The sequence below is a fragment of the Curtobacterium sp. BNK-1 genome (assembly GCF_048685235.1).
Lineage (GTDB): Bacteria > Pseudomonadota > Gammaproteobacteria > Enterobacterales > Enterobacteriaceae > Pantoea > Pantoea agglomerans.
In genome coordinates this window covers 2233352-2348694 of sequence record NZ_JBLQTJ010000001.1, presented here as the reverse complement: position 1 = coordinate 2348694, position 115343 = coordinate 2233352, and the positions used below count along the sequence as shown (strand labels likewise).

Below are 115343 nucleotides of genomic sequence, written 5' to 3'. Positions count from 1 at the left end.
GGTGAATACCGCATCCAGTCGGCCTGAAACCAGATCGCTTTCAACCTGTGCCTGATCGCCATAAGGCACCACGGTCACACCGTGAGGCTGCCATTTCGCCAGCGCATAGCGCTCCTGAACCGTTCCCTGTTCTACGCCGACCGTTTTTCCTTTCAGGGATTCAGCGGTGGGCAATATGCCAGCACCTTTACGGGCAATCAGCTGAGTGTGGGTGTCATAGAGCGGCGCGGTGAAATCAATCTGCTTCAGGCGTTCTTCGGTAATGCCCATGTCGGACAGAATGGCATCAAATTTACGTGCTTTAAGGGCCGGGATCATGCCGTCAAACTGGCTTTCAACCCAGACACATTTTGCCTGCATCTGGGTACAAAGCGCATTGCCCAGATCAATATCAAAGCCGACCAGCTTGCCCTGTGGCGTTTTCGATTCGAATGGCGGATAGGTCGGATCGACCGCGAAACGCACCTGTTCGATCTTCGCCTGCGCGCCAAAAGCGCAGCCTGCCATAACCGCCACAGCCAGCGTCTGACGCAGGCGTTGAGTGAAAATGTTCATGATTTTGCTCTTATTCTGTCGTGATGAGTGATTATGCAGAGTATCGCCGGGCTGCCGGGATGGCAATTACTGCGTAATCTTCACCACGTCAGCCGCGCATAACGCGCGATAATCTTCGGTATTCAGGATCACTGAACGTTCCAGCAGACCAGCGTTAAACGCGATCTCCGGATAACGTTCAAACAGCGCGGGGTCAACAACCAGTCTGAGGTCGGGATGAAAGCTGAACGGCGGAATCGCCCCGAATACGCAGCCGGTCAGCAGATCGGTTTCCGCCGGACTGGCGAGTGAGGCGCGTCTTCCTCCGACTGCTGCCGCGACTTTGCCCAGATCGGCCTGATGATCGGCAGGTAAAACCGCCAGTACATGCTGTTTAACGCCGTTGCCTTTCACATGACAGACCAGCGCTTTAGCACCCTGGCCGATTTCGGTGCCGCGTATCGCCGCGACCGCTTCACATTTACCGGTCGCCTCATGCTCCATCAGGCGATAGCGTGCCTGGTGCTGGTCGAGCAGGGCAATTAATTTCTCATGGGTGGTCACGGTTCTCTCCCTGAGGTTTGAGTTGCCGTCATTGTGCCGGATGGACGTGAGGAATGAGCTGAAGACTGCTCAGAATCCGCATAAAAACGGCATTCTGAGCAGCATATTGCACAGTTACTTATGGCGGTCACGCAGGTTGTTAATCACGGCGCGGAAGTCGAGATCCTGATCCTGCAACAGTACCATCAGGTGATAGACCAGGTCAGAAGCTTCGTTGGTGAGTTCATCCCGATCGTTGACCGTGGCGGCCAGTGCGGTTTCAACGCCTTCTTCACCCACTTTCTGCGCGATGCGTTTGGTGCCGCTGGCGTAGAGTCGTGCGGTGTAGGAGCTTTCAGGATCGGCGGTTTTGCGCGAAGCCAGCAACTGCTCAAGCTGATAGAGGAACGTCCACTCAGGGACCGCCGGTGAGAAGCAGCTGGTGGTGCCCAGATGGCAGGTCGGGCCAATAGGATCCGCCAGCACTAACAGGGTGTCATTGTCGCAGTCAGGCGTGATGCTCACGACCTGCAAAAAGTTGCCGGAGGTTTCGCCTTTGGTCCACAAGCGATTTTTGGTGCGGGAGAAAAAGGTGACCTTGCTTTCTGCCAGCGTTTTCTCCAGCGCGGCCGGGTTCATGTAGCCATGCATCAGCACTTCGCCTGAGACGAAGTGCTGGACAATGACCGGCATCATGCCCTGTGTTTTATCCCAGTCGAGAAGGGCCAGTTGTTGTTCAGTTAGCACGCGCGAATCTCCACTCCGTTGTCGATCAGAAAGCTCTTCAGCTCACCAATATTAATAATCTGCTTATGGAATACCGAGGCGGCTAAAGCACCATCCACGTTAGCTTCGGTAAACGCATCCAGGAAGTGCTGCATGGTGCCTGCGCCGCCAGAGGCGATCAGGGGAACTTTGCAGACTTCACGCATTTTCTTCAGCTGCACCAGGTCATAGCCGTTACGCACGCCATCCTGATTCATCATGTTCAGCACGATCTCGCCTGCGCCCAGCTTCTGCACTTCCTGCACCCACTCCAGCGTTTCCCACTGCGTCACGCGGGTGCGCGCTTCGTCGCCGGTATACTGATTCACCTGATATTTACCGCTGGCTTCATCAAACCAGGTATCGATCCCGACCACAATACACTGCACGCCAAAACGGTCCGCGAGGCGGGTGATCAGCGTGGGGTCGGCCAGCGCCGGCGAGTTAATCGAAATCTTATCTGCGCCAAACTCCAGAATGCGCGCTGCGTCTTCCGGGGTTTTAATGCCGCCCGCGACGCAGAACGGGATATCGATCACTTCCGCAACCCGCGATACCCAGCTTTTGTCGACGACCCGGCCATCGGATGAGGCGGTGATATCATAGAACACCAGCTCGTCGGCACCTTCGGCGGCATAGCGCTGCGCCAGCGGCACGATGTCGCCGATGATCTCGTGATTGCGAAACTGTACGCCTTTGACCACCTGGCCGTCACGTACGTCCAGGCAGGGAATTATCCGTTTTGCCAGCATGCGATCGCCTCCGAAACAGTGAATTTATCTTCCAGCAGCGCACGTCCGACAATCACGCCCTGAATGCCGCTGCCGCGCAGGGCGGCGATATCATTGAGGTCGCCAATGCCACCCGAGGACTGAAAAGCAATCGTCGGAAAGCGCGCCGTCACTTCCTGATAGAGCGCAACATTGGAGCCGCTCAGGGTGCCGTCGCGAGAAATGTCGGTGCACAGCACGTGCTTCAGGCCCACCTGCTGAAAGTCGGTAATCACCTCTTCCAGCGTGACACCCGCCGCTTCCTGCCAGCCACTGATTGCCACTTCTTTGCGGTTACTGGCATCAATGCGCACATCTAACGCAAGCACAATCGCCTCTGCGCCAAATTCCGCAAACCACCGTTTTACCTCTTCAGGCTGTTTCACCGCCGTGGAACCAACCACCACACGACTCGCTCCGGCTTCAAGCAGCGCATGAACATCGTCACGGCTGCGAATGCCGCCACCGACCTGCACCGTCACATCAACGCCATCCAGCAGGGTTTTCAATAGCGCGATCTGGCGTTTCGCCGGATCTTTCGCGCCGGTTAAATCCACCAGATGCAGCACGGTCGCGCCCTGGCGAACGTAATCCTGCAGACGTGGCAGCGGATCGCTGCCGTAATCGCGCTGCTGTCCATAATCGCCCTGATGCAGACGAACCACTTTGCCGTCAATTAAATCTAACGCGGGGATAATCATTACATCTCCAGGAAGTTTTTCAGCAGCTGCGCGCCCGCTTTGCCCGAGCGTTCCGGGTGGAACTGGACGCCAAAGAAGTTATCTTTCTGCACCGCGGCGGTGAAAGCTTCACCGTAGTGACACTGTGCGATGGTGCTGGCGTTGACCGGCATGGCATAGCTGTGGACGAAGTAGAAATAGCAGCCTTCGTCGATGCCACGGAACAGATGATTGCCCGCCTGCGCGGTAATCTGATTCCAGCCCATGTGCGGCAGCGGCAGGCCGTGCGTGTCCATTAATGACACCGGCTCATCGATAATTCCCAGCGTCGGCACGCCGCCGTTTTCATCGCTGCCGCGTCCCAGCAGCTGCATACCCAGGCAGATCCCCAGCACCGGCTGGGTACAGGCTTTCACCAGATCGATCAGGTCACGCTCTTCCAGCTGATTCATTGCCGCCTGTGCGGTGCCGACGCCGGGCAGAAACAGTTTGTCGGCACGCAGCACCACATCGGGGTCGCGGCTCACTTCCGGGGTGTAGCCCAGACGTTCAATCGCCCATTTCACCGACGACAGGTTGGCGCAACCGGTATCCATGATCACCACGTTCATCACAGCACTCCCTTCGAGCTTGGCAGCGTATTGCCCTCAACGCGGATCGCCTGACGCAGCGTACGGCCAAAGGCTTTAAACAGGCTCTCGACGCGGTGATGGTCATTCTTGCCTTTGGTTTTAAGATGCAGGGTGCTCATCATGGCGTAGGAGAGTGAGCTGAAGAAATGCTCGACCATCTCGGTGCTGAGGTCGCCCACGCGCTGATAGTTGAACTCCGCTTTGAACTCGATGTGCGGACGGCCGGAGATATCCAGCGCGCAGCGCGCCAGACATTCATCCATCGGCAGCACAAAGCCGAAACGGCCAATGCCTCGCTTGTCGCCCAGCGCCTTTAGCAGCGCTTCGCCCAGTGCCAGACCGGTATCTTCCACAGTGTGGTGATCGTCAATATAGAGATCGCCTTTCACTTCGATGTTCATGCGGAACCCGCCGTGTACGGCAATCTGGTCCAGCATGTGGTCGAAGAAACCCACGCCGGTATTAATCTTGCTGCCGCCTTCGCGATCCAGCCACAGTTCTACCCGCACCTGTGTCTCTTTGGTGTTGCGCTGCACCAGCGCATGGCGGTCACGCTGGGTCAGACGCTGCTGGATAGTGTGCCAGTTCTGGCCGTCAGCACCGTAGCGGATAGGCTGGATGCCCATGTTCTCCGCCAGCTGGACATCGGTCAGGCGATCGCCAATCACGTAGCTGTTGGCGGTATCCAGCGCGCCTTCGGCCAGCCAGGCTTCCACCATTCGGGTTTTTGGCTTGCGACAGTCGCAGTGATCGTCCGGCATGTGCGGGCAGATCAGCACATCGTCAAACGCAATGCCCTGCGAGGTCAGGATCTGCATCATCAGATTGTGCGGGCCATCGAAATCGGCCTGCGGGAAACCCGGGGTGCCAAGACCATCCTGGTTAGTGATCATGACCAGGCGATAACCGGCGGCCTGCAGTGCCAGCAGCGCCGGGATAACATCTGGCTCAAACGCCAGCTTATCCATGCGGTCCACCTGATAATCTTCAGGCGGCTCAGAGATTAACGTACCGTCGCGGTCAATAAAAAGGGTCTTCTGGCTCATGCTTGCTCCACAGAAAAGGCTTGCAGCGCGGCGATCACTCGTTCGCACTCTTCACGCGTGCCGATGGAGATGCGCAGGCATCCCGACAGGCCCGGATTTTTGTTCTGATCACGCAGGATAATGCCCTGATCCCATAAGGTTTTGAAGACTTTTGGTGAATCGGTAAAGCGCGCCAGCACATAGTTGGTTTCACTGGAGAAAACCTGCTCAACGCAGGCCAGCTGAGCCAGTTCAGCCTGCAGCCAGCTACGGTTCTCATTCAGCTGTGCCACATGCTCACGCATCAGCGCAATTCCCTGGTCGCTCAGCGCCTGACCGGCGACATCGGCCACCGGTGTGGCCAGCGGGTAGGGCGCGATCACCTTCATCAGCAGGTCGATGACCGGCTTATTCGCCAGAGCAAAGCCGCAACGCAGGCCAGCCAGCGCAAAGGCTTTAGAAAGCGTACGCAGGATTACCAGATGCGGATAATCCTTCAGCCAGCCGGTCAGGGTCGCCTGCGGGCAGAACTCAATGTAGGCTTCATCTGCGACTACCAGCGCTTTACCGGCGGTCATCGCCAGCAGCTGACGGATGTCGTCCTGCTTGATCAGGTTGCCGGTCGGGTTGTTCGGGCTGCAGAGGTAAACCACTTTGACGCCATCCAGCTGCTCTGCAATGGCAGGCAGGTTCAGCTGCCAGTCGGTCAGGGCCGGGACGGTGCGGTATTCAATGCCGATGGTTTCGGCGCTGACGCTGTACATGCCATAGGTCGGTGGACAGAACAGAATCGCATCCTGACCCGGCTCACAGAAGGCACGCATGATCAGTTCGATGGCTTCATCTGCGCCACGGCTCACCAGCACCTGCTCCGGCGTTAAGCCTGCATAAGCAGCATAGCGCTCAATCACCAGTTTAGGCTGACATTCCGGATAGCGGTTCAGCGTCTGCTGCGACAGCTCAAACGGCACCGGCAGCGGAAACTCGTTGGCATTGAGCCAGACATCTCCGTTGCCACCCAGACGACGCGCCGACATATAGGGCGTCAGGGCGCGCACATTGGCGCGCGCCAGCTGCTCAATATCCTGACTCATGCTTGCTCCTTCAGTGCGGCAACGCGCAGGGTGACGGCATTCTTATGGGCATCCAGCTGCTCGGCGGCGGCCAGGGTTTCAATGGTGGCGGCCAGGTTCAGGAAGCCCTGCGGCGTCAGCTCCTGCACCGTCATGCGTTTCTGGAAATCGGCCAGGCCCAGGCTGGAACAGGTCGAGGTGTAACCGTAGGTCGGTAACACGTGATTGGTGCCAGAGGCGTAATCGCCCGCGGACTCCGGCGACCAGTCACCTAAAAATACCGAACCGGCGCTGGTGATCGACTCCACCAGATCGCGCGGCTGACGCGTCTGCAGAATCAGGTGCTCCGGGCCGTAGAGATTAGAGATCGCGACACACTGCTCAAGGTCACGCGCCACGATCAGGCGGCTGCTTTCCAGCGCCTGACGCGCTGTGGCAGCCCGCGGCAACTGCGCCAGTTGCTGCTCAACCGCGACCGCGACCGCCTCGGCCAGCTTTAATGAAGGCGTCAGCAGAATCACCTGCGAGTCGGGACCATGCTCTGCCTGTGAAAGCAAATCAGACGCGACAAACGCGGGCGTGGCGCCTTCATCCGCAATCACCAGCACTTCAGAAGGACCCGCTGGCATATCAATCGCCGCGCCATCGAGTCGCTGACTTACCTGACGTTTCGCTTCTGTCACCCAGGCGTTGCCCGGGCCAAAAATCTTGTCCACGCGTGGCACGGTTTCGGTGCCGAAGGCCATCGCGGCGATGGCCTGCGCGCCGCCTACCTGGAACACCTCTTCTACGCCGCACAGCTGGGCGGCATACAGGATCTCATCGGCAATCGGCGGCGGCGAACAGAGCACCACGCGGCCACAGCCAGCGATACGGGCCGGGGTCGCCAGCATCAGCACGGTGGAGAAGAGCGGGGCGGAACCACCAGGAATATAGAGTCCGACCGATTTCACCGGACGGGTAATCTGCTGGCAGCGTACGCCTGGCTGGGTTTCCACATCCACCGGCGGCAGGATCTGCGCGTTGTGGAAGGTTTCGATATTGCCCACCGCGACAGCCATCGCCTGCTTCAGCTCGTCACTCAGACGTAAGCTGGCTTCTGCGATTTGCTGCGCGGTAACACGCAGGTTATCCACCTGCGCTTTGTCGAAGCGGGCGCTGAACTGGCGCAGGGCGTCATCACCGTTCAGCTTTACCTGCTCCAGTACATCGCGCACCGTCATCGTCACGTTTTCAGAGGCGGCGATAGCGGGACGTAACAGCAGCGCCTGCTGCTGTTCGGGGGTACACTGCTGCCACTCAATCGGGGTAGAAAAGGCCATGGCTTACTCCATCATCTTCTCAATAGGCAGCACCAGAATCGAACTGGCACCCAGCGCTTTCAGTTTTTCCATGGTTTCCCAGAACAGGGTTTCGCTGCTGACCATGTGCATCGCCACGCGGCTGACATCGCCTGCCAGCGGCAGCACGGTCGGGCGCTCTGCGCCAGGCAGCAGGCTGATCACTTCTTCCAGACGCTCACTCGGCGCGTGCAGCATGATGTACTTCGATTCACGCGCTTTAATCACGCCCTGAATACGGGTCATCATTTTGTCGATCAGCTCCTGCTTCGCGGCAGGCATCTCGCCGTCACGCTGGATCAGCACCGCTTTTGAACGATAGATTACTTCAACTTCGCGCAGGCCATTGGCTTCCAGCGTAGCACCGGTAGAGACCAGGTCGCAGATGGCGTCAGCCAGACCGGCGCGGGTCGCCACTTCTACGGAACCGTTCAGTAAACAGGTCTTAAAGCTGACGCCCTTTTTGTCGAGGTATTGTTTTAACAGGTGCGGATAGGAGGTGGCGATACGGGATTTATCCAGGCATTCCGGGCCGGTGTACTCGGCATCTGTCGCCATCGCCAGTGACAAACGGCAACCGCCGAAGTCGAGGCGGCGCAGCGTAAAGTAGCGCGGATCTTCACCCTGGGCACGGCGTGACAGTAGCTCTTCTTCCAGCACGTTCTCGCCGATGATGCCTAAATCGACCACACCATCCATCACCAGGCCAGGAATATCGTCATCGCGCACGCGCAGGATGTCGATCGGCATGTTCTCCGCAAACGCAATCAGGCGCTGTTGCTGAAGGTTGATTTTAACGCCGCAGCGCGCCAGCAGTTCGCGTGAATCATCACTTAAACGGCCAGATTTCTGCATAGCTATGCGTAAACGGGTGTTATCTAACATGGTTCCTGTCCTCTTAATGCTGTCCTGAATGTGTGGTTACGTCAGCCCATAAAAAAACCCCCGGAAGACGATCTTCCGGGGGTTCTCTTGCGTTCACACCACTGGAAGATCTTGAAAGTCTTCCAGCACCAATCGCCTGAAAGACTAGTCAGGATGATGGTGGTGATGATGGTTGAACTGAACGCGTGTCATAATAATCTCGTCGATGAATGAGTATTCATTTGTGGGGTTTAACCTAGCGAAGATGGCTGCGCTTGGCAACACTTTTTTAAACGGGCGGTTCGGAAAGCGCTGAAACAGGTTGTTCTGGTTTGCAATCAGGGGGCAAACTACGGTGAAGTCAGGGTTGATGTTTCACGTCAGGAGTCAAAATGAAGAAGGTCGCGATTGTGGGACTGGGCTGGTTGGGTATGCCGCTGGCCACGGCGTTAACGGCGCGAGGCTGGCAGGTCACCGGCAGCAAAACCACGCCAGACGGTGTAGACGCGGCACGCCGCTGCGGCATTGAGGCGTTCCAGCTGGAACTGACGCCGGAACTGCTCTGTGATGCCGCCGATATTGAGCCGCTATTCAACGTCGATGCGCTGATCGTTACACTGCCCGCCAGCCGCACTGCGGAAGGGGGCGAAGCCTATCTGCAGGCGGTGCAGAATGTGGTCGATACCGCGCTGGTTTATAAGGTACCGCGCATTATCTTTACCAGTTCCACCTCAGTCTATGGCAGCAGCGCCGGCGCTAAGCGGGAAAACAGCCCGCTGGACGCAGAAACGGTGGCCGGAAAGACGCTGGTTAAACTGGAGAACTGGCTGCACGATCTGCCGGGCACCAGCGTGGATATTGTGCGCCTGGCCGGTCTGGTCGGGCCAAAGCGCCATCCGGGACGCTTCCTCGCCGGTAAGCAGGATGTGGCCAATGGCTCACAGGGCGTCAATCTTGTGCATCTGGATGATGTAGTGGAGGCGATTACGCTGCTACTGCAGTCGCCCAAAGGGGGCCGGGTCTACAATCTGTGTGCCTCGAAACATCCCTCGCGTGACACCTTCTATCCTGCGGTCACGCACCAGCTTGGGCTGCAGCCGCCGCAGTTCGCACCAGAGGCGGAAAAGAATAGCGGCAAGCTGATTGATGGTTCCCGCATCTGTAGCGAACTCGGTTTTGAGTACCGCTATGACGATCCGATTAAAATGCCGCTGGAGTGATACGCGGCTGGCGCTGTTGCGGGGGCTGAGTGCTCCCGCTCTGATAGGTGAAAGTTCTGCTCTTCCTGTAGTTACAACATACTAAAGAGGTTGAACAACAGGGCAGAATGTGCCCCGCTGAAAGACCTGTTTTCATCAGGCCAGACAGCCAGGTCTGGCCCTCAGCCTCACACCCCTAACCGATCCCTCAACGCATACCACACCGCGCCCATCGCCGTCAGCGGCACCTTAAATCGACGCCCACCGGGAAACGGCAGGTGAGGCAGGCGGGCGAAAGCATCAAAACGCTCGGCATCGCCGCGTAACACTTCGCTGATCAGCTTGCCGGAAAGATGCGTACTGGTTACGCCATGACCGCTGTCACCCTGCATAAAATAGACATTCTTCTCCAGTCGGCCAAACTGCGGCATGCGCGACAGCGTCAGCAGGAAATTGCCGCTCCAGCTGAAGTCCAGCTTCACGTTTTGCAACTGCGGGAAAGTGCGACGCAGCTTGGGCCGGATCAACGCTTCAATATCGGCCGGTTCCCGTGCGCCATAAACCACGCCGCCGCCATAGAGCAGCCGGTTATCCGCCGTCAGACGGAAGTAATCCAGCAGATAGTTACAATCTTCCACACAGTAGTTGTTCGGCATCAGCGACAACGCCTGGTCGGTTGACAGCGGTTCGGTTGCCACAATCTGCGATCCGCACGGCATGCTTTTCCTGCTCAGTCGCGGTTCCAGCTGCGGGGCCAGATAGGCATTCCCGGCGAAGATCACAAAGGTCGCGCTGACCTCGCCCTGGGCGGTTTTTACCCGGTTTGGTGTGCCATAAACCACACTGGTCGCCGCGGACTGTTCATAGATGCGTCCGCCATGTCGACGGATCGCCTCCGCTTCCCCCAGCGCCAGGTTCAGCGGATGCAGATGGCCGCCGCGCCGATCCAGCAGCCCGCCAACGTAGCGTTCGGTGGCGACTTCACGGCGGATGGCTCGCTCATCCAGTAGTTCCAGATCATGATTCCCATACTGCTGCCATAACGCTTTCTGTTTTCGCAGATGCGCCATCTGGCGCGCATTCAGGGCCGCAAAAACGCCGCCAGGCCGGTAATCGCAGTCGATCGCGTACCGCTTAATGCGATCGCGGATGATTTCAGCGCCTTCAAACATCATGCTGCCCAGCATACGGGCGCTCTCTTTACCGTAGCGCTGTTCAATCACATCCACGTCGCGGCTGTAGGAGTTCACCACCTGACCGCCGTTACGCCCGCTGGCACCAAAGCCGACCCGCGCCGCTTCCAGCACAACCACGTCATAGCCTACCTCGGTCAGATGCAGCGCCGCCGAAAGACCGGTGAAACCGCCGCCAATAATGCAGACGTCACACTGAATGCTCTCCTGTAATGTCGGCCAGGGCGCATGCGGATTGGCGGTCGCTGCGTAATAACTCTCCACGTAATTCATAACAACCTCCGGAAGCGCCTAAAAGTTGGCTGGCGTATGGGCACTGACAATGCGGCAGGGGATTTCAGCACGGTTGGTGAAACTGTGTGGTAAGCCCGTATCAATGACGTAGCTCTCTCCGGCGGAGAGATGATAGTGCTCTCCGTTGATGACCAGCGTAATCTCTCCTTCCAGCAGTGTGCCGGTCTCTTCGCCCGGATGACGCAGCTTCTCGCCAGTGCTGGCACCCGGTTGATAAGTTTCCAGCAGCATGCCCAGCGTGCGCTGTGCACGGCCATTGTCGATAAGCTTCAGCGAAACCCCCTGACTGCCAATCTCCAGCAGGTCGCTGGCGCGGACAATGACCTTAGGTTCCGCATCCGGTTTGGGTTCCGAGAAGAACTCTGACAGCGAGAGCCCATAGACTTTCAGCAGCTTCTGCAGGGTGCTGACCGCCGGGCTGACCTTATCCTGCTCAATGGTGCTGATGGCGCTGTGGGTCAGTCCGGCCAGTTCGGCGACACGGCGTTGTGACAGCCCCAGTTTCTGCCGGATCTGCGCCAGCCGTCGTCCCGGCGCCAGCGTGGCATCACTCATTTTCTTTTTCCTTGTGATAACGAATGGCGGCCTGAATAAAGCCGCTGAAGAGCGCCTGCGATCCCGTTGCGTGTTCCGGCTGCCACTCGGGATGCCACTGCACCGCCAGGGCGAAGGGATGATGGCGCAGACTCACCGCCTCAATCAGGCCATCCGGCGCGCGCGCTTCAACGCGCAATTGCGGGCCCGGTTCGCGTACCCCCTGATGATGCAGTGAATTGACCGCCAGCGGACTGTTGCTGTCCAGCAGCGTCGCCAGCAGGCCGTCGGGTTCGATAGTGATTGGATGCGCCTGAGCATACTGCTGCTCCAGCGGCAGCGTCTCATCTTCATGGTGACGCTGAAACGACGGCTGCCCGCTGAGCTCCCGCCACAGCGCACCGCCATTTGCCACCACCAGCTCCTGCAGCCCACGGCAGATCCCGAACATCGGCATCTTGTGGCTGGTGGCCCAGGTGATCAGCTGAAAGGCGAGATGGTCACGGCCCGGATCGGCATGCAGCTCTTCGCCCGCCTCGCCATAATGCCAGGGTTCGATATTGCTGGGGCTGCCGGTCAGCAGCAGACCATCCAGAACAGCCATAGCGTTTTCTAATAGATGAGGCGCATTCATCAGACTGTGGGGCAGGGCCAGTGGTACGCCACCCGCAAGGACAACCGCATCGGTATACTTATTGTGAACCGTCTGGCTCGGATGGCCGCCCAGATCCTTCTGGCACATCACTACGCCAATCAACGGCTTGTCAAAAATAATGCCCATCTCACATCCTCGCATCGCTGTTCGAAATATCTACCGAAAGGGCACGTCTGGCGGTTAAGTGTGCAATATTTTTTCAATCTAGCAATCTGCTGTTTGTTCTTCAAACAGATTTGTTACATTTGCACACTTTTTATGTTGGCGCTATGTTAGTGGTGTGGCTGTTATTTTGAGCATTACGCAAACCTAATAGGGGCGGGTGAGATCATGACTAACCTGGTAGAAGTGGAAGACTTCACGCTTCACAGTGAAGAGAAACGAACCAGCGCGTTCCAGCTTGAGGTGAAAACCTGGCTGGAGCGCCATCCTGACACGCAGTATGTCGACATCCTGTTAAATGATTTAAATGGTGTGTTCCGCGGCAAGCGTATTCCGGTCTCTGCGCTGCCTAAGCTGGAAAAAGGGTGTTATTTCCCCGCCTCGGTGTTTGCCATGGATATCCTCGGCAACACAGTAGAAGAAGCGGGACTCGGCCAGTCACTGGGCGAACCCGATAATCTCTGCCTGCCCGTCACCGGTACTTTAGTTCCTTCCGCGTCTGACCCTCAGCACATTGCGCAACTGCTGCTAACCATGTGCAACCAAGATGGCACTCCCTTTGACGTTGAACCCCGAAATGTCCTTAACCGGCTGTGGCAACAGCTGCGTAACCGAGGTCTGTTCCCGGTGGTAGCGGTAGAGCTGGAGTTCTATCTGGTGGACAAAAAGCGCGATGCCGAAGGCTTTATCCAGCCGCCGTGTTCGCCCGGCAGTGATGAACGCAATATGCAGAGCCAGGTCTACTCGGTAGATAACCTCGATCACTTCGCCGATGTGCTGCGTGACATCGACGATCTGGCCCGTCAGCAGGGCATCCCGGCCGATGGTGCGCTGGCGGAAGCCTCGCCCGGACAGTTTGAAATTAACCTGCATCATACCCGCGACGTGCTGCGGGCCTGTGACCATGCGGTGCAGCTGAAACGCCTGATTCGTCAGGTGGCAGAAAATCACGGTATGACCGCCACGTTTATGGCGAAGCCCTATGAGGAGTATGCGGGCAGCGGCATGCATGTGCATATCAGCATGCTGGATGCCGCCGATCACAACGCCTTCGCCTGCGATGACGGCAGTGATTCGCCGCTGATGAAACGGGCGCTGGCCGGGATGATCGATCTGATGCCCGCCTCAATGGCGCTGCTGGCACCCAATGTGAATGCCTATCGCCGTTTTGTTCCGGACGCCTATGTGCCGTTGCAGGCATCGTGGGGCCATAACAACCGGACCGTTGCGCTGCGGGTGCCGTGCGGGGATATCGACAATCATCGTATTGAGTACCGGGTTGCGGGCGCGGATGCTAATCCCTACCTGGTGGTGTCGGCTATTCTTGCGGGGATGCTGCATGGGCTGGATACCCAGTTGCCGTTGCCGCATCCGGTTACCGGCAACGGTCACCATGCCGAGGGTCTGGCACTGCCGATCCGCCAGAGCGATGCGCTGTATGAGTTTGACAACAGCTATCCGCTGCAGAAGTTACTGGGCGAACGCTTTGCCAGTGTCTGGCACAGCTGTAAGCATCATGAACTGATGCAGTTTGAACGGCTGATTACGTCTACCGAGATTGACTGGATGCTGAAAAATGCCTGACAGGTTTTTTTACCTGTTATCTGACGGGCTTTTTTTTGCATAAGATGCCCCGATGGCTTGTATTCCTGCCACGGGTTAGGGCAGAATACGCGGCCTGCAAAATCAGATGATAACCGACGCTAACCGCGCCGGTTATTTTTTTGCATCCAGTTTTATTAGAGCGTTTTTTGCTGACTTAACCGAGGCCGGGCACGCACCCGGATAGATAAACACTGAAAACACGCATAAGCGTGAGATTGAGGATTACAAAGATGGGGATGTTTTACACTCTGCCAGCCAACGCTGGTACGCGTTTTCGTGATGACTACGGCGCCGCGTTAACCGCTAACCTTACTCCCTGTCGCTTAATGCGCAGTTGCCCTGTGACCCAGCCCAGCCAGGTTGTCGCACATGGGGGACTGAAGCATGTCGCTTAATACCTCCGCCGCACCGCAGCGTGCGCAACTCAAAAAAACACTCACGTTACTTCCGGTCGTCATGATGGGCTTAGCCTACATGCAGCCTATGACCCTGTTCGATACCTTTGGCATCGTTTCCGGGCTGACCGAAGGTCACGTCGCCACTGCTTATGCTTTCGCGCTGATTGCGATTCTGTTCACTGCCGTGAGTTACGGTAAGCTGGTACGCCGCTTCCCCTCTGCGGGCTCCGCTTATACCTACGCTCAGAAGGCGATCAGTCCGCACGTCGGCTTTATGGTCGGCTGGTCATCACTGCTGGACTACCTGTTCATGCCGATGATCAACATCCTGCTGGCTAAAAACTATTTCGAATCGCTGGTGCCGGGCATTCCGTCGTGGATTTTTGTGGTGTTGCTGGTCGGGTTTATGACGCTCTCTAACCTCAAGGGCATCAAAACCGTCGCCAACTTCAACAGTGTGATTGTGGTGCTGCAGGTGGTGGTCATGGTCGGGATTACCGCGATGGTAATCTACGGTGTGGCAAGCGGCGTAGGTTCCGGCACGCTGGTGAGCAGCCGTCCATTCTGGTCTGAGAATGCGCATGTGGTGCCGATGATTACCGGTGCGACGATACTCTGTTTCTCGTTCCTCGGCTTTGATGGCATCAGTTCGCTGTCGGAAGAGACCAAAGATGCAGAACGCACCATTCCGCGCGCTATTTTCCTGACCGCGCTGATTGGTGGGGTGATCTTTATCGCGGCATCTTACTTCCTGCAGCTCTACTTCCCGGACATCACACGCTTCCAGCACCCGGACTCATCGCAGCCTGAAATCATGCTGTTCGTGGCCGGTAAAGCGTTGCAGGTCGGCATCCTGATCTTCTCGGTGGTCACGGTGCTGGCATCCGGTATGGCGGCGCACGCTGGCGTCTCGCGTCTGATGTATGTGATGGGCCGTGATGGTGTGTTCCCGGAGCGTTTCTTCGGTTACATCCATCCGAAATGGCGTACTCCGTCGCTCAACGTGCTGCTGGTGGGTGCGATTGCACTGATGGCGATTAACTTCGACCTGGTGACCGCAACCGCGCTGATTAACTTTGGTGCGCTGGTGGCGTTTACCTTCGTTAACCTGTCGGTGATTGCGCAGTTCTGGGTCCGTGAGAAGCGTAACCGCACGCTGAAAGATCACGTTCAGTATCTGCTGCTGCCGCTGCTTGGCGCGCTGACGGTGGGAGCGCTGTGGGTGAACCTGGAAGAGAGTTCTATGGAGCTGGGCCTGATCTGGGCCGCCATCGGGATTATCTACCTGGCGTTCGTAACCCGCAGCTTCCGTAATCCGGTGCCACAGTTCAGCGAAGAAGTTTAATCACGCTCACGTTGCCGCCTTCCCGGTCTCAGGGAAGGCGGCGACAGCTTAACCAGCCAGTACCAGTTCACAGCTCCCCGCACTTAACAGCTCCCGCGCCGACTCACTCAGATGCGTGTCTGTCACTACCCGATCAAAGCTCTCCAGCGGTAAAGCCAGAAACGTCGCGATCCTGTTGTACTTCGAACTGTCACTCAGCAATACCCGCTTACTGCTCACCTCACTCACCGCCTGCTTCACCATCACTTTATCTTCATCCGGCGTAAACAAGCCACGCGGCCCCCAGCAGGAGGCGGAAATAAAGGCAATATCAATGGCCAGATGACGCAGGCTGCGTGCCGCCGACTCGCCGACACAGGAGCGGTTCTCCCGGCAAACGGTGCCGCCCGTGTGAATAACCCGGCACTGACTGGCCTCCATCAGCAGATTCGCCACCATAAAATCATTGGTTACCACCAGCAAATCATCGCGATCCACCACTTCTCTTGCCAGCGCTAACGTTGTGGTGCCGGCATCCAGGTAGATGCAGCTGTTACGGGGGATCTGTCGGGCGGCGGTGCGGCCAATGGCGCGCTTCTCCTCGTTGTAGAGGGTGCTTTTCGTCAGGTGTGACGGCTCAGCGGCCAGCCGCTCGGCTGAGCGCACGCCGCCGGAGACCGACAGCACGGCCCCTTGCTCCTCCAGTTTCTGCACATCACGGCGTATGGTCATGTGTGACACACCCAGCCGTTCAGTGAGTTCTACAATGCTCACCACGCCACGATCGGCCACCAGCGCAAGAATCTGTTGATGACGTTCAATCGGAATCATATCGGCTCCCTGATAATTATCATTTTTTCACATTATAAAGGATCTGCCGGTTAACCAGAACAAATAATAACAGCTTTAATCCCGGCAACGGCGGCGCTAACTGCACTGCGGCAGTGCCGGTGCTGCCAATCTGGTAATGTTAAAAATTGTTCTGGTTCACATCGGGAATATTTTTTTGTGAGCGGAAACACATTTTTGCCGACAGTAAACTGGCAGGATTAACAGTAACAAACAAATAATCACTTAAATTAACAGTGGAGGCGTATCGTGCCAGCTGAAAATATCTGCGTTATCGGGTTAGGTTCCATGGGCATGGGTGCCGCGAAATCCTGCCTGCGTGCCGGCCTCAATACCTGGGGTGTCGATTTGAATCCCGCCGCGCTTGAGAACTTACGCCAGGCAGGCGCGCGTGATGCGCAGCCTTCAGCATCCGCCTTTGCAGACCAGCTTGATGCCGTTTTGCTTCTGGTGGTAAATGCGCAGCAGGTTAACGCCATTCTGTTCGGTGAAGAGGGCCTGGCCGCAAAACTGCGTCCCGGCACCGTGGTCATGGTCTCATCCACATTGTCCGCCCTGGATGCGCAGCAGATTGAACAACAGCTGGCGCAATATCAGCTGCTGATGCTGGATGCACCGGTCTCCGGCGGTGCCGCTAAGGCGGCCAGCGGTGAGATGACGGTGATGGCGTCCGGCAGCGACGCGGCCTTTGCACAACTGCAATCTGTACTGGATGCCGTCGCAGCCAAAGTATATCGCGTGGGCAGTGAGATCGGCCTCGGGTCAACCGTCAAAATTATCCATCAGCTGCTGGCAGGTGTTCACATCGCGGTCGGGGCAGAAGCGATGGCGCTGGCGGCGCGTGCCGGCATCCCGCTGGAAACCATGTATGAAGTGGTCACCAACGCCGCAGGCAATTCATGGATGTTCGAAAACCGCATGCGGCATGTGGTGGATGGCGACTACAGCCCGAAATCGGCGGTCGATATCTTTGTGAAAGATCTCAACCTGGTGGCCGATACCGCGAAAGCCTTGCACTTCCCGCTGCCGCTGGCCTCAACCGCCCTCAATATGTTCACCGAAGCCAGCAACGCCGGTTACGGCCGGGAAGATGACAGTGCAGTGATTAAAATCTTCAGCGGCATCACGCTGCCCCAGGCAGAGGAGAAAATCTGATGCGGCTTGGCGTGATAGCGGACGATTTTACCGGTGCGACTGACATTGCCAGTTTTCTGGTGCAGAACGGGCTGACCACTATTCAGTTCAACGGCATTCCTGACAGCGAGGAAACCACAGAGGCGCAGGCGATTGTGGTCAGCCTGAAGAGCCGCTCCTGTCCGGCAGACCAGGCGGTTGCTCAGTCGCTGGCTGCGCTGGCCTGGCTGCAGACGCAGGGCTGTGAGCGTTTCTACTTCAAATATTGTTCCACCTTCGACAGCACCGCGCAGGGCAATATCGGTCCGGTAACCGACGCTCTGCTGCAGGCGCTGGGTGAAACGCAGACGGTAATCTGTCCGGCGCTGCCAGTGAATGGCCGCACCGTTTATCAGGGCTACCTGTTTGTCGGCGATCAGCTGCTGTCAGATTCCGGTATGCGGCATCATCCCGTCACACCGATGCACGACAGCAACCTGCTGCGGCTGATGACATCACAGGCGACGGGCAAAGCCGGGCTGATCGCTGCGGCACAGGTCGATCAGGGCGCTGAGTCAGTACGGCAGGCGCTGGGTCAGCTGGCGGCGCAGGGGATCAACTACGTCGTAACTGACGTCCTGCATCAGGAACATCTGTTGACCCTGGGCGAAGCACTGAGCGATCTGCGCCTGGTCACCGGCGGTTCCGGGCTGGCCATCGGTCTGGCACGGCAGTGGGCGACGGCTGAGAGTGATGCAAAAGCGGAGCAGGCAGGCCGTCCGCAGGGCGATCGCGCCGTGGTGCTTTCCGGTTCCTGTTCACAGATGACCAATCGTCAGGTCGCCGCGTACCGCCAGCTGGCACCGGCCTGCGAAGTTGAGACTGAACGCTGTCTGGAAGATGCCGGGGCTTATGCCCGGCAGTTATGCGACTGGGTGGAAGCGAACAGCGATCAGACGCTGGCACCCCTGCTGTTTGCCACCGCTGACGCGCAACAATTGCAGGCGATTCAACAGCGTTTTGGCGCTCAGCGCAGCAGCGAAGCCGTTGAGCAACTGTTTGCTGCCGTCACCCGCGAGCTGAAACGGCGCGGATGGCAGCGCTTTATCGTGGCGGGTGGCGAAACCTCCGGCGTGGTCGCGCAGAGCCTGGGTGTGACGGCCTTTCATATCGGCCCGACGATTTCGCCCGGCGTGCCCTGGGTGCGCGACATTCATCAGCCGCTCTCTCTGGCACTGAAATCGGGCAATTTTGGCGATGAAGATTTCTTCCGCCGCGCGCAAACGGAGTTTACTGATGTCTGAATCTTTCTCTTTAACGGAACAGCAGGCGCGTGACGAGATGGTGCGTCTTGGCGCTTCGTTTTTTCAGCGCGGCTATGCCACCGGCTCGGCGGGCAACCTCTCAATGTTGCTGGAGGATGGCAATCTGCTGGCGACTCCCACCGGTTCATGCCTGGGTGAATTACAGGGTGACCGGCTGGCAAAAGTCACGCCTGACGGTGAATGGCTCTCAGGCGATAAACCCTCCAAAGAGATTGCGTTTCACCGCGCGCTCTATCTGAATAATCCCGACTGCAGGGCGGTGGTGCATCTGCATAGCCACTACCTGACGGCGCTCTCCTGCTTACAGGGGCTGGACACGGACAACTGCATCCGTCCGTTTACCCCCTATGTGGTGATGCGTGTCGGTGATGTGCCGGTTGTGCCTTACTACAAGCCGGGTGATGGGCGACTGGCCGAGGATCTCGCGGCGCTGGCTCCACGTTACCGTGCCTTCCTGCTGGCGAATCATGGCCCGGTGGTAGTGGGGAAATCGTTGCAGGAAGCGGCAGACAACACTGAAGAGCTGGAGGAGACCGCCCGGCTGATCTTTACCTTAGGCGACCGCCCGATCCGTTATCTCAATGATGCCGAAGTGGCAGAATTAAGGAGCCGATAATGCCGAAGTTTGCTGCTAACCTTTCGACGCAATTTACTGAATTGCCGTTTGCTGAACGCTTCGCTGCAGCGGCGAAAGCCGGTTTCACCGCCGTCGAATTTCTGTTTCCTTATGACTATCCCGCCACGCAGATCAAGCAGTGGCTTGATGATAACCAGCTGGAACTGGTGCTGTTTAATACCGCACCCGGCAACGTCGCAGCGGGTGAGTGGGGCGTTTCGGCCATCCCCGGACGGGAAGCGGAAGCAAAGGCGGATATCGATCGCGCCCTGAGCTATGCGCTGGCGCTGAACTGCCCGCAGGTGCACATCATGGCGGCGACGGTGCCGCCCGACGCTGACCGTCAGCGCTACGTTGAGACCTTTATCAGCAATATGCGTTATGCGGCGGAGCGCTTTGCGCCGTACGGCATCATCCTGCTGATTGAGGCGCTGAATCCCACAACCAAACCCAACTATCTTTATGCCAGCCAGTATCAGACGCTGGAGATGGTCGAACAGATCGATCGACCCAATGTCTTCACTCAGCTCGACCTGTTCCATGCGCAACGGGTGGATGGCAACCTCAGCCATCTGATTCGCCACTATGCCGGACGCTATCGGCACGTGCAGATTGCTTCGGCACCGGATCGTCATGAACCGGATGAGGGTGAAATCAACTACCCCTATCTTTACTCACTGCTGGATGAGGTCGGCTATTCCGGCTGGGTGGGCTGCGAATATATCCCGCGCGGCAGCACTACTGCGGGCCTTGGCTGGTTTGCGCCCTGGGCGAGAAAAACCTGATTTAACGGGCTAAAAAAACCGGTGTTTCGGCACCGGTTGAGATTTTTTCGTCCTTTTTCTGACCCTGCACCTGTTTATTCTGTACGCCGATAACCTAAAAAATATAACAATTTCTGAGGTTTACTATGTCCACCGCACTGCTGTTAGCCATAGCGACCGCCAGCATCGTGATCCTGCTGCTGCTGGTCATCAAAGTCAAAGTTCATCCCTTTGTCGCCCTGTTAATTGTCAGTCTGCTGGTGGCCATCGCCACCGGCATTCCGGCTGAAAAAATCATGGAGACGATTATCACGGGGATGGGCGGGCTGCTCGGGCACATCACCATCATCATCGTTCTTGGTGCCATGCTCGGGGCGATCATTGAAGCCTCGGGCGGTGCCGAGTCGCTGGCGCAGCGTTTCAGTAAAACGCTGGGGCTGAAGCGTACCGTTGCGGCATTGACCATGGCGGCCTTTATCCTTGGCATCCCGGTATTTTTTGAAGTCGGTTTTATCATCGTTATTCCGCTGATTTATGGCTTTACCAAAGTGGCGCGGGTCTCGCCGCTGAAGTTTGGCCTGCCGATGGCGGGTGTGATGCTGACGGTACATGTGGCATTGCCGACCCATCCGGGCGCTGCGGCAGCAGCCGGGATCCTGCACACCGACATGGGATGGCTGATGATACTGGGAATCGCGATTTCCGTGCCGGTCGGGATCATCGGCTACTACGTAGCGAAATTCATGAACCGTCGCCACTACCCTCTGTCGGTGGAGGTGCTGGAACAGTTGCAGATGGCCAGGCCGGAAGGGCAGGAAAAGAAGAATGAACCGGCACCACCCGGTGCGCTCACCATCAGCGGCCTGATTGTGGTCCCGATTGTATTGATCGTGCTGGGAACTCTGTCACACACACTGCTGGCTGAAGGGAGTCTGCTGCGTAGTGTGATGACCGTGATCGGCACACCGCCGATTGCCCTGCTGATTGCCTTAGGGCTTGCGGCCTGGCTGCTGGGCGTAAGGCGTGGCTGGAGCAAAGATAAGCTGGAAGATCTGACCGGCCGGGCCATTCCCACCTCAGCCAGCGTGATTCTGGTGGCCGGGGCCGGTGGTGCATTCGGCAAAGTGCTGGTGGAGTCGGGCGTGGGTAAAGCGCTGGCGGTCACGCTTGAAACGCTGCATCTGCCGCTGGTGCCCGCGGCGTTTATCCTGTCGCTGGCGCTGCGTGCATCACAGGGTTCCGCCACGGTGGCGATCCTGACCACCAGCGGGCTGCTGACGCAGGCGGTGACCGGCGTGACGGATATGCAACGGGTACTGGTCACCCTGGCGGCCTGTTTTGGTGGTCTGGGATTGTCGCATGTCAATGATGCGGGATTCTGGGTGGTGACCCGTTATCTGGGACTTTCGGTGGCCGACGGTTTACGCACCTGGACGGTGCTGACAACACTAATGGGGCTGAGCGGCTTTGCGCTGACCTGGCTGGCGTGGAGCGTGCTCTGATTAAGCAGCATCAGAAAGTCTGACCCGGCAGGCGATACCGGGTCAGACTCTTAGTGCTTCAGGAAACCAACTCCTGCGCATAGAGATAGAGCGCTTTAAGCTGCCCAACTTTTTCTGCATCCGCTTCGTGCAGATTCGCCAGACCTTCCAGTTCCTGCATAAACGCCTGCACCCGATCGGCATTAAGCACGTCACGACGGTGCTGCAACCAGCGTTGCTGCTCTGCATCATCCAGCGTGCCGGGGAAGTTACGCGCCCGGTAGCGGAACAGCAGTTTCGCTACCCGTGCACTCTCAAAGCTCAGGTCCAGCGCAGGCAGATTCGCGGGCGCGGTCTGGCGGATAATATTCATCCCCGCCCGATCGGCATCACTGAAGAAGCCATCATAGAGTTGCGTGTCCACATCATCTGACGGCGTAAACGGCTCCGCTTCGGCAAATAGCGTAACCAGTTTTTCCCGCACGTCGGGCTGCTGACGCAGCAGCGCCAGATTCGCCAGGCAGTGCTGACGATCAATATTCAGCCGGGCCGCATCTTCCGGTCGTAGCGTACTGGCAGGCGCCAGCACCGGACACTTATTGATATGTACCAGTTTGACCGGCACCGCAGGCAGATCGCCGAGATCGTTTTTCGGCGTGTAAAGACGCTCACGCAGCGTATCGGCATCCAGTTGCAGCAGTGGTGACATATCGCCCGCCAGATCCACCACGATCAGCGCATTGCGGTTATCGGGATGCCAGGCCAGCGGTACGATCCAGCTGGTGTTACCGCGCGCGGCACCGAACATACCGGAGACATGAACCAGCGGTTTCATCTGCGGGATATCAATCAGGTTCATCAGCTTGTTTTTGTTACGATGGGTAAACAAAAACTCAAACAGTTTTGGCTGCTTCTCCTTCACCAGCTTCGCCATCGCCAGCGTGGCGTAAACGTCGGACATGGCATCGTGCGCATTTTCATGGGACACGCCGTTCGCTTTGGTCAGATGCTCCAGCCGGAAACTGGGAAAACCTTCTTCATTCTCAGGCCAGTTGATCCCTTCTGGCCGTAACGCGTAGCAGGCACGCATCACGTCGAGCAGGTCCCAGCGTGAGTTGCCGTTTTGCCAGGCCCAGCCATAGGGATCGTAAAAGTTGCGATAGAAGATATTGCGCGTCACTTCATCATCGAAACGCACGTTGTTGTAGCCCACCACACAGGTTTGCTCCGTGGTGAACAACGCGTGGATGCGTTCAGCGAACTCAGCTTCGATCACGCCGCGACTCATCGCTATCTGCGGGGTAATGCCGGTGATCATCACCGCTTCGGGCTGTGGCAGATAGTCATCAGGCGGACGGCAGTAAAACACTTCGGGTTCGCCGACCGGATTAAACTCACTGTCGGTGCGCAGGCCGGCAAACTGGGCTGGCCGGTCACGAGAAGGGCTGGTGCCGAAGGTCTCGTAATCGTGGAAGAGGAAAGTGGGCTGTACGCGGTCGTTATTCAAATTTCATATCCGTTCATTGCGTTCACTGACTTAATGAACAGAAAGCGATAAAACGGCTTTCTGTTCGCTCTGTATCCCTGTGCGCAGGCAGAATTTAGCTCTGATCATTATGTCTGATGCGCGCTGACTGCGGGTTCAGCCGTACAGAGCCATTATAGCGGCTCCGGGCAGCGGCTGACGCCCTCCCTGTATGGTAAACCATATTCCGGTACGACAAAAATTCCAGGCGCTGTGGCCTGAGTCTCCGCATATCTCCGGAGACTGATCGTGTTTCACTTCCGCTACAGTCTGGCGCGTTAAAGGCCTCGTCACGCTCATTGGTTATCGCAAATTCTGGCGGTAGGGTTACGCGGTTTACCTGAAGCAGTTTGATGATCAAACGAAACTGTTAAAATAAAGTACGATTTAACATCTTCTTTTCAGGAATATAAAAGTAATGTGCTAATCATCACAGGAATATATTTTTGTGAGGACGATTAGTACAATTTTATCATGAAGGTTTTTCAGTGCCTGTGCTTATTGAGTGCAACTAACTGTTTGTATTTTGCTTTTTTGAGGTTTGGTTTGTTAATGATGATTTTGAAGGCCCCAGCACTGAATGATATAAATAATAAGCGCGCGCGACACATTGTTATTTCAGGATGAAAACTAATGGGAGAATAAATTATGGAAATAGTAAGCCATGTGAAGTTAAAAAGCGTGGCGGGTGCAAGCGGTGCCTATGATCCGGCTTATGCTGGCGCTGGCGCCCGTCAAAGCCAGCATGGAGGTAACCATGGTAGCAGTGGCAGTAATGGAAGCCACGATATTTATGCAGGGACGGATAGCTGTGTTATATCCATTGGGTTAGGTGCTCTGGGCGGTATAAAAGGTGGGCCACTGGGAGCACTAACCGGTGTCCTGTCAAACGGATATGGCACCTGTATTGGTAGCGTAAATAATGGTTCTGGTAGCAATGCAGCGCAATCCGGTTCCGGAAGTTGCTCTGGAGGAATAGGGGGCGTATGCAATTAGAAAAAAAGTCAAAGATATGCACCTGTTTGGTAGAGTTAGCTGTCATGGGCTTATGTCTGATATTAAATGTCTCTTTTTTGCATAGTGCCGGCATACTGGATTGGGGGTATTTTGATATTCCTGAAAATGTTTCAGGATACGCATTGTACCTGACCAGTTTTATCGGGACTTTGGTCATAAGCAAAAGGGTGGCTGACTTTTTTAATGCGATTTTATCAAAAGCCTGAGTGACTGAATGTAAAGCCCGCCCCGGTGGGCTTTTCTATATATAGCGTAGTGGTCGGGTATCATGCCGCCTGGACGGCAAACATAAAAATCCACTCAACCAACCCAGAGGATTGACACAGGAACATCGTTAGCGAGTTGTCGATGAGCCAAAAAACGCTCCAAATCGCTATGGCTATGTTTACAGGACGGCAAAGCGCCGGTTTTGAGCCTCAATCCGCAGAGCCAGTTCATACTTTTTTTCAATTTATTCAAACCTTCACAACGCTTTTGCCGTAAAACGTGCGGCTGTTTCCGTTTCGTTTTAGAAATTTTCTCTCCCGTGCAATTAAGGATGAAGTGTTGAAAAGGCGTCTGCTGTTCACCGTTACCGCTACTGTTTTTTGGGCCTCGCTGGCACAGGCTGATGCGATTCCCTTTCCTGTGACGCCACCAGCGATTGATGCGGCTTCCTGGGTGCTAATGGATGCCACCACAGGACAGGTTCTGACCGCTGGCAATCCCGATGAACGCCGTAATCCCGCCAGCCTGACCAAACTGATGACCGGTTACGTGGTCGATCGCGCCATTGACCAGAAGAAAATCAGCCGTGACGACATGGTTACGGTCGGAAAAGATGCCTGGGCGGCGGGTAATCCGGTGTTCAAAGGCTCCTCGCTGATGTTCCTGAAGCCAGGCGATAAGCTGAGCGTCCGGGATTTAAGCCGTGGCGTCATCATCGACTCCGGTAACGACGCCTGCGTTGCCCTGGCTGATTATGTGGCGGGCAGCGAAGCGAACTTCGTCGGCATGATGAATCACTACGTTGAGAAGCTCGGCCTGCAGAATACCCATTTTGAAACGGTTCATGGTCTGGATGCGCCGGGTCAGTTCTCCAGCGCGCTGGATATGGCGAAACTGTCACGCGCCATTATTGATGGTGAGCCTGATTTTTATGCCATGTACAGTGAGAAGACCCTGACCTGGAATGGCATTACCCAGAACAACCGTAATGGCCTGTTGTGGGATAATAATCTCCACGTTGATGGGTTGAAAACCGGTCACACTGAGACCGCGGGCTTTAACATCATCGCCTCGAATGTGGTGGGCAAGCATCGCCTGATCGCCGTCGTCATGGGCGGTAAAAGCCCGAAAGGCCGCGAAGAGCAGGCGCGTAAACTGCTGGTCTGGGGACAGAACACCTTTGATACCGTTCAACTGTTCCATGCCGGTAAGAAGATTGGCAGCGAAAACGTCTGGTACGGCAATCCTCATCAGGTGGATGTGGGTACCGCAGAAGATGTTTATCTGTCACTGCCGCGCAGTGAAGTGCAGAACGTGAAGGCGAAGTATGTTATCGATCGCAAAGATCTGGAAGCCCCGCTGAAAGCCAACGAAGTCATTGGTGAAATTCAGGTGATGGATAAAGATCAGCAGATTGCCCACTATCCGCTGGTGGCGCTGAGTGCGGTTGAACCCGCAGGTGTGATTACCCGCCTGACGGATTATCTCAAGCAGAAGTTCTGATTAGCCGATTGTCAGCACTAAAACGGGTAGCCTGCGGGCTGCCCGTTTTTACTTGCACGCTGGCTGCCCTGAATGTGTTACTGAGAGCCGATAAAGGTTAAAAAATCACATTAAGTTGTTTTTAACTACCGGGAAAGTATGTGAGGCGGATGTTGATAATTGTAAGCGAACGTCAAAACTGTTTTAAATATCCGACCCGCGCTAAGCCTGAGCCGCGTTCAGCGTTAAGATAGCCACACCATGTTCCCGCAACCGGAAAGTCATTTTGCGTCCCGATAAGCCCATATCAAAACTGGAGTTCTGGTTTTATCGCCATTATCGCTCCGTCCACGGTGTGCGTATTGCCATCGCCTTTTTGCTCTGCTTTATCTTTGTGCGGGCGACCGATATCCCTGAAGGCACCTGGCCGCTGATTACGCTGGTGGTGGTGATGGGGCCCATCTCCACCTGGGGGAATGTCTTTCCGCGCGCACTGCAGCGCATCAGCGGCACGGTCGCCGGGTCAATATCCGGTCTGATTGCCCTGAAGCTGGAGCTGATTTCGATGCCGATGATGCTGGCCTGGTGCGGCATCATCATGATGATCAGCGGCTACCTGACGCTGGGCAAACATCCCTACATGGCGTTGTTGATCGGGATTACGCTGAGCGTGGTCGTGGGCGCACCAACCGGCGATTTCACGATGGCACTGTGGCGCGGCGGTGATGTGATTCTGGGCTCGCTGATGGCGCTGCTGTTTACCGCTATCTGGGCGCAGCGTGCCTATACACACTGGCGCATTCAGCTCTCCGACGCGCTGGCGGAAATGGCAAAAATCTATCACGCCGGTTTCTCACCCAACCTGGTTGAAAAGCCACGCCTGAACAAGCCGCTGGGCAAATTGCTGAGCAGCGTGATCAAAATGCGGGCGCTGCTGGAGCCGTCAAGCAAAGAGACGCGCATTCCAAAATCGGTGCTTGAAGCGATCCAGACCATCAACCGTAATATGGTTTACACCATTGAAATGCAGATTAATGCCTGGTGGGCATCGCGCGAGAGCCATCTGATTATGCTTAACGCGCCTGCATTACGACGCACCCAGCAGATGACTGAGAACACGCTGCGGGCGCTGTCGGTCATGGCGATTGAAGGGGAAACGGAAGAGGTGGTGGCTAACAGTCACGAGCTGACTGAAATCAGTGGCGAACTGCGGCGACTGATCGCGGAAGCGGGCAGCGAAGGTCTGGAGGAGACGCCGATCTACGGCTACGTCTGGCTGACACTGGAACTGGCAAAACAGCTGGAACGGATGACCGACCTGATGCGGATGGCGCTGCGCAAATAATCACCTCAGACAATGACTTAATGTGAAACAGGGTTTCTTTGCGCTAAGATAAGAGCCAGTCTGAATTTAGCTGTGAAAATTGCTTACCTGGCGGGCTAGCCGCTAAGCTGATCGTTTTGACTCTCTCCCTGCGTCAGCAGGCTCAAAGAAAGGTGCCATCATGGAAAATGCCAAGCAATCATTTCAGGACGTACTGGAGTTCGTGCGTATGTTCCGCCGCAAAAATAAACTGCAGCGTGAAATTGTCGACAACGAGAAGAAAATTCGCGACAACCAGAAGCGCGTACTGCTGCTCGACAACCTGAGCGAATATATCAAACCCGGCATGAGCGTTGAGGCTATTCAGGAAATCATCGCCAGCATGCGTGTGGATTATGAAGATCGCGTGGATGAGTACATCATCAAAAACGCCGACCTGTCTAAAGAGCGTCGCGAGCTGTCGAAAAAGATCAAAGCGATGGGCGTGGGCGAACACCCGAAAGCGTAAGGGCAGACAGCAGCGCGCAAGCGCCAGACGTCCTATGCCAACCCGCATCCACTCCGGTGGGGCGGGTTTTTTATTGCCTGCGTCAGCGCAGAGTTATTTTCCCGCCAGCCTGCGGGCGATCACCTGTAACTGCTGTGACAGCGCCACTAAATTGATCCGCTCATCAGCAGGCGGGGCGGTGGTCTCCCGGATCACCAGGGTGGTTTCCAGCGCGTTGTCTGACGCCTCTGCTCCCTGAAGCCGGGCCAGCATCCGCTCGACGCTCTGCGCGCCAAGAGAGTGCAAATCCTGCCGCACCGTGGTCAGCGGCGGCTGATACCACGCACTCTCGGCGGTGTCATCATATCCAATCACCGATATCTCGCCAGGAATGGCTACGCCATACTGATGCAGCGCCCGCATCGCACCCAACGCCATCTGATCGTTCGCCACCAGCAGCGCCTGCGGCAGATCGTCGGGAAGCTGCGCCAGCAGCGCCTGGTAACCCGACTGCGCGCTCCAGTCGCCGCGTAAAGAACAGTGCGGTGTCAGCTGATGATCGGCCAGCGTCTTACGCCATGCATTTTCACGCTGACGGGCCGAGACCGAGCGCAGCGGCCCGTTTAACAAACCAATCTGACGATGACCCAGCGCCACCAGATGTTCAACGGCGGCACGGGCGCCAGACTCATTCGGGTACTGACACTGCGCTACCGCCGCCTGGGGTTCGACATCCAGAAACAGCACCGGTTTGCTGCCGCAGAGCAACTGGATCTGTTGCGCCTCATCTGCCTCCAGCGGCAGGTTGATCAGCAGTCCATCGACCCGCTGTGCCAGCAGTTCATTCACCGTTGCTGCCGCATCGTTACCACTGTCCATGGCGATCACCAGATGATAACCCGCCCCGGCGGCGCGCTGCTGGATCGCTGAGGCGATCTGCGCAGGAGCCATCAGGGCCAGGTCGCTGGTGGCCAGACCCAGCGTACGCGTCGCCTTACCGGCCAGCTGCTGCGCCACACGATTGGGCACATAATTGAGCTGCAGCATCGCCGCCTCAACCCTTTCCCGCGTGCGGGCTGACACCTGTTCAGAACGATTTAAAACACGTGAAACGGTTTGATATGAGACGCCGGCCAGTTGAGCGACATCATCGAGGGTCACGGAGCGGGAAGTCATTGAACTCTCCAAAAGATGAAGCGACGAGTGTAGCAAATTTTCCTGCTGCACTGCTGCTGCACACCACACTTTCACGACCACAAAAACCGGGTCCGTTGCAGCACCCGGTCACGGTATCTGGCAGGGCCATTAACGCTGCTGCAGATAGACCTGAAGGTTCACATCCACCGCGTTAAGCAGTGGCGTGGCGAGACTATGGCGTTTCGCCCGCAGCAGCAGGTCACCTATCACCTGATCGGCTTCGATATCAAAGCCCTGGGTTAAATCGCGGTACATTGAGGAGGTCATCGGGGTGGCCGGATCGCTTAACAGCTCAAGAATGCGGGCAGTGGCCGCCGGACGCGTCTGATAGCCTTCGGCAGTAATGACTGACAGAATCTCCGAGAAAACACCCTGTAACAGCGTTTCGCCGCCGCGCGAGGTGAGTATCTGTTGGGTATTTCCGCGCGCCAGGCAGCAAACCGCGCCGAGCGTGCTCAGCAGCAGCCACTTCTCCCACAGCTCATCCATGATGTTATCGCTGAATCGGGTATCGACCTGACAGTCACGCAGCGCCGCATCAACCCGCTGCAGTCGCGCATCGTTGTTACCGTCCAGCGCGCCATAATAGAGCTGATGCAGCGGCGTCATCTGAATTACTTCGCCATTTTCACCCAGCGTCGCGTTGATTTTGCACAGGCCGCCAATCACCTTATCTTCGCCGAAACGCTGTTGCAGCGTCGCGATGTGCCGCAATCCGTTCAGAATCGGCATGATCAGCGTTTCCGGACCCACTGCAGGTGCAATATCCTCCATCACCTGATCAAGGGCAAAGCTCTTCACCGTCACGATAATCAGATCATAGTGGCCCGTCAGGCTGCTCGCCTGAGCCAGCTGCGGCTTTAGCGTTTCAGTGCCTTGCGGCGTCTGCAACACCAGGCCGCTGGCCTGAAGCTGCTGATAACGCCGTTCACGGACCAGAAAAGTCACGTCCTGGCCCGCCTGAGCCAGCCGTGCACCAAAATATCCACCGGTCGCGCCGGCGCCTGCCATCAGAATGCGCATCCCACTCTCCCTCTGCTGAAAACCTCTACCTTAGAACGCCGTGACCGGGCTTACCAGTCTTAGCCTCGGTCAGAGCGCGTCGGGGAGCATGAAATGAGAGGTCGGGAAAGCGCGGGCAGGGAGGTGACGATGCAGAGATATCAGATTTTCCCTGCCCGGTAAGCAGTTCGAAACAGAGGGGGGTGTTACAGCCGGGTGACGCCCAGCGCGGCAGCCTGCTGTTCCCACGCCAGCACGCCATGATAATCGTCTCTCTGCACCGTACTGAATCCGCCGATCAAATTGTCGTCGCAGACGGTGCGCCAGGCGGGATCGTTCACCAGCTGATGCAGCGCCGAGCGGAGTCTCTCCAGCCGGTCTACTGACGTCGGGGCTGCCGTAATCAACGGCAATCCGGGTGCGGCTGGCGTTTCACCGATGATATGCAGGCCGCGCAGCGCATCCGGCTCATAGCGCGCCAGCAGCGCCCAGCTGACGCAGTCGATAGCCGCGATATCCGCCTGTGAATCACGCAGTGCTGCCAGCGACTGACGATGCCCACCGCTCAGCAGTAGCTGCGAAAATCTCACGCCCTGAAGCGCTGCCACAAACCGCAGCGCGTTATAGCCGGAGTGAGAGTCCAGGCTGTTAGCTACGGCCCGCTGGTCGTTAAAATCGGCCAGCGTCGCCTGTTTGTCCCGCGCCACCAGCCAACTGCGATAGTCACGGCCGGTGCAGCCTGGGGCCTGATAGTGAAAGGTGCCGACCAGCTGAACCGCAGGAAGCTGGCTGACCAGCGGATAGCCGCAGGTCTGGCTCAGCAGCAACCGGTTATCCTGCCAGTGTGTCAGTAGATCCTGAGGCCAGACCGGCTGCGTAGCGATGCCGTGCTGCGTCAGCAGGGTAACCACTGCCTGCATCAGTGCTCGTGTGGCGGGCGGGTGAATCGCATACATCGGCAAGGCGAGCAGGTTATTCATGCGTTTTCTCCGCTGATCGTCCCGGATGGACATTGACCCCGACCGGTCTGACCCAGAACTGACGCAGCCAGACTTGATAGCCCGCCACGCGAAAGCCATGATTGCGGTGGTAGTAATGCTCGCGATCGCGCAGATAGAGGCGGCGCAGGCCATACCAGGGGACGCCGGGGAGGTCGTGATGCACTGAATGGTAGTTCAGATTCAGGAATAGCATGCGCCACGGCCACGCCGCTTCATTATTCACCGACCGTGCCAGCGGATCGTCCGCCGCACGATGCTCATAGAAGGAGCGCACTTTGGTCAGCGCCAGCGCCGGATAACTCACCGCCAGCAGATACCACAGCGGCGAAAATCCCTGCCGCGCCATCCAGAAAAACAGCAGTGCCAGCAGCGTCCCGTGCAGCAGCCACATCGCTATCGCGGGCCGATCGCCGCGGCGCAGTGCCTCCCACATCCCGCCGAAGGTCGCCGCTACATCCAGCAGCGGGCCGAGCAGCAACCGTCCCAAAAAAGTGTTACGCAGATGAATCAGCTGCTGCTGCCAGCGCGGTAACTTCGCCCAGCGAGCAGCGGAGAGGTAGTAGGTTTCCGGATCCTCATCCGGCTCGGTCAGGGTGTGATTGCGATGATGGGCCAGATGAGAATCGCGATAGAGTCCGTAGGGATACCAGACCGCCAGCGGCAGGGTGCCAAATAGCTGATTCACCCGCGGCCAGCGCGTGGGATGCCCGTGGATCAGCTCATGCTGCAGCGACATATACCAGCCAGTGAAGACGATCAGCAGCAGGGTGGCGGGCAGCCGTCCCAGCGTCTGCGCGCTCAACATCACCGAAAACCAGCCACCATAGATCACACCGATTAGCAGCCAGGTCGGCAGTTCGCTGCGCCAGAGCCAGCTGCGTGCATGCGCTTTAAGCCAGGCGCGCTGCTGTAGAGAGAGATAACCGGTGTGCATGATTCACCTGACAGCGGAAGCGGGAATCTGAACAGTGAAAGAAAGGGCGGGCAAAGGCAAAGTGGATAATCTGCTTAGCTATGTCGAAATTCCTGAATATGGCGCTGAAAGATATTGACTATCAGTGGCGGCTCCGGGGGCGTAACCTTTCTCTATCAGAAATCGCCTTGCATCCACGGGCGTTTAACGCCTGTCAGGAGAAATACAGATGAAAAATATTGGCTTCTTATCCTTTGGTCACTGGACGCCCTCGTCGCAGTCCGCCACCCGTACCGCGCAGGATGTGTTACTGCAATCGATCGACTTAGCGGTCGCCGCCGAAGAGCTGGGCGCAGATGGCGCTTACTTCCGCGTCCACCATTTTGCCCGCCAGCTCAGCTCGCCGTTTCCGCTGCTGGCTGCCGTTGCAGCGCGCACCAAAACGATTGAGATCGGCACCGGTGTCATCGACATGCGCTACGAAAACCCACTCTACATGGTGGAAGAGGCCAGCGCGGCAGACCTGATCTCCAATGGTCGTCTGCAACTGGGTCTGAGCCGCGGTTCACCTGAGCAGGTAATCGATGGCTGGCGTTACTTCGGCTTTGAACCGAAAGCGGGAGAAAGCGATGCGGATATGGGCCGTCGTCACACCGAAGAGTTTCTGGAGGTGCTGCGCGGCGAAGGTTTTGCTAAGCCAAATCCACAGCCCATGTTCCCCAATCCGCCAGGCCTGCTGCGTCCTGAGCCGCTCTCTGAAGGCCTGCGCGACCGCATCTGGTGGGGATCCGGCTCCAACGCCACCGCAGAATGGGCGGCAAAAATGGGCATGAACCTGCAAAGTTCAACCCTGAAAGATGATGAAACCGGCGAGCCGTTCCACATTCAGCAGGCAAAACAGATCCGCGCCTACCGTGAGGCCTGGAAAGCGGCGGGGCATCAGCATGCGCCACGCGTCTCGGTCAGTCGCAGCATCTTTGCGCTGGTGAATGATATGGACCGCGCGTACTTTGGCCGCAGCGGTAACGACCAGGATTCCGTGGGCTTTCTCGATGAGAAAACCCGCGCTATCTTTGGCCGCAGCTATGCCGCAGAGCCAGAGGCGTTAATTAAGCAGCTTGCGCAGGATGAGGCGATTGCCGAAGCCGACACCCTGCTGCTCACCGTGCCAAACCAGCTTGGTGTCGCCTACAACGCCCATGTGATTGAGGCGATCCTGAAGTATGTCGCCCCGGAACTCGGCTGGCGTTAAGTGACAGAGCGCCCTGAAGAGCAGGGCGCTGTGAGATCCACCGCAGGCGCAGATGACATAGCGCCTGCGGTGAATCTGCTGTAAACGCGCGTCATCACTCCCCGCTTTTTCTGCTTTATCCTCTCTGAACTTCTCTCTGGCGAGCCATTCCAGGCCCTGGCAGAGCCTTTTCGTCACTCTGTTTCCAGTGTACGGAATATGCAGATTTTGTGACTTATGATTTATTTCGTCACTTGTTGCTGAATGGGATGTTTCCTCTGCTCAGGGTGGGTCTGTACCCTTCATCAACGCATTTCCCTGGTTTAACGTGTTTTCATAACCTGTATGAACGGATAATACCTTTACGCAATTTGTGACTATTGACAGTATTGGTCACATGATAAGAGAATGGCGGCACTCTCCTGCTTACTGTTGAAGGTAATCTATGCTCAGGTTCAATCCTGCCATTCTGGTTGTTTGTCTGCTGCCACTGGCGCTGGCGGGTTGCCGGGATAATTCACCCAAAGACGATCCGCGCACGCAGCCGCCGCTGGTCAGGGTCACAAAGGTCATCAGCGCCACCGATGGCAGCCGTGCGTTTAGTGGCGTCGTGGTTGCCCGGGTTCAGAGCGACCTCGGCTTTCGGGTCTCAGGAAAAATCCTCGAACGGCTGGTGGATAGCGGCCAGCGGGTGAAGCGCGGTCAGCCGCTGATGCGGCTCGACCCGGCAGATCTCCGGCTGCAGGCCCAGGCTCAGCAGCAGGCCGTTGCCGCCGCGCAGGCACGCGTCAGACAGGCCAGCGCCGATCAGGCGCGTTACCGCACTCTGGTGGCAACCGGGGCAGTTTCTGCGTCGGCATACGACCAGATTCGGGCCGCTGCGGCCACCGCTCAGGCTGAGCTGAAAGCCGCCCAGGCGCAGGCCAGCGTGGCAGGTAACGCCAGCGGATATGCGCTGCTCCTGGCTGATGACGATGGCGTGGTGATGGCAACGCTGGCGGAGCCGGGTCAGGTTGTGAGTGCCGGTGAGGCTGTCATCAGACTGGCCATAGCCGGACAGCGCGAGGCAAGTGTTCAGTTGCCGGAGACCCTGCGCCCGGCAGTGGGAAGTGAGGCAAAGGCAACGCTGTATGGTGCGGGCAGTGCGCCGGTTTCTGCCCGGCTGCGCCAACTGGCTGATGTGGCCGATCCGATGACGCGCACCTTTGAGGCGAGATATGTGCTGGAGGGCACACTGGCCAGCGCACCGCTGGGAGCCACCGTCACAATCATGCTGCCGAATAAACCGTCGCAACCGCTGCTGCAGGTTCCGCTGGCGGCGATCTACGATGCCGGTAAAGGGCCAGGCGTCTGGGATATTACCGGCCAGCCCGCTACCGTTGCCTGGCGGCCGGTGACGGTGGTGTCGATAAGTGACGAGGCGGCCACCGTCACGGGTCAGCTTAATGCTGGCGATCAGATAGTGGCGCTGGGCGCGCATCTGTTGCAGCAGGGGGAGCGCGTGCGCCCCGATGACGCTGCCGTTGCCGGGAGCCAGCCATGAGCCAGGGACGCTTTAATCTGTCAGCGCTGGCCGTGCGCGAGCGCGCCATTACGCTGTTTCTGATCATCCTGATTACCGTGGCGGGCGTCTTGTCCTTTTTCGAACTGGGACGGGCAGAAGATCCACCGTTCACCGTAAAACAGATGACGATGATCTCCGCCTGGCCAGGTGCGACGGCTCAGGAGATGCAGGATCAGGTGGCCGAGCCGCTGGAAAAGCGTCTGCAGGAGCTGAGGTGGTATGACCGTAGCGAGACGTACACGCGCCCCGGTCTGGCTTTCACTATGTTATCCCTGCAGGACAAAACGCCGCCTTCCCAGGTTCAGGAGGAGTTTTACCAGGCGCGTAAGAAGCTGGGTGATGAGAGCAGAAATCTGCCTGCCGGGGTCATCGGGCCGATGATCAACGACGAGTTCTCCGACGTGACCTTTGCACTGCTGGCGCTGAAGGCAAAAGGGGAGCCGCAGCGCCTGCTGGTTCGTGAAGCGGAATCACTGCGTCAGCGACTGCTGCATCTGCCTGGCGTGAAAAAGGTCAATATCATCGGTGAGCAGAGTGAACGCATCTATGTGTCGTTTTCACACGATCGACTGGCGACACTCGACATCACTCCGCAGGCAATTTTTGCTGCGCTGAACGATCAGAATGTCCTGACGCCAGCGGGATCGATTGATACGCAGGGGCCGCAGGTCTTTATCCGCCTGGATGGCGCGTTCGATAAACTGGAAAAAATCCGTGAGACGCCGATTGTGGCGCAGGGGAGAAGCCTGAAGCTGGCGGACGTGGCTACGGTGACCCGGGGTTACGAAGATCCCGCCACCTTTATGGTGCGCAATCAGGGCGAACCGGCGCTGCTGCTGGGTATCGTAATGCGTGAAGGCTGGAACGGTCTGGAACTCGGCAAGGCACTGGCGGCTGAAACCGCCCGCATCAACCAGGCGATGCCGCTGGGGCTCTCACTGACTCAGGTCACCGATCAGTCCGTCAATATCCGCTCGGCGGTTGATGAATTTATGGTTAAGTTCGTCGTGGCGTTGCTGGTGGTGATGGTGGTCTGCTTTGTCAGCATGGGCTGGCGCGTTGGGGTGGTGGTCGCGGCTGCGGTGCCGCTCACCCTGGCGGTGGTGTTTGTGGTGATGGAGGCTTCCGGCAAAAACTTTGACCGCATCACGCTGGGTTCGCTGATTCTGGCGCTGGGCCTGCTGGTGGACGACGCCATTATCGCCATTGAGATGATGGTAGTGAAAATGGAAGAGGGCTACGACCGCATTAAGGCTTCTGCCTATGCCTGGAGTCATACGGCGGCACCAATGCTGGCAGGCACCCTGGTTACGGCCGTCGGGGTTATGCCCAATGGGTTTGCGCAGTCCACGGCGGGCGAGTACACCAGCAATATGTTCTGGATAGTCGGCATCGCGTTGATCGCCTCCTGGATCGTCGCGGTGGTGTTCACCCCTTATCTTGGCGTAAAGCTGCTGCCAGCCATCAAAACGGTAGAAGGCGGCCACGCAGCGATCTACAACACCCGCCACTACAACCGCTTTCGCCGCCTGCTGACCCGCGTGATTGCCCGTAAAGGCTGGGTGGCAGGCGTGGTGATTGCCCTGTTTATCGCCGCTGTGCTCGGTATGGCGCTGGTGAAAAAACAGTTTTTCCCGACCTCAGACCGGCCTGAAGTGCTGGTTGAAGTTCAGCTCCCCTACGGCAGCGCCATAGAACAGACCCGCGCAGCGGCTGAAAAGGTTGAGACCTGGCTTAAACAGCAGCAGCAGGCAAAAATCGTCACCACCTATATTGGTCAGGGGCCACCGCGTTTTTATCTGGCGATGGCACCGGAACTGCCCGATCCGGCCTTTGCCAAGCTGGTGGTACTGACCGACAGTCAGGACGCGCGTGAGGCACTGAAAACGCAGCTGCGCGCCGCCATTGCCAGCGGTCTGGTGCCTGAAGCGCAGGTTCGTGTGACGCAGCTGGTGTTTGGCCCATACTCCCCTTATCCGGTGGCGTGGCGGGTGATGGGGCCCGATCCGGCCCGCCTGCGCGCGATTGCCGATCGGGTGGAAGCGGTCCTGCGGGCCAGCCCGATGATGAGGACGGTGAACACCGACTGGGGCGCCCCCGTGCCGACGCTGCATTTCTCACTGGATCAGAACCGGCTGCAGGCAGTGGGGCTGACATCCAGTGACGTCGCCCGGCAATTACAGTTTCTGCTGTCGGGCGTGCCTGTCACTACCGTGCGGGAAGATATCCGCGCGGTCCAGGTGGTGGGGCGTGCGGCCGGACAAACCCGCCTCGATCCGGCTAAAATCGCCGACTTCACGCTGGTGGGCGCCGCGGGTCAGCGTATTCCCTTATTGCAGATTGGTGATGTGCAGGTGAAAATGGAAGATCCCGTGCTGCGGCGGCGCGACCGCACGCCGACCATCACCGTTCGGGGTGATATCGCCGATTCCCTGGAGCCGCCTGACGTCTCGACGGCGCTGAACAAAGCCTTGCAACCGATCATCGCGACGCTGCCCGCGGGCTACCGCATTGAACTGGCCGGTTCAATAGAGGAGTCCGGTAAAGCGACCCAGGCGATGGCCCCGCTGTTCCCGATCATGATTGCGATCACTCTGCTGATCATCATTCTGCAGGTGCGTTCTCTGTCGGCGATGATCATGGTCTTTCTGACTGCGCCTCTCGGGCTGATTGGCGTCGTGCCGACGCTGCTGCTGTTCAGTCAGCCTTTTGGTATTAATGCACTGGTCGGGCTGATTGCCCTGTCGGGCATCCTGATGCGTAACACGCTGATTCTGATAGGGCAGATCCACCACAATGAACAGGAGGGTCTGGCACCCTTTGATGCAGTGGTCGAAGCGACAGTGCAGCGTGCCCGTCCGGTGCTGCTGACGGCAATGGCGGCGATTCTGGCGTTTATTCCACTGACCCACTCGGTGTTCTGGGGAACGCTGGCCTATACCCTGATTGGTGGCACGCTGGGCGGCACCCTGATCACGCTGGTTTTCCTGCCCGCAATGTACGCTATATGGTTCCGCATCCGCCTGCCGGGCAGCAAAACGGCAGTTGTGAAACCGGCGCTGTCGGAATAGTCTCAGGGTGACGGTTGCCGCTTCGCTGCTCTCTGCAGCCTGGCAGTAACCGTCAATTCATTGTTTTAAGCTTTTGAAGAAGGTGTATAAAAAGGTAAAAGCTATCAAACAGATAGGATGAGACAGGTGTGCGATCCTGAAAATCCTCTATAGAGTAGCGATGAAAATACAAAAAAGAGGTGTGACCATGAGCAATTCCATTGATGAAGATGCAAAAGATGCAAAGCCTATTGTCGAAGCCGATCGCGAAGCGCCCGAGGGCAAATGTCCTTTTCATGCTGGTAAGCCTTCTCAGGAAAATCAGGCGCCGGGCGGCGGAACAACCAACCGCGACTGGTGGCCTAATCAACTCCGGGTTGACCTGCTGAATCAGCACTCATCCCGTTCGAACCCGCTTGATGAATCCTTCGATTACCGTAAAGAATTTGCCAAATTAGATTACTCAGCGCTGAAAGCTGACATCAAAGGGTTGCTCACCGAGTCACAAGCCTGGTGGCCCGCTGACTGGGGCAGCTATATTGGCCTGTTTATTCGTATGGCCTGGCACAGCGCCGGAACCTATCGCTCCGTGGACGGACGCGGTGGTTCAGGTCGTGGTCAGCAACGCTTCGCACCCCTAAACTCCTGGCCAGACAACGTCAGTCTGGATAAAGCGCGCCGCTTACTGTGGCCGGTTAAACAGAAATATGGTCAGAAAATCTCCTGGGCCGACCTCTACATTCTGGCGGGCAACGTCGCGCTGGAAAACTCCGGATTCCGTACCTTCGGCTTTGGTGCCGGACGTGAAGATGTCTGGGAACCGGATATGGATGTGAACTGGGGCGAAGAAGCCGCATGGCTGGAACACCGTCACCCGGAATCCCTGGCACAATCGCCACTGGGCGCTACCGAGATGGGTCTGATCTACGTCAACCCGGAAGGTCCGGAACACAGCGGCGATCCTGCCTCTGCGGCCCCGGCTATTCGCGCCACTTTCGGCAACATGGGCATGAACGACGAAGAGATCGTGGCATTGATTGCTGGTGGACATACGCTGGGTAAAACCCACGGTGCCGCACCGGCCAGCCACGTCGGTGTCGATCCGGAAACTGCACCGATTGAGGCGCAGGGCCTGGGCTGGGTCAACAGCCACGGCACGGGCGTTGGCGCAGATGCGATTACCTCCGGTCTGGAAGTAATCTGGTCTCAGACGCCAACCCAGTGGAGTAACTACTTCTTCGAGAACCTGTTCAAATATGAGTGGGTTCAGACGCGCAGCCCGGCCGGTGCCATCCAGTTCGTGGCAGCTGATGCGCCGGATATTATCCCGGATGCGTTTGACGCCGCGATGAAACACAAGCCGACCATGCTGGTGACCGATCTGACGCTGCGAGTTGACCCGGAGTTTGAAAAGATTTCGCGTCGTTTCCACAACGATCCGCAGGCGTTCAACGAAGCCTTTGCCCGTGCCTGGTTTAAACTGACTCACCGTGATATGGGGCCAAAAGCGCGCTACATCGGACCTGAAGTCCCGCAGGAAGATCTGATCTGGCAGGATCCGCTGCCTGCACCGGCTTATCATCCAACCGTGGCGGATATCGCGCAGCTGAAAGAGAAAATCGCTGCAACCGGCCTCAGCGTCAGCGAGCTGGTTTCGGTTGCCTGGGCATCGGCATCAACCTTCCGTGGCGGCGACAAACGTGGTGGTGCCAACGGTGCCCGCCTGGCGTTGCTGCCGCAGCGTGAGTGGGACGTCAATGCCGTCGCGGCACGCGTGCTGCCGACGCTGGAAGCGGTGCAGCGTGAAGCGCACAAGGCTTCACTGGCAGATGTGATTGTGCTGGCGGGTGTGGTCGGCGTTGAGCAGGCGGCGAAAGCAGCTGGCGTTGAAATTGACGTACCATTTACTCCGGGCCGTGTTGATGCGCGTCAGGATCAGACTGATATCGAGTCATTCGATCTGCTGAAACCGCGTGCAGATGGTTTCCGTAACTACGGTTCTGGCTTCGGCAAAACCACCACCGAAAATCTGCTGATCGATAAAGCGCAGCAGCTGACCCTGACCGTGCCGGAGTTAACGGTGCTGGTTGGCGGAATGCGTGCGCTGGGTGCTAACTTTGATGGCAGTCAGCACGGCATCTTCACGCACCACACAGGGACGCTGAACACAGACTTCTTCGTGAATCTGCTGGATATGCGCACCGAGTGGAAAGCCGCCGATTCGACCAATGAGAAATTTATTGGACGGGATCGCGTCACTGGCGAAACCCGTTTCACCGCCACGCGCGCCGATCTGGTGTTTGGCTCCAATGCGGTGCTACGCGCCTCGGCGGAAGTCTACGCCAGCAGCGACGCCCGTGAAAAATTCGTCAAAGACTTTGTTGCCGCCTGGACCAAAGTGATGAATCTGGATCGGTTTGAACTCTGATTGCTGTTGACGTTGTAAAATCTGAAACCCGCTGATATTAGCGGGTTTTTTTATGAGAGCAGGTGAGTTATTCGACCGCTTAACTATCTTTTTACAACCCAGGTACAACAGGTTAATGGCATCATTTAAATTTCGGTCACTGCCAGTAACGTGATCCTTCGGGCCACGTAGTCAAGTACGGCTTCCCGCTGCGATTCAGGCATATGACTTTCATTATAAGTATCGATAATAAGCTGATGATGACTCACCACCTCGGAAAGCCATTTTCGTGCCAGTGTCGGATTAATATCCATACCCTGGGCAAGCAGGATAAAGTCTGCACCCAGATATTCTCCGTACTCTGAATTGATCCCCGGTGCGTTTCCTGCATCATTTTCTTCACGTTCCAGCAGGGGCAAAGCTAAATACTCTCCAAACGCTGCAGGGGAGGGCACAACGCTGATAAAGTCATAAACCGGGGCCAGCCAGGGTGAACCCTGCGGAGGCAGGATAATCCCGATATTGCGCAGATGAAAATCATTGTTTCCCAGCACATAGGCATACACGATGCGCAAAAAGAGGTCACGTTTACTCTTTAAACTGCTGTTCACTCTGGTATTCAGGAATTTAGCGGCTTTCTCGTAACTGATGGCTTTATGATTATCAATCCTGCCATATTTATCGCCGAGACCCATCGCGCCATCCAGCTGTTCCTGATGTAATCTTGCGTAATCTGACGCTGTCCGGTCATACCTTTTAATGACAAACGCCAGTTCGTCTGGCCGATTTTCATCGTGTCTGAATGGCATTAGCCCGAACGGGGGGACGTCAAATTTCAGACGCTGCATAACGCACATGGTGGCATGCTCGTTTTCTGCCAGGTGTGGGTATTCTTCCGGAGAGGGTTTCAGGATATAGGTGCCATCATTGCTGACGACCACCAGTTCTCCCTTTGCCAGGCGAAGCGACAGTTTGGGTTGATAGCCTGAAATGCTCATGCCTTTCTGACGTTCAGGGAGTTCCTGAATAAACTGACTGCGCGTAAACGGCAGGCTAAGAGCCACATTCAGACTACCCAGCAGATGCCGGATGCCTTTTGTTGAGTAGCCAGTTTTTAGCTCAGATTCTTTAAGCCGTTTTAATGTGATCAGGCAGCGTTCTGAATTCATGATGTTATCTCTTTAAAGACGACTGCCCCAAGCAAATCGTTGCCATTTTCCATCAGTAAGCCGAACAGATCTTTATCATCAATTTTTTGAATTTCAGAATAGCGTTTTCGCAACCAGCCTTCCGGCGCTAAACCTTTAAAGAAGGGATGTAGCTCTTCACTTAAATAGGGCTCAGGTCTTACCGGCATGCTGAGAGATATCGCACAGCCGACATAAGTAGGCAGGTAGCAGAAAGTATAACCGTTATGCCCTTCACTCAGCGTCCCTGCCAGCGTGTTGTAAAGCCACACCTCTATTTTTCGAGCCATACTTTTATACCCAGTTCTTTAAGTAAGGCGTGAAGATTTATTGCCTTTGCAGAAGATGGTCTGGCAATCAGTCGTTTAAATGTTGAGAGTGATACACCAATCTGAATCGCCATCTCTTCATAGGTGATGTTTTGTCGTTTGAGTTCATTGGCCAGTAGTTGTGGCAGTGTCGGAAACGTCAGAGCACTCAGCACCGATCGGGTGTCCGGTTCGTCCGCTTCTGTTGTGGCTTCTCTACTCAAAGCGAACCCCGCCAATACCTTTCGCCGATCTGACTCAGAAAGGTTTATCAGCGAAGATTTAATCTCATCAAGGTTCATTTTTGACCTTTTTTGCATTCTCAGTACGTTTTTTGAAACGATATGGTCCGACTATAGTGCTAATAGGGTCATTTTTGAACCTATTAACGGCAGCATCTTCTCATCTTACCGCCAGAATGCGAAATATGCTGATGAAAGGTCATTTATGACACTTTAAGTCACTATTAATGCATTTGTTAAAGAGAGTAGGAGATGTAGGGGTCAGAAATGAACCTTTAAGTGAGGGCGGAACCGAATGTCTAAGTATCAGGCACTAACGAAAAGAACGGGGAATTTGAAGAGGAAACAGACTGAGTAAGACGCAGAAATTTTATAAGAAGTATAAAATGCAAAAAGCCCGCTTAGTTTCCTAAGCAGGCTTTTCAAATTTGGCTCCTCTGACTGGACTCGAACCAGTGACATACGGATTAACAGTCCGCCGTTCTACCGACTGAACTACAGAGGAATCGTTTGAACGGGGCGCATAGTAACGGCCACGCCGGGCCATGTCAAAGCTCTTTTTCATAAATTAGCGCGACTGCTGAAATAGTCGCCACTATGGCGTTTTAAGCACTGAAAGAGCTGCCTGTGCGGCTGACTCATCCGGCAAAACGGCACGTGTAAAACTGAGGTGTTTATGAGGTGTTATGGCGCTGTATAGCCCTTGTCAGGCGGCCAGGCGCGTGATTTAACCGGATAGTTTTTTACGGGCGTCACAAAGTGTGGATTCTGGCTTTGTCAGCAATAAAAACGAAACGTAGATTCCATTTCAACCCTGAACTGAATCTCTGGAGTTGAAATGAACAAAGTCAGAATCGGCATGATTGGCAGCGGCTATATCGGACGCTGCCACGCGATTGCTTATGCGCAGGCTCCCACCGTATTTGCGCTGAAAGGCGAAATCGTGCGGGAGATGCTGGCTGAAGTGAACCCCGAGCTGGCCGCCCGTCAGGCGGCGACCTTTGGTTTCGCGCGCTCGACGGGGGACTGGCGCGCGCTGGTCAGCGACCCGGCGATTGATGTCGTGGATATCTGCGCCCCCAACTTCCTGCATAAAGAGATGGCGCTGGAGGCGATACGCCACGGCAAACACGTTTATTCAGAAAAGCCGCTGTCATTAAGCGTGGCGGATGCGCAGGAGATGGTGGCGGCAGCCGATGCGGCCGGAGTCAAAACGCTGGTGGGCTTCAACTATATGAAAAACCCTACCAGCCAGCTGGCGAAAGAGATCATTGCCAATGGTGAGATAGGCGACGTGGTGCATTTCTACGGCACCCATAACGAGGATTATCTCGCCAGACCGGAAACGCCGCTCGACTGGCACTGTCAGAAAGCGCTGGCAGGCCTCGGTGCGCTGGGCGATCTGGCGGCGCATATCGTTAATATGGCGCACTACCTGGTTGGTGACATTGCTGAGGTCAGCGGCGATATGATGACGGTGATCGCCTCACGGCCTGACCCGAAAGAGCCTGCGCGGCAGTTACCGGTCGAAAACGAAGATCAGGCCAGCGCGCTGCTTCGCTTCCATAACGGTGCGCACGGCGTGATTGAAACCTCACGCATCGCCTGTGGCGCAAAGATGGGACTGACTTACGTCGTCACCGGCACCAAAGGCACACTGCGCTACACCCAGGAGCGCATGGCGGAGCTGGAGCTTTATCTGCATGACGAACCGGCCGGGCGTCAGGGATTTAAAACTATCCTGACCGGACCAGCACACCCTGACTACGCAAATTTCTGTGTTTCTGCCGGACACGGCATCGGCTTTAACGATCAGAAAACGGTGGAGATTCGCGACCTGATCAACGGCATCGCAGCGGGCGACCGCATGTGGCCCGATTTTGCAGAGGGATTGCAGGTTCAGAAGGTGCTGGAAGCGATTGCTCACTCAGCAGTGCAACGCCGCTGGATTGAGGTATAGGGCAGAATCAGAGGGATAGAGGGTATTGCCGATGTGTTGATTAACACTGGCGGGCAGGGCGGGAAACGTTGGCTTCCCGCCCGCAGCCGATCAGATCAGACCGCTTTTTTCCCACCACAATTTATCCAGCGCATAAAAGCGATCGCGCTGACTCTCGGGCTGGCTGAGATCGCGTTTCCACGGTTTTGCCAGAATATAGTGCAGGTTCTTCACCTCTTCATCGTGCCAGAGACCGCTGTGCTGAAACGGCAGCGTTTTCAAGGCATTGTAGATGTAAGAGAGCGGCTTCCAGCGATCGGCAAACACTTCGTTCAGCAGATCCTGCTCGGAGAAGGGATAGTTACTGAGATCATCAATGGCGGCAATACGCTTTTCCAGTGCGTCGAACATCGCATTATCGGGCTTCAGCACCAGAAAACCGCCGTTCAGGTAAAGATCCACACTCTCTGGCGCCTTTTCACCGCGCGCCTGCCAGGTATAGTGGCACTGCTCAGGCTGCCACTCTGCCGGATAAGAGGCAATCTGGTTGGGATTACAGCGGCAGGCGTGACAGGCGGCGAGCGGGTTATCGCCCAGAGCCAAGGTAAACAGCTCATCCATGTTTTGAAGGACCAGCATATCGGCATCCAGAAATACGACGCGCTCATAATCGGTTAGCTGCCAGGCGCGCAGCTTGGTCCAGACTTCGCCGAACTGCGCCGATGCGTAGTGCTGATCCAGATCGTCGCGCGGATAGAGGGGCTCGACCGGTTTAATCACACAGCCCTCATCCTGCAAAATCTGACAGTCAGACGCTGAAATCGCCGGCGTGGTCATCACCACCAGCGGCCACTGGCTCTGGCTCTGTTGCAGCGAACGGTGCAGCGCTTTCACGCCCACCAGATAATCGGGTTGAGTTAACAGCGTTACCCAGGCAAACATAGCTTTCCTCAATCAGTCAAAAAGTGGCGTGATGTAGTCGTTACCCAGTCGGCCATTTGGGTCGAGCTGGCTGCGCAGGGCGCGGAAGGCGTCCCACTGCGGATAGATCTCACGCCAGTTGTAACGTTCTTCATCGTAATATTTGCCCCAGTGCGGGCGTCCGCCCTCTTCGGCCAGCAGTTTTTCCACTTCAGTCAGGAAGTGCAGTCCTTCCTGTGACAGCGAACCATCGTCGGCGTAATAGACCACGAAGCCGAAAAAGCAGGTTGGCTGGTCAGCGGCCGGACTGAGCCAGGCCGATGATGCACCGGTGCAGCGCAGGATAATCGGGTAGTGCATATGCGGACGGTTCTCGGCATACCACTGCTTGATGCGGCGAATGATGGCCGGGGTTTTTGCCAGCGGCACGCCGATTTCCACATTGATCTGCGGCACCGCAATGCCGCGGCAGAAGAGCTGGTAAATGTCACCGGTAACATCGGTGAAATCACGAAAACGGGTGACGGTGCGAAACTGTTTTCCCCCTTTGCCCTCAATCTGCGTATCGCGGTGCATATGTGCCAGCGTCTGGTCGATAGTGTCGTTGAGGCTTTCGTCAACGTCGCCCTCATGTTCCACCACCTGACGACCCTGCGCTTCGTAGCGCTGACGCTCTTCGTCACTCGCCTCATGGGCGTTCCAGACGTGCATCAGGTTGTCATCGACAAACCACCAGGCTTTGCTCAGCGGATAGTCGTTGTTCCAGCGCAGCAGATCCTCTTCAAGGGTATCGGCAGAGACGGCATATTTGTGGCAGGTGAAGATGCTAAACGGCTGGGTACGCAGGGTTACCGCGGTAACAATGCCTAGTGCGCCCAGTGAGACCTGCGCTGCCGGGAAGTCAGCGTCGCCACGAACAAATTCGCGCACGCTGCCATCGGCCAGCACCATTCTGATTGCCAGCGCTTCGTCGGCAATCGAACTCTGCTGCAATCCCTGGCCGTGCGTTCCGGTCGCCATCGCGCCCGCCAGTGTCTGAATCGCAATCACGCCTGGCGATGAAGCCAGCATGCGGTTCATTTCGGTCAGTCTGCGATAGACCTGCTCAAGCGGGGTCGCGCCACCAAAGGTCACGCTCTGTTCATCACTGGCAAGCTGGCCGCTCAGGGCGCTGAGATCGAGCAGCACATCGTCATCACTGACATGCAGCATACGACCAGGCGACAGCTTGCTGCCGATCACCCGAATCTGGCCGTGTGACTCCCGGATAAGTCTCTGTAATTCCGCTTCACTGGCGGGACGCTGAACCTGGTGACGGCTGCCGATTTGCGCGTTCTGCGCCCAGTTCCACAGCGCATCATCATCGGGTTCAACATGGGTCTGACGAAGCGGATAGAGGCGTGCATCTCTGCTCACAACAGCATTCCTTATTATTGCATTTTAGTGACAAGTATCAGTAAGCGTAGACTATGGCTAAGCGCAGCCCGGCCTGCGGGCAATTATTTGCGGATATAGCGTAACGTTGCGGTTACAGCCAGCTGACGATTGCGGCGGATACTCTCTGCTTCGCTGTTGTCCGGGCTGAAAAGGGCGTTGAAGGTGTAGCGGTTTGAGACGTGATGAACGCAGATACTGCTGATCAGGCGATGGACATCGATGGTCTGCACATCGGCAGTGAACACGCCCTGTTGCTGACCGCGTGCCAGAATGTCATCCAGCAGATCCAGCGCGCTGCGGTTAAGGGCTTTAATCTGCGGCGACTGGGTAATGTAGCGCCCGCGCAACAGGTTCTCACTGCAGACCAGCCGGATAAAATCGGGATGCTCGACATGGTAATCAAAACTGGCTTCCACAAGGCGGGTCATGGCCAGTTCCGGCTCCATCGCCGCCAGGTTCAGGCCGGTTTCGTGCTGACGTATCTGCTGATAAACCTGCTCCAGCACGTGGATATAAAGCTGCTCTTTACTGCCAAAGTGATAGACCACCATGCGTTTAGTGGTTTGCGCATGCTCAGCAATCTGCTCCATCCTGGCACCCTGCATACCAAACTCCGCGAAGGTTTTCAGTGCGCCTGCGATGATGCGTTTTTTCAGCCCTTCAGGGTCATTTTTACGTTTTGTTAGCTCTGACATGGTGCTCAATAAGGTGATTTTGACCGGGGGATGTTAGCACAGTGTTGAGAGGCTGCCCGCAATCGCGGGCGCGGCAGGTGCGGCAACCTGGTACAGCCCGGACGATTACAGGTATAATCCCGGACATTATTTCACAGGTTCAGAGACGACAATGACAAAACTCACCTTGCAAGAGCAGATGCTGAAAGCGGGATTAGTATCCAGCAAAAAAATGGACAAGGTTCAGCGGACAGCGAAGAAATCCAGGGTTCAGGCACGCGAAGCCAGAGCGGCGGTGGAAGATAACAAAAAAGCGCAGCTTGAGCGGGATAAGCAGCTGAACGAGCAGCAGAAACTGGCTGTGCTGTCTAAAGAGTACAAAGCGCAGGTCAAACAGCTGATCGAAATGAACAAAATTGACGTGGCAAGAGGCAACATCAGCTTCAACTTCACCGACAATAACCTGATCAAAAAGATTATGGTTGATAAGCTGACGCAGACTCAGTTGATCAATGGGCGTCTCGCCATTGCCCGCCTGGCAGCTGACAATAATGGCGAGAGCCAGTACGCCATCATCCCGGCCAGCGTAGCGGATAAAATTGCGCAGCGTGATGCCAGTGCCATCGTATTAAACAGTGCATTAAGCGAAGAAGCACAGGACGAAGATGATCCTTATGCTGATTTCAAAGTTCCCGATGATTTGATGTGGTAACAGCGCGCTGACGCATTCAGAACGGGCTGTCGGCAGAGAGTTGCAGCGTGCTGCCGCTGACAGGATGAACAAACGTCAATCCGCTGGCGTGCAGCATCAGTCTCTCTGCCTGCTCCGCGCCAGGCAGCAAAAGCCCGCCGTAGAGATCACAGCCCAGAATCGGGTGCCCCAGCTGCTGACAGTGAATGCGCAGCTGATGGGTGCGCCCGGTTTCCGGCATCAGTTCAACCCGCGTGACTGGCAATCCCTTTCCCTTTTTTTCCTGATAATAACCGCGTTCTATGACCCGGTAGCGTGAGCGCGCAGGTTTCCCCTGGATCGGGCAAATCACCATCCGGGGAAACTGCGCCGGATCTTTCGCTATCGCGGCATCAATGACGCCTTCGTCATCGGCAAGGTGCCCGCACAGCAGCGCCTGATAAGCTTTACGCACGCTGCGCTGGCTGAATTGCTGGCAGAGTGCCGCATTAATCGTTTTGCTGCGTGCGACGACCATCAGCCCGGAGGTGCCAAAATCGAGCCGATGAACCAGCGCGCAGCCAGGAAAAAGCTTCACCAGCCGATGATGCACCGAATCGAGGTTTTGCGGATTTTTGCCTGACAGGCTCAGCAAACCGCTGGGTTTATTGATCACCAGGAGATGGTCGTCCTGAAAGAGAAGGGTTATCTCATCAAAGCAGGGCGGGGCGATAAACGTATCGATAATGGCAGACATCGGGCAACCGGCAGGTAAATGGCAACGGATCATAACCGATTGGCCGGTCACTGACGATGCCGCGCGCAGCCATTATTCTTCGCTGATCGTTTCCCCGCTTTGCGTGAAGAGTGACTGGCCAGCCTGCTGCGTTTCAAATTTGCCATGGGCAGCAAAAACGGAGCAGACCGTTGCAGCCAGCAGCGTAAGGAGAATGGAAAGTTTCATGGTGACATCCCATCGTGAATTTAAAAGCAAGTCTGACAGGAAGGGCGGCAGAGACAAACAGAACAATCCGGAAAAAAACATTAAGAACATTTGTTCAGCAAGTTGCGCGATTTTTAGTGATAAATTCGGGCAGTTCTCTCTTTTACGACTACAGTCTCTGGTGAGGTTGTCATCAATTCGTATCTAATGGAGGATTTTCTGTGTTATTTCAAAACGACGAGAAAGGCCACGTCATTATTGGCGAAGCGGCACTAAGCCTTGCCCTGGGTGAAAAAGAAATCAGTATCGCAACACTCTTTACCCAACTGGGTTATATGGCGAAATCTGAAAGCAACGCGGATCGGCTGACGAAAATCGCCGAAGCCAGAAGCTGGCTGAGTAGTTTTGAGTCACCGGCGATTGCTCAACAGCAGGTGCCGTACCTGCAGACGCTTGCAAGCCTGAACGAAGAGCTGAACTAGCAGTAACGGAACTGATGCCAATGGACGTAGTCCGGCTCCGGCCGGAAAACGACGAAGCGGACGACCTCATCGGTTGCGCGAAAGCGTATACCGGCCGGAGAAGCTGTCAGGGACGACAACTCTCTCTCCATCGCTTTCTGTACAGACCGATCGCGATTGTTATCTACCCTCATTTCAAAGCCAGCCGGGATATAAACCGGAATCATCAGGTTCGGGCCAGCTTGTTTCAGCTGTCGTGGCCGATAATATTATCTTCCCTCAATTTACGGATGCCCGCCTGACCCTGTCATTCCCGCGTTAACCGCTGCGGCTTATTATCTTCTGATTAATCAGATCACTTATTTGTCTGAAAAGGGCTGTTATTTCAGCCAGCCTCAATCAATTAAGGCTGGCTCTATTTACGGTCAGACAGAATTAACGCTTCGCTAACCGTTAAAAGCTTTCCCAGCTTGAGTCTGCTGATGCATTAACGGGCACTGCGGGCACTAAACGCGGCGACAGGGCAGGTGCGCCCCGGCTGACGCTGCTTTGTCCGGGAGAGAGACGGAATACGGCCACTGTTTTTTCCAGTTCATCTGCCTGAGATTCCAGTGAGCTGGCTGCGGCGGAAGACTCTTCAACCAGCGCGGCGTTCTGTTGCGTCGTGGTATCCATCTCGGCCATTGCCGTGGCGATCTGAGAAATGCCGCGGTTTTGCTCGTCAGAGGCGGCAGCAATCTCACCCATAATATCTTTAACCTGACTGACAGAGCGGACGATGTCATCCATGGTGGTACCGGCGCGTTCCACAAACTCAGAACCATCATGAACCCGATCAAGTGACTCGCGTATCAGCGTTTCAATCTCTTTGGCGGCCAGTGAACTGCGCTGGGCCAGATTTCTGACTTCACCGGCAACCACCGCAAATCCGCGGCCCTGCTCTCCGGCTCGTGCCGCTTCGACTGCGGCGTTAAGGGCCAGGATATTGGTCTGGAAAGAGATGCTGTTGATGACGTGAATGATCTCGCCGATTTTGCCCGAACTCTGGCTGATGTTGTTCATGGTTTCGATAACGTCACGGATAATCTCGCCACCACGTCCGGCATTCACTGACGCGTCTGTCGCCAGCTGACTCGCATGGTGAGCGTTCTCCGCATTCTGTTTCACCGTTGAAGAGAGCTCTTCCATGCTGGCCGCGGTCTGAACCACTGCGGCAGACTGCTGTTCTGTGCGGGATGAAAGATCGGTATTACCTGCCGCGATTTCCGCCGAGGCACGCGCCACGCTGCTGACGCCATCACGCACGTTGGTGATGATGTTCTGCAGGCTGATGTTCATTGCATCTACCGCCTGCATCAGCTGACCTAACTCATCACCACGTGTGGTTTTCAGTGAGGTTGTTAAATCACCGCTGGCAATACGTTGCGCTGCGTTCAGCGTCTCTTTCAATGGCAGCGTAATGTTGCGGGTGATCCGCCAGGCAATCAGCAGACTCAGCACCACACAAATCAGCGCGGCAAAAGCAATGCGCCACTCCGCCTGTTTGATAAATTCAGAGGATAGCTGGGACTGATAGGCAAAGGTATCGGAGACCGCCGCATTGAGCCGCTCTGCGGTGGTGGTCAGGCCCGCCGATTCGCTCTTTTCTTTCTCTGTCGCATCGACATAGCGCGTTAAAGCCTGGCGTTGCTGCGTCAGAGTGCTGAGCACATTTCGCGTTACGTCATTAATATTCGGCTGGGCGAAAATATCCAGTTGCTCGCTCAGGGTGTTGATAGCGGTGTATTCTTCAAGAATCGCCTCTCTGCTGGCCTCAGACGGCTTATCGAGAAACGCTTTTTCAACATTGGCCGCATCAAACAGCGCTGCGGCCAGGTGCATGACCGGCAGCGCCGCGTCGGGTGTCAGAGCCATATCGAGTGATTCAAACTGATGCGCAAGCGCAATCAGGGCACCCGGTTTAATGGCATCAAAGGCGCTGCTTGTCGCCTGCGCAGCAGTCACGAATGTCTGGCGCTGATTCTGATAATCGTTAAGTAACTGCCCCATCAGCGCGACTTTCTGCTGGCCCATCTCATCCCATTTGAATCCATCCAGCCGTTTATAAAGGGCATCTAACTCCTTCAGGGCCTGAACGTTCTGCGTGGCAAATTTGGGATCTTTGGTGTACTGGTAGAGGGTGCGGTTAAGGCGTGCCTTGCTTAACGTGTTTACCATCTCCACGGTAATCGTGCGCCGGGCGGAGTTGTCTTTAATACTGCGAAAACAATCGAAAGCGATAAAAGTAATGGCGAGGGAGGCAGCAATGACGACGATAAAACCGACGCCCAGTTTTTTCCCAATTTTAATATCGGAGATGCGTTGAGCAAGGCCCATAAGGTTCACCTTTAGTGAGATATCAGAAGCAGAGAAGAGGCTGTTAAATAATTCAAAGATGATCTTCTTATCGTCAGTGCCAGACGAAGCTTTAATATTATTTATGCTTAATCAATGATCTGATTAATGAGGCTTTCATTATTCTCAAGGGAAACTATCTGCCTGCTAATCTTTGATTTACTTCGCGTAATGTATTGATAATGTTGATTAAAATTATGGTTCCCGTGCCTGCCGCAGTCTTTACATTACCTGAATAAATAGTTATTGATTTTGATCAAATAAGTCCCGGATAAAAGAATCGGTCAGGCGCAGAGGGATGATTTTTCAATAAATACTTATCAATGAAATTATATTTTTATTAATCATCAGAGCCTGGCTGTGCCAATTAATTAACCGCAGTATGACGTTTTCTCGCCTCGCCAATCCTTACCAAACGGCTCATCTCTTCGGTCACAGGATGCCAGCGCCTGTTCAACAGCCTCGCAACGCGCGCCATTGCCATATTCCAGCAAAATATTCCCGGTTTTAGCATTTGTGATCGCCGCCGGTCTTCACTGAGAATGACAACAGAACGTTACGAGGATGATAAAAGCTCTGGAGCCCGCCGCTTATCTGGCTTTCTTTCAGCGCTGACAACAGGTCACGATCGCTTTTCCCTCTGGGGGAACATTTTAAATATCAGGAGAAAGGTTCCGGTGAAATTGATAAAAAGAATGACCCTTTTCACACTCGTGCTCAACGCATCCGTCAGCTTTGCGGCAGAACCCTCAGTGCCTGCTGACAGCAGCATACATGTTAAAGCCGATCCGGCGCTGAAAACGCTGATTCCTGCGGATATCCTCAAGCGTGGCTACATTGTGGCAGGAACAAACCCGAATACGCCGCCAACTACCTTTTATAAAGAAGATAATAAGACGCTGGCCGGTCGCGAAATCGACATCATGAATGCGGTGGGTGAACGTCTGGGTATCGCGGTAGAGTGGCGCGACACGGGCGGCTTCGACAACATCATTCCCGGTCTGAAAACCGGACGTTACGATGTGGCGCTGTCGAACATAAATGCCACACCGACCCGCCTGAAACAGATCGACTTTGTCGGCTACTACAACGCCAGCCTGCTGGGAATTATTTCCCGAAAAGACGCCAGTATCGCCCCGTTTAAATCACTCAGTGACGTCTGCGGCAAAGAAGTCGGCGCCGGTTCCGGTACCACCCAGGTTACGCGGCTGGAAGAAGCCAGTAAAGACTGTGAGGCCGCAGGTAAACAGCCCATCAAGGTAGCGATATTCCCGGATCGTCCGGCTGGCGTGCAGGCGGTGGTCAGCGGTCGCGTACCGCTGTTCCTGGGTCCCTATGAGGGGCTGCTGTGGCAGGTTAAGGTAATCAAACCGCTGACAATGAGCGGCGAAATCACCGTTAACGATGCACCGGTCTCTGTCGCTTTCCCAAAAGCCTCTCCACTTGAACCTGCCGTGCAGGCCGCGCTGAACTCATTAATCAAAGATGGCAGCTACCGGAAAATCCTCGATAACTGGGGAATCGGATTTGGTGCTGTGACCGAAGCCCGACGCAACGAAGAGATTTTTAAATGAGTGAGATTCAGAACCACACTGACGATCTGAAAATCGTCAGTAAACGCTACTACGGACGCTGGCTGAGTGCGCTGGTGGTGCTGTTGTGCGTGGTGGCGATGGCACATTCGATGATTAACAATCCGCGCTTTGAGTGGGGGATCATCGCAGAAAACTTCACTGCGCCCTCCATTCTGCAGGGGGTGTTAATGACGCTGCAGCTCACCGCCATTTCAGTGGTGCTGGGCTTTGCCTTCGGCACGGTGCTGGCGCTGATGCGTCTCTCATCAAATCCGGTTCTGGTTGCGGTGAGCTGGGCCTACACCTGGTTTTTCCGTGGCGTGCCGATGCTGGTGCAGCTGTTTCTCTGGTACAACATCGCGGCGCTCTATCCCAGAATAGCGCTGTCAATTCCCGGTTTAGGTGAGATCTGGAGTGCACAGTCCAACGCGCTGGTCAGCCCGTTTAGTGCGGCAGTGATCGCGCTGGTCATGCATCAGTCCGCCTATGCCGCAGAAATTGTGCGCGCGGGTATCCAGAGCGTGGGTAATGGGCAGATTGAAGCGGCACGCGCGCTTGGATATCGCCCGGCTCAGATTTTCCGTCATACCGTTTTACCGCAGGCGATGCGCGCCATTATGCCGCCAGCGGGTAACGAGATCATTGGCCAGTTGAAAACCACGGCAGTGGTGTCAGTGATTTCTCTGCAGGATGTGCTGTTTTCGGCGCAGATTATCTATCAGCGCACCTATGAAGTGATCCCGCTGCTGCTGGTCGCCACCCTGTGGTATCTGCTGATGACCTCAGTGCTGTCGGTGGGCCAGTATTACGTGGAGCGTTATTTTGGCCGCGGTGTCACGCGACGTGAAAAGCGCAGCCTCTGGCCGTCGTTGCCGCGCTTTTCGCTGCCGAAAACCCAAAGGAGTGTGAGCAATGGCTGAAGCAATTGCACTGCGCAGGGTCACTAAGCGCTTCTCTGGCGTAACCATCCTCGACGACGTTAACCTGGATATACCTGCCGGGTCGGTCACGGTGATTCTGGGGCCATCCGGCTCCGGTAAATCCACGCTGCTGCGCTGCATTAATCACCTTGAGAAGCTGGATGGTGGCACCATCCGTATCGGCGGCCAGATGGTGGGATACCGACAAAAAGGCCAGGCGCTGCACGAACTCAACAGCAGTGCCATTGCACGCCAGCGGGCGGAAATCGGCATGGTGTTTCAGCAATTTAACCTGTTCCCGCACCGTACCGTGCTGCAGAACATCACGGATGCGCCGATGCGGGTGAAAAAGCAGAGTCGCCATCAGGCGACCAGCAAAGCACTGGCGCTGCTGAAACAGGTGGGGCTGTCTGGTCGCGAAGATGAGTGGCCGCAAAACCTTTCCGGTGGTCAGCAGCAGCGCGTTGCGATTGCCCGCGCACTGGCGATGGATCCTGGCGTTATGTTGTTTGATGAACCGACCTCGGCGCTTGACCCGGAACTGGTGGGTGAAGTGCTGCAGGTCATTAAACAGCTGGCGCATTCCGGTATCACCATGGTGGTTGTCACCCATGAAATCGGATTTGCCCGCGAGGTCGCCGATAACATCGTCTTTATGGAGAGCGGCAAAATTGTAGCGGCTGGCCCGACGCAGCAGGTACTCGACGATCCGGACAACGGACGCGTCAGAAACTTTATCGCAACGGTGCTCTGAGCACCGTTTCTTTTGTGATAACCAGGAAGCAGGATGACGCAAAAACCGGTAATGCACAGCGCCCACTGGGGCGCTTTTCACGCTGAGCGCAGCGGCGATCAACTGCTTATTGAGCCGTTCGGGGGCGATCCCGACCCCAGTCCGCTGTTGCAAAACTTCCGTCATGCACTTAATCACCCGGCACGCGTCGCACGGCCGATGATACGGCGTGGCTGGCTGGAAAACGGGCCTGGCCCGGATCGGCGTCGCGGGGCAGATGAATATGTCGCGGTTAGCTGGGAGGAAGCCAGTCATCGGGTTGCACAGGAGCTTAAGCGGGTCGGTGAAGCTTACGGCCCGGCGGGGATTTTTGGCGGATCTTACGGCTGGTCAAGCGCAGGCCGTTTCCATCACGCCCAAAGTCAGGTGCACCGTTTCCTGAACACCACGCTGGGCGGCTATGTTCGCTCAGTTAACAGCTATAGCTCCGGCGCGGCATCGGTTTTGCTGCCGCATATTGTGGGCGACATGAATGAAGTCGCCCGGCGTGGCGTGAGCTGGGAAGAGATTGCCGGTCACAGCGAGGTGGTGCTGGCGTTTGGCGGGCTGGCGCTGAAAAATGCCCAGGTGGCCAGCGGCGGCCTGAGTGAGCATACCGAGCGCGGTTTTATGCAGCGTGCGGCACAGCGCGGCACCCGTTTTATCTCGGTAAGCCCACTGAAAAGCGATTTGCCAGAGGAAGCACAGGGTGAGTGGCTGGCGCTGCGACCCGGAACGGATGCGGCGTTTATACTCGGCCTGCTGGCGGTATTAATCACCGAAGGGTTAACCGATGAGGCATTTCTGGCGCGCTACTGTGTCGGCTGGCCTCAGATGGTGGCCTACATCCGGGGTGAAGAGGATGGCGTGGTGCGTGACGCGCCGTGGGCGGCCGCGATCTGTGGCGTCAGCAGCGACCTGATCAGGCAGTTCGCCCGACAGCTGCACGGCAAGCGCGTACTGGTTACGGTCGCCCATGCCTTACAACGCGCCGAGCATGGCGAACAACCGGTGTGGCTTGGCCTGGTGCTGGCGGCGGCACTCGGACAGCCCGGGCTGCCCGGCGGCGGCTATACCTATGCACTGGGTGCGCTGGGCCATTATGGCAAACATCACAATCTGGTCAGTTTTCCGTCCCTGCCGCAGGGTAAAAATGGTATCGACCGCTTTATTCCGGTAGCCCGTATTGCCGATATGCTGCTCAATCCTGGCACCAGGTTTGACTACAATGGCCGTCAGCTTACTTATCCTCATATCCGGCTGGCTTACTGGGCGGGCGGCAATCCGTTTCACCACCATCAGGATCTGGCCCGGCTGCGTCAGGCGTTTTGCCAGCTGGATACGTTCATCGTGCATGAGAGCGTCTGGACCGCCAGTGCGCGTCATGCTGATATCGTCCTGCCCGCCACCATGACCCTGGAGCGAGAGGATATCGGCGGTGCGCCGACCGATCGCCATTTAATCGCCATGCAGCCAGTGGCACAGCCTTACGCCGAAGCCAGGGACGATTACACGATTTTCCGTGATCTGGCCCGGCAACTTGGCCGGGAGGAAGCGTTTAGCGAAGGGCGCGATGCGCGAGGCTGGTTGCAGCATCTTTACCATCAGCTACAGGAAAAACTGGCGGCGCATCAGGTGCAGACACCGGATTTCAATCAGTTCTGGCAGCAGGGCATCCTGGCGTTGCCGCAGGTGAAGGATGGTGGACGGATGATCAATGCGTTTCGCGCAGACCCTGATGCTGCACCGCTGCCCACAGCAGGCGGCAAAATTGAGATCTTCTCCGCCACTATCGCCAGCTTTGGTTATGACAACTGTCCCGGCCATCCGGTATGGCGTGAACCACAGCAAAAACCCAGCGCCGACTACCCATTCTGGCTGATTGCCAATCAGCCCGCGACGCGCCTGCACAGTCAGCTCGATTTTGGTGATTTCAGTCAGAGTGGCAAGCGTGGCGGGCGTGAAGTCTGCAGCCTCAACAGCGAGGATGCGGCAGCCCGGGCTATCGCGGATGGCGACATCATTGAGCTTTGTAACGATCGGGGCCATGTGCTCGCCAGCGCACGTCTCACCGACACGGTTATGCCTGGCGTGGTACAGCTGCCAACCGGTGCCTGGTACGATCCGGTCGACGCCACTGCCGCCCGTCCGCTTTGTCGTCACGGTAATCCCAATGTGCTGACGCTGGATATCGGGACGTCATCTCTGGCGCAGGGATGTAGCGGGCAGATTACGGTGGTGCAGGTGCGTAAATTTGCCGGGGAAGTCACGCCGGTGCAGGCCTTTATTCCCCCGTTATGAGTCGGTTACAGGGCGCTCAGCACTGCGCGCCCCAGCGCCTGCAAATCTGCCGTTGAACGCAGCTCACTGGCTGCCAGCAGACCGGGCGACGACGCCTTCAGCGCCAGCAGCAGTTTCCTGTTTACATCCACACTCTCTGCCAGTGACTGCTGGCGCGTGCGGCGCTGATGCAGCTTTGTGCTATCACTCAGCGTCAGCGTGACGTCATGGAAGCGCAGGGCGGGATTGATCGCATCGGGCGGCGCGCTGTTATCGGGAGTACGACGGACGCGGGCGGCCAGCGGCATAATCTGATGATTGAGATCGCCTTCGGCGAAATCCTGCAAACGCAGATCGCCGTAGATCAGCATCGCAGCAATCACATATTCCAGGCTGAAACGCGCTTCAATGCCGTGCGTCGGAACGGATATGGAAGCGGCGATGTCACCGCCTGGCGGGAAGGCGACGGTGATATCGACAATCTGGCTCAGCAGCGCATCAAGAGGTTTGCCGGCTGCCAGCCACTGCTGGCGCAGCATTTGTGCCGCTTCCGCTGCGCTGTGGGTACCCGCGCAGGTTGGGAAAGGTTTGAACTCCAGTCCGGGCGCGCTAATCCGCCAGGGGCGGCCCCAGTTTTCCAGCAATTTCTCCGGCTGCGCCTGACCCGAACTGCTGGCTGCCAGAAAAGCCTCAATCACACCCGCCTGACGGCCATCTATTCCGGCCAGTGTCAGCAGAGCCGCTGACACCGCACGTTCTGCGGCAAAACCAGCGTGCAGTGGTTTCACCGCCGAACCAAACTGTGCGCGTAGCCCGCTGGCCTGGGTGGCAGCGATCCCCAGCAGGGTCGCGGTTGCATCACTCTCCAGCGCCAGCAAACGCGCCAGTGCCGCCGCCGCTGCCAGGGTGCCCAGCGTTGCCGTGTTGTGATAGCCCAGCGCGTAATGTTGCTGGCTGACAGCCAGTCCCAGACGACCAGCCATTTCCACACCTGTGACGTAAGCATCCAGAAAACGGTTCAGGCGCTTTGGCTGATATTGCTGCCAGGCGAGCAGGGCGGGCAGGATCACTACGCTGGGGTGACCGCGAAAATCGGCATGAAAATCATCGTAGTCCAGCGCATGTCCGGCATAGCCCAGCAGCAGCGCCTGCGAGCGCACGCTGCCGTCGCGGTAGATTGTGCGCAGTGCCGGTAAGCCGCTATCCGGCACCTCGCCCTGTAACACCGGCCAGCTCACCGCCAGGAAGTCCCGCACACCTTCACGCGCGTGCTGGTGCGCTGACTCATCCGGCTGACCATAAAGGATATGTTCAGCCAGCATTACGCTCAGGTTCATTGCGGTCGCTCCGGAAAACGGTGTAGTTCGTGGCGAAACGCGATCGGCTGTTCGCCCAGTGATGCGGGATTATCGCTGCTCATAGCGGGTTTCCTTCTGCTGCTGTCTGGCGGCTCAGCCAGGCATCATGTGCCGCCGGGTCCAGTACTTTTTTCATATAGAGGGTGATGTGACCTTTACCGAGATCGCGGGTATGCATCGGCTGGAAGCCACGTTTCAGATACATCTCTTTCAGCCAGGGGTGATGGGTGGCGGTGCCCAGCGAGACCGCAGGGGCATGCAACTGATCGATCAGGATTTCCTGCTCTAACCGATCCTGAACCTGGCGACCAAAATGGTGGCCGGGATAGTCGGGATGCGCGCCAAACCAGCCGATATGCGGCAGCCCAAACGGGCCGGGCAGCGGCCCCCAGGGATAGCGAACGGTCACTGATGAAACCATCTGGTCACGCATGTAGAGCGCATACACGCCATGATTCTGCAGATGGCGTAATGCTGTAGCGCGGTCAGCCGTGGCGGCATCAAATTTAATGCCCAGTGCTTTAACGGGTGCATAGGCGGCATGCATCAGCGCCAGATAAACATCTACCTCATCTTCTCTGACCTGACGAAAATCGAGTTGCATAATATTTCCCGGAAAACTGCCAGGCAGGCAGTTAATTCATTCAGCCAGAATGAGAGATTAACAGTAAAAGCCGGGTCGCTATGTGTGAAAAATAACTAACCTAATGCGGATTTGTGAATATGAAATGGCCGGTTTTTGATTGCTTAAATTATTATTTGTCGTAGTATTCAGAAAAGAAATTAAATTCCATGAAACGCTATTAACTCACTGTAATAAAAGTCTTTTTCTATTTTATATAATCAGGATGCTGCTGTGTTAGCCATTACATCTCCGCGAGCCTATGCGCATGAGGCGGGCCTGCGCATCCGCGCCGGTCAGTTTATTAAACCCTATGCCACCCATATTCGTATTTTTACCTCTCCTCAGGCGTGGCAGGCGGTTAATCCGGAATTAAGCCAGAGTCTTGAAGAGAATGGCATCCGCTGGCAGCTCGACTATTTAGAGGGCGAATGTACAGAACAGGCCATCGCCAGCTTAAAACACCATACCGAACAGCAGGGCGCAGAACTGCTGCTGGCGATTGGGGGCGGACGCGTGCTGGATGCGGCTAAAGCCGCTGCCAGCCAGTTGCCGGCGGTCACACTGGTTAACTTTGCGACCCAGGCGGCAACCTGCGCGGCCTGGTCACCGATTGCCATCATCTATAACGAGCAAGGCGGCCATCTGCACAGCCAGCCGCTGGGGAAAATGCCGGAGCTGGTGCTGGTGGACAGTGAAGTGATCGCCCGGAGCGATGTGCGCTACCTGAAAGCGGGTATTGTGGATGCGCTGGCCAAATATTATGAATTCCGGCCTTATCACCAGCACAACCCTGATGATCTGGCTTTGGATCTTAAGGTGATGACCGCGCGGCAGGCGCTGGACACTTTTCGGCAGCAGGGAGACGCCGCGATCCTGGCCTGCCAGCAGCAGCGGGTCACGCCTGAACTGGTCAGAGTCATTGATGCCACTATCGTGCTCGCCGGGCTGGCGAACAGTGTGCGCGACCTGCTGCCGACGCCGGGCTTTGCGCACGCCATTCACAATCGACTGACGCACCTGCCGGAGCTGCATCACTGGCTGCACGGTGAGAAAGTCGGCTTCAGCCTGCTGGTGCAGTCGCTGATGGAACATGACGGTGTCGCGGATGCAGAACTCCTTGCGCTGCTGCGTCACTACGATATGCCGCTGAAGCTGCCGGTGTTACGCGGCGATCGCCATAGCGCGCTGCGCAACCTCGCGCAGCAGATTAAATTCCCCCAGGCCTGCGCAGAACGGCTGCCGTTTAGCGTCTCTGCCCGCGCGCTGGAGCAGGCGCTGCTGGCGACGGACACCCTTTTTTAAGCGCGCGCTGCGGCGCGCCTTTTCACCTTACAGACCAGGAATCGTTCATGAATCATTTCACTCCATCACGTCGCCTGCGGCTCGGCCTGTTTGTTCAACCGGTGGGTCAGCACGTGAGCGGCTGGCGTCTGACTGAACAGCTGGGCGATCCCACTGACATCGACTGGCTGATCACGCTGGCTAAAAAAGCCGAAGCGGGTAAGTTCGACCTGTTCTTTGTGGGTGATGCACTGGCAACCAGCATGTATCGTCTGCCGTCGACCATGGCACGCCTTGAACCGCTGACGATGCTGGCGGCGCTGGCGGTCAACACCAGACGTATTGGCCTGGCCGCAACCGCCTCTACCACCTTCAGCGATCCCTTTACGCTGGCGCGCAGTTTCTCGTCACTGGATCACATCAGCCGTGGCCGGGCCGCGTGGAACGTCGTGACCTCGTTTTCCACTGACGTTGCACGTAACTTCAGCCGCAGCGATATGCCCGACCACGCTTCCCGCTATGCCCGTGCGCGGGAGTTCCTTGAGGTGGCAGACAAATTGTGGCGGGGCTGGGAAGCGGGGGCAGTGCAGCCTGATAAAGCGACCGGGGACTATTTTGTTGATGAGAAGATCAAACCGATCAACCATCAGGGCGAGCATTTTCAGGTACAAGGCCCCCTGAACATCACGCGTTCGCCACAGGGACGTCCGGTGATTATCGAAGCAGGTTCTTCTGCTGATGGTCAGAAGCTGGCGGCTGAGACAGCGGAAGTGATCTTTACCGCCTCCGCCAGTCTGGAGGAAGCGCAAGCGTTCTATCGCACTCAAAAGGAGCAGGTCATTGCCGCCGGGCGTAACCCGGATCATGTCGTGATCATGCCCGGTGTCATGCCGATTATTGGCCGCACGCGTGAGGAGGCGAAGGCGCTGTGGAAAAAGCTGAATACGCTGGTGGATATTGAGAACGGGCTTCGTCAGCTCTCACTGCGGTTCAGTATGGATCTCAGCCAATATCCACTGGATGGCCCGGTACCGGAGGTTCCGCTGGGCGAAGGTAATCAGAGCCGCGTTAAGCTGATGACCGATATGGCAAAGCGCGAGAATCTGACGCTGCGTGAGCTGGCCGCCGTCGCCGCCGGTTCACGTGGACACCGCGTGATTGTCGGTACCGCTGAAGATATCGCCGACGACTTCCAGCAGTGGCTGGAGCAGGGCGGCGCGGACGGCTTTAACATCATGCCAGCCATTATGCCGGAACAGCTGGATCTGTTTGTGGAGCTGGTGATCCCGGAACTGCGCCGTCGCGGACTGTTTCGCGATGAGTATGAGTTTGCCACGCTGCGGGAGAATCTGGGGCTTAAAGTGATAACCGAAGAGAGTTAACAGCCACGGTCATCACGGGAAATATTACCGCAATACTGCATGCAGTTTGCTGGAAAAGGATATGCGGTTAACTCAGCAGGGAGGCTGGAGCCTGTATTGTGCCGCACTATTTTCCAAAAGCGTTCTGCAAACCCATTCATACCCGATATAGTGCAAATCTATCCTCTGGGATGTGAGATCGCTGAATGTCAGAATACAGGTTCTATACCAAAGGCAAATACACTGTTGCACTTGAAAGATCGGACGTAACACGAGCTTTCGATCTGACAGAGCAGGGTTATAAAAAACAGTTCGAGGAAGTTCGTGCCTCAGATGAAAAACAGGCACTCGCACGCTTCGCGGATATCCGCAGGGACAAACGCATCGACCAGCACAACTTTCTGGCGGGCGCGGCCACGATGCCCCTGATTGGCGTATTAACAGCGATTGCTTTCTCTCTCTTCTGGCGAAAAAAAACGGGAAAATAACCCTGTGTTGATTCACTTTGCAGGGGTTTAGCTTAGCCTGATATCAGAATAACCAGGGAGCAGGACGCCGTTCCCTTTTCACCTAAAAGGACTTATCCATGAAAAAGATCATTCCCATTTTCTGCTGTGCCCTGTTAGCCGGTTGTGCGCCTCTCACTCCACACGAATGTATTAAAAAAAGCGCACTCGAAACCTGCAACTATAAACGTTCAGGAAAAGTCGGGGACAACGATATCTATGGTCAGCAGGCCTCTGGCATAAAAAAAGCGCTGGATGCTGCACTATCAGAGCCGCACGCCTGGAAGGGGAAACGCTGTAATGCCCATCTGGATTTCAAAATTGATGGCACCCTGGATAATTTTATTATCAAAGGGGGCGATAAAGATTATTGCAACGCGCTCAAAGTGGCGGCAAAACGCGCCAGATTTCCGGCTTTCACCGACCAGCATGTTTTCGATGTGATGGGATCAGCGCGCTGGAATATGGAAGGACAGCCCTGACACGCATCATGCCTGTTAAATCAGCACACTAAACAGCCCGCAATCGCGGGCTGTCTGGCCTCTCAGCTCACCATTATCAGAACTGATAAGACACGCTGACATTCACGTTACGTGGCTCACCGTAAACGTAGCTGTTCATATAGCTGTAATATTCACGGTCAAAGAGATTATCGACGTTGGCCTGTACGGCAACCTGCTTATTCACCTGATAGCGGGCAAACAACGAGGCCAGCGGGTAGCTGCCCTGATATACCCGTACGCTGTCGCCGCTGGCATTGGTCACATCTTTAAACACCCGGTTCTGCCAGTTAATTCCGCCACCAACGGTGAGCTCGGGGATCGCGGCTAACTGATAACGGGTGAAAAGCTTGAATGAGGTTTGCGGCTGATAGCTGTTGAACCGGCCACTTTTATCGCGTGCCACATAGCGGGTTGCGCCAAAGGTCAGCTGCAGATTATCGGTCAGCGCGCCATTCAGCTCGAACTCGGCACCTTTACTCACTGCACCTTTGGCGGCGTCATAGGCCTGCTCATTGCCGCTCAGATAAACGCCATCAATCGCCTGTCCAACGTTATCCTGCTCGATGCGGAAAATCGCCACGCTGGCGGTCAGCAGGCCATCGTTCCAGGCGGATTTCAGACCGGTCTCGTAACTTTTACCTGTCACCGGTGAGAGGTAACTGCCGTGAGTATCGCGATAAGTCTGCGGCAGGAAAATGGCGGTGTAGCTGCCATAGGCGGACCAGGTGTCATTAATGTCATACACCAGCCCTGCATAAGGCGTGGTGTTATTTTTGGTCATCTCTCCGCTGCTGCCATGGGTGCTCCACTGGGTATAGCGAGCGCCAATAATCAGCGACAGCGGATCGGCCAGCGACAGCCGTGCAGCGCTATAGACCGATTTCTGACGAATAGTGTCATCATCGTTGAGATACCAGCCCTGCCATTCAGGCTCCGCAACGTTACCGCTCCAGCTATTATTGAAAATCCCCATATCGGCGGCAGTGATTTCACCCGCCTCCGCATCGCTGAATCCATCCTGACTGTAGGCGGCATTATGCTGGCGGCTGTAGCTTGCCCCGGCCATCAACAGGTGATGACGACCCAGCAGTTCAAACGGGCCGCTGGCAAAGCCATCGATTGAATCCATTTTACGCTTGCCGCGATCCATACTGCCATAACCGGTAGTGCCTTCACCGCTCTCCTGATCGGGATTGCCCATCACATAGAGCAGCTTATCGCTGAAGGTATTCTCAGCATGCGTGCCGTTGATATGAATATTCCAGCCGTTATCGAAGTTATGGTCGATATCCGCAAAGACTTTGCGCGAATTAGTGTTGTAACGCGCCCAGTTAGCTGATGAATTCAGGCTGCGGTCGTAATGTGTCGTGGCGTTATTACTGTAAAACATCGGCAGGCCACCCCAGGTTGGATTGCCGGTGTTGTCATCTTCATAGTCGTAGCCCAGTGACAGCGTCGTCTTGTCGGTAAGGTCTGCATCAATCACGCCGTAGATGAATTTTTTGGTTTTTTGATAGCGATCCAGCCAGCTCTCCTGATCGGTATAACCGGTCACCACGCGGCCGCGCAGGCTGCCATCGCTGTTAAGCGGGGCAGAAAGATCCGCCACGTAGCGCTGCTTGTTCCAGCTGCCATAACTGGCACTCAGCGTGCCGGTCGCGGTTTTGCTGTCAGCATGTTTACGTACCATATTGATCGAGGCCGAAGGGCTGCCCGCTCCGGTCATCAGGCCGGTCGCACCGCGCACGATTTCAATACGGTCATAGATTGCCGTGTCGGACGCCGCATCGCCGTAATTCCAGTTATCGTTAACCGAGGTCGGAATGCCATCGAAAGTGAAGTTGCTGACTTTGAAGCCGCGTGAATAGTACTCGGAGCGTTCACTTTCGATAAGATTGGTGGAGATACCGGTGGCGTTGGTCAGCACATCATTAACCGATTGCAGATCCTGATCCTGCATTCGCTGCTGCGTCACCACGCTGAGTGACTGAGGCACATCTCGCGGTGTCAGCATTAATTTGGTGCCCGCGCGGGTGGTCTGCACCGCGTAATTCTGCTTACCGCTGTCACTGGTTTCGTCAGGCGTGGCGCTGACCACCATATCCTGCGATGTCTCCTCCGCCGCCAGGGCGGGGTGGAAGAGGGCGTGTATCGCCAGTGTCAGTAATGAGACGCTAAAGCTGTTTCTGAAACCTGATTCCCTGCCACTACGAGCCATAAAATTTTCCATTAAAAATTGGTATTGAGTTAAACCGTTGTGTCTTTGGTTGTTATTTTTTATCCACTCATCTTCTGGAGAAAGACGCTCAGCCAGTTATGAGAACGCCAATGATAATCATTTGCTTTATATATTCTTCAAAGGATTCAATCGAAAGTGTAACTTTATGTTAATTATTTATAATTCAATGTGATAGGAAAATTTAAAGCCTTTTAGTTGCTGGTGTTTATCAGATTTGAAAGCAGAAAAAGGGCATTCAGGTGGAATTTCACGGGGCAGTTAAGCGGTTTAACGCGGGTAAAATGACCGGACAGGTCTGGATAGTAGCGTCGTCATTTGATTACTGGCTGTTAATGCGTATGATTCTCATTCTTTATTTCCTGACGGAGTTCAGCATGAAATCGTTAAGCCCGCGCAAAGCCGCTGTTGCCATGGCAGTTGCCGCTGCCTTTAGCCTGACAGCGTGTCAGGCACCAGCTAAAAAAGCCGATGCGCCTGCCGCTGAAGCCCCAAAACCGGTTAATACCGCAGTGACACAACGCGCTCTGGGTGATGGTCTGTACGAAATGGCTTACTCCCCTGCGTCAAAAGCGTTGTTTGTCGCCAGCGCGCAGGCGTTTAAGGATGTGAACGGCGGCATGATCTATCGTCTCGATCCGGCCACGCTGACGACCAAAGGCGAAACGCATACCGACATGAAAAACTTCGGTACCGCTATCGATGAAAACGGTCAGGTGTTCTACACCACCAACTCACTGGATGGCGCGATCTCCAAAGTGGACGCCCAGAGTGGCAAAGTGCTGCAGCGTCTGGTGTTCCCGGGCAAGATCAGTAAAGAAGGCTATCCGGCGGGTGCGCGTGAAGTCCTGTGGCACGGCAACGAGCTTTATGTCGGTCGCGTAGCCGAACCGGGCTATATCTCCGTCGTGGATACCCGAACGTTTAAGCTGAAAACCGAGATTAAAAACGCCGGGAAATGGGTCACCGGTATCATCTATTCCCCGCTGACTGAGCGCATTTATGCGGCTAACGGCTCGGGTGAAATTCTGGTGATCAATCCACGCAGCCATAAAATCGAGAAGCGCTGGACCGCAGGCGATGGCAAAGAGTATCTGTTCCTGAACATGGCGGAAGATCCTGCTACCGGTCGCCTGTTTGTTACTGACGACTCCAAAGGCAAAACCACGCTGATCTTTGATGAGCGCACCGGCAAAGTGATCAAGCGCATCGAAGGCGATGCGATGGGCATCAAGTTCAACGCTAAACGCAATGAGCTTTACATCAGCCAGCGCGAATCGAAGAAAGTGCTGCAACTGGATGCCACCACCTACGCGGTGAAAAACAGCTGGTCGTTTGACAAGAACCCAAACAGCCTGCTGATTGGCCCGGACAACAACACGCTCTATGTCACGCTTAAGGCGGAATTCAACAAAGATTCCTCCACCAAAGGCACTGACGAGATTGCCCGTATCGCGCTGCCGTAATCACGCGCTAAAAGCGTCACTCTGCACTGGCAGGGAAGCGATGCGAACAAAGTGAAAGCCCGCTCAGGGAAGCCTGAGCGGGCTTTCTTATTGATAACAACGCCTCACATCATCTCACCCCATAACCAATCCGGTACAGCTCGCAAAACGATGAAGGTTGTGTGGATTCATCACTGACCCGGCTGAACGCTTCTCTCACTTTGCACTAAAAGCACAGGCATCTGAAATCCCCCTGCATCACACTCGATTATCGCTTTACACCTATATAGTATTTGACCTATATTAATAAGGAGATCCCGTGTGGATGATTAAAACGACGGAGAGGTTTGATCGCTGGTTTACCTTGCTTAATGAGAGCGATCGCGCCTGCGTACTGGCAGCATTAATGGTGTTGCGCGAAAAGGGGCCGGGGTTGTCCAGGCCATACGCGGATACGCTAAAAGGCTCTGTTTATATCAACATGAAAGAGCTGCGTATTCAGAGTCGCGGCGATCCGATAAGGGCTTTCTTTGCTTTTGACCCAAACCGAACGGCGATTGTGCTTTGTGCCGGAAATAAGGTGGGCAATGAAAAGCGTTTTTATCAGGAGATGCTTCCGGTTGCCGATCGGGAATTCACACACTGGCTGAATAGTTTTAAAGATGAGGAGTAACCAGATGGGCAGAACGCTTGAACAGCTTATTGCGGATGAAAAACCGGAAGTCGTTGCCGACGCACAGGCGATGGCGACGGATATCCTGCTCAACATTCACCTTGCCGAGCTGCGCGAGAAAGTGCAGAAAACACAGGTCGAAATGGCAAAGGCGCTGGGCATTACACAGCCTACCGTGGCGGGTATGGAGAAGCCGGGCCGCGACCTGAAGCTCTCCACACTCAAGCGCTATATCGATGCGGCAGGGGGTAAGCTGCGGCTGGTGGTGGAACTGCCGGACGGCTCGCACTACGGGTTTGAGGTGTAAGCCATTCAGACGGGGATGTCATGCCGCCGTGACCGAAAACATAAAAGCAAAAAGCCCGCTCAGGTTTCCCTGAGCGGGCTTTTCTAATTCTGGCTCCTCTGACTGGACTCGAACCAGTGACATACGGATTAACAGTCCGCCGTTCTACCGACTGAACTACAGAGGAATCGCTTGAACGGGGCGAATATTAGCGGCGCAGATCCCGCTTGTCAAAGCCCTGTTTACTGAATTGCGTTCAGATGCTCGTAAAAGCAGCGGATTGGCGATTTTTACCCGATTCTGCTGGATTTTCAAACTGCCAACAGGATCTCACTTTGCGGGCATTTCTCCGCAGATGTTAGAGGCATGTCAAAGTTTTGTTGTTTGCCGATGTTAAAACAACCGTTTCAGTGCTTTTATGATAAAAATTTCAAAACGTGATTATATGGAATAAATAAACTGCTTATCATCACGGTCGTCATTATCGTCTGAAAGTGAAACGCTATTTTGAAGTTAACTGTTTGCAGATCAAGTGATTGTGAAAAGGAGTGGTCGATCACAAAAATAGTCAGAACCTGAAGTCTTACCTCAAATTTCCCGAAACAGACGCCAGACAGGCTGGGTGAATGTAAAAGATATTTTTCATTCGCGGTCACAGCCGCTGAGCAAGTTAACAAATAAGAAGGGTCCCTATGAACATTAAAAAAACGATTGTCGCCTCACTGTTAGCCTGCATGTTACCTGCCGCGGTTATGGCAAAAGATATCTCAGTTGGCGTCTCCATGGCGCTGTTTGATGACAACTTCCTCACCATTCTGCGTACCTCAATGCAGAAAGAGATGCAGAAAGATGGCGTTAAAGGGCAGGTTGAGGATGCAAAAGGCGACGTTTCACAGCAGCTGCAGCAGGTTCAGAACTTTATCGGTCAGGGTGTTGATGCGCTGATCGTCAACCCGGTCGATACCAATGCGGTGAAACCGATTATGGACCAGGCGAGCAAAGCGGGTATCCCGCTGATCTTTGTCAACCGCCGTCCACAGGCTGAGCTGACCGGCAAAATGGCCTACGTCGGGTCCGATTCGGAACTGGCCGGACGCTTACAGATGGAAGCTCTGGCTAAAGCGATGAACGGCAAAGGCAACGTTGCCATCCTGATGGGTGACCTGGCGAATGAAGCGACCCGTGACCGTACTAAAGGTGTGGAAGAGGTTGCGGCTAAATTCCCTGGCATCAAAATTGTTCAGAAACAGACCGCCAAATTTACCCGTAACGATGCGGTAGACGTAGTCAGTAACTGGATGACCGCCGGTGATGAGATCAATGCCATCGCTTCTAACAACGATGAAATGGCGATCGGTGCGCTGCAGGCACTGGGTAAAAACCCGGACAAAATCCTGATCGCTGGCGTCGATGGCACACCCGATGCGCTGCAAATGCTGAAGCAGGGCAAGATGGTCGCCACGGTATTCCAGGATGCGCAGGGCCAGGGTGAAGGTGCGGTGCAGACGGCAATCAAACTGGTGAATGGCGAGAAAGTTCAGAAAGTCATCAATATCCCCTACCAGTTGATTACTAAAGAAAACATGGAACAGTTTACCAAGCGTAACCTGAAATAGTCGTTCCCGACCCAGCTGTACGGAGGTGATGTATGAACGCTTTTGCGCTTGAAGCCGAAGGCATCAGCAAGTTCTTCCCCGGCGTTAAAGCCCTCGACAACGTCTCGTTGCGGGTGCGTCCGGGAACGGTACATGCCTTGATGGGCGAAAATGGCGCGGGCAAATCCACTTTAATGAAGTGCCTGATCGGGATGTATCGTCCCGATCAGGGCACCATCAAAATTAAAGGGGAGCCGGTGCAGTTTCAGGACACCATGGACGCGTTGCGTTCCGGCATTTCAATGATCCACCAGGAACTCAACCTGGTGCCTTACATGACCGTCGCCGAGAATATCTGGCTGGGTCGCGAGCCGATGAGATTTGGCTTTGTCGATCACGCCCGGCTTAATCAGATGACGCAGGAATTGCTGAACCGCCTGAATATCCGCCTGAAAGCCGATCGGATGGTGGGTGAGCTGAGCATCGCGTCACAGCAGATGGTTGAGATTGCCAAAGCAGTGTCATGGGATTCAGACATCGTGATCATGGATGAGCCCACCTCCGCGCTGACAGAAACCGAAGTAGCGCATCTGTTTACCATCATTCGTGACCTGCGGGAGCAGGGCAAAGCGATCATCTACATCAGCCATAAGATGGATGAAATTTTCACCATCACCGACGAAGTCAGTATCTTCCGTGACGGCAACTGGATCGCCAGCGATCAGACGTCGAAATATACCCGTCAGTCGCTGATTACCCAGATGGTGGGACGCGAACTGACCCAGCTGTTCCCGAAATTCAACAGCGCAATTGGTGAAGAGGTGCTGACGGTGCGCAATCTCACCTGCAAAGATCGTTTCACCGACGTCAGTTTCAGTGTGCGCCGGGGGGAGATCCTCGGCGTCGCCGGACTGGTGGGTGCGGGTCGCAGCGAGGTGATGGAGAGCCTGTTCGGCATGGAGAGCTTCGACAGCGGCGAGATCCTGATTGATGGCGTGCCGGTGACAATCGACTCACCCTCAACCGCGATTGAAAAGGGCATGGCGTTCCTCACCGAAGACCGTAAAAAGTCCGGCCTGTTTCTGGTGCTATCGGTAATGGAGAACATGAGCATCGTTAACATGCCGGAGTACAGCGGCAAAAGCGGGTTTGTCAGCCATGTGAAGATGGCGCAGGACTGCATGGATCAAATCCGTCGTCTCAACATTAAAACGCCAACCATGGATCAAATCATCAATAACCTCAGCGGCGGTAATCAGCAGAAAGTCCTGATTGCCCGCTGGCTGCTGGCGCAACCGAAGATTCTGATTCTGGACGAACCGACGCGCGGCATTGACGTCGGCGCGAAAGCGGAGATTTACCGCTTAATCAGTGAACTTGCCAACCGTGGCGTGGCTATCATCATGGTCTCCTCTGAACTGCCGGAAATTCTTGGCATGAGCGACCGGGTGATGGTTATGCACGGCGGGCGTATAACCGGCATCCTCGATAAAGAAGAAGCCGATCAGGAAACCATTCTGTCGTTGGCATCCGAGTGAGGCGCGAGACCACTATGAGCAATATGAAAGCTACTGCCACCCCGGCAGCCCCGCAGCAACCCTCTTTTTTTGCCAGCCTGCGTCATAAATTGCCGAAAGATACCGGCATTTTCGTGGTGATGGTGGGGATTGCGTTAATTTTTGAAATGTTCGGCTGGTACGTGCGTGACCAGTCTTTCCTGCTCAACACCAACCGTCTGATCCTGATTGTATTGCAGGTGGCGATTATCGGGATTATCGCCGTCGGCGTGACTCAGGTCATCATCACCACCGGTATCGATCTCTCCTCCGGATCCATTATTGCCCTGGCGGCGGTGGTGGCCGCGAGCCTGGCGCAGACCTCTGACAGCCTGTCGCCAATGTATCCGTCGCTGGTGAATATGCCTGCGGTGATCCCTATTGCGGCCGGTATCGGCGTCGGTTTGCTGGCGGGCGTGGTCAATGGTGTACTGATTACCCGCACCGGCATTCCGCCCTTTATTGCCACGCTGGGCATGATGGTGTCGGCACGTGGTCTGGCGCAGTATTACACCCAGGGCAATCCGATCAGCTTCCTTTCCGATGGCTTCACCTCAATCGGACAGGGTGCCATGCCGGTAGTCATTTTCCTGGTGGTGGCGCTGCTGTTCCATATCGCCCTGAAGCATACCCGCTACGGTAAATATGTTTACGCCATCGGCGGCAACATGACCTCGGCGAAAGTCTCCGGTATCAACGTTAATAAGTATCTGATTATCGTCTACACCATTGCAGGCGCGCTCTCTGGCCTGGCAGGTGTAGTACTGGCGGCGCGCGTCAGCAGCGGTCAGTCGAGCATGGGGATGTCGTACGAGCTGGATGCGATTGCCGCAGCCGTTATCGGTGGCAGCAGCCTGATGGGTGGCGTGGGCCGTATCACCGGTACATTGATTGGCGCAGTGATCCTTGGCCTGATTAAAAGCGGATTCACCTTCGTTGGTGTCGATGCGTACATTCAGGACATCATCAAAGGGATGATTATTGTGGCTGCCGTCTCTATCGACATGCACCGTAACCGCAAAAAACGTTAATTAGCAGGCGTTGCCTTCTTCCGGATGCGGGAGAGGGCAACGGCTGCTTTTTATCATCCGGCATTCGCCAGCGATAAGAAATCCCGCTGATAGCGGTTACATTCACTCCCTGTTTTTCACGCCTCCTTTCAGGCCCTGCCAGCCTTCATCAGGTGCAATGCGTTTCCACTGCACTCAAACTGTACAGCCTGTCATCACTTTTCTGCACGTCTGACTCGCAGCGTCTGCACTGTCACAGTGCGCCTGACGGTTTTACTCTCTCTTCTCAGCCATTCCTGATGCTTATTAACCCATAAGAGGTAATCAGAAACGCTTATTTTCCGGGCCGTTAGGAAAAATCTGGCTGCCTGATGGCCTGAGTTTTTTAAACCTGGCCTGCATCTTGCAAAATCTCTGTTATCAGGGCGATGGGATCAGACCCATTTCGCTATTCGGGGTGAGTGACGGAGGCAAGATGAATTTAAGACGACTGAAGTACTTTGTGAAAATCGTCGATATCGGCAGTCTGACGCAGGCAGCAGAAGTGTTGCACATCGCCCAGCCTGCACTCAGTCAGCAGGTCGCGACGCTGGAAAATGAACTTGATCAGCAGTTGCTGATTCGTACCAAGCGCGGCGTTACGCCAACTGAGGCGGGTAAGATTCTCTATGGTCATGCGCGCACCATTCTGCGCCAGTGTGAGCAGGCCCAGACTGCGGTAATTAACGCTGGTCAGGTACTGAGTGGACAGGTATCGATTGGGCTGGCCCCAGGCACGGCGGCTTCATCGCTGACCATGCCGCTGTTGCAGACCGTGCGCGATCAATTTCCGGAAGTGCTGGTTTATCTGCACGAAAATAGCGGCAGCGTGCTGAATGAGAAAGTGATGAACGGTCAGCTGGATATGGCGGTGCTGTACGATCGCGCGCCCACTGCCGGGATCACCAGCATGCCGCTGATGAAAGAGGATCTCTTTCTGGTAGGCGCCACCGATTACCCGGGTGCCAGCGTCGATCTGGCCGATGTGGCGCAGATGAGTCTGTTCTTACCGCGTGATTACAGCGCAGTACGCAAGCGGGTCGATGAGGCCTTTTCGCTGCGTCGTCTGAGTGCACGCATCATCGGTGAGATCGAATCGATTTCAACCCTGACCGCAGCCATTTCCAGCGGCATGGGCGTGACCGTATTACCTGAGTCCGCCGCCCGTTCGCTGGTGGGATCCACCGATGCCTGGATGTCACGCATCAACAGCCCGTCATTGAGTCTGCCGCTGTCACTGAACGTCTCCGCCCGGTTGCCGCTATCGCCTTCAGCGCAGGCAGTGAAAAACATCCTGCTGTCGCTGCTGAATAAGCCGCTGAGTGAGGAGCGGGAGTTGATGTTAGTGAGTTAAGAGGGCGCTTGTAGCGGGCTGGCAACCAGCCGGTTTCGCTTTGCAGCGGGTTTCGCTTTGCAGCGGGCTGCACTGAGCGGGTTTCGCCCGCCAGGCGTATGGGAGTTTCAGGTCACTTAGCCGCGCGTTAGCACTGAGCGGTTTACGCCCGCCAGGCGATGGAGGCTGTGAGCCTTTAGCAGCGGGTATGCACTGAGGAAGTTTCGCCCGCCAGGCGTTCGGGAGTTTCAGGTTGCCTGAGCAGGCGGACGCGTCAAGGGGCGGACGCCCGCCCCTTAACAATCCCGGCGTCCGGCTGCCTCCGCGCCCCGCTGTGCGGGGTGCCTTCGTCACGCCCTGCGGCCGACGGACCGTCCGGACTCGCCATCCCTGGCTCGTACCGTCCTTTCGCCGACGTCCTGTCGGCTCATCCTTGCCTCCGGTTGTTCCTCAGCGCTGCGGACGCCTCTGGTAAACCTTCGTCTGTAATTTCTGTATTTATTTGCTGCACAGAGCTGTTTACTGGCTGGACAGGAAGAGGTTCTATCTTTCCATTTCGACACAATGTGAACTTCATAGCACGAATGATAAATCCATGTTGGCGTGAAGAATTGCTGATGCGACTTTTAAATTATTCTGAATAGCTTTTGGGCACGTTTTTTTTCTCTGATACCGGGTTATTCCGCGATCTCTATATCTGAAACAATAAAACTTCAATCAGGTTGATTTCACGCTGTATGAAAATTGATCTGATGTTTGCCGGAAGATAGTTTAATCAGGCTGTGAAAGCAGTGGGCCTGTCAGCAGAAAACAGGCTGGCTTTCTCTTTTTAAAATGGAGTTTAAAACGATGGCTATTCCAGCTTATCTCTGGCTTAAAGATGACGGTAACAACATTATTGTCGGATCAGTCGACGTGGCAGGTCGTGAAGGCGCTATTGAAGTCCTCGGCCTGAATCACGGCGTCATGCTCTCCACAGACAACGTGACGGGTAAAACAACCGCTGTCCGCGAACACGCTTCTTACAGTTTTGATAAAGAGATCGATAAGTCCAGTCCCTGCCTTTACAGGGCTGTGACCTCAGGTCAAAAGCTTTGCTCAGCGGAAATAAGATTTTACCGGATAAATGACGCGGGGCAGGAGGTGGAATATTTCAATACTTTGATGGAAGGCGTAACCGTTATTTGTGTGGGCCCGATGATGTATGACGTTAAATCCCGCTATGGTGAGGCGCGGGATCATCTGGAAACTGTAGAGCTGATTTACGAAAAAATTACCTGGCGATATGCAGACGGAAATATCGTCCACTCGGACAGCTGGAATGATCGAGTGACAGCATAAAGGAATATAACGATGACATGGACATATGAGCAAAGCACGGGTCACTTATACCACAACAGTGAATTTATTGAGGCTGGCTACTCAGGTAGTCTGACTAACAAAAATAATCCCGATCGCCAGCATGTAAGAGGGATGGGGCCCCTTCCTCAGGGAACGTACAGAATTGCAGGGCACTCCACATCAAAAGGACCCCTGACCATTATTCTGGTGCAGACTTCCGGAGAGTCTTTTGGCCGTTCGGCATTTCGCATTCATGGCGAAAGGGTCAATAAGCCAGCGGGCTTCGCCTCAGAAGGCTGCATCATTATGTCACTTGCAACCCGGCGACGCGTGCTGCGGGAAGGCGGGACGCTGGAGGTGGTCCGATGAAATATCTGATATTGATTGGCCTTCTGCCCTTCGCGGTCTGGGCTGGAGCGAATACATCCGACTGGGAAAATTCGCTGAAGGGCATCGCGTCAGGAGAGCAAGCCTGGCTTGCAAAAGTGCCCCAACTGGCAGCTACGGCTGATGTTCAGCAGGCAACCCGGATGGAGGATGCCCTTGCCTCGGCGTTAGCGAAGAATACCCCGGGCGTGCTGGAGACGCTCCGGGTTATTGACGCCAGATCCTGGCCCCATATGGCAGGTACAGACATTGTCTGCAGCGTTCCGGCTGAGCAACCTACAGCCTTTATAGAGGATTTTTATCAACAAACCCGTCTGGCGCTACTGGCAACTGACCAGGGTGCGACCTGTCTGTGGATCCTGGAAGCAAGCTATGAAGAGATGAAAGCAGAGAGCGCCAGAATGCGTAATCTATCGCCTTCTGTAAAATAGCCTCTCCCCCAGGCCGGGTTTCAGTCAAACTCTGAAGTCCGGCCGCCCATCTCAAACCTCTCTGCACCCCAAAACCCACCCCGTTATTCCCTAAAGTCATAAATCCGAATTTTTTAGTATTTCCGGTTATCAATAATAGTTCTTACCATCAGATAATCAGATTATGTAAAGGGAGGTAAATACCGTGAATTTCCAGCAGCTTAAAATCATCCGCGAGGCGGCCCGCTGTGAGTTTAACTTAACGGAAGTCGCTAATACGCTGTTTACCTCCCAGTCGGGAGTAAGTCGGCATATTCGTGACCTGGAAGATGAACTCGGGGTTGAGATCTTTATCCGTCGCGGCAAGCGCCTGCTGGGGATGACCGAGCCGGGCAAAGCGCTGCTGACCATCGCTGAGCGTATCCTGGATGAAGCGGGCAAAGTGCGACGTCTGGCCGATGTCTTTACCAATGAAACCAGCGGCATCCTGACCATAGCCACTACCCATACTCAGGCGCGCTACAGCCTGCCGAAAGTGATCAAAGCGTTTCGTCAGCTCTATCCCAACGTCCGGCTTGAACTTAATCAGGGGTCGCCGCAGGAAATTGTCACCATGCTGCTGGCGGGTGAGGCGGACATTGGCATCGCCAGTGAATTACTGGTCAACAATAGCAGCCTGGCGGCGTTCCCCTGGTTCAGCTGGCATCACGCCTTACTGGTGCCGAAAGGGCATGAACTGGTGCAGAACCAGCCGGTTTCACTGAGCACGCTCAGCCGCTATCCATTGATTACCTACCGGCAGGGTATCACCGGACGTTCGCGGGTGGACCGTGCGTTCCAGACGGCCGGTTTAAAACCAGATATCGTGCTCAGCGCTCAGGACTCCGATGTGGTGAAAACCTACGTCAAACTCGGTTTAGGCGTGGGGATACTGGCCGATCAGGCGTGTGAAACTGAAGAGAGTGAAGAGCTGGTGCGCCTCGATGCCACGCATCTGTTCGATGCCAGCACCGTATGGCTCGGCCTCAAACGCGGCCAGCTGCAACGCAACTACGTCTGGCAGTTCCTGGAACTCTGCAACGCCAACCTGTCGCTGGAAGAGATCAAGCGTCAGGCGCTCTCCTACAGCAATGACGACGAACCGGTTATCGACTTCCAGATTTAAGCACACGGCGCATCCACCCGGATGCGCGCCTGTTTCCGCACGGCATAAAATTTCAAATCACCGCGAAAATTTCTCTCATCGACCTTTCTCACCCCGCACAACAACATCCTGCGCTGACCCGGCGCGATAAAGTGGAATCAGCTGACCACAAGGGGATGATATGTCGCGACTACAACTTAACGATAGCGATCTGCTGCGCCAGCAGGCGCTGTTTAATGGACGCTGGCAGGATGCGCATCAGGGCGCCACGCTGCCGGTTATCGATCCCGCCACGGGCGAAACCCTGGCGACGATTCCGGCACTGGGTCGGGCAGAAACCGGGCAGGCGATAGCTTATGCGGAAACGGTGCGCATCAGCTGGGGCAAAACCACCAATGCCAGCCGTGCCGCGCTGCTGGAAAAGTGGCATCAACTGATTATTGAACACGCTGACGACCTGGCGATTATCATGACCGCCGAGCAGGGCAAACCGCTGGCGGAAGCCAGAGGCGAAGTGCTCTATGGAGCCAGCTTCGTGAAATGGTTCGCGGAAGAGGCACGCCGCATCTATGGCGACACCATTCCCGCACCCAGCGAGGACCGGCGCATCCTGGTGCTGAAACAGCCGGTAGGCGTTGCCGCCGCGATCACGCCGTGGAACTTCCCGATTGCGATGATCACCCGCAAGGTGGCGCCCGCGCTGGCCGCCGGATGCCCGATTATTGTTAAACCTTCCGAGTTAACACCGCTGTCGGCGCTGGCACTGGCGGTGCTGGCAGAGCGCGCCGGCTTCCCGTCCGGCGTGTTGCAGGTGCTGACCGGCCTGCCCACGGAGATTGGCGCGGCGCTGACCGAAAGCCGCACGGTACGTAAAATCTCCTTTACCGGTTCAACCCGCATCGGACAGTTGCTGATGCAACAGAGCGCCGACAGCATCAAGCGCCTGAGTCTGGAGCTGGGTGGCAACGCGCCGCTGATCGTGTTTGATGATGCCGATATTGAGATTGCCGTCGCGGGGGTCATGCTCAGCAAGTTCCGCAACGCAGGACAAACCTGCGTCTGCGCTAACCGCATCCTGGTGCAGCGAAGTATCTATCCGCGTTTCACCGCCCGGTTGCTGGAGGCGGTCGCCACCCTGAAAGTGGGCGATGGTTTTGCGCCCGACAGCACTATTGGCCCTTTGATCAACAGCCGCGCGGTAGAGAAAGTGAACGGTCATATCGATGATGCGCTCAGCCAGGGAGCAACGCTGCTGACCGGCGGCATCAGCCAGGGCAACGGGACCTTTGTGCAGCCCACGGTGCTCGGTGAGGTCACCGCCACCATGCGCATCGCCCATGAAGAGACGTTTGGTCCGGTCGCGCCGCTGTTTATCTTCGATGATGAAGAGGAGGCAATCGCGATGGCAAATGACACGCCCTACGGCCTGGGTGCCTATTTCTTTACCGAGAACATCCGGCGCGCATGGCGGGTAGCGGAGGCGCTGGAGTTTGGCATGGTCGGCTTTAATACCGGCGCTATTTCCCTGGAGGTCGCGCCGTTTGGCGGCGTGAAACTCTCCGGTATTGGCCGGGAAGGTTCCCGCTACGGAATTGATGAATATCTGGAACAGAAAACATTTCACATTGGCAGTCTGTAACTAAAAATGAAAAAAGCCAGCCGGATAATCCGGCTGGCTTTTTTTTGCCTGAGGCTCCGTAAAAACTTACCGGCGTCAAATAATTGTTCTGAAAAATTAAAGAATTTATCAGGGATGTGAAGCGGGTCGTTAAATCGGCGGGTCATGTGAACCGGAATGAGCCGCCTGACCCGAAATATCCGCTTTGGTGCAATTTCCGTGCAGGTTGCACCAGCAGGGCGCATAAATTTTGTGAAGTAAATCATCTGTTTAATTGTTCGGCAATTCCACAAAAAATCTACCGCCAATACGGCAGAAAATTTTTTTGCACTGTTTTAAACGCATTTTTATTTTTTGCCCGGCTGGCATACTTTCTGCATTAGCTTATTAACAGCGCAGAAACCGGCAGTTTTAAACGCTAATAAACCAGCAACTGATGGGTGTAACAAATAAGGAATTCTTCCATGTTAAGTTTCGACCCGGAAAAAGTTTCTCTTCCAGCCGGCCATTATATTGGCGGCCAGCACTGCCAGAGCCAGGGCGCATCCTTTGAGGTTAAACGTCCCTCGGATGGCAGGGTCTATGCCACGCTGCAGGACGCCACGCCGCAGGATGTCGATCGTGCCGTGACTGTGGCGCATCAGGCGCTGAAAAGCAGCGGCTGGTCCGGTTGTCCGCCGCGCGAACGCGGACGGGTACTGCGCCGCTGGGCCGATCTGATTGAGCAGGACGCGCTGCTGGCACAGCTGGAAGCGCTGGGCTCCACCCGGCCGATCAATGACGTGGTGCTGCACGAAATTCCTTTTACCGCCGAAGCGATTCGCTTCTATGCCGAATGCGCTGACAAATACAGCGGGGATCTCTTTCCCACCCGCGACAGCAGCCTGGGCATGCTGATTGCCGAACCTTATGGCGTTATCGCTGCGATTACCCCGTGGAATTTCCCGCTGTCGATGGCGTCGTGGAAATGCGGACCGGCGCTTGCGGCGGGCAATGCGGTGGTGCTTAAACCCTCTGAACTGACCCCGTTTTCTACCGTGCGCATGGCCGAACTGGCCATTCAGGCGGGCTTGCCGGCGGGCGTGCTGAACATTGTCCAGGGCAGTGGCGCGGTGACCGGCAGTGCACTGGTAAAACATCCGCTGGTGCGCAAAGTCTCGTTTACCGGCTCGACCCTGACCGGCGCGCGCATCATGAGCGATGCCGCGCAGCACGGCATGAAGCCGGTGACGCTGGAACTGGGCGGCAAAAGTCCGCAACTGGTGTTTGATGACGCGGGTGACCTTGAGGTGCTGGCCCAGCGTATTCTGCGCGGCTTCACCGCCAACGGCGGTCAGGCCTGCGTGGCGGGCACCCGTCTTATTGTGCAGCGCAACATTGCCGATCCGCTGGTGGAGCGGCTGGCTCAACTCTGCCGGGAGGTTAAACCGGGTGTCACCTGGCAGGAGGGCAGCCGCTACGCGCCGCTGATCGACGAACGACAGGGCAACAAAGTCTGCTCGGTTATTGAGGCGGCAAAAGCGCAGGGCGCAGAAGTGCTGGTGGGCGGTGAGCGTTTTGCCGACACCGACGACGGCTGGTTCTGGCAGCCCACGCTGCTGAGTCACGTGACGCAGGATAACCCGGCGGTCCAGCAGGAGATTTTTGGTCCGGTGCTGACGGTGCAGACGTTTGATGATGAAGAGCAGGGACTGGCGATGGCCGCCCATGACACCTATGGCCTCTGCGCCGGTGTTCACACCCTGAGTCTGCCGCGCGCGCTGCGGGCAATGCGCGCCATCGACGCGGGCACCGTCTGGATCAACCGCTATGGCCGCTCCGGCGACTTCATCATTCCGACCGGCGGCTTTCTTGGCTCCGGCATTGGTAAAGATTTAGGCCGCCAGGCGTTTCAGGCCTGCCAGCGCCAGAAGAGTGTACTCATCGATTTCTAAGCGCAACTGACAATGACGAGGGTGTTACATGGCACTGTTTAAACCGAAATTCATCACGTTTGACTGTTACGGCACGCTGATTCGCTTCGATATGGCGGGTGCCGCGCAGCGCTGTTTCAGCGACCGCGTCGACCCTGACGCAATGCTCGCCTTTACCACCGACTTTTCCAGCTACCGGCTGGATGAGGTGCTCGGCGCGTGGAAACCCTATTACGACGTGGTGAGTAATGCCCTGCAGCGCACCTGCAAAAAGTGGGGCGTCCGCTGGGACAAAGCCGACAGCGACTTTATCTACACCGACTGCGCCAGCTGGGGTCCGCATCCCGACGTGCCCGCCGGGCTGGCAAAGGTGGCTAAGGAGTTTCCGCTGGTGCTGCTGACCAACTCGATGAAAGACCTGATCCCGCATCACGAACCGCGTCTGGGCGCACCAATCTATATGGCTATCACGGCAGAAGAGACGGGAGCCTACAAACCACAGATGAAGGGCTTCGAGTACATGCTGGACAAGCTCGGCTGCGGCCCTGAGGAGATCCTGCACGTCTCCTCCAGCTTCCGCTATGACCTGATGACTGCCCACGATCTCGGCATCAAAAACAAAGTCTGGGTCAATCGCGGTCATGAACCGGCGAATCCGTATTACCAGTACACCGAAATCAACGATATCGGCGGCCTGCCTGGCGTCGTCGGACTCTGAGGAACACCCCATGAAACTGGAATCGTTCTGGCAGGCCACCGCTCCGGCCTTTACCGGTGCCGCACGCGAACCGCTGCCCGCACAGGCGGACGTGGTGGTGATTGGCGGTGGCTTCACCGGCATCTCGGCGGCCCTGAACCTGGCGCGCAGCGGCATCAGCGTGGTGCTGCTGGAGAGTGGCGACGTGATGAGTCAGGCCTCGGCGCGCAACGGCGGCCACTGCAACACCGGTGTGGCGCAGAACTTCGCCTCGCTGGTGGCGAGCCAGGGTCTGGAGCAGGCCAGCCGCTTCTACCGGGCGTTTGATGAGGCGGTGAGCTATGTCCAGCAACTGATCCAGGATGAAGCGATCGACTGCGACTTCCGGCTGTGCGGCAAACTCAAGCTCGCCAGCAAAGCGTCGCATGTGGCCGGGCTGCAGGAAGCGTATGAGCTGATGCGGCGCACCGTTGACCCGGAGATCGAACTGCTCGACAAAACCGCAGTGCGTGACGAGATCGCCAGCGATGACTTCCACGGCGGCCTGCTGCAGAAACGTGGCGGTCAGATGCACATGGGCAAGTTCGGCGTCGGGCTGGCTGAGGCCGCCGCCCGCAGCGGCGCGAAGATTTTTCCGCACCACGCCGTGACGAAGCTAGAACGCCTGAAGGGTTATCAGCATCGGGTAGAGACCGCGCAGGGCACCATTCTGGCGGACAAAGTGCTGATGGCGACCGGCTGCTCCAACGTCGGCCCTTTTCCCTGGTTTCAGCGCCGCATTGTGCCGGTCGGCAGCTTTATCGTGGTGACGGAGGCGCTCGACCCGGCGCTGCTGCGCCAGGTGCTGCCAAACGATCGCACCTATGTTACCTCACTGAATATCGGCAACTACTTCCGTACCACGGCCGATCGCCGTTTGGTGTTTGGCGGGCGGGCGCGGTTTGCCGTCAGCAACCCGACGTCGGACTCGCGTAGCGGTGAGATCCTGCGCCGGGCGATGACGCAGATGCTGCCACAGCTCGGCCAGTCGCAGGTGGATTACTGCTGGGGCGGTATGGTTGATATGACCGCCGACCGTCTGCCGCACGCGGGTGAACAGGATGGCCTCTTCTATTCACTGGGCTACAGCGGTCACGGTACCCAGATGTCGGTGTGGATGGGACGCGTCATGGCCAGTCTGCTGGCTGAAAAGCGCACTGAAAATCCCTGGCAGCGCGACACATGGCCCGCGCTGCCCGGTTATCACGGCAAGCCATGGTTTTTACCGCTCGCAGGACTCTATTACAAAGCAAAGGATCGCCTTTCATAACGTCCCGTCGGGTGCTGACCGCCAGGTTATCAGCACCGTTAGAACATGATCCCCGGTTCGCCTGACTATTGAGGGTACAGAGATGAGTAAATTTGATAATAACGACGCTGATGCGGTAAATCCGGCACTGACGCGCATGATCACAGAAGGCTCACTTTCACGTCGCAGTCTGATGAAAATGCTCTCAGCCGGTGCGGTGATGAGCAGCGGCCTGATCACTTTTTCAGGGGCGGCACTGGCGGATGACAAGCCGGTCAGGGGCGGTAAACTGCGGGCAGCGATGTCGAATGCCTCGGCCACCGATACACTTGATCCGGCCAAAAGTAACAACAGTGCGGATTACACCCGCCAGTTCATGTTCTACAGCGGCCTGACCGAGCTGGATAAAAACCTGATGGCGCAACCGGCGCTGGCCGAATCGCTGGAATCCAGCGACGGCATAACCTGGCATATCAAACTGCGTAAGGGAGTCACTTTCCATGATGGCAAACCGCTGACCGCCAAAGATGTCATTTACTCGCTCAGCCGTCACAAAGATCCGGCCATCGCCTCTATCGCCTTTAAGCTGGCCGATCAGTTCAAAACCTTCAGCGCGGTCAATGATAACGAGGTGCAGCTGGAGCTGAGCAGCGCTAACTTCGACGTCCCTTATATGCTGGCGACACCGCCGTTTCTGATCGTGCCGGACGGCACCAAAGATTTCAGCAAAGGCATCGGCACCGGTCCGTTTGTCTGCAAAACATTTATGCCGGGTACGCGCACCATCGGCACCAAAAACCCCAACTACTACAAACCTGGTCTGCCGCATCTGGATGAGGTAGAACTCATCGGCGTCACCGACGGCGCCGCGCGCGTTAATGCCCTGATGTCGGGCGATCTGCAGATGGTTTCCACGCTGACCGCTGCCGACTGCAAGCGCATCAAAGCCAGCAGCGAATTTGGCGTGCTGGAGAGTAAATCGGGCATGTACACCAACCTGATTATCCGCACCGATGTGAAGCCGGGTAACAACGAAGATTTCGTGCTGGCGATGAAATATCTGCAGCCACGTGAAATGCTGGTGAAAACGGTGCTGCAGGGTTACGGCGACGTCAGTAATGACACCCCGGTGCCGCCGTGGCATCCGCTCTATAACGCCGATCTCAAACCGCGTGCGCTGGACATTGAAAAAGCGAAGTTCCACATCAAAAAAGCGGGCATGGCCGGCTCCACGGTGGAGATTATCACCACGCCGAATATCGAAGGGGCAAATGAAGGCGGTCAGATGATCCAGCAGATGGCGCGCGGGGCAGGGCTGAACATCAAAGTGCGACGTGTGCCGTATGACGGTTACTGGTCTTCGCACTGGATGAAAGATCCGGTGGGATATGGCTCGATAAATCCGCGTCCGACGCTCGACATGCTCTTCTCACAGTTTTATCTCTCTACCGCACCGAATAACGAATCGGGCTGGAAAAACCCTCAGTTTGATCAGCTGGTGGTCGCGGCACGCGGTGAGCGCGATCAGGCGAAACGCAAGCAGATGTATGGTGACATGCAGACGCTGATTTATGACCACTGCGGCACCCTTATCCCGACCTTTATCAGCTCCACGGATGGCTACAACAAAAAGGTCAAAGGGGTGGAGGCCTGGCCGTCGGGCATGATGATGGGCTATCGCTTCCATGAATTTGCGTGGCTGAGCGCCTGATACGTTATTTGAGGAAGGAGTACGCCGATGAACCGATACATGCTGTTCCTGATTGCCCGGCGAATTGGCGCCGGCATCCTGACTTTGCTTATCGTCTCGGCGGTGGTGTTTTTCATCACCAGCCTGCTGCCGGGCGACGCAGCGCAGATGATCCTCGGCCAGAACGCCACGCCGGAAACGGTGGCGGCGTTACGGCAGCAGCTGGGTCTCGATCAGCCTTTGCTGATGCGCTACTTCCACTGGCTGACAGGCATGGTGCAGGGCGACTTTGGCACCTCGTTTGCCAGCCATTTGCCGGTCTCGCAACTGGTGGCGCAGCGCATTCCCGCCACCTTTGAACTGGCGGGTATCACCACGCTGATCTGCGTGCCGCTGGCGCTGATTATCGGCATTATTGCGGCGATGAACCGCGGTTCCCGACTCGATCGGGCGCTGGTCATCGGCACCATGGCGACGGTTGCCGTGCCGGAGTTTCTGGTGGCGACGGTGGCGGTGCTGATTTTTGCCGTCAAGCTGCACTGGGTCTCGGCGATGTCGTTCGGCAGCCCGGATAGCGACCTGCTGAGTTACCTTAAAGCCTATGCGCTGCCGGTGCTGACACTCTGCTGCGTGCTGGTGGCGCAGATGGCACGTATGACGCGGGCAGCCATTATCAACCAGCTCGACAGTCCTTATCTGGAGATGGCGCTGCTGAAAGGGGTTTCACCGCTGAGAGCGGTGCTGCGTCACGCACTGCCTAACGCGGTCGGCCCCATCGCCAATGCCATTTCACTCAGCCTCTCCTATCTGTTTGGCGGGGTAATCATCATCGAAACCATCTTCAGCTATCCCGGTCTCGCCAGCCAACTGGTGGATGCGGTCAGTAACCGCGACCTGCCGGTGGTGCAGCTCTGCGTGATGCTGTTCGCCGCCTGCTACCTGGTCCTGCTGCTGGCGGCAGACATTCTGACTATCGCCTTTAACCCGAAATGGAGAAGCGCATGAATATTCTCTCGTTGCCCTGGCGTTTCTTACAGTCGCTCTCCTGGTCGGGACGGCTGGGTCTGATCATGTCGCTGTTCTGGCTGCTGATGGCAGTATTCGGCACCCCGCTGGCCCCGCACAGCATTGATGACATCGGCGGCGGCCCGCTGATGGGCGGCCTGACGTCCGATAACCTGTTAGGCACCGACTACCTTGGGCGCGACATGCTGAGCCGCATTCTCTATGGCGCGAAGTTCTCTATCGGTCTGGCGCTGAGTGCGGCGCTGCTGGCCAGCCTGATCGGCACGCTGCTGGCGCTGCTGGCAGCGGTGGCGGGGCGCTGGCTGGAGGAGGTACTGGGCCGCGTCAACGACGCGCTGCTGGTACTGCCGGGTAAAGTGCTGTCCCTGATGATAGTCGCGGTATTTGGCTCCTCACTGCCAATGCTGATCCTCACGGCGGTCTTCACCTACTGGCCGGGCGCATTCCGTATCGCGTTTGCCATGGCCAGCTCGCTACGCAGCATGGACTACGTCCGGGCGTCACGGCTGCGGGGCGAAAGCCGCTGGTATATCGCCATTCACGATATCCTGCCCAATATGGTGCACCCGATGCTGACTGACTTTGGTCTGCGCTTTGTCTACATCGTGCTGCTGCTGAGCGGCCTGAGCTTCCTCGGTCTGGGTGTTCAGCCGCCCTACGCCGACTGGGGCACGCTGGTGCGTGAAAATATGCAGGGGCTGTTTGACGGCTCGCCTGCGGTGCTGATGCCCGCGCTGGCGATTGCCAGCCTGACCATTGGCGCCAACCTGTTTATTGACAGCCTGCAGGCGATGCGTCCGATGACGCTGGCGAAGGAGGGAGCATGAACGTGACACCACATACCGCCATGCCGGTGATTTCGGTGGATAAACTGCGCGTCACTGCGCAGACCGATCGCGGCGAAGAGATCGACCTGGTTTCCGACATTCACTTTACCGTGCAGAAGGGCGAAGTGCTGGCGCTGATTGGCGAATCCGGCTCAGGTAAAACCACTATCGCGATGGCGCTGATGGGTTACGCCCGCAGCGGGTGCCGCATCGCCGACGGCAACATTCACGTTGCCGGCACCGACGTTAACAGCCTGACGCCGGGGCAGTTGCGCGCTTTCCGTGGCAACAAAGTCGCCTATATCGCCCAGAGCGCGGCAGCGTCGTTTAATCCGGGCATGAAGATCCTCGACCAGGTGATTGAGCCGGTGGTTATCCACGGCACCCTGACCCGCAAAGCGGCAAAAGCCAAAGCGATTGAGCTGTTCCGCGAACTGGCGCTGCCCAACCCCGAGACCATTGGTGACCGCTTCCCGCACCAGGTGTCGGGCGGTCAGTTGCAGCGTCTGATGACGGCGATGGCGCTGATTGGCGATCCTGACGTGGTAATCCTTGATGAACCTACTACCGCGCTGGATGTGACCACGCAGGTGGAAGTGCTGAAGGCGTTTCGCCGCGTGGTGGTGCAGCGCGGCGTCACGGCGATTTACGTCAGTCACGATTTAGCCGTGGTGGCGCAGATGGCAGACCGGATACTGGTGCTACTGCGCGGCAAAATGGCGGAGTATGGCAGCACCGCGCATCTGATCGGCGCACCGCAGGCGGAGTACACCCGCTTACTGATGGAGGCGGCGCGGCAGAAAGAGCGGCCCAGCAACTGGTGCCCGGTTGCCGCCGATATTCAGCCGCTGCTTGAGGTGCGCGACCTCAGCGCAGGTTATGGTCCGCGTGGCAGCGACGGCTATCCGAAAATACGCATTCTGGAAGATATCAATCTCAGGCTGTGGAAAGGGCAGGCGATTGGCATCATTGGTGAGTCAGGCTCAGGCAAAACCACTCTGGCGCATGCCATTGCCGGACTCAACGCTCCAAGCCACGGCCATATTCTGTTCAACGGCCACTACATCTCGGGCGATATGCAAAAACGGCCTGACAACGAGCTGCGCCGCATTCAATATGTATTCCAGATGGCAGACACCGCGCTGAACCCGGCCCACAGCGTTGAACGCATCCTGTCGCGTCCGTTGACGCTGTTTCACGGTCTGAGCGGTGCGGCCCGACAGCAGCGGCTTTATCAGCTGCTGGATCTGGTGCAGCTCCCGCGCAGCGTGCTGTGGCGGCGTCCCTGGGCGCTCTCCGGGGGGCAGAAGCAGCGCGTCAATCTGGCGCGCGCACTGGCGGCTGAGCCGGATCTGATTCTGTGTGATGAAGTGACCTCGGCGCTGGATACAGTGGTTGCCGCCGCCGTCCTCGACTTAATCAGCGAACTGCGGCGCGAACTGGGACTCTCGGTGATCTTCATCAGCCACGACATGCATGCGGTACGCGCGGTGTGTGATGAAATCGTGGTGATGAAGAGCGGTCGCATCGTCACCCAGCTGGCGCGCAGCGACTACGACAAGCCGACCAGCGAATTGTATTTCGAGCGGCTGAAACGCGCGGTGCCGGAGCTGCGTCAGGGCTGGCTGGATGAGCATGAAGAGATTTTAAAAGCAGAGTGAGTTGCCTGAAGCAACGGGCACCCTGATTAATCCGCCTGCACAGCACTGATGTAATGCGCGGGCGGCACGGGTCAAGGCACAGCGGTGATATCGCCCTGTGCCAGACCAGATACTGACAACAGAGGTAGTCTTGTTATGCCTGCACCGATTCGTTATGTACAGGACAGTGCGAATTTTCCCGATTCCGCCGATGTAGTGGTGATTGGCGCCGGTATCGCCGGAGCCGCCGCCACCTGGGAGCTGGCGAAGCAGGGACTGAAGGTCGTGCTAATCGAAAAAGGCCTGGTAGGGGCGGAGCAGTCGAGCCGTAACTGGGGCTGGTGTCGCCAGCAGAACCGTGATGAACGTGAATTGCCGCTGATTATTTATGCGCTGCAACGCTGGGGTGAGCTTAACGATGAAACCGGCGAAGAGCTGGGTTTCCGCCGCAGCGGGCTGGTTTACGCCACGCAGGAAGAGTCGGACATTGCGGCCTGGGATAAGTGGATCCAGATGGCAAAAGGCTATGGCGTGCGCAGTTCGATCCTCACGGCGGAGCAGGCCAAAGCGATGACGCCCGGCAGCACCACAAACTGGCGGGGCGGTCTCTCAGCGCCAACTGACGGTCACGCCGAACCACGGCTGGCCGCGCCCGGGCTGGTGGCGGGCGCGCTGAAAAAAGGCGCGCTGCTGTTTCAGCAATGTGCGGTGCGCGGGCTGGATATCGCCGCCGGACGGGTCAGCGGCGTCTGGACCGAGCGCGGCCTGATCAAAACCAGCCGGGTGATCTGTGCCGCCGGGGCCTGGACCTCAATGTTCTGCCGTCGTCACGGTATCGATCTGCCGCTGGGCAACGTGATTGGCACCGCCTTCCGCACGCAGCCCATTGAACAGGCGATTGCAATGCCACTCTACACACCTGGCTTTGCCTGTCGGCCACAAATAGACGGCAGTTACACTGTCTCAGTCTCGGGTCGCGGGCGTCTGGAACCGGGCGCGCAGGGGCTGCGCTATGCCCGCCAGTTCTATCCGACCTTTAAAAGTCGCCGCAAGAATCTCACCCTGAATCTTGGCCTGTCGCCGTTATTCAATGGCCCGGAAGCGATGGGTGGCTGGGCATTTGACCGCGAGTCGCCGTTTGAGCGCATGCGCATACTCGATCCGGCAGCCGATGCAACGATCGTGGAAGAGGGGCTGGCGGCGATGCGGCGTGAATATCCGGCGCTGGCGAACCTGCGGCTGGCGCAGTCCTGGGGCGGCATGATTGACAGCACCCCGGACGCGATTCCGGTGATCTCCACCGTGGCAAAATTGCCGGGGCTGGTGCTCTCGGCGGGCTACAGCGCCCACGGCTTTGGTATCGGACCGGGTGCCGGACGACTGGCAGCCGATCTGGCGACCGAAGCCACGCCAGTTGTTGATCCCACCCCTTATCGCTACAGCCGTCTGGTTGACGGCAGCGGACTTGAAACGCCAGGCATGATGTAAGGAGACCTGCAATGAGCCTGAAAATACGCGCAATGACGCCGGACGATATCGACCCCTGTTTCACCTTAACGCAGGCACTGAAATGGCCCCACCGATGTGAAGACTGGGCGCTGGCGCTGCAGCTGGGCGAGGGCACGGTGATTGAAGAGCAGGGCAAGCTGATTGCGAGCGCGGTGCTCTGGCGCTGGGGCGAGCGCGCCGCCACGCTGGGGCTGGTGATCGTCGATAACCAGCAGCAGGGGCGTGGCCTGGGCAAACAGCTGATGCTGGCGCAACTGGAAAAATTACCCGACTGTAACGTGCGTCTGCACGCCACCGAGATGGGCAAAGGTTTGTATGAAAAACTCGGGTTTGTCAGTTGCGGTGAGATTCGCCAGCACCAGACCCGCGCAGTGACCACCCTTCCAGACGTCGTGATCCCGGCGGGACTGCAGCTGCGTCCGGCAACACTGGCCGATCACGCCACACTGGTGACGCTGGATCAGCAGGCGCACGGCATGCATCGTCCGGCACTGTTCGACCACCTGCTGCGCGACTGCCAGACGGTGCTGTTGCAGGATGACCAACAGCAAATTCAGGGCTTCGCCAGCCTGCGCCGCTTTGGTCACGGCTGGGCGATAGGCCCGATCATCGCGGGAGACTTCGCGGTAGCGAAGGCGCTGGTCGCCTCGCTGATGCAGTCGCTGCAGGGGGAATTCCTGCGCATCGACACCGATGCCGCGCTGCCGATGGCCGCCTGGCTACAGAGCCTCGGCATCCCTCAGGTCGATGCGCCTGCGACTATGGTGCGCGGCACGCCCTGGACACCGCAGGGTATGCAGGCGTTTGGACTGATGACGCAGGCGATGGCCTGATGCATATCGTCTATAAATCGGAGCCGGAACGTGGCCGCATCTGGCAGCGCTGGCTGGCAGCGCATGCGCCTGACATTCAGCTGCATATCTGGCCTGAGACCGGCGATCCAGAGCAGGTTGAGGCGCTGGTCGCCTGGCAGCCACCGGCTGACATCACCGTGCTTTTCCCCCGGCTGAAACTACTGTTCTCCGTGGGTGCCGGGGCCGATCAGTTTGACCTTGGCGCGCTGCCGCCCGACCTGCCGGTGATCAGGATGATCGAGCCAGGCCTGACCCAGGGCATGGTGGAGTATGTCACCTTCGCGGTGCTCGGCCTGCATCGCGACATGCCGCGCTATTTTCATCAGCAACGCCAGCAGCAGTGGCTGACACACGCGATATTACCTGCCGCGCAGCGTCGGGTAGGCGTCATGGGGCTGGGCGAACTGGGCCAGGCCGCATTGCAACAGCTGGTGGCGCTGGGCTTTGACTGCGCTGGCTGGAGCCGCACACCGCGCCAGATTCCCGGCGTCCGCTGCTGGCACGGTGACGATCAGCTCGATGCGTTTCTGGCGCACAGCGAGATTCTGGTCTGCCTGCTGCCGCTGACTGACACCACACAGGGTTTGCTTAACCGCACCCTGTTTAATCAGCTACCACAGGGCGCGGCGCTGGTGCAGGCCGGGCGCGGCCCCCAGCTGAATCAGGACGATCTGCTGCAGGCGCTGGAGAGCGGGCAGCTCCGTGCCGCCGTGATCGATGTGACCAACCCGGAGCCGTTACCGCCGGGTCATCCCTTCTGGCACCATCCCGCCATCTGGCTCACACCCCACATCGCCAGCCAGACTCAGAATGAGAGCGCCATTGCGGCACTGCTTGAAAACCTGCGGCGCTATCAGCGTGGCGAGCCGCTGCATGGTGAGATTGACCGTTCGCGAGGATATTAAGATGGAACATCTGGTGGCATTGCGCCGCGACCTGCATGCGCACCCGGAACTGGGCTTTCAGGAGCAGCGCACCAGCGACATCGTGGCGAACTTTCTGCAACAGCTGGGCATTGAGGTGCATCGCGGCATCGGTAAAACCGGCGTGGTCGGGATACTGAAAAAGGGCAGCAGTGAATGCATGATTGGCCTGCGGGCTGATATGGATGCGCTGCCGATGCAGGATCAGAGCGGCACCGACTGGCAAAGCCGCGCGGAGCAGGTGAGCCACGCCTGCGGCCACGACGGTCACACCGTGATGCTGCTGGGAGCGGCAGAAAAACTGGCGCGCGACGTCAGCTTTGATGGCAGCGTCTGCTTTATCTTCCAGCCCGCCGAAGAGGGGCTGGCGGGCGCAAAGGCAATGATTGACGATGGCCTCTTCAGCCGTTTTCCCTGTGAGGCGGTCTACGCCATCCACAACTGGCCGGAACTGCCGCTCGGCCAGGTACAGACCCGCCCTGGCGCGATCATGGCAGCGGCTGATCGCTTTGATATCCGGGTACTGGGCGGAGGCGGTCATGCCGCGCAGCCGCATCTGACGCGCGATACTCTGCTGGCGACCAGCGAGCTGGTGGTGCAGCTGAATACTCTGGTCTCGCGCGCCCTGGATCCGTGCGAAACGGCGCTGCTCACCGTCACCCGGATGCAGGGCGGCTTTTCGCACAACATGATCCCGGCGGAGGCGAACATCACCGGCACGGTGCGCACTTTCAGCCCGGCAGCGCAGGCGACGATTGAAGCACGACTGCGTCAGATGGCGGAGCACATCACCGCCGCCCACGGTTTGCACGCAGAGGTCAGCTATCTGCGCTACTACCCGGCGACCCTGAACAGTAATGCTGAAGCGCAGTTTTGCCTGCAGGCGCTGACGCAGGCGGGCATTACGGCTGAGGCCGCGCCCCAGCCCGCACTTACCTCAGAAGATTTTGCTTTTATGCTGCAGGCGCGGCCCGGTGCCTATCTGTGGCTGGGGTCGGCACCCTGCAAGCCGCTGCATCATGCTGCATACGACTTCAACGATGCGCTGATCCCGCATGGCGTTAACGTTTTTGTCACGCTGATTCGTCAGGCGCTGGCAGAGAAATTTCCCTGCTGAATGCCGCAGGATTTTGACAGGAAATGCCGCTGTCTGAGGAATTACGGCAGCGTGACAAACCAGCGGGTTGCGATACTTGAGCCAACCGAACGTTACGTGGATGAGGGTTTAAAATGCAGAATGTCATGGCAGAGCAGCAAGCATACTCCGATAACAGCCTGTTACTGGATGCACGCGAGCAGAACGTGCCGCGCGGCGTAGTTACCGCCCATCCGCTGGTGATCGAACGCGCCAGAGGCAGTGAAGTGTGGGACGTGGAGGGCAATCGCTATCTCGACTTTGTCGGCGGCATCGGGGTGCTGAATGTCGGCCACAATCACCCGGCGGTGGTCAATGCGGTGACCCGCCAGCTCGGTCTGGTGTCTCATGCCTGCTTTCAGGTGGTGGCCTATCCGGGCTACATCGAGCTGGCGCAGCGGCTGAACAAACTGGTGGGCGGCGATGAGGCGTACAAAAGCGTCTTCTTTACCAGCGGCGCGGAAGCGGTGGAAAATGCGGTGAAGATTGCCCGCTCACACACCCAGCGCTCTGGCATCATCGCTTTTGATGGTGCGTTTCATGGCCGCACCCTGCTGGGTATCACCCTGACCGGCATGTCCGCGCCTTACAAACAGAATTTTGGCCCGTTCCCCGGCGATATTTACCGTCTGCCCTTCCCGAACCCGCTGCACGGTATTACTGAAGCGGACTGCCTGAAAGCGCTGGATCAGCTGTTTGCGGTGCAGATCCTGCCGGAGCGGGTCGCGGCGATTATCATTGAGCCGGTTCAGGGTGACGGCGGCTTCCTGCCCGCTGGCCCGGCATTTATGCAGGCGCTGCGTCGCATCACCAGCCAGCACGGTATTCTGCTGATTTGTGATGAAATCCAGTCCGGCTTCGGGCGTACCGGCACGATGTTCGCCTTCCAGCAACTGGGTATCAAACCCGATTTAGTCACGCTGGCGAAAAGCCTGGGCGGCGGTCTGCCGATTTCCGGTGTAGTGGGGCGTGCGGAGATCATGGATGCACCGACGCCTGGCGGGTTAGGCGGTACTTATGGCGGCAACGCACTGGCCTGTGCGGCGGCGCTGGCGGTACTGGATCTGTTTGAGCAGGAAAACCTGTTGCAGCGCTCCTGCCAGCTTGGTGAGCAACTCAATGCACGACTGCGGCAGCTGGCGGATAAATATGCCTGTATCGGTGACGTCCGCGGCGTAGGCTTTATGCAGGCGGTAGAGATCCTCGATTTCGAAACCGGTCGCCCGGATGCGGCCTTAACCCAGAAGATCCTCGACAGCGCCTGCCAGGAAGGATTGCTGCTGATCAAATGCGGCCTGCATCGCAACACCATCCGTTTCCTGGCGCCGCTGGTCACCACCGACTCACAGCTGGAAGAGGCGCTGCATATTTTCGATATTGCGCTGGCCCGCGCAACCGGCCGGTTGGGGTAAAGTGCGATTCCTCATTGATATTGTTAAAGTAATTTGAAAATCTCCCGCTGGTATAACCACTGCGAAGCGCTGGCGCGTTTACGGTAAAGCGTGATATACCTTCGGGAGGTTCTGCACATTTAATTAAGCGTCTATCCCATCAGGCTATTTCATTTGTCAGTCTGAACCTGGTCAGTGCTTACAATCCTCACGTACGCCATGTACGCGCCGGTTGTTCCGCGCTGTCCGTCTCCAGACTGCCTGCAACAATGACGCCTGGCGGGACAGACTCTGACAATGAGGGGGTGCTATGAACGGCTTAATGAAACTCGACCGCATCGACATCAACATCCTGGTGCAACTCCAGAAAGATGGCCGTATCAGCAACGTTAACCTCGCCGACGCCGTAGGCCTTTCGCCCAGTCCCTGTCTGCAACGGGTCAAACGTCTGGAACAGGCCGGTTTTATCACCGGTTATGAAGCGCACATTAATCTCACCCGCATTACCGATTCGGTGACGGTCTTTACCGAAGTCACCCTGTCAGGCCATCGCCGCGAAGACTTTATGAAATTTGAAAGTGCGATGCGCGACGTCGATGAGCTGATGGAGTGCCATCTGATTACCGGCGGCTATGACTATTTGCTGCGCTTTATTACCCGCAGCATTGAACATTACCAGGAAGTGATTGAGAAGATGCTCGACGCTCAGATCGGCATCGATAAGTACTTCAGCTATATCGTGATCAAATCCCCGATCATGAAAAGCAGCGTGCCGTTGCGATCGCTGATCGGCAAGCACAATTCGGTGGAGTTCGGCGTGTAGCGGGCGGCCAGGCGTCGCCCTCGCCATGTTTACCGGTGGAGAGAGGGCCGTCACCTGCCTTGTTTCTGCTTACTCTTTCCTGATTCACCCCAGCCGCACTTTTGTTCGCCCATCCGCTTCACTTCTCCCGTTAATGTGCCAGATGCCCCCTCAGCATAAAATTTCTTCATGACGCAAAATTCAGTCGCAACAACCGGTTCTGTAGCGCGCTACAGCCTCAACAGTTGGGCGAACCCTTTTACACTGTTTTCAACCGATACAAGGAGTTGTCATGGACTCATTGCAGATTGCTGACCAGCAGTGGCAGCGCGAGGCGTTCACTGTCTCCACCAGCCGCCAGCGGCTCGACCTGGCGTGGATCCACATCCAGCTGGCGGAGAAGTCCTACTGGGCCAAAGGCCAGCCGCTGGCCAAAACCGTGCGGGCGATTGCCGGTTCGCTGCCGTTTGGCCTCTATCACCAGCAGAGACAGATTGGTTTTGCCCGACTGATTACTGACTACACCCGGTTTGGCTGGCTGTGTGACGTAATGATTGATGAAAACTGGCGCGGTCACGGGCTGGGCAGCTGGCTGGCAACCTGCGTCCGTGAACACCCGGAGCTGCAAACGGTGCATCGCTGGATGCTCTCAACCCAGGATGCCCATCAGGTCTATCAGCGGCTCGGCTGGCGTGTGGTGCAGCATCCCGAGGCGCTGATGGAATTTCCCCCTTCCTGACACTGGAGTTACCCCGATATGCGATACCGCGTTGGCGTGGATATTGGTGGATCCTTTACCGATTTCGCCGTGCTCGATCAGCAAACGAACCAGATTCACACCCTGAAAGTCCTGTCGCGACCGGATCAGCCAGGCAGCGAAATCGTTACCGGACTGGCGCAGTTTCAGCAGCATCAGGGCATTGATCCCGCTGAGATTGGTTACTTCACCCACGGCACCACGGTAGGCATTAACGCGGTGATCCAGCGGCGCGGCGTGCGGCTGGCGCTGTTCGCCACGGAGGGCTTCTGCGATGTCCTGGAGCTGGCCCGGCTTAAAATCCCGCATATCCACGACCTTTTCTCCCGGCGTCCTGCTCCGCTGATCACCCGCGATCGGGTGTTTGCCATCCGTGAACGCAGTGACGCGCACGGCAACGTGCTGCACGCGCCTGATCGCCAGAGCGTGCTCGACGCAATCGCTCAGGCACGCGCGGCAGGCTGTCAGGGCATTGTGGTGTCGCTGCTGCACAGCTATCGCAACCGGCACAATGAAGCGGCGGTGAAGGCGATTATCGACGAGGTGGCACCCGAGCTGCTGACCTCCTGTTCCGCTGACATCTGGCCGATCATCCGTGAATATGAACGCACCATTACCGCCACCATTAATGCCTACGTGCAGCCGATGGTGATCCACTACCTGGAATCCTTTGAGCAGGCGCTGCAACGGCTCGGCGTCAGGCCGCCGCCACGCATCACCAAATCCAACGGCGGGGTGATGGGCGTCGATCAGGCGAAACGCGAATGCGTGCAGATGGTGCTCTCCGGCACCGCATCCGGGGTGATTGGTGCCAGCTATCTCGCCAGCGCCTGCGGTTTTGACAAAATCCTCAGCCTGGATATCGGCGGCACCAGCGCCGACGTGGCGGTGATCATCGACGGCAAAGTGGCGCAGGGCAACGGCGAAATTATCGGGGATTTCCCAATCTTTATTCCTTCTGTCGCCGTCACCTCGGTGGGTCAGGGCGGCTGCTCGCTGGCGTGGATCGATGGTCAGGGTGTGCTGCAGATGGGCCCGGACAGTGCCGGATCGCTGCCTGGCCCGGTCTGCTTCCAGCGCGGCGGCACGCAACCCACCGCCACCGATGCGTTCGCCGCCTGCGGCATGATGGGCCATGGCGCGCTGGGTTATAACGCCGTCACTGTTGATGTGGACGCCGCCTGCGCGGCCTGGCAGCCGCTGGCGGATGCGCTTGGCGTCACGGTGCAGGAAACGGCAGAGACCGCCATCCAGCTGGCGATCTCCAGCATGTACAGCGACACCAGCGGGCTGTTGTCGCGCTTTGGTCTCGATCCGCGTGAATTCTGGTTCCTCGCCTTTGGCGGAGCGGGTCCGATGATGGGCTGCTTTCTGGCCCGCGAACTGAATATGAAAGGGGTGATTGTGCCGCCGACGCCGGGCGTGCTGTCCGCGCTGGGCGGGCTGGTGGCGGACATTCGTAACGACTTTATCCGCACGCTCTACGGCGATCTGACACCCGCCCTGGCCGACACCCTGGCCAGTGAAGCCGAAGCATTACAGCAGCGCGCCTGTGGCTGGCTGGCCCAGGAGCACGGCAGCGATATGCCTTACAGCCTGCAGTTCAGCGCGGATATGCGCTATCGCGGTCAGTCGTTTGAGATCGACGTACCGCTGGAGGCGAACTGGCTGGCGCAGGCGGATTTCACTGCGCTGCATGACGCATTTGACCGGCAGCACCAGCAGCTGTTTGGTCACTGTGACCCGCAGGCGCCGGTGCAGTTGATCAACCTGCGGCTGGTGATTGCATCACCGACGCCGAAACCGGTGATTAACCCACTGGCTCCGGCCACGGAACCGGTGCCGGTACTGAAACAGACCAGGGCGTGGATCGACGGCGGCTGGCATCAGGTTGATTTAGTGCTGCGTTCAGTGCTGCGTGCCGGACATCAGCTCAGTGGCCCGGTCATCATCGCCCAGGATGACTGCACCACCTGCGTGCCGCCCGGCATGGGCGTCACGGTCGATTCATTCGGTAATCTGCTGATCACGGCGAACGAGGCATAACATGGCGATTGATGGACGTAACTTACAGATCCTGGCGAACTACTGCGCCGCGGCTGCCGATGCGATGGCCTTTACCCTGATGCGCACGGCGCACTCCACCTTTGTTAAAGAGACGGAAGATTTCTCCTGCCAGATTGTCAGCCGCAGCGGCCTGGCGTTCGCCTCGCCGCGCAGCTTCGGCGCCCCCTGGTACAGCGGCATCGACTATGCGCCGGTACTGGCGCTGATTGAAGAGTACGCTGACGGCGACATCTGCATTACCAACGACGCTTACGCCGGCAACGTGGCAACCCACTCGCCCGATATCCACATCTGGAAACCGGTGTTCCACCAGGGTGAAATTGTCTGCTTCGTGGTGGGCCACATTCATAACACTGACGTCGGCGGCGCGGTGCCTGCCTCGCTGTCGCGCTCGCTGACCGATATCGTGCAGGAGGGGATTCGCATCCCGCCGCTGAAGATCATGCGGCAGGGTCAGCTCAACGAAGAGGTCGCCAGCATCATGCGGCTCAATGTGCGGGTGCCGGATCAGAACTGGGGCGATTTCAAAGCCCAGCTGGCGTCGGTGAACGTCGGCGAGCGTAAAATCCACGACATTATTGCCCGCTTTGGCATCGCCGACTTTTTGCAGGGCATTGAGGGCATTCTCGATTACGCCGAAGCGCAGGCGCGCAGCATTATCAAAACCATTCCCGACGGGGAATACTTCTATGCCGACTACGCCGATGAAGATGGCGAGGGCGGTTATCCCTGCCGTATCGCCATTACTCTGCGGGTGCAGGGCGATCAGCTGGAGCTGGACTACACCGGCAGCGATCCGCAGCTGGCCTCGTCGCTGAATATGCCGACTGGCGGACGTGAGCGGCATCCGCTGGCGCTGGTGGGTGTTACCTATGCGCTCTCTACGCTGGACCGTTCACTGCTGCTTAACGCCGGTACGCTGCGACCCACTAGGGCAATCCTGCCGCCTGGCACGGTCATGAACTGTGAAGCGCCCGCAGCGGTAGGGATGCGCTCCCTGACCTGTGCACTGTCGCAGATTGCCACTATCGGCGTCTTCTCGCTGGCGATGCCGGAGCGTTTGCCCGCGAATTCACCGGGCGGCAACTCAATCATGAACATTCGTACCCAGACGCAGAATCGCAGTGTGGTCGCCTCGCTGGGTCCGGTGGGCGGCGGCGCGGGCGGCACGCCGCGTCACGATGGGCCTGACGGCTCCGGCGGTCTTTCAGCCTTTCTGAAAAACACCCCGATTGAGATCAACGAAGCGGAAGTGCCAATCCGCTTTCATCGCTACGGACTGGCCCAGGACAGCGCCGGAGCCGGTCGCTATCGCGGCGGTTTAGCCACCGAAATGGCGTTTGAGATTTTCTCGCCCAATACCACCATTACCGCGCGCAACCGTAACCGATCGGTGTTTGCCTCGGCGGGCGTCGTCGGCGGCCAGAGTGGGGCGCTCTCTTACTTTCGTACCCGGCGTGACGGTGAGGTCATCAATCACGGTAACACTGATGTGATCCACTGCCTGCCGGGTGACGTGGTCGAAGTGCGCGGACCCGGCGCGGGCGGTTATGGCCTGCCAACACAGCGCGATGCCGACGCGGTGATGCAGGATGTGCGCTGCGGTTATCTCAGCGTCGCGGCAGCCAGGACGCAGTATGGCGTGGTGGTAGTTGATCACCACGTGGATCGGGCAGCAACGGAGCGCCTGCGCGCCACGATGCCGCAGCAGGTTGCGCACCATTTTGAGCACGGCGAAGCACGGAGTCGCTTCGAAACGCTCTGGACGCCACAGCGTTATCAGTTACTGACCGCCTTTCTGGCAAGCGCGCCGGTGAGCTGGCGTCACTTCCTGAAAACACAGGTATTCCGGGCGGTGGCAGAGATAGGCGAAACGGCGGATATGGCACAAATATTCAGTGATTTGCGTCAGCGATACCCGGCAATGTCGAACAATTAACGGCGATTGCCCATCGTCTACTACGCTTTAAGTCTGCATGGACTACAAGGGGAAACGCGACGATGAGCATGAAAACCAGTGATTTTTTTGTCCAGCGCCTGAAAGAGTGGGGCGTCACACGCATCTACGGCTATCCGGGCGATGGCATCAACGGGGTGCTGGGCGCCATTCAGCGTGCTAACGCCAAAGGCGACGGCATCGAATTTATTCAGGTACGCCACGAAGAGATGGCGGCCTTTATGGCGGCCGGACACGCCAAATTCACCGGTGAGCTGGGCGTCTGCCTCTCTACCGGCGGGCCGGGCGCGACCCATCTGCTGACAGGACTCTATGACGCCAAAATGGATCATGCCCCGGTGCTGGCGATTGCCGGACAGGCGGAAGCGACCGCGCGCGGTTCCAGTTATCAGCAGGAGATGAACCTGGATCGCATCTTCTCGGACGTTGCCAACTTCGTTCAGGAAGCCTCGACTTCGACCCAGGTGCGCCATCTGCTCGACCGGGGCGTGCGCATCGCCAAAGCGCAAAACGGCGTGGCGGTGATCATCATCCCTAAAGATATTCAGGATGAAGAGTGGCAGCCGCCGCAGCATCTGCACGGTTTTACCCATTCCGGCAGCGGCTATCAGCGTCCCAAAGTGATCCCTTATGAAGCGGATCTGCAACGCGCCGCTGAGGTGCTGAACGCCGGCAAAAAAGTGGCGATTCTGATTGGCGCAGGCGCACGTAACGCCGCCGTCGAGGTGGTACAGGTCGCCAATGTGCTGGGTGCGGGCGTGGCAAAAGCGCTGCTGGGCAAAGATGTGCTGCCGGACGATGCGCCGTTTGTGACCGGTTCGATTGGCCTGCTGGGCACGAAGCCCTCATCCGATTTAATGCAGAACTGCGACACCCTGCTGATGATCGGCAGCGGCTTCCCGTGGACGGAGTTCCTGCCGGAAGAGGGCAAGGCGCGTGCGGTGCAGATAGACATCGATCCCGCCATGCTCGGCCTGCGCTATCCCAGCGAAGTGAATCTGCATGGCGATGCGGCTGAAACCCTGCGCGCCCTGCTGCCGCTGCTGGAGCACAAAGAGGATCGCCGCTGGCAGGAAGATATTGCGCTTCAGGTACGCGACTGGTGGACGCTGATGGAAGAGCGCGCCATGGCACCCGCTAATCCGGTCAACCCGCAGCGGGTGGTGTGGGAGATGTCGCCACAACTGCCGGATAACGCCATTGTCACCTCGGACTCCGGTTCCTGTGCCAACTGGTTCGCCCGCGACTATCGGGTTAAGCAGGGTCAGCGCGCCTCGCTCTCCGGTGGCCTGGCCTGTATGGGCGCGGCGGTGCCCTATGCGATTGCCGCAAAATTTGCCCACCCCGACAAACCGGTGGTGGCGCTGGTGGGTGACGGTGCGATGCAGATGAACAACATGGCGGAGCTGATCACCATCCAGAAATACTGGCAGCAGTGGGCCGATCCACGCCTGATCGTCTGCGTGTTCAACAACCAGGATCTCAATCAGGTCACCTGGGAGCAGCGGGTCATGGAGGGGAATCCCCGCTTTGACGCCTCGCAGCAACTGCCGGACGTGAAGTATGCCGAGTTTGCGCAGTCGCTTGGGATGGTCGGTATTTTTGTCGATAATCCTGACGATCTGGCGGCGGCATGGCAGCGTGCGCTCAGCGCCGATCGCCCGGTATTGCTGGAGGTGAAAACCGATCCGGAAGTTGCCCCGTTACCGCCGCACATCACCTTTAAACAGGCGAAAGCCTTTATGGCGTCGATGGTGAAAGGCGATCGCGGTGCGGCACAGATCATCAGCGACACCGCCAGCCAGCGGTTCAATAAAAAGCATTAAGGGCTAAGTGGGGCGGTCGCGCCTCGCTAACCTTAAATCCCGGATGCACTCGCGTCCGGGTCTCCAGTCACTTCATCATCATCAACGGGAGTCTTACCATGACTGCTCACTCCAGCCCTGTCTGGTTAATATCGGGATGTTCGACCGGATTTGGTCGTGAACTGGCGCAGCAGACCATCGCGCGTGGTTTTAAGGTCGTCGTGACGGCACGTGATACCTCTTCCATTGCCGATCTGGTTGAGGGACACGACAACGCGCTGGCAGTAGCGCTGGATGTGACCCACCAGGCGAGCATCGACCAGGCCGTCAAAACGGCACTCGACAGGTTCGGCACCATTGATGTGCTGGTAAACAACGCCGGTTACGGCTATCAGAGCTCGGTGGAAGAGGGTGTGGAAAGCGAAATCCGCGCGCAGTTTGACGCCAACGTCTTTGGCCTGTTTGCCCTGACCCGCGCCGTGCTGCCCGCGATGAGAAAGGCGCGCAGCGGCCACGTCATCAACATTACCTCGGTGGCAGGCTTAATTGGTTTTGCCAGCTCAGGCTACTACTCTGCCAGTAAACATGCGGTGGAAGGCTGGTCAGATTCGCTGGCGCTGGAAGCGGGACCGCTGGGCATTCGCGTCACCTGTGTTGAGCCAGGTCCGTTCCGCACCGATTGGGCCGGACGCTCCCTGCATCAGACGCCGAGCACGCTGCCAGACTATGCAGAGACTGCAGCCGCACGGATGAAAGCCACCGCCGAATACAGCGGCACTCAGAAGGGCGATCCGGCGCGAGCCGCCACGGCAATGATCGCCATCACTGAGCATGACAACCCGCCACGCCATCTGGTGATGGGCGCCTGGGGCCATGATGCCGTGACCAGTAAGCTTAAAGAGCGGCTGGCTGAGATCGAAGCGTGGAAACAGACGTCAGTGGAGACAGATTTTCCGGAGTAGAGGTGACAGGGCATGAATGCTATTTCTGCAGGCGAACTGAAAAACCGATTGAGCACGGCCGATCCTTTAATGCCAACTACGCGTGTTTTGCCTGGTTGAGAGGGTATTAAAATTCCGGACATAGCATTTCAGGGCATTACGCTAAAATCCAGTGAGCAGAATCAGCGCCATCTCATTCGCCAGTGCGCTGAGTTCATGTTCGACATCTGCTGACTCCGAAGCAGGTTGAGCGTTAAGCGTAATGTCCAAATCTTCAGCACAGATACGATCGCCAAAAAGCATTAACGCCTTATCGCCATGCTGCCTGGAAGACCACTGAATCCCCTGTGCATCCGGATTAGAATGATGTATTTGCTCTGCCCATTGCTGGGTTTCAGGGTAGTGATCAGCAGTTGAACCCAGCAGCTCACCTTGCGTAATGCCATGTCTTTTCATAAAGCGTGGATTGAGGTCCACCAGCTTAATCTCTACTTTAGGGGTGAGCTGACTGTGGGACAGCTTATTCAGAACTGTGAGGTCAACGGGCGCATTTTCACAAGGCGTAGGGAGATCGTGTAATACCGTCTCCATTAGAGCAACCGACAGCGTTTTACCGCCATAAAGCGTCGGGATGATGCGACCCGCATGGTCAGTGATTGGGCTGAAACGTCCCACGCCTTTTCCTGGATTGAACTCCGCGGCGCCATACTGCGACCAGTGAATGCGGTCAATAGTTTTACCTTTCGGCCAGGTGACCAGAGAGGCCGATAAATCATCATCTTTGCAGGGTGTTTTGATCTTTTTAGCCATGAACCGGACCTTCCTTTGCCCGCTGTGCCGCCTCCAGTACTTTTTCCGGTTCGAACGTCATGAGATTTTTAGGCTTTTCATTACCAAGCCAGCTATTTGGCGTGCCAAACCAGACGGCCAGGGTCCATGGCGTTTTTGATTCTCCAAACAGCGCGATGATTTTTTTCATCAGCGGCAATGGCTGCCCGCCAACGTCCAGCCCATAGGCCGGATAGAGATCCCTGCCTTCAAAGGAAAGGGCAAAAATCTTTCCGGTTCGCTTCCACCGGTTAGGTAATCCGCTTGGATTTTTCACAGTGGCGCTGCTCCCGGCACGGCGTGAAACTTCCTGCGCAGGCAACCACTCGCTGTCGTCCAGAATATGCTTCCTGAGTTGTTCCAGCTTTGCGGTGTTATTAATCGTGACAGGCTGTCTGGTCTGTTCTGCTGTCGCCATGTCGACAGCGCTGAAAGGCGACTTACCGTGACTGGCGAGCTGACTTACGCCCGATACGGCCCGGAATGCGGCATCCAGTGCGATTTTAAAGGCGGCTTCATCCACAGAGACTGGCCGTTTTACCACATAGTATTGCGCTGGCTCATCATGGCAGTGCGGGACTGAGACTGTGATCTCTGCTTGCCCACCCTGAGACCGGGAAGAGGAAATGCTGCCTGCCGGCACTGGAATAACGTCGAAGCCAGTGGTTTTATCAGACCTGATCATGATTTTACTCCTGCTGGCAAAATACAAATATCGAATATCGCCAATATATCGCATGTAGCGAGAATTCTCTACATTTACTGATCAAAAACCATCCAGCGATTGACTGAGCTTTGGCATGAAACGAGCTCAGGAACCACACGCCCCCTTATCGCGCAGCCCTGCGCCATCATCGTGCTGGAAAAATAAACAGCCGCCTGCACCTGGCATCATAAGAATTCGATCTTGTATCCCAGCCCGTATTCCATCTGGCATCCCCGTTTCAGACCGGATGATTCACCGCTAACTGGCACGCTTCATGCACTAGCTGACAGGTACACTTTTGGCGAGGTAACCCATGTTTGACTCCTTATTAGACGAAGATGCCACCACGATGGCCGCTCTGATTCGCAGCGGGGACGTGTCGGCTTATGAGCTGACCGGGGCGGCGCTGGCACGGATGGAACAGCGGGAACCGGCGATACAGGCTTTTTGTACCCCGACGCCTGAACTGGCGATGGCACAGGCCAGAGCCGTGGATGCCCGACGGGCACGCGGTGAAACACTGGGCGCGCTGGCGGGCGTACCGCTGGCGGTGAAAGATTTAATCTGCACCGCAAACGTCAGAACCACCTCCGGTTCGGCGGCGTACAAAGATTTCGTGCCGGAAGATGACGACATCACGGTGGAACGGTTGCTGGCCGCCGACGCCATTCTGCTTGGCAAAACCACCGCACCGGAGTTTGGTTACAGCGGGGTCGGGCACAATCCGCTGTTTCCGTCGCCACGGAATCCCTGGGATTTGAGCATGACGCCAGGAGGGTCCAGCGCCGGTTCGGGTGCGGCGGTGGCGGCGCGGCTTTGCCCGATTGCTCTGGGCAGCGACGGCGGCGGGTCGGTACGCATTCCGGCGGCGCACTGCGGTATTTTCGGCTTCAAGGCGTCGATGGGCCGGGTGCCGCTCTGGCCCGGCTGTCGTGATGAGCGCTACCCCGGCGTGTCGAGCTGGGAGTCACTGGAGCACATCGGTCCGATGACGCGCAGCGTGCGCGATGCCGCGCTGATGATGTCACTGATGGCCGGACCAGATATGCGCGATCGCCACTCGATTCCCTGCAGCGATGTCGACTGGCTGGGTGCGCCACACCATCTGCCAGGCAAACTGCGCATCGCCTTCAGCGCGGATTTTGGCTATGTGGCCGTTGACCCGGAAGTGCGGGCAGTGGTCAGCGCGGCGGTGCAGCGTTTTGCCGCTGAAATCGGTGCTGAACTGGAACTGGCCGATCCGGGCTTCCCTGATCCGTCGGCGGCCTTTGGCGCGCTGGTGGCGATGGAGAGCGATCTCACCGGTATGCGCCGGATGCTGGCGGAGCAGGGCAGCGAGATGTCGCCGCATCTGGTCGCCATGCTGCAGCGCGACTGGCGGGCGGAAAACTTCACCGATGCCATCACCACCCGAAAAGCGGTCAGCAACTGCCTGTGGCGCTTTATGCAGCGCTTTGACCTGCTGATTACCCCGACGCTGGCGGTGCCGCCGTTTCCGCTGGGGATGCAGGGACCGGAGATCATTGATGGCCGCATGGTCCGCAGCGATCACTGGCTCTCGTTCTGCTATCCGTTCAACTTCACCGGTCAGCCCGCCGCGTCCGTTCCCGCCGGTTTTACTGCCAGCGGCTTGCCCGTCGGTCTGCAGATTGTCGGACGTCATCTTGATGATGCCTTAGTGCTGGCTGCCAGTGCCGCTTTCGAGCGCATTCAGCCGTGGAATCACCTTCAACCCGGAATCGCCCAATGAAAACGTCTACTACGCCTGCGCTGGAGCAGGAGTTTGAACATGAGCCGGTACCGCTGTCGCACCGTCATTCTACCCGCTCCGTCTCGGCCGTCTGGTTTGGATTTCCGATGATCCTCACCAATGCGCTGTTTGGCGGCATCATCACCTGGCATCTGGGGTTCTGGCCTGCGCTGATCGCCATTCTGCTGGGAAACCTGGTGCTGTTCGCCTATGTCGGCGCGCTGAGCTGGTACGCCGGTAACAGCGGAATGAATTTCGCCCTGCAGGCCAGACGCACTTTTGGCAGCAAAGGCTACATCCTGGTCTCGGGTTTTCTCTCGACGGTGGTGATCGGCTGGTATGCCTTCCAGACCGGCCTCACTGGCACGGTCATTAATCAGACCTTTGGCTGGAATGCGCTGGCGGTGACGGCCTTTGCCATGATCCTCTATACCGGCATCACGTTCCTGGGCGTGCGGGCGCTGTCGGTGCTGGGGATGATCGCCGCGCCGCTGTTTGTGGTGCTGGGAATGGTGGCGCTGTGGCTGATTAGCAAACAGCACGACTTCTCCGTGGTGACGCAGTGGAAGGGCAGCGCCAGCGTAGCCGGTGCAATGAGTATGGGCACCGCCGTCACCATGGTGGTGGCCGGTTTTGCTGACTCCGGCACCATGACCGCTGACTTTACCCGCTGGTCGAAGAATGGCCGTTCGGCGGTGATCGCCGCGTTCTCTGCCTTCCCGGTCGCCAATGTTATCTCCTATCTGTTTGGTGTAGTGATTGTGGCCGTGGGCGCCGCGGTTGATCCGCTGACCAATGGCGGTAACTTCCTGCCGATGCTGATGGGGCACAGCGCCTTTTTGTCGGTAGTGGCCTGCCTGTTTGTCTTTATCAATCTCGGATCGGTCTGCACACACTGCCTCTATAACGGGGCGGTGGGCTTCAGTCATCTGTTCAGCAGTAAAATGCGGCTCTGGACGCTGATCCTGGGTGCCATTGGCGGCGTGCTGGCGCTGGCGGGCGTCTGGTCTTACTTCCTGGAGTGGCTCAGCCTGCTCGGCATTGTGGTGCCGCCGTTTGGTGCGGTGATGATCGTGGATTTAATTTTTATGGCGCGCATCAGCGAACAGCGTCCGGCGCAGCGTTTTCGTGGTACTGCGTTTGCCGCCTGGGCGATTGGCAGCCTGTGTGCGGTGATCGCCCACGTCGCTTTCCCTCAATTTGGTGAAGCGGTTATTGGTCTGGTGACCGCCGCCATCAGCTACAGCGTGATCAGCAAAATGCGCATGCCGCGCCCGGTAATGGAGAACAGCAATGTCCGACTATAGCGTTAATTCAACCCCCTACGCCTGGCCGTTTGACGGCACTTTTACACCGGCTGACACCGCGCTGATCGTGATTGATATGCAGACCGACTTCTGCGGCGTGGGCGGCTATGTCGACAGCATGGGCTATGACGTGAGTCTGACCCGCGCGCCCATCGCACCGTTGCAGCAGGTGCTGGCGGCGATGCGTGCCCGGCAGTTTCCGGTTATTCATACCCGCGAAGGGCACCGGCCCGATCTCAGTGATTTGCCCGCCAACAAACGCTGGCGCTCGCGACGGATGAACGCCGGGATCGGGGATGAGGGACCGTGCGGCCGTATTCTGGTGCGCGGTGAACCGGGCTGGGAGATTATCCCGGAGCTGGCACCGCTGCCGGGTGAGGTGGTGATTGATAAGCCGGGTAAGGGATCGTTTTATGCCACCGATCTGGAGCTGATATTGCGCAGTCGCGGCATCCGTAATCTGATCCTCACCGGCATTACCACCGACGTCTGCGTCCACACCACGCTGCGCGAAGCCAACGATCGCGGCTTTGAGTGCCTGGTGCTGTCTGATTGCTGTGCTGCGACCGAGCAGCATCATCATGAGGCGGCGCTGAGCATGATCCATATGCAGGGCGGCATCTTTGGCGCGGTCGCCCATTCTGCCGCGCTGCTGGATAGCCTGGGGGTTTAATTTCCCGCAACAACGGGTGAAGGGTGATGTTGATCTTCTGATCTCAGATGCATCACGCAGCCGGAAAGCCTGAGCACAGAGCTGCGCTCAGGCTTTCCACATCAGTATCACTCATGCTGCGCATTGTCTGGCGCAATCGTTTTCATCAGCGCCGCGAGCTGATCGGCGGGCACTGCCTGACTGAACAGATAGCCCTGCAACTGATTACAGCCTGCATCTGCCAGCGCAGACATCTGTCCTGGCGTCTCGACGCCTTCTGCTGTCACCATCAGACCCATGGCATGACCCAGTTTCACTACCGATTCAACAATCGCCACTGAATTTTCCGCCACGCCCAGCGACTGGGTGAATGAGCGATCGATTTTGATTTTATCCACCGGAAAGTTGCTGAGATAGTTCAGGCTGGAGTAACCGGTGCCAAAGTCATCCAGCGCAATCCGGAAGCCCGCGTCACGCAGCTCCACAATAATGGCGCGTGCTTCACGTTCATCTTCGATTAACACCCCTTCGGTGATCTCCAGTTCCAGGCGCTTCGGATCGCCGCCGTTCTGGCTGACAATCGCCATCACCCGCTCAACAAAGCCGGTAGAGCGGAACTGCACCGGCGAGACGTTGACCGCCACCAGCAGCTCGGGAAAACGTTGCTGAGTGACGCAGGCTTCAGCCAGCACCCATTCGCCCAGCGGAATAATCAGGCCGGTCTCTTCGGCAATCGCGATAAATTCACCGGGCGCAATCAGGCCGCGGGCTGGATGGTGCCAGCGCAGCAGCGCTTCGATGCCCACCATCTGCTGACCGCCAATATCCATCAGCGGCTGATACCACACCTCCAGCCCCTGATGGGTATGCAGCGCCGTACGCAGGTCGGCAGCGATGGTCTGTCGGGTCCGCACTGACTCATCCATCGCCCGTTCAAACTGACGATACGTGCCGCGCCCGCCGCTTTTGGCCTCATACAGCGCAATATCCGCTTTGCGCATCAGTTCCAGCCGATCAACCCCATCTTTGGGTGCCAGCGCCAGTCCGATACTGGCGCCACTCCAGACATCGCTGCCAAACAGCGTAAAAGGCTCACTCAGTTCATCGATAATGCGCTGCGCCAGGCTATGCACCTGGCCGATATTATCGACATCTGGCATCACCACGATAAATTCATCACCGCCGATGCGTCCTACCGTATCGCTGGCCCGCACGATACGGCTCAGGCGCTGTGCGACCGCGATGATCAGTTCATCTCCGGCGTGATGACCGTGGGTATCGTTGATGGTTTTAAAGCGGTCGAGGTCGATGAGCAGCAGCGCCACCCGCTGATCGTGGCGCGTCGCCAGGGCCAGCGCCTAGGTTAAGCGGTCTTCGACCAGTGCGCGGTTCGGCAGGCCGGTCAGCACATCATGAAACGCCAGATGCTGTGCCTGAGCCTCTGACGCGCCAAGCCTGAGCATGGATTGCGAGAGGTTCACCGACGAGTTCCAGAGTCGCCGCACCATATAAAGGCAGAGCAGGGATACCGCCAGTACCGCCAGCCCGGTAGATGGCCCGATGGTGCGCAGCATCTGGGCACCGGGACGGGAGGGGATCCAGTTCAGATAGCCAACCGCCTCACCCGCCTGCGCGATCAGCAGATAGCGCGCACCGGTTCCCGGCTGTGGCGTGCCGTCGGAGAAGTGCAGCCCCTGCAGCTGATTGCGTTCCGCCAGGCCCGCCAGATAGCCGTCATCAAGAAATTTCAGGCTCACCAGCCGGAAACGCGGCAGGGCATTGCTCTCCCGCTGGATGTTACCTACTGCCAGCGCGGCGGCCCGGTTTGTCACACGGGCATAATCGGCGTTATCGTGGCGGGCCGGATCGTTGACCAGCGAGCTTTGCAGCACCTCACCAATCAGCGGGTCATTTTCAGGGGCGGAGACCGGCTGGCCTTCGCGCCAGACTCTGACAATCTGATTTTGCTGGTCCAGCACCAGAATCAGCTGATGGCCGAACATCTCATACAGCCACAGCCCAATGTTCTCATCCAGCCACCTGCTGCTGTTGCCCTCCGCCAGATGCTGCTCAAAGGGTCCCCAGCGCGACAGGCTATGCAGCTGGCGCAGATGCTCATTCAGACTCTGTGAAAAAGAGGCTTCAATCATCCGTTGCTGCTGATGGCGGGCCTCCGTATTGGTGAGTGAGGTACCAACAAAGAGCGCAGCGCCTGCACCTACAAACGTCAGCAATAAGATAGCGACCAGCGGCACCAGGACTTCACGCAGGAAACTGCGACGAAAATCAGAGGAAAGTTTAAGGGTGTTAATCATATTGTTGTTTTTCTCAGCAGCAGGGGAACAGCTTAAAAATTAGCAGATGGCACAAAAACGTCCACGCAAAGCGTTACGCTTAGTGATTCTGGCAACGTCTTTGTTGCCGGATGGCCAGGGCAGCCTAAATAATGGGGAGTGAAAAAGTGGCCGTGTTGTATCAGATATTTTAATGGGGTTAGCTGGCTGGACGGTGACATGAGGGCCAACATTCGGCCTCTGTATCAGTAGCCATAAGGCTGGCGCGCGACAGCCTCTCTGGACGCATCACCGTGCATTTCCTGTTAACTTCGCCGCTATGGTTCATACTTATGTGCGCTGATTGTGTTACGAACGGATAGCCGTGAAGACAACGGTTACTGAGTTTGTCACTTATCTGACAGCCTGAGGTTGTCAGCTTACTATAAGGGAAAATAATGCCATTGTTATTCGGTGAGTTATCTGGTTTCCCGTCATGGGTGCCTGTTGTATTACTCGTCTCGCTCTCTTTTGTGCTGGGATTTCTGGCCCGCCTTATCCTGCTCCGGTTCATCCGCTACTGGCAGATTCGTGACAGAAAACTGTTTAAATCCCTTGAGAAGCATCTTAGCGGCTCGATGTTCTTTTTTATTCCGTTATTAATGATTAATGTCGGCGTTAATTACATCGATTTCCAACCGGAATCTCTCTCTTTAATTACCAATATCATCAATGTCTTTATTATTATGTCATTTTGCTCGGTCTTAATCCGGCTGACCAATGTGGCGCAGGATATGCTTTATATCCGCTATGACATTAATATTTCCAATAACCTTCGTGCGCGTAAAATTCGCACGCAGATTATCTATGTCAAAAAAGTGGTTATTGTCATCCTGGTTCTGTTCTGTGTTTCGCTGATTCTGCTCAGCTTCCCTGGCGTCCGGAAATTCGGCACCACCATTCTGGCCGGTGCGGGTGTTGCCGGTATCATTATTGGTTTTGCGCTGCAAAAGTCGCTGGTCAATCTGTTCGCCGGTATTCAGATCGCCTTTACCCAGCCTATTAAAATTGATGATGCGGTAGTGGTAGAAAAAGAGTGGGGCTGGATTGAGGAGATCAACCTGACCTATGTGGTGGTGCGCATCTGGGATTTGCGTCGGCTGGTGTTGCCGATCACCTACTTTACCGAAAACCCGTTTCAGAACTGGACGCGCAATAACGCCCAGATCTTAGGCTCGGTGTTCCTTTACGTGGATTACTCCATGCCGCTGGAGCCGCTGCGCAAGCATTTTGAAAAGGTGCTGAGCGAAACCAAGCTTTGGGATCAGGAAACGTCTGTGCTACAGGTGACCGACACCACCGAGAAAACCATGACCATCAGGATGCTGATGACCGCGCAGAACTCGCCGATCGCCTTTGATTTACGCTGTTACGTGCGTGAAAAAATGATTGAGTTTATTCAGCAGAATTACCCGGAAAGCCTGCCGCAGGTGAGAGCATCACTGACGGATACCGGGCGTGAGAAGGTGGGAATAGGGACGGCAGAATAGGGGCAAGCTGGGAGCGGCAGTTTGAGAGGGTGTGTGCATCCTGATGGCTGTCGCTCCGTTTTTCTTTCAGGGCAGGCGATGGTGTCTTTGTCCGCATGGTGTCTGAAGCGGACATAATTGTTTTGGCCATCTTCTGGTAGGCCCGATGTCTGCAGAAGAAGCTGCAGACATCAGCCTGACTCAGTTAAAAGCTCACCCACGGATCGCTTGAAACTTTTTCTTTTACCTGAACAGACGGTATGGCCGGGGAGCGTAAGTCTGTCACGACCGCACCAGTCTGCAACCTGAACCGGCTGGTAATCGCACTTAACGATTTAACCTGTTCCTCCAGTACACCCGTAGCAGCAGCAGAAGCCTGAACCAGCGTGGCGTTCTGTTGAGTCACACTGTCCATTTCGGTTACAGCCGTGCCGATCTGATTTATTCCCTTACTCTGTTCAGAAGACGCCGCCGCAATCTCTCCCAGCAGCGAGGTCACGCCGGTCACATCGCTGATAATTTTTTCTGTTGTCAGCGAAACCTGAGCCACTTTCTGCTCACCCAGACCGACGTTCAGATTGGATTCAGCAATTAACTTTTCAATTTCCCGCGCAGACTGTGTGCTGCGTTGTGCAAGCGTGCGAACTTCGTTAGCAACCACAGCAAAACCGCGACCCTGGTCGCCTGCACGTGCTGCTTCTACCGCTGCGTTCAGTGCCAGAATGTTTGTCTGAAAGGCAATGCTGTTTATTACGGAGGTAATTTCACTGATGGCCATTGCGCTGGTTTTGATGTCTGCCATCGTGCGCACCACTTCCCGCATTGCCGCGCCGCATTCCGAAGCGGTTCCGGAAGCCGCAGAGGCCGCGTCGCTGGCGACTGAGGCATTACCGGCGTTGAGTGAGACAGTAGACGAGAGCTCCTCCATGCTCGCCGCGGTCTCTTCGAGCGCTGCCGCCTGTTGCTCCGTGCGGCTGGAAAGACTGTGGTTGCCGTCGCTTATCTGCGTGGTAACGCGAGCCACTTCGCTTACGCCATTGACGATTTCACTGACCATCGTTTTCAGGCCAAGCTGCATATTTTCAAGCCCCTGCAGTAGCTTGCCCATTTCATCGTTGCGGAGATTGTGGAACTCCGATGTCAGATCGCCGGCACCAATGGCTGCCGTTACTTCGCCAGCACGACGCAGGGGCTTGATCAGCACATTTTTCAGTACCACCGCCACAATGACTGAAGCCAGGATAAAGAGTATGACCGACACACCCGCAGCAACATAAGCAATGTGCGTATCGGTATCGGCCTGTTGGGTGATGTTTACGGCTGACTGTTTATGTATGGCAATAACCTTGTCCAGCGGAACGCGGTAAGCCTCATCAAGTGCCACGACTTTTGTACCAGCAAGCATCAGAAAAGCGGGTACATCCCTTTTCTGCAGCGCGGTGAAAAGGGCACCAACGCCTTGCTGAGTGTAATCGTTGTAGCGTGCGGCCAGCTCCCGTGACAGTTCCGCTTCACCGGCCATTTTTGGTGCAGCCTGATAGGCCTGCATAAAGCGCAAGCCGCCATCATAGTAAAATCTGGCCTGGGCCAGCGCGGCATTAAACGCCTCTGGATTGCTGCCGTCAGCATAAGGAACAGCGGCCAGCAGTGTGGTGCGAGCGGCACGTATCCAGTTCGTCGTGTCAGCGACGCCAAGGGTTGCAGAAACTTCATGGTTGAGATTTTTGAGAGATTCCGCACTGCGATTCAGATAGATCACACTCAGCAATGAAGAAGCAAGAAAGACAAAAAACAGAAACAGTCCGGATAACGTCAGGATCGTGGTGAGACGTGTATTTTTCAGCATGGCAGTAAAGCTCCAGGTAAGATGTCTTACGATTATCGGCCTGGAGCAGCCAGAGATTACTCACGGTTATTAACCAACGGCAGTGCAAAAATCGCGCATAAATTTAAGAAGGCAGGCTTCAGTAAAAATAAAATGACAATTTAAAATTATGATGTTGAATCAGATGGTTTATTTATTTTTTAAGGTTTTGAATATTCAGATTAACTTAAAAAATAGTGGAAAATTACAATGTTAATTTGAGAGGGAATGATGGGATACCATCAAAAGGGCATCAGAATTTTGCCAGCCGGGATGCTTTTTGATTCAATTATCTGCGACTTCTACTCTTTTTCAGTTTTTGAAAAAGCCTTTGGGACATGATCAACTGTTCAGGAATTACGTCCGTTTTTCGCTCATTGAATACCTGACCCTGGTTACCTCATTAATCCTCTCAGAACCTGCTGATATTGCCGCATAAGCTGAGGGAATAGCGTGGCTACTTCTGTTTTACCGGTTTTAATCCCTGAGGGTAGGGCAACATGCAGCCTCAGGTTAAAACATTTATTGCCGTTAAGGGTGCGGGCTAAACGTGGTCAGGGCTAAATGCTTGTCTGGAGGATGATATCAACGCACTCAGCAGGCGAAAATTCCGCCGTATCCAGCTTCAGATGCTCTCTGCTCCACGGTTCATAAACACGATCCACAACGGCTTGCCAGTCAGGCACTTTTAAACCAGGAATATCTGAGATTCTGTTCTCTACACGAGCACGATGCTGTTCGGGATCTGAACAGAGGATTTAAATTTCCAGAAAGGGAACACCTGATGATAGTGCGATATCACGAAAACTATCACGTACCAGGTTAAGGTCATTCACCGAGTCAGTGATAACAGGTAATCCCAGTCTGAGATTGTCCCGCGCAAGCTCATAAAGGATGAAGTAGCCTTCAGGGCCAATATCCCTGAAAGTTGCTGAACTATTACGCAGAGCCTGTTCAACTGTGTCGACGCGTAAATACACCGCTTTTAATTTTTCAGATAACATTTTAGCGATAGTGCTTTTTCCGCAACCCGGAAGGCCACTAAAGATGTAGAGCATAACAACTCCTGTTTTAACCTGCGCTCCAGTGCTAAAGCAGACACATTGATACATCAATCTGCGCGAAATTATGCGAACCCGTGTCGGATGATCGCCGCCCTATGTCAGCAGCGGACAGCGTTTATTCCACTTCTGCCCGGCTATTCATCTGGCAGTGCTTCAAGGTCTGCGGAGATAATTGCCGGTAGGTTTTGAGTAATCTTTTCTACCGGCCAGTCCCACCAGGCCAGCTTCTCTAGTCGGGATATGGTTTCATCGGTAAAACGCTGCCTGATCACTCTGGCCGGGTTGCCACCCACAATCGAATAGGCCGGGACATCCGACGTCACAACAGAACGTGACGAGATTATTGCGCCGTTGCCGATTTTAACGCCTGGCATAATCAGCGCCTGATAACCCACCCATACATCATTACCAATCACCGTATCGCCTTTATAGGGCAGATCGCCGGCCTGAGGCTGGGCTGTTTCCCATCCATTTCCGAAAATGTAAAACGGAAAAGTGGAGAAACCTGCCATGTTATGGTTTGCCCCGTTCATGATGAACTGAACGCCCCTGGCTATCGCGCAGAATTTACCCATGATCAGTTTGTCACCAATAAAGGGGAAGTGATAAAGGACATTGCGCTCGAAGTTTTCTGAGTCTTCAGGATCATCATAATAAGTAAAATCCCCGATTATGATGTTGGGGTTTTTCACCGTATTTTTGATAAAACAAACCTGTGGGAAGCCTTCCATTGGATGGGGATTAGCGGGATCCGGTCCGTACATACTCTCTCCTAAGCGCAACATTAGTTCGTTCCAGTGTACACCATCAAGCCTGTCGTTCCTTTCGTGCAAGCCCGGGCTTCATTATCTGCTCATCGCGCGCCGGCCCCGGCTGTATTGCCGGCTCCTGTTTCCTCTTTCCGGGATGGGCCCGGCAGAGATTCAGCAGATATATAAACGGTTGTTAATTCTGTTTGTGTGCAAAGAAATCTGATTCCTGTAAATTAAATTCTTCTGCATTCTGATAAAGAGTTTTACATGCTGACCGGACTCAATCACCTCACACTCGCAGTTAGCAACCTGGCCAGTAGCCTGAATTTTTATACGGAGACCCTTGGATTCACCCCCAAAGCGGCATGGGATCACGGCGCTTATCTTTCGCTGGGTGAACTCTGTCTCTCTGTGGATACTGTCTCTGCTGGAAATGATTACACACACTATGCATTCACTATTGCTGGTGACGAATTTGATGCGTTCGTTGAGCGATTGAGAGCGGCGGGTGTGACAGAATGGAAGCGCAATAAAAGCGAGGGGAACTCCTTCTACTTTCTGGACCCCGATGGCCACAAGCTTGAAATCCACGATGGCGATCTTGAGAGCCGTATCAGAGCCTGCCTTGCTCAGCCTTATCAGGGAATGACGTTCTTCTGATTGATTGACTCCCGGCCCGGCAGAGAAAATGATCGCTTAAGCGGGGGCTATTACCCCATGCCCGGCGGTTTCCTGCCAGTCACGCACCCTGACAAGCACTCCTCATTTTCCAGCCACCACATTCACCTCTCCTTCACCCCCGCGTCACGGTTCTGTCATCTGATCCCCTCAAGCTAACACCATCCCGCAGCGTCTTTTCACTGCGTTCCCACTCTGTAACCCGTGAGGATTTCATCGTGATGGAGTTATCCAGACATCCGACCACTGTCTATCAGGCTGTTGCCGCACAACTGGAGCAGGCGCTCAAAGAGCGCTACCGCTGCGGCGACTATCTTCCTTCCGAGCAACAGCTGGCCGATCACTATGAGGTGAATCGCCACACGCTGCGTCGGGCGGTGGATGAGCTGGTGCACAAAGGGCTGCTGCAGCGCCGTCACGGCGTCGGCATCCTGGTTTTGATGCGCCCTTATGACTATCCGCTGCATGCCCAGGCGCGATTCAGCCAGAACCTGCTTGAGCAGGGCAGTCATCCCACCAGCGAACGGCTGCTGGCGGTGCTGCGTCCGGCCAGCAACGACGTTGCCAATGCGCTGGGCGTGAAAGAGGGCGACAACGTCATTCATCTGCGCACCCTGCGACGCGCCAACGGCGTGCCGCTCTGCCTGATCAACCATTTCCTCGCCGACCTCAGCTGGTGGCCACAGCTTCAGCAATTTAACAGCGGGTCGCTACACGACTTCTTAGTGGAGCACACCGGCAAGCAACTGGTACGCACCCAGACCCGCATCAGCACGCGCCGGGCGCAGGCCAAAGAGTGTCGGCAGCTCGACATCGCGCTGCATTCGCCGCTGCTCTGCGTGCGGACCCTGAACAAAACCAGTGATGGCGCGGTGGCGGAATACTCCGTCAGCCTGACGCGCGGCGACATGATTGAACTGACTCTGGAGCACTAATGGAACAGCAAACGGATCGCCAGCGCTGGCTGTCGGTGCTGGCGCACAGCAGCGCCGCGTTGCTTGAGACGCACTGGCAGGCGCTTAACCTCCAGCCCGCCTATACCCTGATCCGTCCGGCCGAGATCGGGCTGACGCGGTTGCAGGCGCGGATGGGTGCCACCGGCAAACGCTTTGTGATGGGCGATGCCACGGTGACGCGTGCGGTG

The 115343-nt window shown here is 56.6% G+C and carries 103 protein-coding genes, 2 tRNA genes and 1 other annotated feature (2 of these 106 running past the window's edge); of the genes, 65 read left to right on the top strand and 40 right to left on the bottom strand.

Annotated elements, in window-relative coordinates:
* The 11 genes from ACMGGP_RS11235 to hisL form a co-directional block, all read right to left on the bottom strand.
* Nucleotides 1-555, bottom strand: partial view of an ABC transporter substrate-binding protein gene (locus tag ACMGGP_RS11235; RefSeq protein ID WP_172608005.1) — the 5' portion only. 237 nt of this gene lie to the left of the window's left edge; 555 of the gene's 792 nt are visible here — the first part of the coding sequence; it begins with the start codon at nucleotides 553-555; the stop codon falls past the left edge of the window.
* Nucleotides 556-621: 66 nt separating this feature from the next.
* Nucleotides 622-1098: a YbaK/prolyl-tRNA synthetase associated domain-containing protein gene (locus ACMGGP_RS11230; protein WP_022625009.1), complete on the bottom strand. Its 477-nt coding sequence runs from the start codon at nucleotides 1096-1098 to the stop codon at nucleotides 622-624.
* 114 nt (nucleotides 1099-1212) lie between these two features.
* On the bottom strand, nucleotides 1213-1824 hold the full coding sequence (gene hisIE / locus ACMGGP_RS11225) for a bifunctional phosphoribosyl-AMP cyclohydrolase/phosphoribosyl-ATP diphosphatase HisIE (protein ID WP_033778806.1): 612 nt from the start codon (nucleotides 1822-1824) through the stop codon (nucleotides 1213-1215).
* Nucleotides 1818-2594: an imidazole glycerol phosphate synthase subunit HisF gene (gene hisF, locus ACMGGP_RS11220; protein WP_010248068.1), complete on the bottom strand. Its 777-nt coding sequence runs from the start codon at nucleotides 2592-2594 to the stop codon at nucleotides 1818-1820. The genes hisIE and hisF overlap by 7 nt, the downstream gene beginning before the upstream one ends.
* Nucleotides 2576-3313: a 1-(5-phosphoribosyl)-5-[(5-phosphoribosylamino)methylideneamino]imidazole-4-carboxamide isomerase gene (hisA, locus tag ACMGGP_RS11215; protein WP_498798446.1), complete on the bottom strand. Its 738-nt coding sequence runs from the start codon at nucleotides 3311-3313 to the stop codon at nucleotides 2576-2578. Before hisA ends, hisF begins: the two co-directional genes overlap by 19 nt.
* Nucleotides 3313-3903 (bottom strand): imidazole glycerol phosphate synthase subunit HisH, encoded by a 591-nt coding sequence (gene hisH, locus ACMGGP_RS11210; RefSeq protein WP_008926061.1) that lies wholly within the window; start codon nucleotides 3901-3903, stop codon nucleotides 3313-3315. The genes hisA and hisH overlap by 1 nt, the downstream gene beginning before the upstream one ends.
* Nucleotides 3903-4970 carry a bifunctional histidinol-phosphatase/imidazoleglycerol-phosphate dehydratase HisB gene (hisB, locus tag ACMGGP_RS11205; RefSeq protein WP_331842667.1) on the bottom strand — a complete coding sequence of 356 codons (1068 nt, stop codon included), beginning with the start codon at nucleotides 4968-4970 and terminating at the stop codon, nucleotides 3903-3905. Before hisB ends, hisH begins: the two co-directional genes overlap by 1 nt.
* Nucleotides 4967-6043: a histidinol-phosphate transaminase gene (hisC, locus tag ACMGGP_RS11200; protein WP_182504321.1), complete on the bottom strand. Its 1077-nt coding sequence runs from the start codon at nucleotides 6041-6043 to the stop codon at nucleotides 4967-4969. The genes hisB and hisC overlap by 4 nt, the downstream gene beginning before the upstream one ends.
* A complete protein-coding gene (hisD, locus tag ACMGGP_RS11195; protein ID WP_033758367.1) occupies nucleotides 6040-7344 on the bottom strand; it encodes a histidinol dehydrogenase in 1305 nt (434 codons plus the stop codon). Before hisD ends, hisC begins: the two co-directional genes overlap by 4 nt.
* Before the next feature lie 3 nt (nucleotides 7345-7347).
* Nucleotides 7348-8247, bottom strand: a complete 900-nt coding sequence (gene hisG / locus ACMGGP_RS11190) for an ATP phosphoribosyltransferase (protein WP_004571317.1) — start codon at nucleotides 8245-8247, stop codon at nucleotides 7348-7350.
* 48 nt (nucleotides 8248-8295) lie between these two features.
* Nucleotides 8296-8416: a sequence feature (His leader region), on the bottom strand.
* Nucleotides 8392-8439 (bottom strand): his operon leader peptide, encoded by a 48-nt coding sequence (hisL, locus tag ACMGGP_RS11185; RefSeq protein ID WP_100396937.1) that lies wholly within the window; start codon nucleotides 8437-8439, stop codon nucleotides 8392-8394. Its footprint overlaps the feature before it by 25 nt.
* Nucleotides 8440-8618: 179 nt before the next feature.
* Here hisL and ACMGGP_RS11180 point away from each other — a divergent pair, with 179 nt between their 5' ends.
* Nucleotides 8619-9446: an SDR family oxidoreductase gene (locus tag ACMGGP_RS11180; RefSeq protein ID WP_022625005.1), complete on the top strand. Its 828-nt coding sequence runs from the start codon at nucleotides 8619-8621 to the stop codon at nucleotides 9444-9446.
* Between the two features lie 167 nt (nucleotides 9447-9613).
* Here ACMGGP_RS11180 and ACMGGP_RS11175 read toward each other — a convergent pair whose 3' ends face one another.
* From ACMGGP_RS11175 to puuD, 3 genes are read right to left on the bottom strand one after another with little or no spacing between them, the layout of a single operon-like run.
* Nucleotides 9614-10891, bottom strand: a complete 1278-nt coding sequence (locus ACMGGP_RS11175) for an NAD(P)/FAD-dependent oxidoreductase (RefSeq protein ID WP_010248052.1) — start codon at nucleotides 10889-10891, stop codon at nucleotides 9614-9616.
* An 18-nt stretch (nucleotides 10892-10909) separates the two neighbouring features.
* A complete protein-coding gene (gene puuR, locus ACMGGP_RS11170) occupies nucleotides 10910-11467 on the bottom strand; it encodes an HTH-type transcriptional regulator PuuR (protein ID WP_498798445.1) in 558 nt (185 codons plus the stop codon).
* The gene (puuD, locus tag ACMGGP_RS11165) at nucleotides 11460-12227 is read right to left on the bottom strand and encodes a gamma-glutamyl-gamma-aminobutyrate hydrolase (RefSeq protein ID WP_498798444.1); all 768 of its coding nucleotides are present in this window, start codon (nucleotides 12225-12227) and stop codon (nucleotides 11460-11462) included. The genes puuR and puuD overlap by 8 nt, the downstream gene beginning before the upstream one ends.
* A 204-nt stretch (nucleotides 12228-12431) precedes the next feature.
* Between puuD and ACMGGP_RS11160 the strand changes: the two genes are divergently transcribed.
* A complete protein-coding gene (locus ACMGGP_RS11160; protein WP_010670953.1) occupies nucleotides 12432-13847 on the top strand; it encodes a glutamine synthetase family protein in 1416 nt (471 codons plus the stop codon).
* Between the two features lie 405 nt (nucleotides 13848-14252).
* Nucleotides 14253-15611 (top strand): APC family permease, encoded by a 1359-nt coding sequence (locus ACMGGP_RS11155; protein ID WP_010248042.1) that lies wholly within the window; start codon nucleotides 14253-14255, stop codon nucleotides 15609-15611.
* Between the two features lie 48 nt (nucleotides 15612-15659).
* Here ACMGGP_RS11155 and ygbI read toward each other — a convergent pair whose 3' ends face one another.
* Nucleotides 15660-16421 (bottom strand): DNA-binding transcriptional repressor YgbI, encoded by a 762-nt coding sequence (gene ygbI / locus ACMGGP_RS11150; RefSeq protein ID WP_498798443.1) that lies wholly within the window; start codon nucleotides 16419-16421, stop codon nucleotides 15660-15662.
* Between the two features lie 267 nt (nucleotides 16422-16688).
* Here ygbI and ltnD point away from each other — a divergent pair, with 267 nt between their 5' ends.
* From ltnD to ACMGGP_RS11125, 5 genes are all read left to right on the top strand, one after another.
* Entirely contained in the window at nucleotides 16689-17594 is a 906-nt protein-coding gene (ltnD, locus tag ACMGGP_RS11145) for an L-threonate dehydrogenase (protein ID WP_336999497.1), read from the top strand.
* Nucleotides 17594-18856 (top strand): 3-oxo-tetronate kinase, encoded by a 1263-nt coding sequence (gene otnK, locus ACMGGP_RS11140; protein ID WP_498798442.1) that lies wholly within the window; start codon nucleotides 17594-17596, stop codon nucleotides 18854-18856. Before ltnD ends, otnK begins: the two co-directional genes overlap by 1 nt.
* Nucleotides 18849-19493: a 3-oxo-tetronate 4-phosphate decarboxylase gene (gene otnC / locus ACMGGP_RS11135; protein WP_022625000.1), complete on the top strand. Its 645-nt coding sequence runs from the start codon at nucleotides 18849-18851 to the stop codon at nucleotides 19491-19493. The genes otnK and otnC overlap by 8 nt, the downstream gene beginning before the upstream one ends.
* Nucleotides 19493-20278: an HPr family phosphocarrier protein gene (locus ACMGGP_RS11130; RefSeq protein ID WP_498798441.1), complete on the top strand. Its 786-nt coding sequence runs from the start codon at nucleotides 19493-19495 to the stop codon at nucleotides 20276-20278. The genes otnC and ACMGGP_RS11130 overlap by 1 nt, the downstream gene beginning before the upstream one ends.
* Before the next feature lie 125 nt (nucleotides 20279-20403).
* Nucleotides 20404-21759: a GntP family transporter gene (locus ACMGGP_RS11125; RefSeq protein ID WP_498798440.1), complete on the top strand. Its 1356-nt coding sequence runs from the start codon at nucleotides 20404-20406 to the stop codon at nucleotides 21757-21759.
* Between the two features lie 58 nt (nucleotides 21760-21817).
* Here ACMGGP_RS11125 and sbcB read toward each other — a convergent pair whose 3' ends face one another.
* The gene (gene sbcB / locus ACMGGP_RS11120; RefSeq protein WP_033767759.1) at nucleotides 21818-23245 is read right to left on the bottom strand and encodes an exodeoxyribonuclease I; all 1428 of its coding nucleotides are present in this window, start codon (nucleotides 23243-23245) and stop codon (nucleotides 21818-21820) included.
* A gap of 1004 nt (nucleotides 23246-24249) precedes the next feature.
* Between sbcB and ACMGGP_RS11115 the strand changes: the two genes are divergently transcribed.
* The 4 genes from ACMGGP_RS11115 to tmaR all read left to right on the top strand — a co-directional run bounded on the left by ACMGGP_RS11115 (nucleotide 24250) and on the right by tmaR (nucleotide 27801).
* On the top strand, nucleotides 24250-24486 hold the full coding sequence (locus ACMGGP_RS11115; protein WP_163850272.1) for a hypothetical protein: 237 nt from the start codon (nucleotides 24250-24252) through the stop codon (nucleotides 24484-24486).
* A gap of 340 nt (nucleotides 24487-24826) precedes the next feature.
* On the top strand, nucleotides 24827-25990 hold the full coding sequence (gene dacD, locus ACMGGP_RS11110) for a serine-type D-Ala-D-Ala carboxypeptidase DacD (RefSeq protein WP_010670946.1): 1164 nt from the start codon (nucleotides 24827-24829) through the stop codon (nucleotides 25988-25990).
* Nucleotides 25991-26255: 265 nt separating this feature from the next.
* Entirely contained in the window at nucleotides 26256-27314 is a 1059-nt protein-coding gene (locus tag ACMGGP_RS11105) for an FUSC family protein (protein WP_010670945.1), read from the top strand.
* A 160-nt stretch (nucleotides 27315-27474) separates the two neighbouring features.
* Entirely contained in the window at nucleotides 27475-27801 is a 327-nt protein-coding gene (gene tmaR, locus ACMGGP_RS11100) for a PTS system regulator TmaR (RefSeq protein WP_004571340.1), read from the top strand.
* Between the two features lie 93 nt (nucleotides 27802-27894).
* Here tmaR and ACMGGP_RS11095 read toward each other — a convergent pair whose 3' ends face one another.
* The 4 genes from ACMGGP_RS11095 to ACMGGP_RS11080 all read right to left on the bottom strand — a co-directional run bounded on the left by ACMGGP_RS11095 (nucleotide 27895) and on the right by ACMGGP_RS11080 (nucleotide 31914).
* Nucleotides 27895-28956, bottom strand: coding sequence for a LacI family DNA-binding transcriptional regulator (locus tag ACMGGP_RS11095; RefSeq protein WP_010248005.1), 1062 nt, complete (start codon nucleotides 28954-28956; stop codon nucleotides 27895-27897).
* 129 nt (nucleotides 28957-29085) lie between these two features.
* Complete coding sequence (locus tag ACMGGP_RS11090) at nucleotides 29086-30000, bottom strand: ketopantoate reductase family protein (RefSeq protein ID WP_498798439.1); 915 nt, start codon at nucleotides 29998-30000, stop codon at nucleotides 29086-29088.
* Nucleotides 30001-30185: 185 nt separating this feature from the next.
* Nucleotides 30186-30959, bottom strand: coding sequence for a phosphate/phosphite/phosphonate ABC transporter substrate-binding protein (locus ACMGGP_RS11085; RefSeq protein ID WP_498798438.1), 774 nt, complete (start codon nucleotides 30957-30959; stop codon nucleotides 30186-30188).
* Entirely contained in the window at nucleotides 30952-31914 is a 963-nt protein-coding gene (locus ACMGGP_RS11080; RefSeq protein WP_498798437.1) for a fatty acid desaturase, read from the bottom strand. Before ACMGGP_RS11080 ends, ACMGGP_RS11085 begins: the two co-directional genes overlap by 8 nt.
* Before the next feature lie 208 nt (nucleotides 31915-32122).
* Here ACMGGP_RS11080 and ACMGGP_RS11075 point away from each other — a divergent pair, with 208 nt between their 5' ends.
* From ACMGGP_RS11075 to katG, 4 genes are all read left to right on the top strand, one after another.
* The gene (locus tag ACMGGP_RS11075; protein WP_157352549.1) at nucleotides 32123-33145 is read left to right on the top strand and encodes an LLM class flavin-dependent oxidoreductase; all 1023 of its coding nucleotides are present in this window, start codon (nucleotides 32123-32125) and stop codon (nucleotides 33143-33145) included.
* A 424-nt stretch (nucleotides 33146-33569) separates the two neighbouring features.
* Nucleotides 33570-34667 (top strand): efflux RND transporter periplasmic adaptor subunit, encoded by a 1098-nt coding sequence (locus ACMGGP_RS11070; protein WP_010670939.1) that lies wholly within the window; start codon nucleotides 33570-33572, stop codon nucleotides 34665-34667.
* Complete coding sequence (locus ACMGGP_RS11065) at nucleotides 34664-37759, top strand: efflux RND transporter permease subunit (protein WP_498798436.1); 3096 nt, start codon at nucleotides 34664-34666, stop codon at nucleotides 37757-37759. Before ACMGGP_RS11070 ends, ACMGGP_RS11065 begins: the two co-directional genes overlap by 4 nt.
* Before the next feature lie 187 nt (nucleotides 37760-37946).
* Nucleotides 37947-40166 (top strand): catalase/peroxidase HPI, encoded by a 2220-nt coding sequence (gene katG / locus ACMGGP_RS11060; protein WP_498798435.1) that lies wholly within the window; start codon nucleotides 37947-37949, stop codon nucleotides 40164-40166.
* Nucleotides 40167-40291: 125 nt separating this feature from the next.
* Here katG and ACMGGP_RS11055 read toward each other — a convergent pair whose 3' ends face one another.
* The 4 genes from ACMGGP_RS11055 to ACMGGP_RS11040 all read right to left on the bottom strand — a co-directional run bounded on the left by ACMGGP_RS11055 (nucleotide 40292) and on the right by ACMGGP_RS11040 (nucleotide 42387).
* Nucleotides 40292-41314 carry a type II toxin-antitoxin system HipA family toxin gene (locus tag ACMGGP_RS11055; RefSeq protein ID WP_498798434.1) on the bottom strand — a complete coding sequence of 341 codons (1023 nt, stop codon included), beginning with the start codon at nucleotides 41312-41314 and terminating at the stop codon, nucleotides 40292-40294.
* Nucleotides 41311-41622, bottom strand: coding sequence for a HipA N-terminal domain-containing protein (locus ACMGGP_RS11050; protein ID WP_124890102.1), 312 nt, complete (start codon nucleotides 41620-41622; stop codon nucleotides 41311-41313). The genes ACMGGP_RS11055 and ACMGGP_RS11050 overlap by 4 nt, the downstream gene beginning before the upstream one ends.
* The gene (locus ACMGGP_RS11045; protein ID WP_124890101.1) at nucleotides 41607-41942 is read right to left on the bottom strand and encodes a helix-turn-helix transcriptional regulator; all 336 of its coding nucleotides are present in this window, start codon (nucleotides 41940-41942) and stop codon (nucleotides 41607-41609) included. Before ACMGGP_RS11045 ends, ACMGGP_RS11050 begins: the two co-directional genes overlap by 16 nt.
* 369 nt (nucleotides 41943-42311) lie before the next feature.
* Nucleotides 42312-42387: transfer RNA gene (locus ACMGGP_RS11040), tRNA-Asn, on the bottom strand.
* 333 nt (nucleotides 42388-42720) lie between these two features.
* On the opposite strand from ACMGGP_RS11040, the gene ACMGGP_RS11035 reads away from it, so the two are divergent.
* Nucleotides 42721-43842, top strand: a complete 1122-nt coding sequence (locus tag ACMGGP_RS11035; protein ID WP_010247976.1) for a Gfo/Idh/MocA family protein — start codon at nucleotides 42721-42723, stop codon at nucleotides 43840-43842.
* 90 nt (nucleotides 43843-43932) lie between these two features.
* On the opposite strand, the gene ACMGGP_RS11030 is transcribed toward ACMGGP_RS11035, so the two are convergent.
* The 3 genes from ACMGGP_RS11030 to ACMGGP_RS11020 all read right to left on the bottom strand — a co-directional run bounded on the left by ACMGGP_RS11030 (nucleotide 43933) and on the right by ACMGGP_RS11020 (nucleotide 46874).
* The gene (locus tag ACMGGP_RS11030) at nucleotides 43933-44763 is read right to left on the bottom strand and encodes a glycosyltransferase family 8 protein (protein WP_418796595.1); all 831 of its coding nucleotides are present in this window, start codon (nucleotides 44761-44763) and stop codon (nucleotides 43933-43935) included.
* 12 nt (nucleotides 44764-44775) lie between these two features.
* Nucleotides 44776-46158 carry a D-arabinono-1,4-lactone oxidase gene (locus ACMGGP_RS11025; RefSeq protein ID WP_010247972.1) on the bottom strand — a complete coding sequence of 461 codons (1383 nt, stop codon included), beginning with the start codon at nucleotides 46156-46158 and terminating at the stop codon, nucleotides 44776-44778.
* A gap of 83 nt (nucleotides 46159-46241) precedes the next feature.
* The gene (locus ACMGGP_RS11020) at nucleotides 46242-46874 is read right to left on the bottom strand and encodes a TetR/AcrR family transcriptional regulator (protein ID WP_010670932.1); all 633 of its coding nucleotides are present in this window, start codon (nucleotides 46872-46874) and stop codon (nucleotides 46242-46244) included.
* 151 nt (nucleotides 46875-47025) lie between these two features.
* On the opposite strand from ACMGGP_RS11020, the gene ACMGGP_RS11015 reads away from it, so the two are divergent.
* Nucleotides 47026-47565 carry a DUF2058 domain-containing protein gene (locus tag ACMGGP_RS11015; RefSeq protein ID WP_010247968.1) on the top strand — a complete coding sequence of 180 codons (540 nt, stop codon included), beginning with the start codon at nucleotides 47026-47028 and terminating at the stop codon, nucleotides 47563-47565.
* Nucleotides 47566-47581: 16 nt separating this feature from the next.
* Here the strand turns inward: ACMGGP_RS11015 and ACMGGP_RS11010 are convergent, their stop codons facing one another.
* Nucleotides 47582-48280: an RluA family pseudouridine synthase gene (locus ACMGGP_RS11010; protein ID WP_158149196.1), complete on the bottom strand. Its 699-nt coding sequence runs from the start codon at nucleotides 48278-48280 to the stop codon at nucleotides 47582-47584.
* Between ACMGGP_RS11010 and ACMGGP_RS11005 the strand changes: the two genes are divergently transcribed.
* Both ACMGGP_RS11005 and ACMGGP_RS11000 read left to right on the top strand, forming a co-directional pair.
* Nucleotides 48270-48674, top strand: a complete 405-nt coding sequence (locus ACMGGP_RS11005; RefSeq protein ID WP_187495721.1) for a hypothetical protein — start codon at nucleotides 48270-48272, stop codon at nucleotides 48672-48674. The genes ACMGGP_RS11010 and ACMGGP_RS11005 overlap by 11 nt on opposite strands.
* Nucleotides 48675-48687: 13 nt before the next feature.
* Nucleotides 48688-48948 carry a hypothetical protein gene (locus ACMGGP_RS11000; protein ID WP_010247965.1) on the top strand — a complete coding sequence of 87 codons (261 nt, stop codon included), beginning with the start codon at nucleotides 48688-48690 and terminating at the stop codon, nucleotides 48946-48948.
* A gap of 432 nt (nucleotides 48949-49380) precedes the next feature.
* On the opposite strand, the gene ACMGGP_RS10995 is transcribed toward ACMGGP_RS11000, so the two are convergent.
* The gene (locus tag ACMGGP_RS10995) at nucleotides 49381-51303 is read right to left on the bottom strand and encodes a methyl-accepting chemotaxis protein (RefSeq protein ID WP_010670929.1); all 1923 of its coding nucleotides are present in this window, start codon (nucleotides 51301-51303) and stop codon (nucleotides 49381-49383) included.
* 713 nt (nucleotides 51304-52016) lie between these two features.
* Here ACMGGP_RS10995 and ACMGGP_RS10990 point away from each other — a divergent pair.
* Genes ACMGGP_RS10990 through ACMGGP_RS10975 form a run of 4 tightly spaced genes read left to right on the top strand, consistent with a single transcriptional unit; the run spans nucleotide 52017 to nucleotide 56888 of the window.
* Nucleotides 52017-52895, top strand: a complete 879-nt coding sequence (locus tag ACMGGP_RS10990) for an ABC transporter substrate-binding protein (protein ID WP_154210390.1) — start codon at nucleotides 52017-52019, stop codon at nucleotides 52893-52895.
* The gene (locus ACMGGP_RS10985; RefSeq protein WP_010247951.1) at nucleotides 52892-53815 is read left to right on the top strand and encodes an amino acid ABC transporter permease; all 924 of its coding nucleotides are present in this window, start codon (nucleotides 52892-52894) and stop codon (nucleotides 53813-53815) included. The genes ACMGGP_RS10990 and ACMGGP_RS10985 overlap by 4 nt, the downstream gene beginning before the upstream one ends.
* On the top strand, nucleotides 53808-54569 hold the full coding sequence (locus ACMGGP_RS10980) for an amino acid ABC transporter ATP-binding protein (protein WP_010670928.1): 762 nt from the start codon (nucleotides 53808-53810) through the stop codon (nucleotides 54567-54569). Before ACMGGP_RS10985 ends, ACMGGP_RS10980 begins: the two co-directional genes overlap by 8 nt.
* A gap of 33 nt (nucleotides 54570-54602) precedes the next feature.
* Complete coding sequence (locus tag ACMGGP_RS10975; protein ID WP_498798433.1) at nucleotides 54603-56888, top strand: molybdopterin-dependent oxidoreductase; 2286 nt, start codon at nucleotides 54603-54605, stop codon at nucleotides 56886-56888.
* Nucleotides 56889-56893: 5 nt separating this feature from the next.
* Here the strand turns inward: ACMGGP_RS10975 and ACMGGP_RS10970 are convergent, their stop codons facing one another.
* Both ACMGGP_RS10970 and ACMGGP_RS10965 read right to left on the bottom strand, forming a co-directional pair.
* Nucleotides 56894-58204, bottom strand: a complete 1311-nt coding sequence (locus ACMGGP_RS10970; protein WP_498798432.1) for an MmgE/PrpD family protein — start codon at nucleotides 58202-58204, stop codon at nucleotides 56894-56896.
* 79 nt (nucleotides 58205-58283) lie between these two features.
* Nucleotides 58284-58829 carry a GNAT family N-acetyltransferase gene (locus ACMGGP_RS10965; RefSeq protein ID WP_033758314.1) on the bottom strand — a complete coding sequence of 182 codons (546 nt, stop codon included), beginning with the start codon at nucleotides 58827-58829 and terminating at the stop codon, nucleotides 58284-58286.
* Nucleotides 58830-59081: 252 nt separating this feature from the next.
* On the opposite strand from ACMGGP_RS10965, the gene ACMGGP_RS10960 reads away from it, so the two are divergent.
* The 4 genes from ACMGGP_RS10960 (at nucleotide 59082) to ACMGGP_RS10945 (ending at nucleotide 62480) form a co-directional block, all read left to right on the top strand.
* Nucleotides 59082-60152 carry an iron-containing alcohol dehydrogenase family protein gene (locus ACMGGP_RS10960; protein WP_498798431.1) on the top strand — a complete coding sequence of 357 codons (1071 nt, stop codon included), beginning with the start codon at nucleotides 59082-59084 and terminating at the stop codon, nucleotides 60150-60152.
* A gap of 47 nt (nucleotides 60153-60199) precedes the next feature.
* Nucleotides 60200-61513, top strand: a complete 1314-nt coding sequence (locus ACMGGP_RS10955; RefSeq protein ID WP_129062995.1) for an LLM class flavin-dependent oxidoreductase — start codon at nucleotides 60200-60202, stop codon at nucleotides 61511-61513.
* A gap of 185 nt (nucleotides 61514-61698) precedes the next feature.
* A complete protein-coding gene (locus ACMGGP_RS10950) occupies nucleotides 61699-61980 on the top strand; it encodes a hypothetical protein (protein WP_010247933.1) in 282 nt (93 codons plus the stop codon).
* A gap of 98 nt (nucleotides 61981-62078) precedes the next feature.
* A complete protein-coding gene (locus ACMGGP_RS10945) occupies nucleotides 62079-62480 on the top strand; it encodes a cell envelope integrity TolA C-terminal domain-containing protein (protein WP_010670921.1) in 402 nt (133 codons plus the stop codon).
* Between the two features lie 76 nt (nucleotides 62481-62556).
* On the opposite strand, the gene fhuE is transcribed toward ACMGGP_RS10945, so the two are convergent.
* Nucleotides 62557-64719 (bottom strand): ferric-rhodotorulic acid/ferric-coprogen receptor FhuE, encoded by a 2163-nt coding sequence (fhuE, locus tag ACMGGP_RS10940; RefSeq protein ID WP_498798430.1) that lies wholly within the window; start codon nucleotides 64717-64719, stop codon nucleotides 62557-62559.
* 395 nt (nucleotides 64720-65114) lie between these two features.
* On the opposite strand from fhuE, the gene ACMGGP_RS10935 reads away from it, so the two are divergent.
* The 3 genes from ACMGGP_RS10935 to proR all read left to right on the top strand — a co-directional run bounded on the left by ACMGGP_RS10935 (nucleotide 65115) and on the right by proR (nucleotide 67162).
* Entirely contained in the window at nucleotides 65115-66203 is a 1089-nt protein-coding gene (locus ACMGGP_RS10935) for a YncE family protein (RefSeq protein ID WP_029519393.1), read from the top strand.
* Between the two features lie 304 nt (nucleotides 66204-66507).
* Nucleotides 66508-66855: a type II toxin-antitoxin system RelE/ParE family toxin gene (locus tag ACMGGP_RS10930; RefSeq protein WP_022624969.1), complete on the top strand. Its 348-nt coding sequence runs from the start codon at nucleotides 66508-66510 to the stop codon at nucleotides 66853-66855.
* 4 nt (nucleotides 66856-66859) lie between these two features.
* Complete coding sequence (gene proR / locus ACMGGP_RS10925; RefSeq protein WP_010247918.1) at nucleotides 66860-67162, top strand: transcriptional regulator ProR; 303 nt, start codon at nucleotides 66860-66862, stop codon at nucleotides 67160-67162.
* Nucleotides 67163-67252: 90 nt separating this feature from the next.
* Here proR and ACMGGP_RS10920 read toward each other — a convergent pair.
* A tRNA-Asn gene (locus ACMGGP_RS10920) sits at nucleotides 67253-67328 on the bottom strand.
* A 505-nt stretch (nucleotides 67329-67833) separates the two neighbouring features.
* Between ACMGGP_RS10920 and ACMGGP_RS10915 the strand changes: the two genes are divergently transcribed.
* The 27 genes from ACMGGP_RS10915 to ACMGGP_RS10785 all read left to right on the top strand — a co-directional run bounded on the left by ACMGGP_RS10915 (nucleotide 67834) and on the right by ACMGGP_RS10785 (nucleotide 100817).
* Entirely contained in the window at nucleotides 67834-68757 is a 924-nt protein-coding gene (locus ACMGGP_RS10915) for a sugar ABC transporter substrate-binding protein (protein WP_010247907.1), read from the top strand.
* Between the two features lie 32 nt (nucleotides 68758-68789).
* Nucleotides 68790-70274: a sugar ABC transporter ATP-binding protein gene (locus ACMGGP_RS10910; RefSeq protein WP_033758305.1), complete on the top strand. Its 1485-nt coding sequence runs from the start codon at nucleotides 68790-68792 to the stop codon at nucleotides 70272-70274.
* Nucleotides 70275-70288: 14 nt separating this feature from the next.
* Nucleotides 70289-71323, top strand: coding sequence for an ABC transporter permease (locus tag ACMGGP_RS10905; protein ID WP_010247902.1), 1035 nt, complete (start codon nucleotides 70289-70291; stop codon nucleotides 71321-71323).
* A gap of 454 nt (nucleotides 71324-71777) precedes the next feature.
* Complete coding sequence (gene nac, locus ACMGGP_RS10900) at nucleotides 71778-72695, top strand: nitrogen assimilation transcriptional regulator NAC (RefSeq protein ID WP_010247899.1); 918 nt, start codon at nucleotides 71778-71780, stop codon at nucleotides 72693-72695.
* An 828-nt stretch (nucleotides 72696-73523) separates the two neighbouring features.
* On the top strand, nucleotides 73524-74015 hold the full coding sequence (tssD, locus tag ACMGGP_RS10895) for a type VI secretion system tube protein TssD (RefSeq protein ID WP_010670916.1): 492 nt from the start codon (nucleotides 73524-73526) through the stop codon (nucleotides 74013-74015).
* 12 nt (nucleotides 74016-74027) lie between these two features.
* Complete coding sequence (locus tag ACMGGP_RS10890; protein WP_010247892.1) at nucleotides 74028-74384, top strand: tlde1 domain-containing protein; 357 nt, start codon at nucleotides 74028-74030, stop codon at nucleotides 74382-74384.
* Nucleotides 74381-74833: a hypothetical protein gene (locus ACMGGP_RS10885; protein WP_010670915.1), complete on the top strand. Its 453-nt coding sequence runs from the start codon at nucleotides 74381-74383 to the stop codon at nucleotides 74831-74833. The genes ACMGGP_RS10890 and ACMGGP_RS10885 overlap by 4 nt, the downstream gene beginning before the upstream one ends.
* Nucleotides 74834-75017: 184 nt before the next feature.
* On the top strand, nucleotides 75018-75977 hold the full coding sequence (cbl, locus tag ACMGGP_RS10880; protein ID WP_010247887.1) for an HTH-type transcriptional regulator Cbl: 960 nt from the start codon (nucleotides 75018-75020) through the stop codon (nucleotides 75975-75977).
* A gap of 160 nt (nucleotides 75978-76137) precedes the next feature.
* Nucleotides 76138-77595 (top strand): NAD-dependent succinate-semialdehyde dehydrogenase, encoded by a 1458-nt coding sequence (locus tag ACMGGP_RS10875; protein WP_137240861.1) that lies wholly within the window; start codon nucleotides 76138-76140, stop codon nucleotides 77593-77595.
* 443 nt (nucleotides 77596-78038) lie between these two features.
* A complete protein-coding gene (locus ACMGGP_RS10870) occupies nucleotides 78039-79508 on the top strand; it encodes an aldehyde dehydrogenase family protein (protein WP_498798429.1) in 1470 nt (489 codons plus the stop codon).
* Nucleotides 79509-79536: 28 nt separating this feature from the next.
* On the top strand, nucleotides 79537-80205 hold the full coding sequence (locus tag ACMGGP_RS10865) for a haloacid dehalogenase type II (protein WP_031591248.1): 669 nt from the start codon (nucleotides 79537-79539) through the stop codon (nucleotides 80203-80205).
* A 10-nt stretch (nucleotides 80206-80215) separates the two neighbouring features.
* Nucleotides 80216-81493 carry an NAD(P)/FAD-dependent oxidoreductase gene (locus tag ACMGGP_RS10860; RefSeq protein ID WP_022624965.1) on the top strand — a complete coding sequence of 426 codons (1278 nt, stop codon included), beginning with the start codon at nucleotides 80216-80218 and terminating at the stop codon, nucleotides 81491-81493.
* 82 nt (nucleotides 81494-81575) lie between these two features.
* Nucleotides 81576-83183: an ABC transporter substrate-binding protein gene (locus tag ACMGGP_RS10855; RefSeq protein WP_033758289.1), complete on the top strand. Its 1608-nt coding sequence runs from the start codon at nucleotides 81576-81578 to the stop codon at nucleotides 83181-83183.
* Nucleotides 83184-83210: 27 nt separating this feature from the next.
* Entirely contained in the window at nucleotides 83211-84167 is a 957-nt protein-coding gene (locus ACMGGP_RS10850) for an ABC transporter permease (protein WP_010247875.1), read from the top strand.
* Nucleotides 84164-85015 carry an ABC transporter permease gene (locus ACMGGP_RS10845; protein WP_010247873.1) on the top strand — a complete coding sequence of 284 codons (852 nt, stop codon included), beginning with the start codon at nucleotides 84164-84166 and terminating at the stop codon, nucleotides 85013-85015. The genes ACMGGP_RS10850 and ACMGGP_RS10845 overlap by 4 nt, the downstream gene beginning before the upstream one ends.
* Nucleotides 85012-86676 (top strand): ABC transporter ATP-binding protein, encoded by a 1665-nt coding sequence (locus tag ACMGGP_RS10840; protein WP_033788375.1) that lies wholly within the window; start codon nucleotides 85012-85014, stop codon nucleotides 86674-86676. The genes ACMGGP_RS10845 and ACMGGP_RS10840 overlap by 4 nt, the downstream gene beginning before the upstream one ends.
* A 135-nt stretch (nucleotides 86677-86811) precedes the next feature.
* Nucleotides 86812-88143 (top strand): NAD(P)/FAD-dependent oxidoreductase, encoded by a 1332-nt coding sequence (locus ACMGGP_RS10835; protein WP_498798428.1) that lies wholly within the window; start codon nucleotides 86812-86814, stop codon nucleotides 88141-88143.
* Between the two features lie 11 nt (nucleotides 88144-88154).
* On the top strand, nucleotides 88155-88997 hold the full coding sequence (locus ACMGGP_RS10830; RefSeq protein WP_498798427.1) for a GNAT family N-acetyltransferase: 843 nt from the start codon (nucleotides 88155-88157) through the stop codon (nucleotides 88995-88997).
* Complete coding sequence (locus ACMGGP_RS10825) at nucleotides 88997-89923, top strand: 2-hydroxyacid dehydrogenase (protein WP_264366711.1); 927 nt, start codon at nucleotides 88997-88999, stop codon at nucleotides 89921-89923. Before ACMGGP_RS10830 ends, ACMGGP_RS10825 begins: the two co-directional genes overlap by 1 nt.
* A gap of 1 nt (nucleotide 89924) precedes the next feature.
* Nucleotides 89925-91058, top strand: a complete 1134-nt coding sequence (locus ACMGGP_RS10820) for a M20 aminoacylase family protein (protein WP_129062985.1) — start codon at nucleotides 89925-89927, stop codon at nucleotides 91056-91058.
* 125 nt (nucleotides 91059-91183) lie between these two features.
* A complete protein-coding gene (gene gabT, locus ACMGGP_RS10815; RefSeq protein WP_250488464.1) occupies nucleotides 91184-92488 on the top strand; it encodes a 4-aminobutyrate--2-oxoglutarate transaminase in 1305 nt (434 codons plus the stop codon).
* A 289-nt stretch (nucleotides 92489-92777) separates the two neighbouring features.
* A complete protein-coding gene (locus tag ACMGGP_RS10810) occupies nucleotides 92778-93290 on the top strand; it encodes an Lrp/AsnC family transcriptional regulator (RefSeq protein WP_010247853.1) in 513 nt (170 codons plus the stop codon).
* Between the two features lie 271 nt (nucleotides 93291-93561).
* Nucleotides 93562-94008: a GNAT family N-acetyltransferase gene (locus ACMGGP_RS10805; RefSeq protein ID WP_033772121.1), complete on the top strand. Its 447-nt coding sequence runs from the start codon at nucleotides 93562-93564 to the stop codon at nucleotides 94006-94008.
* 18 nt (nucleotides 94009-94026) lie between these two features.
* Complete coding sequence (locus tag ACMGGP_RS10800; protein ID WP_498798426.1) at nucleotides 94027-96072, top strand: hydantoinase/oxoprolinase family protein; 2046 nt, start codon at nucleotides 94027-94029, stop codon at nucleotides 96070-96072.
* Between the two features lies 1 nt (nucleotide 96073).
* The gene (locus tag ACMGGP_RS10795; RefSeq protein ID WP_498798425.1) at nucleotides 96074-98032 is read left to right on the top strand and encodes a hydantoinase B/oxoprolinase family protein; all 1959 of its coding nucleotides are present in this window, start codon (nucleotides 96074-96076) and stop codon (nucleotides 98030-98032) included.
* A 62-nt stretch (nucleotides 98033-98094) separates the two neighbouring features.
* On the top strand, nucleotides 98095-99876 hold the full coding sequence (locus tag ACMGGP_RS10790; protein WP_498798424.1) for a thiamine pyrophosphate-requiring protein: 1782 nt from the start codon (nucleotides 98095-98097) through the stop codon (nucleotides 99874-99876).
* Between the two features lie 98 nt (nucleotides 99877-99974).
* Nucleotides 99975-100817, top strand: a complete 843-nt coding sequence (locus tag ACMGGP_RS10785) for an oxidoreductase (RefSeq protein ID WP_060680509.1) — start codon at nucleotides 99975-99977, stop codon at nucleotides 100815-100817.
* 141 nt (nucleotides 100818-100958) lie between these two features.
* Here ACMGGP_RS10785 and ACMGGP_RS10780 read toward each other — a convergent pair whose 3' ends face one another.
* Both ACMGGP_RS10780 and ACMGGP_RS10775 read right to left on the bottom strand, forming a co-directional pair.
* Nucleotides 100959-101606, bottom strand: a complete 648-nt coding sequence (locus ACMGGP_RS10780) for an RES family NAD+ phosphorylase (RefSeq protein ID WP_080694289.1) — start codon at nucleotides 101604-101606, stop codon at nucleotides 100959-100961.
* Nucleotides 101599-102363, bottom strand: coding sequence for a hypothetical protein (locus tag ACMGGP_RS10775; RefSeq protein ID WP_232526429.1), 765 nt, complete (start codon nucleotides 102361-102363; stop codon nucleotides 101599-101601). Before ACMGGP_RS10775 ends, ACMGGP_RS10780 begins: the two co-directional genes overlap by 8 nt.
* A gap of 280 nt (nucleotides 102364-102643) precedes the next feature.
* Between ACMGGP_RS10775 and ACMGGP_RS10770 the strand changes: the two genes are divergently transcribed.
* Genes ACMGGP_RS10770 through biuH form a run of 3 tightly spaced genes read left to right on the top strand, consistent with a single transcriptional unit; the run spans nucleotide 102644 to nucleotide 106060 of the window.
* Nucleotides 102644-104080 carry an amidase gene (locus ACMGGP_RS10770; RefSeq protein WP_301248769.1) on the top strand — a complete coding sequence of 479 codons (1437 nt, stop codon included), beginning with the start codon at nucleotides 102644-102646 and terminating at the stop codon, nucleotides 104078-104080.
* A complete protein-coding gene (locus tag ACMGGP_RS10765) occupies nucleotides 104077-105387 on the top strand; it encodes a purine-cytosine permease family protein (protein ID WP_163640116.1) in 1311 nt (436 codons plus the stop codon). Before ACMGGP_RS10770 ends, ACMGGP_RS10765 begins: the two co-directional genes overlap by 4 nt.
* Nucleotides 105374-106060, top strand: a complete 687-nt coding sequence (biuH, locus tag ACMGGP_RS10760) for a biuret amidohydrolase (RefSeq protein WP_033772104.1) — start codon at nucleotides 105374-105376, stop codon at nucleotides 106058-106060. The genes ACMGGP_RS10765 and biuH overlap by 14 nt, the downstream gene beginning before the upstream one ends.
* Nucleotides 106061-106167: 107 nt before the next feature.
* Here the strand turns inward: biuH and ACMGGP_RS10755 are convergent, their stop codons facing one another.
* Both ACMGGP_RS10755 and ACMGGP_RS10750 read right to left on the bottom strand, forming a co-directional pair.
* The gene (locus ACMGGP_RS10755; protein ID WP_498798717.1) at nucleotides 106168-107388 is read right to left on the bottom strand and encodes a putative bifunctional diguanylate cyclase/phosphodiesterase; all 1221 of its coding nucleotides are present in this window, start codon (nucleotides 107386-107388) and stop codon (nucleotides 106168-106170) included.
* Between the two features lie 9 nt (nucleotides 107389-107397).
* Nucleotides 107398-108354 carry a CHASE4 domain-containing protein gene (locus ACMGGP_RS10750; RefSeq protein WP_498798423.1) on the bottom strand — a complete coding sequence of 319 codons (957 nt, stop codon included), beginning with the start codon at nucleotides 108352-108354 and terminating at the stop codon, nucleotides 107398-107400.
* Nucleotides 108355-108770: 416 nt separating this feature from the next.
* On the opposite strand from ACMGGP_RS10750, the gene ACMGGP_RS10745 reads away from it, so the two are divergent.
* Nucleotides 108771-109862, top strand: coding sequence for a mechanosensitive ion channel family protein (locus ACMGGP_RS10745; RefSeq protein ID WP_033758264.1), 1092 nt, complete (start codon nucleotides 108771-108773; stop codon nucleotides 109860-109862).
* Between the two features lie 184 nt (nucleotides 109863-110046).
* Here the strand turns inward: ACMGGP_RS10745 and ACMGGP_RS10740 are convergent, their stop codons facing one another.
* The 3 genes from ACMGGP_RS10740 to ACMGGP_RS10730 all read right to left on the bottom strand — a co-directional run bounded on the left by ACMGGP_RS10740 (nucleotide 110047) and on the right by ACMGGP_RS10730 (nucleotide 113533).
* Nucleotides 110047-111687, bottom strand: a complete 1641-nt coding sequence (locus ACMGGP_RS10740; RefSeq protein ID WP_498798422.1) for a methyl-accepting chemotaxis protein — start codon at nucleotides 111685-111687, stop codon at nucleotides 110047-110049.
* 776 nt (nucleotides 111688-112463) lie between these two features.
* Nucleotides 112464-112763: a P-loop nucleotide/nucleoside kinase family protein gene (locus tag ACMGGP_RS10735; RefSeq protein ID WP_498798421.1), complete on the bottom strand. Its 300-nt coding sequence runs from the start codon at nucleotides 112761-112763 to the stop codon at nucleotides 112464-112466.
* A gap of 140 nt (nucleotides 112764-112903) precedes the next feature.
* Nucleotides 112904-113533 carry a Vat family streptogramin A O-acetyltransferase gene (locus ACMGGP_RS10730; RefSeq protein WP_033778909.1) on the bottom strand — a complete coding sequence of 210 codons (630 nt, stop codon included), beginning with the start codon at nucleotides 113531-113533 and terminating at the stop codon, nucleotides 112904-112906.
* A 255-nt stretch (nucleotides 113534-113788) separates the two neighbouring features.
* Here ACMGGP_RS10730 and fos point away from each other — a divergent pair, with 255 nt between their 5' ends.
* From fos to phnG, 3 genes are all read left to right on the top strand, one after another.
* The gene (gene fos / locus ACMGGP_RS10725) at nucleotides 113789-114181 is read left to right on the top strand and encodes a fosfomycin resistance glutathione transferase (protein ID WP_498798420.1); all 393 of its coding nucleotides are present in this window, start codon (nucleotides 113789-113791) and stop codon (nucleotides 114179-114181) included.
* A gap of 239 nt (nucleotides 114182-114420) precedes the next feature.
* Nucleotides 114421-115134: a phosphonate metabolism transcriptional regulator PhnF gene (gene phnF / locus ACMGGP_RS10720; RefSeq protein WP_010247805.1), complete on the top strand. Its 714-nt coding sequence runs from the start codon at nucleotides 114421-114423 to the stop codon at nucleotides 115132-115134.
* A protein-coding gene (gene phnG / locus ACMGGP_RS10715; protein ID WP_498798419.1) for a phosphonate C-P lyase system protein PhnG crosses the window boundary here: on the top strand, nucleotides 115134-115343 show its 5' end (the start). 237 nt of this gene lie beyond the right edge of the window; the window shows 210 of its 447 coding nt (coding positions 1-210); it begins with the start codon at nucleotides 115134-115136; its stop codon lies beyond the right edge, outside the window. The genes phnF and phnG overlap by 1 nt, the downstream gene beginning before the upstream one ends.

Coding starts and splice junctions, on each gene's coding strand:
- ACMGGP_RS11015 (WP_010247968.1), top strand. CDS start 47,026: ATGACAAAACTCACCTTGCAAGAGCAGATGCTGAAAGCGGGATTAGTA.
- ACMGGP_RS10780 (WP_080694289.1), bottom strand. CDS start 101,606: ATGGCTAAAAAGATCAAAACACCCTGCAAAGATGATGATTTATCGGCC.
- fos (WP_498798420.1), top strand. CDS start 113,789: ATGCTGACCGGACTCAATCACCTCACACTCGCAGTTAGCAACCTGGCC.
- ACMGGP_RS11055 (WP_498798434.1), bottom strand. CDS start 41,314: ATGAATTCAGAACGCTGCCTGATCACATTAAAACGGCTTAAAGAATCT.
- ACMGGP_RS11030 (WP_418796595.1), bottom strand. CDS start 44,763: ATGTTTGCCTGGGTAACGCTGTTAACTCAACCCGATTATCTGGTGGGC.
- hisG (WP_004571317.1), bottom strand. CDS start 8,247: ATGTTAGATAACACCCGTTTACGCATAGCTATGCAGAAATCTGGCCGT.
- ACMGGP_RS10825 (WP_264366711.1), top strand. CDS start 88,997: ATGCATATCGTCTATAAATCGGAGCCGGAACGTGGCCGCATCTGGCAG.
- ACMGGP_RS10955 (WP_129062995.1), top strand. CDS start 60,200: ATGAATCATTTCACTCCATCACGTCGCCTGCGGCTCGGCCTGTTTGTT.
- ACMGGP_RS10730 (WP_033778909.1), bottom strand. CDS start 113,533: ATGTACGGACCGGATCCCGCTAATCCCCATCCAATGGAAGGCTTCCCA.
- ACMGGP_RS11080 (WP_498798437.1), bottom strand. CDS start 31,914: ATGCACACCGGTTATCTCTCTCTACAGCAGCGCGCCTGGCTTAAAGCG.
- ACMGGP_RS10905 (WP_010247902.1), top strand. CDS start 70,289: ATGAGCAATATGAAAGCTACTGCCACCCCGGCAGCCCCGCAGCAACCC.
- ACMGGP_RS11045 (WP_124890101.1), bottom strand. CDS start 41,942: ATGAACCTTGATGAGATTAAATCTTCGCTGATAAACCTTTCTGAGTCA.
- ACMGGP_RS10835 (WP_498798428.1), top strand. CDS start 86,812: ATGCCTGCACCGATTCGTTATGTACAGGACAGTGCGAATTTTCCCGAT.
- ACMGGP_RS10980 (WP_010670928.1), top strand. CDS start 53,808: ATGGCTGAAGCAATTGCACTGCGCAGGGTCACTAAGCGCTTCTCTGGC.
- ACMGGP_RS10965 (WP_033758314.1), bottom strand. CDS start 58,829: ATGCAACTCGATTTTCGTCAGGTCAGAGAAGATGAGGTAGATGTTTAT.
- ygbI (WP_498798443.1), bottom strand. CDS start 16,421: ATGATTCCGATTGAACGTCATCAACAGATTCTTGCGCTGGTGGCCGAT.
- hisA (WP_498798446.1), bottom strand. CDS start 3,313: ATGATTATCCCCGCGTTAGATTTAATTGACGGCAAAGTGGTTCGTCTG.
- ACMGGP_RS11130 (WP_498798441.1), top strand. CDS start 19,493: ATGCCGAAGTTTGCTGCTAACCTTTCGACGCAATTTACTGAATTGCCG.
- ACMGGP_RS10775 (WP_232526429.1), bottom strand. CDS start 102,363: ATGCGATATATTGGCGATATTCGATATTTGTATTTTGCCAGCAGGAGT.
- ACMGGP_RS10795 (WP_498798425.1), top strand. CDS start 96,074: ATGGCGATTGATGGACGTAACTTACAGATCCTGGCGAACTACTGCGCC.
- ACMGGP_RS10740 (WP_498798422.1), bottom strand. CDS start 111,687: ATGCTGAAAAATACACGTCTCACCACGATCCTGACGTTATCCGGACTG.
- fhuE (WP_498798430.1), bottom strand. CDS start 64,719: ATGGCTCGTAGTGGCAGGGAATCAGGTTTCAGAAACAGCTTTAGCGTC.
- ACMGGP_RS11155 (WP_010248042.1), top strand. CDS start 14,253: ATGTCGCTTAATACCTCCGCCGCACCGCAGCGTGCGCAACTCAAAAAA.
- ACMGGP_RS11065 (WP_498798436.1), top strand. CDS start 34,664: ATGAGCCAGGGACGCTTTAATCTGTCAGCGCTGGCCGTGCGCGAGCGC.
- ACMGGP_RS10870 (WP_498798429.1), top strand. CDS start 78,039: ATGTTAAGTTTCGACCCGGAAAAAGTTTCTCTTCCAGCCGGCCATTAT.
- otnK (WP_498798442.1), top strand. CDS start 17,594: ATGCGGCTTGGCGTGATAGCGGACGATTTTACCGGTGCGACTGACATT.
- proR (WP_010247918.1), top strand. CDS start 66,860: ATGGGCAGAACGCTTGAACAGCTTATTGCGGATGAAAAACCGGAAGTC.
- ACMGGP_RS11050 (WP_124890102.1), bottom strand. CDS start 41,622: ATGGCTCGAAAAATAGAGGTGTGGCTTTACAACACGCTGGCAGGGACG.
- ACMGGP_RS11125 (WP_498798440.1), top strand. CDS start 20,404: ATGTCCACCGCACTGCTGTTAGCCATAGCGACCGCCAGCATCGTGATC.
- katG (WP_498798435.1), top strand. CDS start 37,947: ATGAGCAATTCCATTGATGAAGATGCAAAAGATGCAAAGCCTATTGTC.
- ACMGGP_RS10885 (WP_010670915.1), top strand. CDS start 74,381: ATGAAATATCTGATATTGATTGGCCTTCTGCCCTTCGCGGTCTGGGCT.
- ACMGGP_RS10770 (WP_301248769.1), top strand. CDS start 102,644: ATGTTTGACTCCTTATTAGACGAAGATGCCACCACGATGGCCGCTCTG.
- ACMGGP_RS10810 (WP_010247853.1), top strand. CDS start 92,778: ATGAACGGCTTAATGAAACTCGACCGCATCGACATCAACATCCTGGTG.
- tssD (WP_010670916.1), top strand. CDS start 73,524: ATGGCTATTCCAGCTTATCTCTGGCTTAAAGATGACGGTAACAACATT.
- ACMGGP_RS11085 (WP_498798438.1), bottom strand. CDS start 30,959: ATGAATAACCTGCTCGCCTTGCCGATGTATGCGATTCACCCGCCCGCC.
- ACMGGP_RS10950 (WP_010247933.1), top strand. CDS start 61,699: ATGTCAGAATACAGGTTCTATACCAAAGGCAAATACACTGTTGCACTT.
- ACMGGP_RS10975 (WP_498798433.1), top strand. CDS start 54,603: ATGACGCAAAAACCGGTAATGCACAGCGCCCACTGGGGCGCTTTTCAC.
- ACMGGP_RS10930 (WP_022624969.1), top strand. CDS start 66,508: ATGATTAAAACGACGGAGAGGTTTGATCGCTGGTTTACCTTGCTTAAT.
- ACMGGP_RS10945 (WP_010670921.1), top strand. CDS start 62,079: ATGAAAAAGATCATTCCCATTTTCTGCTGTGCCCTGTTAGCCGGTTGT.
- tmaR (WP_004571340.1), top strand. CDS start 27,475: ATGGAAAATGCCAAGCAATCATTTCAGGACGTACTGGAGTTCGTGCGT.
- ACMGGP_RS11070 (WP_010670939.1), top strand. CDS start 33,570: ATGCTCAGGTTCAATCCTGCCATTCTGGTTGTTTGTCTGCTGCCACTG.
- ACMGGP_RS10735 (WP_498798421.1), bottom strand. CDS start 112,763: ATGCTCTACATCTTTAGTGGCCTTCCGGGTTGCGGAAAAAGCACTATC.
- ACMGGP_RS10990 (WP_154210390.1), top strand. CDS start 52,017: ATGACCCTTTTCACACTCGTGCTCAACGCATCCGTCAGCTTTGCGGCA.
- ACMGGP_RS11175 (WP_010248052.1), bottom strand. CDS start 10,891: ATGAATTACGTGGAGAGTTATTACGCAGCGACCGCCAATCCGCATGCG.
- ACMGGP_RS10860 (WP_022624965.1), top strand. CDS start 80,216: ATGAAACTGGAATCGTTCTGGCAGGCCACCGCTCCGGCCTTTACCGGT.
- ACMGGP_RS10935 (WP_029519393.1), top strand. CDS start 65,115: ATGAAATCGTTAAGCCCGCGCAAAGCCGCTGTTGCCATGGCAGTTGCC.
- ACMGGP_RS10985 (WP_010247951.1), top strand. CDS start 52,892: ATGAGTGAGATTCAGAACCACACTGACGATCTGAAAATCGTCAGTAAA.
- ACMGGP_RS10830 (WP_498798427.1), top strand. CDS start 88,155: ATGAGCCTGAAAATACGCGCAATGACGCCGGACGATATCGACCCCTGT.
- ACMGGP_RS11035 (WP_010247976.1), top strand. CDS start 42,721: ATGAACAAAGTCAGAATCGGCATGATTGGCAGCGGCTATATCGGACGC.
- hisB (WP_331842667.1), bottom strand. CDS start 4,970: ATGAGCCAGAAGACCCTTTTTATTGACCGCGACGGTACGTTAATCTCT.
- ACMGGP_RS10845 (WP_010247873.1), top strand. CDS start 84,164: ATGAATATTCTCTCGTTGCCCTGGCGTTTCTTACAGTCGCTCTCCTGG.
- ACMGGP_RS10915 (WP_010247907.1), top strand. CDS start 67,834: ATGAACATTAAAAAAACGATTGTCGCCTCACTGTTAGCCTGCATGTTA.
- ACMGGP_RS11095 (WP_010248005.1), bottom strand. CDS start 28,956: ATGACTTCCCGCTCCGTGACCCTCGATGATGTCGCTCAACTGGCCGGC.
- ACMGGP_RS11180 (WP_022625005.1), top strand. CDS start 8,619: ATGAAGAAGGTCGCGATTGTGGGACTGGGCTGGTTGGGTATGCCGCTG.
- ACMGGP_RS10865 (WP_031591248.1), top strand. CDS start 79,537: ATGGCACTGTTTAAACCGAAATTCATCACGTTTGACTGTTACGGCACG.
- ACMGGP_RS10910 (WP_033758305.1), top strand. CDS start 68,790: ATGAACGCTTTTGCGCTTGAAGCCGAAGGCATCAGCAAGTTCTTCCCC.
- ACMGGP_RS10790 (WP_498798424.1), top strand. CDS start 98,095: ATGAGCATGAAAACCAGTGATTTTTTTGTCCAGCGCCTGAAAGAGTGG.
- puuD (WP_498798444.1), bottom strand. CDS start 12,227: ATGGGCATTATTTTTGACAAGCCGTTGATTGGCGTAGTGATGTGCCAG.
- ACMGGP_RS10995 (WP_010670929.1), bottom strand. CDS start 51,303: ATGGGCCTTGCTCAACGCATCTCCGATATTAAAATTGGGAAAAAACTG.
- ACMGGP_RS11115 (WP_163850272.1), top strand. CDS start 24,250: ATGCAATTAGAAAAAAAGTCAAAGATATGCACCTGTTTGGTAGAGTTA.
- hisF (WP_010248068.1), bottom strand. CDS start 2,594: ATGCTGGCAAAACGGATAATTCCCTGCCTGGACGTACGTGACGGCCAG.
- biuH (WP_033772104.1), top strand. CDS start 105,374: ATGTCCGACTATAGCGTTAATTCAACCCCCTACGCCTGGCCGTTTGAC.
- ACMGGP_RS10840 (WP_033788375.1), top strand. CDS start 85,012: ATGAACGTGACACCACATACCGCCATGCCGGTGATTTCGGTGGATAAA.
- ACMGGP_RS10875 (WP_137240861.1), top strand. CDS start 76,138: ATGTCGCGACTACAACTTAACGATAGCGATCTGCTGCGCCAGCAGGCG.
- ACMGGP_RS10745 (WP_033758264.1), top strand. CDS start 108,771: ATGCCATTGTTATTCGGTGAGTTATCTGGTTTCCCGTCATGGGTGCCT.
- ACMGGP_RS10850 (WP_010247875.1), top strand. CDS start 83,211: ATGAACCGATACATGCTGTTCCTGATTGCCCGGCGAATTGGCGCCGGC.
- ACMGGP_RS10750 (WP_498798423.1), bottom strand. CDS start 108,354: ATGATTAACACCCTTAAACTTTCCTCTGATTTTCGTCGCAGTTTCCTG.
- ACMGGP_RS10805 (WP_033772121.1), top strand. CDS start 93,562: ATGGACTCATTGCAGATTGCTGACCAGCAGTGGCAGCGCGAGGCGTTC.
- hisD (WP_033758367.1), bottom strand. CDS start 7,344: ATGGCCTTTTCTACCCCGATTGAGTGGCAGCAGTGTACCCCCGAACAG.
- ACMGGP_RS11005 (WP_187495721.1), top strand. CDS start 48,270: ATGGCAGACATCGGGCAACCGGCAGGTAAATGGCAACGGATCATAACC.
- ACMGGP_RS10800 (WP_498798426.1), top strand. CDS start 94,027: ATGCGATACCGCGTTGGCGTGGATATTGGTGGATCCTTTACCGATTTC.
- otnC (WP_022625000.1), top strand. CDS start 18,849: ATGTCTGAATCTTTCTCTTTAACGGAACAGCAGGCGCGTGACGAGATG.
- hisC (WP_182504321.1), bottom strand. CDS start 6,043: ATGAGTCAGGATATTGAGCAGCTGGCGCGCGCCAATGTGCGCGCCCTG.
- ACMGGP_RS10970 (WP_498798432.1), bottom strand. CDS start 58,204: ATGAACCTGAGCGTAATGCTGGCTGAACATATCCTTTATGGTCAGCCG.
- ACMGGP_RS11010 (WP_158149196.1), bottom strand. CDS start 48,280: ATGTCTGCCATTATCGATACGTTTATCGCCCCGCCCTGCTTTGATGAG.
- gabT (WP_250488464.1), top strand. CDS start 91,184: ATGGCAGAGCAGCAAGCATACTCCGATAACAGCCTGTTACTGGATGCA.
- ACMGGP_RS10855 (WP_033758289.1), top strand. CDS start 81,576: ATGAGTAAATTTGATAATAACGACGCTGATGCGGTAAATCCGGCACTG.
- ACMGGP_RS10785 (WP_060680509.1), top strand. CDS start 99,975: ATGACTGCTCACTCCAGCCCTGTCTGGTTAATATCGGGATGTTCGACC.
- ACMGGP_RS11020 (WP_010670932.1), bottom strand. CDS start 46,874: ATGTCAGAGCTAACAAAACGTAAAAATGACCCTGAAGGGCTGAAAAAA.
- puuR (WP_498798445.1), bottom strand. CDS start 11,467: ATGAGTGATGCCACGCTGGCGCCGGGACGACGGCTGGCGCAGATCCGG.
- ACMGGP_RS11075 (WP_157352549.1), top strand. CDS start 32,123: ATGAAAAATATTGGCTTCTTATCCTTTGGTCACTGGACGCCCTCGTCG.
- ACMGGP_RS11160 (WP_010670953.1), top strand. CDS start 12,432: ATGACTAACCTGGTAGAAGTGGAAGACTTCACGCTTCACAGTGAAGAG.
- phnF (WP_010247805.1), top strand. CDS start 114,421: ATGGAGTTATCCAGACATCCGACCACTGTCTATCAGGCTGTTGCCGCA.
- nac (WP_010247899.1), top strand. CDS start 71,778: ATGAATTTAAGACGACTGAAGTACTTTGTGAAAATCGTCGATATCGGC.
- ACMGGP_RS10765 (WP_163640116.1), top strand. CDS start 104,077: ATGAAAACGTCTACTACGCCTGCGCTGGAGCAGGAGTTTGAACATGAG.
- ACMGGP_RS10820 (WP_129062985.1), top strand. CDS start 89,925: ATGGAACATCTGGTGGCATTGCGCCGCGACCTGCATGCGCACCCGGAA.
- ACMGGP_RS10890 (WP_010247892.1), top strand. CDS start 74,028: ATGACATGGACATATGAGCAAAGCACGGGTCACTTATACCACAACAGT.
- hisH (WP_008926061.1), bottom strand. CDS start 3,903: ATGAACGTGGTGATCATGGATACCGGTTGCGCCAACCTGTCGTCGGTG.
- ACMGGP_RS11090 (WP_498798439.1), bottom strand. CDS start 30,000: ATGCGCATTCTGATGGCAGGCGCCGGCGCGACCGGTGGATATTTTGGT.